Below are 114,012 nucleotides of genomic sequence, written 5' to 3'. Positions count from 1 at the left end.
CTCTCCTGCCGACCCTCTTTCCCGCGGGTTTGTTGCTGCCTTGCTGACGCTCAGTTTTCGGTTGCCAATTGGGTATCAGCTGGTGTTTACCGTTGCCGATCAGGTCGGCCCGTCCCATCTGTTTCAGGGCCTCTCGCAGCACTGGCCAGTTGGCCGAGTCATGGTAGCGCAGAAATGCCTTGTGCAGGCGGCGTTGTTTTAGGCCGCGTGCTACGGTGACGCTTTCACCATCACGCTGGATCCGCTTCAGCGGGTTGCGGCCGGTATGGTACATCGCCGAGGCGATCGCCAGCGGGGTTGGCAGGAACGCCTGTACCTGGTCGAGACGGAAGCCGTTGGCCTTTAGCCAGAGGGCCAGATTGAGCATGTCCTGGTCTGAGCTGCCGGGGTGGGCGGCGATGAAGTAGGGGATTAGGTACTGCTCCTTGCCGGCCTCCATAGAGTATTTTTCGAACAGCTTTTTGAAACGTTGGTAGCTGCCGATCCCCGGTTTCATCATCTTGCTCAGAGGGGCCGCTTCGGTGTGCTCAGGCGCGATCTTCAGGTAGCCGCCAACATGGTGGGTGACCAACTCCTTTATATATTCAGGGTCGCGCACCGCCAGATCGTAGCGCAGGCCCGAGGCGATGAAGATGCGTTTGATTCCGGGTAGCTTGCGGGCTCGGCGATAAAGTCGGATCAGCGGGCGATGGTTTGTCTCCATGTTGGGGCAGATGTCGGGATAGACGCAGGAGAGGCGGCGGCAGGCGGCCTCGACCTTTTTGTCCTTGCACAGCAGCCGGTACATGTTGGCGGTGGGGCCGCCCAGATCGGAGATGTTGCCAGTAAAACCGGGCACCTGGTCGCGGATCGTCTCCACCTCGCGGATGATCGAATCCTCCGATCGGCTCTGGATGATGCGCCCCTCGTGTTCGGTGATCGAGCAGAAGGTGCAGCCGCCGAAACAGCCGCGCATGATGTTGATCGAGAAGCGGATCATCTCCCAGGCCGGGTTTTTAGCATCGCCATAGGCTGGGTGGGGTTTGCGCGTATAGGGTAGCTCGTAGATGTGGTCGAGCTCCTTTGTGGTGAGCGGAATTGGCGGCGGGTTGAGCCAGACATCGCGCTTGCCGTGGCGCTGCACCAGGGCGCGGGCGTTGCCTGGGTTGGTCTCCAGGTGGAAGACTCGGGATGCGTGGGCGTAGAGCAGCTCGTCCGACTCCACCTGATCATAAGAGGGGAGGCGGATTACAGTGTGGCTGCGCTCCAGTTTGCGGGGGCGGGTGTGCAGCGTGACGCGCTGCGTTGTGTCGCAGGCCGGCTCTGCCTGATAGGGACTGGAGTGCCTGATCGATGCGCCGGGTTGGTCAATCTGGGTTGAGTCGACCTCGCTCCAGCCCTCCGGCAGCTGCTGGCGCATCAGGCCAGTGCCGCGCACGTCGGTGATCTCTGAGATCTTCTCCCCCGCCGCCAGTCGGTGGGCCACCTCCACCAGCGCCCGCTCGGCGTTGCCGTAGATCAGCAGGTCGGCCTTCGAATCAGGCAGGATCGAGCGACGCACCTTTTCCGACCAGTAGTCGTAGTGGGCGATGCGACGCAGGCTTGCCTCGATGCCACCGATGATGATCGGTACTCCCTTGCAGGCTTCGCGGGCCCGCTGAGCGTAGACGATCACCGAGCGGTCGGGGCGCTTGCCGCCCTCGCCGTTGGGAGTATAGGCATCGTCGCTACGGATGCGCCGCTCGGCGGTGTAGCGGTTGACCATCGAGTCCATGTTGCCGGCGGTGATGCCGAAGAAGAGGTTGGGGCGGCCGAGGCGCAGGAAGTCGCCGCTCGAGTGCCAGTCGGACTGGGCGATGATGCCGACACGAAAGCCCTGGGCCTCCAGCAGCCGTCCTATCAGCGCCATGCCGAAGCTCGGGTGGTCCACATAAGCGTCGCCGGTGACGATAATGATGTCGCAGCTGTCCCAGCCCAAGTTGTCCATCTCTGCCCGCGACATCGGCAGGACCGGCGCGCTGCCGAAGCGTTTGGCCCAGTAGGGGCGATAGTCGAAGATGTTTTTGGCTGGTTGCATGGATCAGGATCTTTTCGAGCGGCCCGTCTGGGGGCCATATCTTGCTTTTAATGCGATTATTGATAGGCGCCCAACCCGGCGGATCCATTTCGGGAACAAAATTCTGTGGCCGGGTTCGGCCGTTTGGGAGCTATAGCTATTGCATCTTTTCCGCTAAACCAGTAGGTTGCTAGCGGGAGTCGGCCGGACAGTCGCTGCCTCGGCAACGAGGTGGAGGAAAGTCCGGGCTCCACAGGGCAGGGTGCCAGGTAACGCCTGGGGGACGCAAGTCTACGGAAAGTGCCGCAGAAAAGATACCGCCTAAGCGCCTTTGGCGCCGGTAAGGGTGAAATGGTGCGGTAAGAGCGCACCGCGCTGACGGTAACGCCAGTGGCAGGGTAAACCCCACCCGGAGCAAGACCAAATAGGGGAGCATTGGTGTGGCCCGCATCGCTCCCGGGTAGGTTGCTTGAGGTGCACGGTGACGTGCATCCCAGATGAATGGCTGTCCTCGACAGAACCCGGCTTACAGGCCGGCTCCCCCTTTTTTAGCCTCTCGACGAATTTCCTCCCGCAAGCGCAACGCTGTTCTCATGTTTCACATTAGGTTTTTGCGTTACCTCTTTGTGTTTAAAGAGGTTTATCTTCTGTGTGAGCAACCTTAACTCCCGCGTGTAACTATTTGATCAAACAGGGGTTTTACAATCACTCTCCTTGACAAGGTGGAGATGCGGCACCTAAGATTGGAAAAAAGTGGAATAATGTGGGTAAGAGGGGAGTTTGTTTCCAAGCGGGGGGGTGAGCGGTGTTTCGTGGGGTTTCTGCCCTAAATCTGGACGCCAAAGGCCGTATGGCGATACCGACTCGGTATCGTGAGCGGCTGGTGGAATCCTGCGCCTCCCAATTGGTAATCACCGTAGATAAAGACCGCTGCCTGCTGATCTACCCCGAGCCGGTTTGGGAGGAGATCGAGCAGAAGTTGAAGGCCTTGCCCTCATTCAATAGGGCGGCACGCAATTTACAGCGGCTCTATATCGGCCACGCCCACGATCTGGAAATGGATGCTCAAGGACGAATTCTGCTGCCGACGGAGCTGCGTAAGTTCGCCAATCTGCAGAAACGGGTCGCCCTGGTGGGACAGGGCGACCGTTTTGAGTTGTGGGATGAAGAGACCTGGAATCGCAATCGGGATGAGTGGTTGGAAGAGGTTGACCTGAACGATCTTGACCTGCCAGAGGAACTTGAGTCGCTCTCGATCTGACGATGACAGAGATAACAACACATAGGCCGGTACTGCTGGAGGAGGCAGTAACAGCCTTAAATATTACAGCCGAAGGGATCTATATCGACGGCACCTTCGGTAGGGGCGGACACAGCCGGCGCATACTCAAGGCATTGGGTGAGCGGGGACGATTGATCGGCATCGACAAAGATCCACAGGCGATCGTCCATGGCAGAGAACAACTGGGGGGGGATGCACGGTTCACTATCGTGCAGCAGAGCTTTGCGATGATTGCGCAAGTGGCACAGCATGCAGGTGTGGCGGGCCGGGTTGATGGGGTCCTGCTGGATTTGGGTGTCTCTTCTCCTCAGTTGGATCAGGCTGAGCGGGGGTTTAGCTTTCTGCAGGATGGCCCATTGGATATGCGCATGGATCCCAATTCGGGGATGAGTGCTGCCCAATGGCTGGCGGTTGCGACAGACAAAGAGATCGCTGATGTGCTCAAGCGTTATGGCGATGAACGCCATGCACGCCGCATCGCGCGTGCCATCGTGGCGGCACGACAAGTCGAACCGATTCTGACCACCGGACGGCTGGCGGAGATCGTCAGCGCTGCCAACCCTGCCTGGGAAAAGGGCAAACACCCTGCGACACGCAGTTTTCAGGCGATTCGCATCTTCATTAATCGAGAACTGGATGACCTGCAGCAGTTTCTCGGTCAGGTACTGGAGGTGCTGCGCCCCGGCGGGCGGCTGGCGGTGATCAGCTTCCACTCGCTGGAGGACCGGATCGTCAAACGTTTCATGCGCGACCAGGCGAAGGGAGATCGCTTCCCCGCCGGTGTCCCGGTCACCCAGGCGCAGCTGCAACCGCGTTTGAAACTGCTGGGCAAGGCGATACGGCCGGGTGCAGACGAGACCGAGTCGAACCCGCGGGCGCGCAGTGCCGTTTTGCGCGTTGCCGAGAGGCTTGCCTGATGTCGGCGCGGAGCTGGTTACTCGCCCTTCTGATGGTTGCAGTGGTGCTGTCGGGGATCGGTGTGGTCTACGCAAAATACCTCAGCAGAAAGCAGTTTGTGCGTCTGCAGGAGTTACTGACAGAGCGGGAGAAGATCGGTATCGAATGGGGGCGTCTGCAGCTTGAGGAGAGCACACTCGCCACCCACTCGCGAGTGGAGCGGGTAGCGCGGGGCAGCCTCGGCATGCACCTGCCCCGGTTCGATGAAGTGGTGGTGATAAGGCGCTGAGATGGCGGCAAGCAAGAAAAAACGACAGCAGAGCGATACTGCGCGGGAACCCGGCTACCGGGGCCGGCGCTGGCTTGTGCTCGGCATTTTGCTGCTCGCCTATGGCCTGCTGGTGTGGGGGGCGATCGACCGCCAGGTGCTGCAGACCACGTTCCTGCAGGAGCAGGGTGAGCGCCGTTACCTGCGGGTGATGAAAGTGAGCGCCAGTCGCGGCATGATTACCGATCGCAACGGCGAGCCGCTGGCGATCAGCACCCCGGTCAAGACTGTTATCGCCAACCCACGCAAAATTAATGTGGATGGGAAGACGATCGGCGCGCTGGCCGCCACCCTTGATTTGGATGCCGACTGGCTGCGCCGGCAGCTTTCGCGCGACAAGGGGTTCGTCTTTCTCAAGCGGCGTATCGACCCGGACACTGCCGCGGAGGTGGAAGCACTCAATATCAAAGAGATCAGTCTGGTCTCCGAGTATCGCCGTTTCTACCCCAGTGGCGAGGTGATGGCCCATGTGCTCGGCTTCACCGGGATGGACGACCAGGGACAGGAAGGCATGGAGCTGGCCTACGACGAGTGGCTGAAGGGTGCGCCCGGCGCCAAGCGGGTGATCAAAGATGGCCATGGTCGGGTGGTGGAGAATGTGGAGAATATCCGCAGTCCAAAACCGGGCAACGAACTGGTCCTGAGCATTGACCGGCGGCTGCAGTTTCTCGCCTATCGCGAGCTGAAGGCGGCAGTCACTAAACACAAGGCGAAGTCGGGTTCGGCTGTGATTCTCGATGTGCGCAGTGGCGAGGTGCTGGCGATGGTCAACCGTCCCTCCTATAACCCGAATGCACGGCGCGACAGCCACCACTCCAGTTTCCGCAACCGCGTGGTGACCGATGTCTTCGAACCGGGCTCGACGCTCAAGCCGTTCACTGTTGCCGCCGCCCTGGAACAGGGCCGTTTCACCGCTGACACACCGATTGACGTCAATCCAGGACAGCTGCGGGTGGGGCGCCATTGGGTGCGCGATCATCGCAACTATGGCCGTATCGATGTTAAGACGGTGCTGCAGAAGTCGAGCAATGTGGGGATTAGCAAGATCGCTTTGGCGCTCAAGCCGGAGACCCTCTGGAACTTCTACACCCGACTCGGTTTCGGCAGCAGCAGCGAGAGTCTTTTTCCCGGCGAGTCGAGTGGCAGCCTGCCCCACTTTTCTGACTGGAGCGCGTTTGAACAGGCCACCCTCTCCTTCGGCTATGGGCTGGCACTGACCCCCCTGCAACTGGCCCGCGCCTATGCGGTGATCGCCAACGACGGGGTGCAGCTGCCGGTCTCGATGTTGAAGCTGGAGCAGCCGTCGAAAGGGAAACGGGTGATGCGCCGCCGCAATGCCCGTGCCCTGGTGAAGATGCTGGAGGCGGTGGTCGCCGAGGGTGGTACCGCACCGCAGGCGGCGGTGCCTGGCTACCGGGTGGCGGGCAAGACCGGTACCGCTAAAAAGTCGGTCAAGGGAGGGTATGCGGATGATCGCTACCTCGCCCTGTTTGTCGGCATGGCGCCGGCGACCGATCCACGGTTGGTGATGGCGGTGCTGATCAATGAACCCCGAGGTAAAGAGTTCTATGGTGGCAAGGTTGCAGCTCCGGTCTTCTCCCGAGTGATGAGTGGCGCGCTGCGGATTCTCAATATCCCCCCCGACAACCTGGCGTTGCCGTCGGGGTCGCGACTGGTACAGATGGAAGCGGGGCGATGAAGAGTCTGATGAACAGGTCTCAGACCGTGTCGCTGCAGGATCTGCTGGCGGGCTTGGCAGAGATCGATGCCGCCCAGGACCGCCCCATCTCCTGCCTTGCCATCGACAGCCGCAACCTCTGTCCCGGCGGGCTGTTTCTCGCCTGTCAGGGGGGCGACCGGCACGGTCTCGATTTCACCGAACAGGCGCTGGCGCAGGGGGCAGTGGCGATCGCCTGGGAGCCAAATGGCTCTGAAGTCAATCGACAGGCGGAGCGGTTGGCGACGCAACTCCCGATTCCATTGATTCGAGTGGAGGGGCTGACACGTCTAGCGAGCCTGATTGCTGCGCGCTTCTTCGCCTATCCTAGCCGCTCGATGACGGTGATCGGTGTTACCGGAACCAACGGCAAGACCAGCGTCAGCCATCTACTGGCCCAGGCCCTCGATAGCGAGGCGCGTTGCGGCGTGGTTGGTACCCTCGGCGCAGGTTTCCCAGAGGCCCTGGAGGCCACCGGCTACACCACCCCGGATGCGGTCAGCGTGCAGGGGTTGCTGGCGGAGCTGAAAGCAAAGGGCGCGCGCAGCGTGGCGATGGAGATCTCCTCTCATGCGCTGCATCAGTCGCGGGTCGAGGCGGTGCACTTCGATATCGCCGTGTTCACCAACCTCAGCCGCGACCACTTTGACTATCATGGCAGCCTTGGCAACTATGCCGCGGCCAAGCGGCGTCTGTTTCAGATGCCCGACCTGCGCTGTGCGGTGCTCAACATGGATCAGCCGTTTGGCCTGGAATTGCTCGGCAGTCTGGCCGGCGATGTGGATGCGGTGGGCTACTCCGCCGATCTTGAGAGTGCCTTCCCAGAGCGTCTGAGTGACTGGATACGGGCCGAACGCATTCTGCCCACCGCGCGGGGCATGGAGATCCAGCTGGAGAGCAGCTGGGGATCAGGTCTGTTGCAGACTGAACTGATGGGCAGCTTCAATGCCGACAACCTGCTGGCAGCGCTGGCGGTGCTGCTCTACAAAGGGTGGGGCTGGTCCGAAGCGATCGCTGCACTCGCCTCGATCAAAACCATTGCCGGTCGACTGGAGCGCTTCGAAGGCGAGGCCGGGCCGATGGTGATCGTCGACTACGCCCACACTCCGGATGCCCTGCAAAAGGCGCTCGAGGTGTTGCGTGGCCACTGCCAGGGTTCGCTCTCGGTGGTGTTCGGCTGCGGCGGCGACCGCGACCGTGGCAAGCGGCCGCAGATGGGAGCGGTCGCTGAGCGCCTCGCCGACCGGGTGATCCTCACCGATGACAACCCGCGTAGTGAGGCCAGTGAGGCGATCATCCAGCAGATCCTGAGCGGCATGCAGCAACCCGACGTGGTGCAAGTTGAGACAGACCGGGCCCAAGCGATCCGTCTGGCCGTGGAGTCTGCCGGCGCCGATGATCTGGTGCTGATCGCAGGTAAGGGCCACGAGCGCTGGCAGGAGATCGGTGATCGACGCATCCCCTTCGATGACCGGGAGCAGGTGCGGCGGCTGCTTGGTATCGCTGCGGAGGGGCAGCAGTGAATCAGTTCAGCCTCTATCAGGCGGCGGAGCAGATCGACGGTATGCTGTTCGGCATGGAGCGCAGCTTTGGTGCGGTCAGCACCGATACCCGCACGCTGCAGCCCGGTGATCTCTACGTGGCCTTAAAGGGCCCCAACTTCGATGGCCACGAGTTTCTCTATGAGGCCGAACTGCGCGGTGCGGTGGCGGCGCTGGTCAGTGAACGCACGACCGCGCACCTACCGCTGATCCTGGTCGATGACACCCGGCTCGCGCTGGGGCGGCTGGCGGCGGCCTGGCGTCAGGCCTTCCCGGTGCCGCTGGTGGCGGTGACCGGTTCCAACGGCAAGACCACGGTCAAGGAGATGCTTGCCGCGATCCTCAGCCAGCGCGGTAAGGTGCTGGCGACCCAGGGCAATCTGAACAACGATATCGGCATGCCGCTGACCCTGCTGCGTCAACAGGATGAGTCCTATGCGGTGATCGAGATGGGGGCCAATCACCCAGGCGAGATCGTCGCCCTGAGCGGAATCGCGCGCCCCGACGTGGCGCTGATCACCAACGCTGGGGCCGCCCATCTGGAGGGTTTCGGCACGCTCGACGGGGTCGCCAAGGCGAAGGGGGAGATCATCCAGGGTCTGACCGATGACGGCACGCTGGTGCTGAATCGTGATGATGCCTACTTTCCCTTCTGGCAGAAACAGGCCGAGGGTCGGCGTCTGCTGACCTTCGGCACCCATCCCGAGGCGCAGCTGCGACTGGATGCGGAGGCCGCCGAGACCCGCTGGGAGGCGGACGGCTTTATCGTGCATGCGCCGCTCTTCTATCAGGACACAGAGCTGCAGTTAAAGCTGGCCCTCGGTGGACGACACAACCTGATCAACGCCGCTGCTGCCGCTGCCGCCGCGATTGCCCTAGGGGCCTCTGAAAAGGATGTGGTGGCAGGTCTGGCCGGCATGCGGCCGGTGAAAGGTCGCCTGCAGACTCGCATGGCGGCGGGCGTACGGCTCATCGACGACAGCTACAACGCCAATCCCGATTCGGTAAGCGTCGCCATCGAGCTGTTGGCGCAGGCGCCGGGGCAGCGTTGGCTGGTGCTGGGTGATTTGGCCGAACTGGGCCTGGGCGCAGTGCGTCTGCATCGGCAGATTGGTGAACAGGCGCAGCGTGCCGGCATTGATGTGCTGTGGAGTGTGGGAGAGCTAAGCCGCGAGGCGTCGGTGGCGTTTGCCGGGGCCGGGCGTCATTTTGAAGATAGGGAGGCACTGGCGGAGGCGCTGCGGGAGGGCGCAGCTAGTGGTGACACGATACTTATAAAGGGCTCACGATCTGCCGGGATGGAGCAGGTCGTAGATGCCTTGGCCGGCCAGGGGGGAGACTGACCATGCTGCTTTATCTGACAGACTGGCTCGCGCAGTACCATAGCGCGTTCAATGTCTTTCAATACTTGACCATGCGCACCATCCTTGGCGTGCTGACCGCACTGCTGATCTCGCTGCTGGTGGGGCCGGTTATGATTCGCCGGCTGAGCCACCATCAGATCGGCCAGACGGTGCGCGATGACGGCCCGGAGAGCCACTTCTCCAAGGCCGGTACACCGACCATGGGCGGTGCGCTGATTCTGGTGGCGATTACCATCGCCACCCTGTTGTGGGCCGACCTGGGCAACCGTTATGTCTGGATCGTGCTGATCGTCACCCTGTTGTTCGGCATCATCGGTCTGGTCGACGACTACAAAAAGCTGGTGAAGCGTGACCCACGCGGCTTGATCGCCCGTTGGAAATATTTCTGGCAGACCTTGGTCGGGCTGGCGGTGGCCGTGACCTTTTATGTGACCGCGAATGCGCCGGAAGCGACTGAGCTGCTGGTCCCCTACACCAAGAACCTGGCTATCGACCTGGGGCCCTGGTTCATCCTCTTTGCCTATCTGGTGATCGTCGGTTCCTCCAATGCGGTCAACCTCACCGATGGTCTGGATGGACTGGCGATCCTGCCCACTGTGATGGTGGGCGGCGCGCTGGGCATCTTCGCCTATCTCACCGGGCATGTGGATTTTGCTGGCTATCTGAAGATTCCCTACCTGCCTGGAGTGGGCGAGCTGGTGGTGTTCTGTGCTGCGTTGGTGGGGGCCGGGCTGGGCTTCCTCTGGTTTAACGCCTATCCGGCCCAGGTCTTCATGGGAGATGTGGGTGCGCTGGCCCTCGGCGCTGCGCTGGGTGCGGTAGCGGTGGCGGTGCGCCAGGAGATGGTGCTGTTCATCATGGGCGGGGTGTTCGTGATGGAGACAGTCTCGGTGGTGCTACAGGTCAGCTCCTTCAAGCTGACCGGGCGACGTATCTTCCGCATGGCGCCGCTGCACCACCACTTTGAGTTGAAGGGGTGGCCTGAACCACGGGTCATCGTACGCTTCTGGATCATCACCGTGGTTCTGGTGTTGATCGGACTGGCGAGTTTGAAGATCCGCTGATGCCAAACGTGATGCAACAAACCGCCAGAACGCTGGTCGTGGGGCTGGGCAAAACCGGCCTCTCCTGCGCTCGCTACCTCACTGCCCAAGGGGTCGCGGTGGCGGTGACCGACAGTCGTCAGCAGCCGCCGGGGCTGCAGGCGCTGCGCGAGGAGATGCCCGATCTGGCGCTGTTTCTCGGCGGCTTCCAGCCGGAGGTGTTCGCGGCGGCCGAACGGCTGGTGATCAGCCCCGGGCTGTCGCTACAGACCCCGGTGATCGGCGCCGCCATCGAGCGTGGCGTCCCGGTGGTGGGGGACATCGAGCTGTTTGCGCAGGCGGCTAACGCGCCGATCATCGCGATCACCGGCTCCAACGGTAAGAGCACCGTCACCACCCTGCTGGGTGAGATGGCGAAGGTGGCTGGGCTCAACGTGGCGGTGGGCGGCAATCTGGGCGAACCGGCCCTTGATCTGCTGGATGAGGATGTGCAGCTCTATGTAGTCGAGCTCTCCAGTTTTCAGCTGGAGACCACCCAGAGCCTGCGGGCGAAGGTGGCAGTGGTGCTGAATATCGCTGCCGATCACATGGATCGCTACGTCAGTCTGGATGACTACATCGCAGCCAAGGCGGTGGTTTACCGCAATGCCGAGCAACGGGTGGTCAACCGGGACGATCCCCGTGTGGTGGCGATGGTGGCCGATCTCGATAACACGCTCGGCTTTACCCTTGGTGAACCAGAAGGCGGGGATTTTGGCGTCAGGCGCGTGGCAGGGAAGCGCTGGCTTTGTCGTGCTAACGAGTTGCTGATGCCGGCTGCGGATCTGCGCATTCCTGGTGAGCACAACCTGGCTAACGGATTGGCAGCTTTGGCCTTGGGCAGCGCTGCCGGGTTGGCGATGGCGCCGATGCTGGAGGCACTGCGCAGTTTCTGCGGCTTGCCGCACCGCACCGAGTTTATCGCCGAAAAGCGTGGGCTGCGTTGGTATAACGACTCCAAGGGGACCAATGTCGGTGCCACCGCTGCGGCGCTGGAGGGGTTGCACCCGGAGCATGGCGAGAGCCGCACCGTGCTGATTGCCGGTGGTGACTGCAAAGGGGCCGATTTCAGCGAGCTGGCGCCGGTGGTAGCGCGCACTGCACGGGCGGTGATCCTGATCGGTCGGGATGCGCTGCTGATCGAAGAGGTGCTGAGCGGCTGCGCCCAGCTGGTACATGTAAAATCGATGAAGAACGCGGTCGAGGTGGCGGCTCAGCATGGGTTGCCAGGGGATCGCGTGTTGCTCTCCCCCGCCTGCGCTAGTTTCGATATGTTCGCCAGTTTTGAGGATCGGGGTGAGCAGTTTGCTCGGGCGGTGGAGGCGCTGGACGAATGAATACAGCAGTACGCCCGCAAGCGATAACCGGCAAAGGTGGTTCGCTGCCAGCCCTGCCGCAGCTCGACTACTGGCTGCTGGGCGCCGCTTTGGTGCTACTCTGTTTTGGCATGGTGATGGTCGCCTCTGCCTCGATGTGGGTGGGTGAGCGCATCGGCGGCACGCCTTTTTTCTATGTCATTCGTCACGCCATCGCCATCGGTCTGGGCGTTAGTGCAGCGCTGCTATTGTCGCAAGTTTCGATCCGGCAGTGGCAGCAGGCGGGTCCGCTGCTGGTGTTCTTGGGTATGGGGTTGCTGTTGATTCTGCTGATGCCCGGCGTCGGCAAGACGGTCAATGGTGCGACCCGCTGGATTCAGCTGGGGCCATTCAACCTGCAGAGCTCGGAGTTCATGAAGCTCTTCATGGTGATCTACATCGCCGGTTATCTGGTGCGTCGTAGTGAGGAGGTCAGCAACTCTTTCTGGGGCTTTGTTAAGCCGATGCTGGTGCTGGCTCCGACTGGGGTGCTGATCCTGCTACAGCCCGATTTCGGCACCACGGTGGTGCTGTTTGCGACGGTGCTCGGCATGCTGCTGCTTGGCGGTGTGAAGCTCTGGCAGTTCTCGATCTTGCTTGGCATGGCGGTCTCCGCCGCTAGCGCGCTGGCTTACTTCTCCACCTATCGTTGGGCGCGCATTACTTCCTTCGTCAACCCCTGGGATGATCCCTTCAAGAGTGACTTCCAGCTCTCCCAGGCGCTGATCGCCTTCGGTCGCGGTGAGATCAGCGGTGTCGGTCTGGGCAACGGCATACAGAAGCAGTTTTATCTGCCGGAGGCCCACACCGATTTCCTGATGGCGGTGGTTGGTGAGGAGTTCGGCCTGATTGGTACCTTGGTGGTGATCGCGCTGTTCTTCTTCATCAGCTGGCGGGCGTTTGGCCTCGGTTGGCGAGCTGAGCGTCTGGGGCAGCGTTTTTCTGCCTATCTGGCCTACGGGTTCGGCATCTGGATCGGCATCCAGGCGTTCATCAACATCGGTGTGAATGTGGGAGTGCTGCCGACCAAGGGGCTGACGCTACCGTTCATGAGCTACGGCAGTAACAGCATTGTTGTTGTCTGTATTGTGATGGCTTTGCTACTGCGGGTCGACCACGAGGTGCGTCAGGCGTCCCGGGAGACACAGAGGAGGGCCGCCAAGTGGAGTCGCGCGTGATGGTGATGGCTGGCGGTACTGGCGGGCATGTATTTCCGGCACTGGCGGTGGCGCAGTGGCTGCAACAGCAGGGCTGCGGAGTGTTCTGGTTGGGCACCCCCGGTGGTATGGAGTCACGTCTGATCCCGCACTACGGCATTGAGATTGAGCAGGTCGAGATCAAAGGTGTGCGTGGTACAGGGTTGAAACGTCGTCTGGCCGCCCCTTTCGTGCTGCTGCGCGCGCTCTGGCAAGTGTCAGTGATCCTGCGGCGCAAGCGGCCCGCTCTGGTGCTTGGTATGGGCGGTTTTGTCTCCGGTCCTGGCGGCCTGGTGGCCTGGTTGATGCGCATCCCGTTGGTGATCCAGGAGCAGAATGCGGTGCCGGGGCTGACCAACCGGCTGTTGGCGCCGCTGGCTCGGCGGGTCTTCGAAGCCTTTCCCGGCAGCTTTGATGCGGCTCGTAGGGCCCTCAATTCGGGTAATCCGGTGCGCGCTGAGATCACTGCGTTGGCGGCGCCGGCTGAGCGGTTTGCGGCGCGCAGCGGACCGCTGCGACTGTTGGTGCTGGGCGGCTCCCTGGGGGCTCAGGCATTAAATGAGACCGTGCCGAAGGCACTGGCGCTGCTTGAGCCGGCGCAGCGGCCGCAGGTGCGCCACCAGGCGGGTGAGCGGAATTTCGTGGTGGCGCAGCAGGCCTATCGGGACTTCGGCATTAGCGCCGAGGTGAAACCTTTTGAAGAGGATATGGCGGCGGCCTACGGCTGGGCTGATCTGGTGATCTGCCGGGCTGGCGCGCTGACCATCTCGGAGCTGGCGGCAGCCGGCCTGGGGGCGATCTTGGTGCCCTATCCCCATGCGGTGGATGACCACCAGACCCGCAACGCTGCCTTCCTGGTGAATGCCGGGGCGGCGCAATTGCTGCCGCAGAGCGAGCTGGATGCGGCGGATCTGGCAGATCGATTGAGTCGCCTGAGCGCTGATCGTGGCGAACTGATGAAGATGGCCGGGGCTGCACGTGCCTTGGCACAACCTGACGCAGCAGAGCGGGTTGGTCGCGCCTGTCTGGAGGTAATGAACCATGAATGAAGCGGTAAGACGTCGCCACGCCCCGGACAGCATGGGCCGCATGCGACGCATCCACTTTGTCGGTATCGGCGGCGCCGGCATGAGCGGCATCGCCGAGCTGATGCTCAATCTTGGCTATGAGGTCTCTGGTTCGGATCAGCGTGAAAGCGCGGTGACCCAGCGCCTGAGTGATCTCGGCGCCGAGGTATTTCTCAGCCATCAGGCGGGCAACGTGATCGGCTCGGATGCGGTGGTGATCTCCAGCGCCGTCAAAGAGGATAATCCCGAGGTGGTGGCGGCTCGAGAGGTACGCATTCCGGTGGTGCCGCGGGCGGAGATGCTCGCCGAGATCATGCGCTTCCTCTACAGCATTGCGGTGGCCGGCACCCACGGCAAGACCACTACCACTAGCCTGATCGCCAGCGTGTTGGCCGAGGGTGGGCTCGACCCGACCTTCGTCATCGGTGGCCGGCTCAACAGCGCTGGCGCCAACGCCAGGCTCGGGGAGGGAGACTATCTGGTGGCCGAGGCGGATGAAAGCGATGCCTCGTTTCTCTATCTGCAGCCGATGCTGTCGGTGGTGACCAATATCGACGCCGATCATATGACCACTTACGGCGGTGATTTCGAGCGGCTGCGCGCCGCCTTTCTGGAGTTTCTGCATCATCTACCTTTCTACGGCCTGGCGGTGCTCTGCATCGATGACCCCGAGGTGCGGCGGCTGTTGCCGAAGGTGACCCGGCGGATTCGCAGCTACGGCTTCTCTGAGGATGCCGACGTGCGCGCGGTGGATGTTGAACAACAGGGCTTGACCACCCGCTTCAGGCTCGAATGCGAAGGTTGGGAGCGCGGCCAGCAGGTCAGCCTCAACATGCCGGGCCGGCACAATGTGCTGAATGCGCTGGCGGCGGTGGCAGTGGCCTTGGAACTAGGGGTGGAGCCAGCCGCCATCCAACGGGCGCTACAGAGTTTTCAGGGCATCGGGCGACGGTTTCAGACCAAGGGCGAATGCCGCTGTGGGGCTGGTCAGGTGCTGCTGGTGGATGATTACGGGCACCATCCGCGGGAGATCGCCGCAACCCTGCAGGCGGTGCACGAGGGTTGGCCTGGCCGGCGCATCGTGCTGACGTTTCAGCCGCACCGTTTCAGCCGCACCCAAGAGCAGTTCGATGACTTTGTACACGTGCTCTCGCAAGCGGATGTGCTGTTGCTGACCGAAGTCTATGCAGCTGGTGAGGCGCCTATCCAGGGGGCTGACGGGCGCGCCCTGAGTCGTGCGGTGCGAGCCCGAGGGCAGGTCGATCCGGTGTTCGTTGAGCCGCTGGATGAACTGCCGGAGATCATCGCTGGCATTCTGCGTGACGGTGACATCGTGCTGACCCTGGGGGCGGGCAGCATCGGTACGATTGCCGCCCGCCTGCCAGAGATCCTCTGTGAGGGAGGTGAATCATGAGTGTGAGTTTTGATATGCGACGGTTGCATCATGGATGTGGTGAATCCTTGCTGCCTCATGCTGGCGGTCGTGGGTTTGTGCCTTTTCAGACAGCTCAGGCTGGCGTCAAACAGATTCAGGCGGGTAGCCGGCGAGCCGACAAGCAGGCCAGCTTGGCTCAGCAGCAGGCTGCGTTGGTGAGTGGGAGGGACTCGCGTTGATGGCGGCGGTGCAACCGCAGGGGCTGCGCGGCGAGATGCGTTACGACGAGCCCATGGCACGCCATACCACCTGGCGGGTGGGTGGCCCGGCGCGGCGTTTCTATCGCCCCGCCGACCGCGAGGATCTGCTCCTGTTTCTGCAGGGTTTGCCAGAAGATGAAACGCTCTTCTGGCTCGGCCTGGGCAGCAACCTGCTGGTACGCGATGGCGGCTTCGACGGTACCGTGATCGCCACCCAGGGACGGCTCGATCGAATTGAGTGGCGCGGCGAACGCCAGCTCTATCTCGAGGCTGGAGTCACCTGTGCCAGGGTGGCAAGAATGGCCGCTCGGGCGGGGCTCTGCGGCGTGGAGTTTCTGGCAGGTATCCCCGGTACCTTGGGCGGCGCCCTGGCGATGAACGCCGGCGCGTTTGGCGGTGAGATCTGGCCACGGGTGATCGGTGTCGAGATGGTTGATCGGCACGGCCGGCTGTGGCGGCGCTCGCCGGATGAGTTTGAGATCGGCTATCGCTCGGTCAAGGGGCGGGCGGAGGAGTGGTTTCTCGCCGCAGAGCTGCAACTGCTGCAGGGTGATGCGGACAGTACCCAGGCGAAGATCCGTTCTTTGTTGGAGCGCCGCGGCGCGACTCAGCCGACCCGCATGCCGAGTTGTGGTTCGGTGTTTCGCAATCCGCCGGGAGATCACGCGGCGCGCCTGATCGAGGCTGCGGGCCTCAAGGGGCTGCAGATCGGTGGCGCCCAGGTTTCGGAGAAACACTCCAACTTCATCGTTAACACGGGTGAGGCGACTGCAGCTGATATCGAGGCGCTGATCGAGCGGGTTCAGCAGCAGGTGGAGGCGCGCAGCGGAGTGCGTTTGGTCACTGAGGTGCACCGCATTGGAGAGCCGCTATGAGCCATTTCCAGCCAGCAGAATTCGGTAAGGTGGCGGTGCTGATGGGCGGGTGCTCTGCGGAGCGGGAGGTCTCACTGCGCAGCGGTGACGCGGTTTTTCAGGCGTTATTGCGTCAAGCTATTGACGCCCATGCGGTGGATTCCGCCGAAAATCTGTTGGAGCAGTTGAGCGAAGGCGGCTTTGATCGCGCCTTCATCGTGCTGCACGGCCGTGGCGGTGAAGATGGCACGGTGCAAGGGGCGCTTGAATCGATCGGCCTGCCCTATACCGGCAGTGGTGTGCTGGGCTCGGCCCTGGGGATGGACAAGTACCGCACCAAGGCACTCTGGAGTGGTTTGGGCTTGCCAACCCCGGAGTCGCGCCTGATCGAGCGGGAGTCTGATCTGGAGGCCTCGGCCGCACTGGGTTTTCCGCTGATGATCAAGCCTGCCCGGGAGGGTTCAAGCATTGGTATGGCGCGGGTCGGTAGCCGGGATGAGCTGGAGCAGGCCTGGCAGATGGCGGCTGAGTACGACCCGATGGTATTGGCGGAGCGCTGGATCAGCGGCCAGGAGTACACCGCCAGCCTGCTCAGAGGCAAATCGCTGCCACTGATCCGTCTCGAGACACCTCGTACATTTTATGACTACGAGGCTAAATACAGCGCCGATTCGACCCGTTACCACTGCCCCTGCGGCCTGCCTGCGGCAGAGGAGCAACGTCTGCAGCAGCTGGCTGCGAAGGCCTTCGATGCGGTGGGCGCCAGCGGCTGGGGGCGAGTTGATCTGATGCTGGATGAAGCGGGCGAGCCTTGGCTGATCGAGGTTAACACGGTGCCGGGCATGACCGATCACAGTCTGGTGCCGATGGCGGCCAAAGCGGCCGGGATAGGATTCGATGAGCTGGTGATGCAGATTTTGCGAACCAGTCTGGAGCTTGCAGAGGGATGAAGCGCAGACTTAAAAAACGGTCGGCGCCTGGACGATTCGCCATGGTGGTCGATTTTTTGCACCGTTGGGGGGTGATGCTGAGTGTCGTCGCCCTAAGCCTGGCTGCAGTGCTCTGGGGCTACCAGTGGCTGCAGCAGCCGGGGGTGATGCCGCTGCGCTCCGTGGGGATTGATGGTGAGGTTAGGTATCTGGATCGTGGGTTGCTGGAAAAGACCGTGCACGAGTCGATCCGGGGCGGCTTTTTCAGCGTCGATCTGCAGGCCGTGCGCAGTGCGGTTGAGGGACTGCCTTGGGTCGATCGGGTGAGTGTGAAGCGGCTCTGGCCCGACCGGATTGAGGTGTCAGTGGTGGAACATGAGCCTCTGGCCAGATGGGGTAAAGACGCCCTGGTGAACCAACGTGGTGAGATCTTTCGCCCGCGCAGCCTGCCGAAGATTCCCGGGCTGGTTAGTTGGGAGGGGCCGGATGCGAATGTGGCCTTGATTCACCGGAATTATCGCCGGATTCGGGCGCTGCTGGAGACGGTAGAGATGAAGCTGAAGCGCATCGTTGCTGATCAGCGTAACGCCTGGACCCTCTATACCGATGAAGGGCTGGCGCTGGTGCTTGGACGTGGAGATGCTGCGCAGCAATTGGCGCGTTTTGTGCCTCTCTATCCGGAATTGCGCGCCAGCCGGAAACAGAAGCTGCTACGGATCGATCTCCGATACACCAATGGATTCAGTGTGACCTGGGAGACTCAAATGGATCGCTCGGAAAGCGCGAACTATCCACAGATGTTGTTTCGCCCAAACCGGGGAGTGGATGTCTGAATGACAAAGAAGATTGAAAAGAACCTGATCATCGGACTCGATATTGGCACCTCCAAGGTGATGGCGGTTGTCGGCGATCTCAGGCCTGATGGCGAGATCGAGATCATTGGTATCGGCTCGCACCCCTCGCGGGGGTTGAAGAAGGGTGTGGTGGTCAATATCGAGTCGACGGTGCAGTCGATCCAGCGTGCCATGGAAGAGGCGGAGTTGATGGCCGGCTGCGAGATTCACTCGGTCTACGCCGGGGTGGCGGGCAGCCACATTCGTAGTCTCAACTCCTACGGCATCGTCGCAATCCGTGACAAAGAGGTGACGCAGAGTGATGTGGAGCGGGTGGTCGATGCGGCCCGCGCGGTGGCGATCCCCGCTGATCAGCGCATCCTGCACATCCTGCCGCAGGAGTTCATCATCGATGAGCAGGAGGGGATTCGTGATCCGATTGGCATGTCTGGGGTGCGCCTGGAAGCGCGCGTGCACATGGTTACCGGCGCGGTGAGCGCGGCGCAGAACATCATCAAGTGTGTGCGACGCTGCGGTCTGGAGGTGGATGACCTGATCCTGGAGCAGCTCGCCTCCAGCTATGCGGTGTTGAGTGAGGATGAGAAGGAACTCGGCGTCTGCCTGGTCGATATTGGCGGCGGCACGACCGATATTGCGGTCTTTACCGGTGGTTCGATTCGCCACACTGCGGTGATCCCGATTGCTGGTGATCAGGTTACCAACGACATTGCGGTGGCACTGCGTACCCCGACTCAGCATGCTGAAGATATCAAGATCAAATATGCCTGCGCGCTGACCCAGCTCGCGACTAGCGACGAGACTATAGAGGTACCGTCGATCGGTGACAGGCCGCCGCGCAGGCTGTCGCGGCAGACCCTGGCCGAGGTGGTGGAGCCGCGGTACGAGGAGTTGATGATGCTGGTCCAGGCAGAGCTGCGGCGCAGTGGCTATGAAGATGTCATCGCCGGCGGCGTGGTGATGACCGGAGGCAGTGCAAAGATGGAGGGGGCGATCGAGCTGGCGGAGGAGGTCTTCCATATGCCCGTTCGGCTCGGAGTCCCGCAGACAGTGTCGGGGTTGGCAGATGTGGTACGTAATCCGATCTATTCGACCGGTGTGGGGTTGTTGCAGTTTGGTCGGCACAATCAGTATGGCGGCACATCGGAACCGATGGGCACAGGTGGCTTACGGGGGGCCTGGCAGAGCATGAAAAATTGGTTTCAAGACAATTTCTGAATGAGAGATTAAGGGCGCGGCTGAGGTAGGAACCTAGGAGGTAGGCAATGTTTGAGCTCTTGGATACACATAGTACAAACGCGGTAATCAAGGTTATCGGCGTGGGTGGCGGCGGCGGCAACGCGGTCAATCATATGGTGAGTGGTGAGATCGAGGGCGTGGATTTCATCTGCGCCAATACCGATGCGCAGGCGCTGCGCAGCAGCGAGGTGCGTACGCTGCTGCAGCTCGGTTCAGATATCACCAAAGGACTGGGTGCAGGAGCGAATCCCGAGATTGGCCGGCAGGCGGCACAGGATGATCGGGACCGTATCGTTGAGGTACTGGAGGGGGCCGATATGATCTTCATCACCGCTGGGATGGGCGGTGGTACTGGTACCGGGGCGGCGCCGGTGGTGGCGGAGATCGCCAAGGAGATGGGGGTGCTGACGGTGGCGGTGGTCACCAAGCCCTTCGCTTTTGAGGGCGGTCGTCGCATGAAGGTGGCTGAGGCGGGAATTGAGGAGTTGGCCAAGTGCGTCGACTCGTTGATCACCATCCCCAACGAAAAGCTGCTAGCGGTGCTCGGCAAGGACATGAGTCTGCTGAATGCCTTCAAGGCAGCCAACGATGTGTTGCTGAATGCGGTGCAGGGTATTGCCGAGCTGATCACCCGTCCCGGCCTGATCAACGTCGACTTCGCCGACGTTAAGACAGTGATGTCGGAGATGGGATCGGCGATGATGGGCTCGGGTGAGGCGACCGGTGAAAACCGCGCCCGTGAGGCGGCTGAGCGTGCTATTCGCAGCCCGCTGCTGGAGGATATCAACCTCTCGGGAGCGAAGGGCATTCTGGTCAATATCACCGCCGGTCTAAATCTTGCCATCGGTGAGTTCGATGAGGTGGGCAGTACCGTGCGTGAGTTTGCGGATGATGATGCAACGGTTGTGGTCGGTACCGTGATTGACCCGGAGATGCAGGATGAAATGCGGGTGACTGTGGTGGCGACTGGCCTGGGTGAGATCGCACAGATCGCAGAGCTTCCCAGTAAACGCCAGGAGCCGAAGGCAGCGCCGCCGGTGACCCTGGTTGATGCGGATGTGGGGCTCGGTGATCACGAGAGAGACTATGCCGCCTTGGATAAGCCGGCGATCGTGCGCCATAAAACACAGGCGAAAGGGGGAGTGGAGCCTGCTACCCCTCCGGACGATTTCTCCTACCTTGATGTGCCGGCCTTTCTGCGCAAACAGGCGGACTGAGATCTGCCGGGCCTGATCGGTAGCGGAGGTGGTTATGGAGGCAAAGGGGCTGTCTAGTGCGCAATTGGCTGCAGGCAGCTGTTTTTCGATAGAATTGGAGGAAGGCTTTGTCGGCAAAGGGTTTTGTCGGTTTTTTTTACATGTGCTAGTATTGCCGCCTTCATACACAGGGGCCCCGCTTTAAATTGGGGGGACGGATAGGAAATGATTCGGCAACGTACGCTCAAAAACGTCATCCGCGCTACAGGTGTTGGCCTGCATACCGGTAACAAGATCTATCTGACCTTGCGGCCGGCGGCCCCTAATACGGGTATAGTGTTTCGTCGGGTTGACCTCGATCCGGCGGTGGAGATTCGCGCCTGCCCGGAGAATGTTGGCGATACCCGCCTCTCCACCACACTGGTGCAGAATGATGTGCGAATCTCGACCGTGGAACATCTGCTTTCAGCCTTTGCCGGTCTTGGTATTGACAATGCCTATGTGGATGTCAGCGCTCCTGAGGTCCCGATTATGGACGGCAGTGCAGGCCCTTTTGTGTTCCTGCTGCAGTCAGCTGGTGTGGAAGACCAGAACGCGGCTAAGCGGTTTATCCGGATCAAGCGCAGGGTGGTGGTGGAAGAGGGCGATAAACGCGCCAGCTTCGAGCCGTTCGATGGTTTCAAGGTCAGCTTCGCCATTGACTTTGATCATCCGGCATTCCATGAACGTACTCAGTATGCCAGCCTCGATTTCTCTTCGACCTCGTTCGTAAAAGAGGTCAGCAGGGCCCGTACTTTTGGCTTCCTTCGCGACATTGAGATGTTGCGCCAGCGAGAATTGGCTCTCGGCGGCAGCATGGATAACGCGATTGTGGTCGATGATTATCGGGTGCTCAACGAGGATGGATTGCGCTACGAGGATGAGTTTGTCAAACACAAGATTCTCGATGCGATCGGCGATCTCTATCTCCTTGGTCACAGTCTGATTGGCGCCTTCAACGGCTATAAGTCGGGGCATGCGCTCAACAATGAGCTGCTGCGTACGCTGCTGAAACGGCGTGATGCCTGGGAAGAAGTGACCTTCAAAGCGACCGACAATGCGCCGATCTCCTACATGAAACCGGTTCCTGTTTCCTGACGGTGCGATCTGGCCGCCGTCAGGCTAGTCTGCGTGGCTGCTGAGGCGCAGTAGCGCCTGCTTCAGCTTCTCATCGCTGGTGTGCTCCGCGGTATCGCGAAGTAACTCCGCACTCATGTGTGAAAGCCTGGCTCGGCGAGGTGGGTGCTGTGCCACAGCGTCCGGACTCTGAGTGCTGACCACCTTCACGATGATGCGCCCGAACGCGACTCCATCGTTGCGGAGTCTGCGTAGAAGTGCGTCAGTGAGAAACCGTAGACGGCTGCTCCAGACCGGAGAGTCTGTCAGGAGGGTCAGAGTGCCTTTCCCGGGGATGGCGCCGAGGCAGTGCTGATCGAGGGGCGGTGGCAGATAGCTGGATACACGTCGGAGCAGCGACTTCTGGATTTCGAGCTGCTTTGACAGGGTTGCAAAAGCGCTGCGTGTTCCGATAATTTCTTCTACTACTCTGATCTTGCGTTGCATGCCAAGATCATAGGAGAATTAATCCATCAAAACCACCATATAACTTCAGGATAACTTAGGTGGTAAAATTCTCAATCTGCGGGTCAGCTGGACGCTACATGGGTTGAATTGCATCTAAGCGGGATAGATCGAGCTATGAAGATTGTCTTTGTAAGGGGACTGGGGGCGCCTCTGGGGCGCAAATTCCGACTGTTCAGTTTTGTCGTGGGGCTTGGAACGCTGATCGTTTTTGGTGGGGCGATGCTCTCCGTCGGCTATCAGCTGGGCCTGGCTGACGCGGAGTTTCCCGAGCATCAGTTGGTGCGTTCCCTCAAAGCGACCTTTGATGCCGAACGGCGCATGCTTCAGGATGCCCGCGCCAAAACCGGTGAGCAGGTGGATGCTCTGGCGTTGCGGGTGGGGCGTCTGCAGGCGCAGCTGTTGCGGCTGGATGCATTGGGGCAGCGGCTGGTCGAGGTCGGCAAGCTTGACCGCGGTGAGTTTGATTTTACCGCCAAACCGGCGATGGGCGGCCCCCAGGGCGGTGAAAATGAGACTGCCCAGCAGGCAATCCCCGGGCTGTTGCAGGAGCTGGCACAGCTCGAATCAAAGATCGAAAGTCGTCAGCAGCAGTTGGTGCTGCTCGAGGACCTGATCCTGAACTCGAATCTTGAGCAGGCGCTGCATCCGACCGGACGTCCGATCAGCAAGGGCTGGATCTCCTCCTACTATGGGATGCGCAACGACCCCTTTACCGGCAAGCGGGCCATGCACAAGGGAATGGATTTCGCCGGCAAAAAGGGTTCAAATGTGATTGCGGTCGCTGCTGGCGTAGTGACCAAAGCAGAACAACATCATGGCTATGGCTTGTTGGTTGAGATCAACCACGGCAAAGGTTATGTCACTCGCTATGGCCACAATGAGGAGATCCTGGTGGCCGTGGGTGACCGTGTGAAGCAGGGCCAAGCCATCGGCAAGATGGGATCCAGTGGCCGCTCGACCGGACCACATGTTCACTTTGAGGTTTTGCGCCATGGCAAGGTGGTGGATCCAACCCGCTATATTCGTAAGAAGCGGGAGCAGGACAAGGCCTGATCCGCGTCTAGGATATAACACTCTTATTGCTCTTCCCGCATGCCTCCGCCTTCAGCAAACCCTGCTGTTAGGGTATGATCGTCTGATTTCGTTTTTCTAACGGGTCCCTTAACAGATGGTCAGTAAAATCTTCAAGAAGATCTTCGGCAGTCGCAACGATCGCCTGATTAAACGCATGTCCAAATCGGTCGCTCAGATCAGTGCAAAAGAGCCGGAGTTCGAGGTTCTCTCCGACGATCAGCTGAGGGGTAAGACGGCCGAGTTCCGCCAGCGTTTGGAGGCGGGTGAGAGCCTTGACGCGCTGCTGCTAGAGACCTTTGCCGCAGTGCGTGAGGGCGGGCGCCGCGCGATGCAGATGCGCCACTTCGACGTGCAGATGATCGGCGGCATGGTGTTGCACCAGGGCAAGATCGCCGAGATGCGCACCGGCGAGGGCAAGACCCTGGTGGCGACCCTAGCGGTCTATCTCAACGCGCTGCCTGGCAAGGGTGTGCACGTGGTCACCGTGAACGACTACCTGGCGCGCCGCGATGCCAGTTGGATGGGCAAGCTCTACCACTTCATGGGGCTGAGCGTCGGCGTCATTAACTCCTCTGGCGGGATGGGACCCGACAGTGCCTCCTTCCTGTTCGATCCCGATTATGACGGCTCAGCTGGCGGCTATCTGCATCTGCGCCCGGTGACGCGTCGCGAGGCCTACGCCGCTGACGTCACCTACGGCACCAACAATGAATATGGCTTCGACTATCTGCGCGATAATATGGCCTTCTCTGCCGATCAGCGGGTGCAGCGCAAGCCCTACTTTGCGATTGTCGACGAGGTCGACTCGATTCTGATCGACGAGGCGCGTACCCCGCTGATCATTTCTGGTCCTACCGACGATACCTCGGAACTCTACAAGTCGATCAATGAGATCATCCCTCGCTTGGTCCGGCAGGAGCCGATTACCGACGAGGAGGGCCAGCCCGACTTCGGTCCCGGCGACTACTCGGTAGATGAGAAGGCGCGCCAGACCTTCCTCAGCGAGGAGGGCCATCAGCATGTTGAGGAGATGCTGACTGAGGCCGGCCTGCTGGAGGAGGGGGCGAGCCTTTACGACTCCAACAACATCATCCTGATGCACCATGTGATGGCGGCGCTGCGGGCGCATGTGCTGTTCCAGCGCAACGTTGAATACATTGTCAAGAATGGCCAGGTGGTGATCGTCGATGAGTTCACCGGTCGCACCATGGAGGGCAGGCGCTGGTCCGACGGCCTGCACCAGGCGGTAGAGGCAAAGGAAGGTGTGGAGATCCAGAACGAAAACCAGACCCTCGCCTCGATCACCTTCCAGAACTATTTCCGCCTCTACGAGAAGCTCGCAGGCATGACCGGCACCGCCGACACTGAGGCCTTCGAGTTTCAGCAGATCTATGGCCTGGAAGTGGTGGTGATCCCCACCAACGAGCCGATGGCTCGCAACGACATGGGGGATCTGGTCTATCTCACCCAGGAGGAGAAGTATCAGGCAATCTTGGAAGACGTGCAGGATTGTGTTCAACGCGGTCAGCCGGTGCTGGTCGGTACCGCCTCCATTGAAACCTCGGAGCTGGTCTCCGCGCTGCTGAACGAGGCGGGGGTGGAGCATAAGGTGCTCAATGCCAAACACCATGAGCAGGAGGCGGCTATCGTCGCCCAAGCGGGGCGTCCCGGTGCAGTTACCATCGCTACCAATATGGCTGGTCGCGGTACTGACATTGTGCTCGGCGGCAACCTGGAGGTGGAACTGACTGAACTGGGGAATCCGGCGAACCCCGCGGAAGTGGAGAAATATACCGAGGCCTGGCGACAGCGCCACCAGCAGGTGCTGGAGGCTGGCGGCCTGCATGTGGTCGGTACTGAGCGTCACGAGTCGCGGCGCATCGACAACCAGCTGCGTGGCCGTTCAGGTCGCCAGGGTGATGCCGGCTCGAGCCGTTTCTACCTCTCCCTGGACGACAGCCTGATGCGCATCTTCGCCTCCGACAAGGTCGGCAGCATGATGAAGAAATTGGGCATGGAGAAGGGCGAGGCGATCGAACACCCCTGGGTCTCCAAGGCGATCGAAAACGCTCAGCGTAAGGTGGAAGGGCGCAATTTCGACATCCGCAAACAGCTGCTCGAGTATGACGATGTGGCCAACGACCAGCGCAAGGTGGTCTACAAGTGGCGCGCCGAACTGATGGAGACTGACGACGTCTCGGATAACATCAATGCCCTGCGTGCCAGCGTGGTTGACGATATCTTCCACGCTTATGTGCCTCCCGAGAGCATTGAGGAGCAGTGGGATGTGCCGGGTCTGAGCGAGGCGTTGGCGGAAGAGTTTGGCGGCGAATGGCCGATCCAAGCCTGGCTCGATGAGGATCATGACCTGCATGAGGAGACCTTGCACCAGCGCATCCTCGAGACCCTTGAACAGGCCTACCAGGAGAAAGAGCAACTGGTGGGTGAGGCCAACATGCGTAACTTCGAAAAGGGCATCATGCTGCAGACCCTCGACTCTTTTTGGAAAGAGCACTTGGCGTCGATGGACTACCTGCGCCAAGGCATCCATCTGCGCGGCTATGCGCAGAAAAATCCCAAGCAAGAGTACAAGCGTGAGGCATTCGAGATGTTCTCCCGCATGCTGGATGAGATCAATCGCGAGGTGATCGGCATCCTGTCGAAGATGCAGGTGCAGATGCCGGAAGAGATGATGCTGCAGGAGCAGCAGACTGACGAGTTTGAATTCAAGCACGAAGAGTTTCATGGGCTCCCCGACGAAGCGGAGGCGGCCCCCGCCAAAGATTCGGAGGCGGCGGCCGAAGAGCACCAGCCGTTCGTGCGTGAAGGCCGCAAGGTGGGGCGCAACGAACCCTGTCCCTGTGGTTCGGGTAAAAAATACAAGCACTGTCACGGTCAGATCAGTTGAACGGCCAGGCGGCTTTTCCAGTACCCGGCGTGCGTCTCGGTGTCGCCGCCGCCGGCATTAAATATGCGGAGCGGGATGACCTGCTGCTGATCGAACTGGCAGAAGGCGGCAGCTGTGCCGGGGTCTTCACCCGCAACGCCTTCTGCGCCGCCCCGGTGCAGCTAGCCAAACGCCATCTGCAGGCGGGCGCACCGCGCTATCTGCTGGTCAACTCCGGGAACGCTAATGCCGGGACCGGTGTGCAAGGCATGACCGATGCCCTGCGTAGCTGTGCGCTGGTGGCGCAGGCGACCGGCTGTGAGGCGAGCCAGACGCTGCCGTTCTCCACTGGCGTGATCGGTGAAAACCTGCCGATGGCCTGTTTCGAAGCAGCGATCCCCAAGGCCCTGGCCGATCTGGATGAGAATGGTTGGCAGCGGGCCTCGCGGGCGATCATGACCACCGACACCCGTCCCAAGCTGATCAGTCGTCAGTTCCAGCTCGACGGTGAGACCATCACTGTCACCGGCATCGCCAAGGGGGCCGGTATGATCCGCCCTGATATGGCCACCATGCTCGCCTATCTGGCGACCGATCTGGCGGTGCAGCCGGCTCTGCTGCAGCAGTGCCTCGAGCCGGCCGTGCACCCCTCCTTCAACAGCATCAGTGTAGATGGCGACACCTCCACCAACGATGCCTGCATGCTGCTGGCCAGTGGCGTCTCGCCTCACGCAGGGGTAACCGATGCCGACTCCCCAGCGTTCAACAGTCTGTGCGAGGTAGTGAGCGAGGTCTGCATGGAACTTGCCAGGGAGCTGGTGCGGGACGCCGAGGGCGCCACCAAGCTGGTCGAGATCCTAGTCAGCGACGCGGCAGACGAGGCGGAGGCACGGCAGGTCGCCTACACTATCGCCCACTCGCCGTTGGTGAAGACCGCGCTGTTCGCCAGTGACCCCAACTGGGGGCGCATTCTGGCTGCGGTGGGCCGTGCCGGTCTGCAGGATCTGGATATCGAACGGATCGAGATCTGGCTTGATGACGTCTGCATCGTCCGTGATGGCGAGCGTGCCAGCGACTACACGGAAGAGGCGGGACAACGAGTCATGGACCAGCAGGAGATCACCATCGCGGTGCGCCTGGGCCGAGGCGCGGTGGAGAGCCGCGTACTCACCTGCGACCTCTCCTACGACTATGTCAAAATCAACGCCGAATACCGTACCTGACGGGATTATGAATTGTGAGTGTTGAATTCATAATTCAAAATTAAGCATGCAAAATTGACCTTAATCCACGTTGCCGCAGCCGCGATTATCGATAGTGATGGCCGCGTCCTGATCAGCAAACGCCACGAGCATCTGCATCAGGGCGGTCTGTGGGAGTTCCCCGGCGGCAAGCTGGAACCCGGCGAGTCGGTGGAGGCGGCCCTGCGGCGCGAGCTGTATGAGGAGCTGGGCATCCGGATCAGCCGCTTCGAACCGCTGATCCGCGTTACTCACAACTATGCAGAGTGCTCAGTGCTGCTCGATGTCTATCGGGTCTTCAGCTATCAAGGGGAGCCGCGGGGCATGGAGGGGCAGCCTCTCAACTGGGTGCTGCCCGAGGCGATGGAGCCGGCGCTATTTCCCGCCGCCGACCGCCCCATCATCAGCGCACTGCAGCTCCCCTCGCGTTATCTGATTACCGGCGAGAATCCCGCTAACCCGGAGGCGTTTTGTGCGCGTCTTGAGAGTGCTCTGAAACGAGGTTGTCGCCTGCTCCAACTGCGCGCCCATGGCTTGTCGGATGTGGCATACCGGAGCCTTCTCGGGGAGGCGTTGGCGCTATCCCAGGCACATGGTGCGCGGCTGCTGATCAACCGGCCGCAGCGCAGCCTCGATTGGTTCGGCGTTGCCGATGGTGTCCACCTGAACCGTCATCAGCTGTTTGAATTGACAGCGCGGCCGCAAGCGGCTGGACTGCTGGGCGCCTCCTGTCACGATCTGCAGGAGCTGAAGCAGGCTGAGCGACTGGGCCTCGACTATGCGCTGCTCTCGCCGGTGCTGCCCACTGCCACTCATCCCGAGGCGAGGCCGCTCGGCTGGGCGCAGTTCCGGACCCTGCTGGAGCAGGTGAATATCCCGGTCTACGCCCTTGGTGGCATGGGGATGGAACAGCTCTCCACTGCCCGTGAGCATGGCGCTCAGGGCATCGCCGCCATCCGCGGTCTGTGGTGAGATCGCCCCTCCGGATGGAGGGGCGGTCGGTTCAGAACACCAGGTTCAGCATCACCAGCGAGACTACCAGAAACAGCACCGTCATGATGCCGCCGGCCTTCATGAAATCGGGCACCCGGTAGCCACCCGGACCCATAATCAAGGCGTTGACCTGATGGGTCGGGATGAGGAAGGAGTTTGAGGTAGCGATCGCCACGGTCAAGGCAAATACCGCGGGGTTGGCACCGGCGCCGATAGCGATGTTGACCGCCAGTGGCACCAGCAGCACGGTGGCGCCGACGTTGGACATCACCAGGGTAAAGAAGGTGGCGAGCACCGCGATCGCGGCCTGGATCACCCAGGTCGGCATATCGCCCAGTACTGCCAGGGTCTGGTCTGCGATCCAGGCGGCAGTGCCGCTGCTTTCCACCGCCATCCCCAGCGGGATCAGCGAGGTGAGCAGGAATACGGTCTTCCAGCTCACCGCCTCATAGGCCTCGTCGATACTCAACACCTGGGTCAGGATCATCCCCACAGCGCCGGTCAGCAGCGCCACCGAGAGGCGCAGATCGGTGAACAGCACCATCGCCAGGGTGATGAAGAAGAAGGTCAGGGCAAACGGTACCTTGTGCGGGCGCAGCTCCTCGTGGGGGTATTCGGTGGTTACTACCACAAAGTTGCGATCCTGCTCCAGATGAGCAAGATCGGCCCAGGCGGTATGCACCACCAGGGTGTCGCCAGGACGGAATGGGGTCTGGCGTACGCCGCCGGTGCGACAGGAGATGATCTCCTCACCGCGGTGGATCGCCAGCAGGCTGAGGCCGAATGTCTTGCGCATCCAGACATCGCGGGCGGTCTTGCCGACCAGGTTGGAGCTGGGCGGGATGACCACCTCGGCGATACCCGCTTTGGCGGCGGCGAGGGAGTCGGCGAAGGTCTCCAGGTCGTTGCGCCGATTGATACCGCTCTCCTCGGAAAAGACTATGAAGTATTCTTCCGCGCCAAGCAGGCCGAGTACAGTGCCCGCCTCGATACCGAGACCGCGATCGACGCCGTCAGCGCCAAGACGCAGGCCGTCGCCTTTCTCTACAGCGATGATGCGCACCTTCCAGCGCTGCTCCAACTCGTCGACACTGACCCCCACCAGTGGACTTTCTGCCGGCACTACCATCTCATACACCTCGGTGGCCTGCAGGCCGTAGGTCTCGCTGAAGTAACTGGCAGCGTCGTGGCCCTCAGTGTGTTCGGCTTTGTTGGCTGGCAGCACAAACTTACCCGCCAGGATGAAGTAAACGATACCGGTGATGACCAGGGCGAGGCCGATCGGAGTGACGGCAAACAGTGGGAAGGTCTCCATCTGCTGGCTAGCCTGCAGCGGTTGGTTGGAGGTATGGATCAGGTCGTTGAGCAGGATCAGCGGGCTGGAGCCGACCATGGTGATGGTGCCGCCGAGGGTCGCGCAGAAGCCCATTGGCATTAGCAGGCGTGACAGGGGCAGGCCGGTGCGGGCGGAGATGCGGCTCACCACCGGCAGAAACAGAGCGGCGGCGCCGACGTTCTGCATGAACGAGGAGATGAAGCCGACGGTGCTGGAGAGCAGCGGAATGATGCGTCCTTCGGTTGAGCCGCCGATACGCAGGATAAAGGCGGCGACCTGGCTCATGATGCCAGTCTTGTCGAGGCCGGCGCCGATGATCATCACCGCGATGATCGAGATTACCGTGTTGGAAGAGAAGCCGTTGAACAGATCGGTGGTCGGCACTAGCCCCTGCTGCAGTCCCATCAGCGGCGCTAACAGGCTGGTCAATCCCAGCAGCACCATCACGGTTATTGCCGCTACGTCGACCCCCACCACCTCGAAGGCAAACAGGTAGATAGTCAACAGCAGGATCGCGCTGACCCATGCGATCTCGATGGTGGGTACCAGATTGGCTAGCAACAGACCAACGACCAAAAAGACCACGGCGGCGATCAGATTCTTTTTTAAGGCTGGGGCAAGTGGCATGGGTGGGCAATCCTCTGGCTGTGGTTGAGCGGCGCACCCAAAAAAACCGCAGAATATTAACACATTCTAAACTAGCCGCACTTGCCGAGCGTGCTCAGCCCGAGGGATGTGGGGCGGAGTTACCAGTCGAGGCGGTTGTCCAGACGTAGCATCACTGTCCAGATCGCGGGCATGCCACCGGCGATCATCTCTTCCAGCGGGGTGATGTTACCGCAGCGCTGTTGCGGGGTGGTGACCCAGAGGTTGGCTGAGAGTGCGCTGTGTGGAAACAGGCTGGAGAGCGCCTGATCGATCTGGATCAGCAACAGCAGGCGCTGTTGAATCTCCGCCTCCTGTGGCAGCGGGTTGCCAAGTCGGTAGCGGTTGAGCTGGCGTCGCTGCAGCTTCTCACCGAGGCCAAGCAGAGGTCCCATCAGCGCTTCTGGAATCTGCCAACGTTTGAGGATGCGGAAGATAACGCGGGTCAGTTCGACCCGCTCATCGAGGCTCAGTTCAGGCTGCACCAGCAGTTGCAGATCAGTCGTGGAAGGCGTATTCAGCGATCAGTGCGCGCACCCGCTCGATAGATTCCCCCGGCGGCTCCTCAAAGTAGAAGCCGGTGTCGTAGAAGGAGCGGTTGACGTCATTGTGGCTCCAGCGAGTTACGGCCTTGAAATGGATGCTCTTGAGTTGGCCGCTGCCACTCCTGTCGGGCAGGCGGATCTCGAGATCGAAGCTGCGGCCGTCGGGGATCGAATGCTCGCCCACCAGCATCATCCCTTCAGTGGTGATATCAACCACATGGCCCAGCAGAGCGTTGCTGTCACTGTCCCAGACCCGCAGATAGTAGATCAGATGACGGCGTTTGATAGCGCGTCTGTCATCTGCCGCTGCGTTGTCTTGTGGGCTGTGTTCGAAAGGTTTTTTTACATACATCGCTGAGACTCCAAGTGGGGCCTGGCGGTCCGGAATCTAGCGGATCGGAGGCGAGGCTCGGTTCAGTGTCGATTGCACCAGAATGATAGTGATTGTTGCAGAATTCGCAATCGACAGCTGCCCGAAGCGAAATTCTGTCTCTTTTCTTCCTATTGCGGCCGCTTCCAGATGCTGACATCAAGGCTGTGTTAGTCAATTACGAATGCAATTGAATTCAGGCCAATTTTAACCGCAAGGAACACAAAGGGTGCGAAGAAAAGAGATTAAGAAATCCACATTAGAAACAATCTGTTATCACCTTCGTGCCCTTTGTGCTCTTGGCGATAATACAATGAGTTATTGGGATAGATGAAGTGGTCCTGATGTAGACTTCAGGGAGTCCGGACAGTCAGGCCAATATATGCTAGTTTTCGTTGGGCCTCGACGACCAGCTGCAAAACAACAGGGATCTTGAGTCGATGTCGCCAGCCGTATTTGCCAAAGAGTTATTCAAGCACTCGGAGTATCAATCCGCCTGGGTGCGCCTGATTATCTGGATATTCAGCGCCGGCTATATCGGACTTGGTGCTACCACCGGTTATTATGAGGTGGATCTGCTGCAGTATGGGGTGCTGTTCGGCAGTTTTCTGTTTGTCTTTTTGCTGCTGCTGGTCAGTGTCTACTACCATCCGGTGTCGCATCGTCGCCGTTACCTGGCCCTGCTGACCGACATCAGCGCGGCCAGTCTAGCGATCTTTCTCACCCAAGAGGCGATCAGCCCCTTCTATCTGCTCTATATCTGGATCTTTGTCTCCTACGGTACTCGCTACGGCAAAGCGCTGCTGAAGGCCGCCTCGTTGCTCAGCACTCTGGCCTATGTGGTGGTGCTGATTGCATTGGGCGAGTGGCGACAGTACACCTTTGAGGCCTTCTTCTTTCTGCTGCTGTTGGTGCTGCTGCCGCTCTACCAGTATTCGCTGCTGCGCAAGCTGCATCAGGCGCGACAAGAGGCGGAACAGGCTAACCGGGCGCGGGGCAATTTCCTGGCTGCCATGACCCACGAACTGCGTACACCACTGATCGGTGTGATTGGTATGGCGCGGCTGATGGAGTCGACTCCGCTGAACAGTGAGCAGAAGGAGTATCTGCATTCGATTAATGCCTCGGCGCAGCTGCTGCGGGCGTTGATTGGCGATATCCTCGATTTTTCCAAGATCGACGCCAACAAGCTGGAGCTGGAGGCGGCGCCCATCGATCTACGCGAGTTGGTGGGAGACGTGCTCTCAACCATTTCGGTGGTGGCCCAGGAGAAACAGATCGAGCTGGTCTGCGAGGTCGATCCAGCGATTCCACGGGAGCTGCAGGGGGATGGGCTGCGACTGTCACAGATCCTCTTCAATCTGCTCGGCAACGCGATCAAATTTACTGATCGCGGTGAGGTGATCTTGCGGCTGCGACGCAGGCTGGGGGATGAACGGGTGGCGCAGCCTCATATACTGATTGAGGTGCAGGACAGCGGTATCGGCATGGATCAGCAGCAGCTGCAGCAGGTATTCGGGATGTTCTGGCAGGCTGACCCCTCCAGTAGCCGCCGGTTTGGTGGCACCGGTCTTGGAACCACCATCGTCAGGGATCTGAGTCGTCTGATGGGGGGGCATATCGATGTCAGCAGTGAGCCGGGCCAAGGCAGCTGCTTCTCCGTCAGGTTGCCGCTGCTGCCTCCGCAGAGCGGCCGCATGGGGGTGGCATCACCGCTGCTGGCAGGGCGCAAGCTGCTGCTGATTGAGGCCAACCAGCCGCGCGGCAGGCCCACCTGGCAGCGGTACAGGAGCTGGGGATGCGGGGGCGGGGGGTGGCAAGCGTGGCTGAGATCAGCGAGCTTGCAGAGCAGGATTGGGACCTGATCCTGTTGGCGGATTCGCTGGAAGGCATCGACCTGCCGGGCAGCATCGAAGCGATCGACCGACTCTGCGGTGATAGTGTGCCGATCGTCCACGTCGGCTATCGTGGACGCCTGCTCGAGTTGCCGCCGCGCATCTCACAGAGCATGCTCAAGCCGTTTCTCTCCGGCCAGTTAGCCAAAGTGGCGCTTGAGTTGTTGCGGGGCAATGCCGATCGTCAGCAGCAGGCAGCGGCACTGCCGTTCGCTGGAGCGAGGGCGGCTGAGAGTGGCATCCGGATCCTGCTGGCGGAGGACAATGCCATCGCTGCCAAGGTGCTCTTTACCCTGTTGCAGCAAAAAGGACACAGGGTCTGTATCGCTCGGGACGGCCAGGAGGCGCTTGAGCTGTTGCAGGCTGAGCAGTTTCATCTGGCGTTTGTCGATCTGCGCATGCCGCGCATGGACGGTTTTGAATTGACGCGTCGTTATCGGCAGCTGGAGCCAGAGACCGAGCATCTGCCGATTCTGGCGCTGACCGCCAATGCTCCGGAAGATGTGCTGCAGCAATGCAGCAATGCAGCGAGGTGGGCATGGATGATTTTCTCAACAAACCGGTGGAGCCGGAGCTGCTGGATAGGGTGATCGCCAGCTATGTGGAAGTGCCCGGTTATGTTTGACTAAGGAGCCTCTGATTACGTCTGGATGAAGTGGATTGTGATTCAGAATATTCAGATTCAAGGCGCAAATCGCCCGTAAAGCTACCGCTCCCTGCTCACGCTCCTCCCCTACATCTCTGTCGGGGATAACTGGCTCTTGCGAACGACTGCATGGATGCAGGAGGTAGGGCAACGCATGGAGCCGTTGCCGAGATTTGCCACGCAGAAGCTGGATATTCTGGGCACAAGATACGAGTTCATGACTTGATCAGAGGCTCCCTAATGAATGACTTTGTCGAAAAGGCCAGAGCCTATGCCACTCAGGCCCATGCGCGCATCGATCAACGCCGCAAATATTCCAACCAGCCCTACGATGAGCACCTGAAACGGGTTGCTGAATTGGTGGAAGAGGTCAGCGATGATCCGCAGATGATCGCGGCCGCCTGGTTGCACGATACGGTGGAGGATACACCCGCCACGCATCGCGATATCGAACGTGAGTTTGGTGCCGGGGTGGCGCAACTGGTGGATGAGCTGACCGATGTGAGCCGCCCCGGTGACGGCAACCGGGCGTTGCGCAAGGCTCTAGATCGGGAGCATATCGCGCGTGCCTCGGCGTCGGCGAAGACAGTCAAGCTGGCCGACCTGATCGACAACTGCCGCGATATCTGTCGGCATGACCCGCGTTTTGCACGGGTCTATCTGGCTGAGATGGAGGCGCTGCTGCGAGTTCTGCAGGAGGGTAATGAGACCCTGTTGAAACGCGCCCACAAGGCATGGAACCGTTGCCGGGAACAGCTTGGCGCCGAGAAGGAGGAGTCTCGCCATGAGTCTGAGATGTTTGCGCGTCATACTCAGAATGCTAGTTTTGACCAGTGGCGGGCGCTTCGCCTCTTCACCGAGTCTTTCAGCGCCAGTGACATTGCCGAGCCGCTCGGTTCTTTCGACAGCGATACCTCGGCGATCAAGGCCCACGAGATCATGCTTTCGAAGGGATGGTCGGTCGCTGGCCTGCGCGAAGATGGGGTGGTAGAGGGGTATATCCTGCGGGATGACCTGCAGCGTGGTTACTGCGGTGACTACCGCCGCAGTTTTTCGCGGGGACAGCTGATGCGGGGTGATGCGCCACTCTCGGACGTGATCTATGTGCTGACCCGCCACGCCTCCTGTTTCGTAAATATCATCGGCGGTACCTCGGGCATCATCATCCGTGAGCATATCCAGAAACCGATCGTGCGCATGTGGCTGTTCGGCATGATCACTATCATTGAGATCAACCTGGTGAAGCGCATCGAGGAGAGCTACCCGGATGAGTCGTGGCAGTCACAGCTCAATGATGGCCGTCTCGACAAGGCCAGACAGATGCAGCAGGAGCGGCAGCGGCGCGGCCAGATCTCTCGTCTGATCGACTGCCTGCAGTTCTCGGACAAGGCACAGATCCTGATCAAGGATGAGGTGCAGCTGGCCTGGATGGGCTTCGATTCGAGGCGGGTGGCAAAAAAGGCCCTCAGAGATCTGGAGTCGTTGCGCAACAATCTGGCCCACTCCCAGGATATCGTCTCCCACGACTGGCCACAGATCGCCCGCATGACCCAGCGCATCGAGTTTCTGATGGGATTCGGGGAGGAGTGAGCTCCTTCCCGGGATTGTGTTAGAAAGCGCAGCCGGCAGCGTTCCTGTGCTGATTTGTCATCTCAATACCAGATCGAGAGGTAGAGCCGCAGCACATTGGCGGAGAAGTCGTAGAGCGGCTCTTCGCCCACCGGCCCCGGTTGGCTGAGGTCACGGAAGTCTTGATAGTCGAAGAAGAGGAAATTGTAGGAGAGGTTGAGAGTGGCGCTGTCGACCAGCTTCCAGTCGTCGCGAAGCAGTTTGTAACTCACTCCCAGTCCCACCGAGTGGCTGCTGAAGCTGCTCAGCTCCTTGTCCCGTGCCATGTAGTTCTGCGCTTGGGCGAGCGGAAATAGGTCGCTGTAGAAATCCGCCGCGCTCTGAGTGTAGTAGCGATAGCTGAGGTCGAAGGTCCAACGGTCCTGGATTGGCTGGGTATAGCCCAGCTCGGCGTTGTGGGCGTTGATGCCCCAGGTGTCGGTAAAGAAGCGGTACTCCCCGGAGAGTGCCGCCCGGTAGGACAGATGGTAGCGCAGTCGTGCTGCCAGTGCGTTGCTGGTGCGGGTGTTGGGATAGATCTCGGGCTCGTAGCTGTAGCCCTGCGGGTTGGCCGGGTCGAGGTAGCGTACCGAACGGTAGGGGTTGTTGAGATAGCCCTGGTCGGCGATGGTCTCCCAGGTGAGGGCGAACAGGGTGTTGGCCGAGACCACCTGACTCAGCCCCAGGGTGAAGCTGTTGCGGGTGATGTCCTCGCTGAAGCCGGGGTCGCCGTTGCGCCGTACCTGGTCGTTGCCGCGGCTGTAACCGAGGGTGACGTTGGTGAGATCGCCGAACATCTCCTGACTGATGCTGAAGTGGAAGGTGTCGGCGCTGTAGTCGCTCTCCTCGCTGTTGGTATAGCCGAGGTTCATCAGCGAGTTGCCGTGCAGATAGTCGATCGATGCGCTGGTCTCGGTGCGCTCCTCGCTGTAGGGGCTGGCGCTGGTCACCACATCGATGGAGGCGCTGGAGATGGCGTCCACATAGTAGTTGGCGGAGACGGAAACGCTCTCGCCAAATTGCTTGCGCGCCAGGATCGATGGCCCGCTGACCGTCACTCCGCCACCGTCGTAGCGGTGGTACATAGCATCCGCTCGCTCCTCCGGCAGCTGTGCCGCCAGCAGCGGCAGGCTCATCGTCAGGGTGGCGCCAAACAGAATTCGCTCAATTACAGCCACAACCACCTCCCTGGCCGCCCTCGGCCCCGCGTGCCGCCTCGCGCGCCTGATAGACATGCTGCATATAATTGTCGGCCACCGGGTTGCGGCTGAACTGCATAATCGGGTCGGCCAGCCTGGCCCGTTCGTAGGGTTTGACCCAGGGTTCCACCGTGCAGCCAGCCAGCAGCGCTAGTGCCAGGGTCGACAGAATCATCGTTCGCATCGCCTACTCCCCCACCAGCAGCCGGATCTGCTCCTGATAGGCCTCTTCGTAACCGGGCTGATAGCCTTGGTGAATGAAGCGCTGATTGCCGTCCCGATCGATTAGCAGGGTGGTGGGCATCGCCGCCACCCCATAGTTTTTGCTGACCTGGTTGTCACTGTCGAACAGGATCGGAAAGCTCACTCCCAGCTCCTTCGCCAGCTTGCGTGCCTTGGCGCTCTCCTGTTCGACATTGACCCCGAGCAGGGTGAAGCCGAGGGGCCGGTAGCGCTGATAGAGCGCCTCCAGCAGTGGCATCTCCTGCCGGCAAGGGTCGCACCAGCTGGCCCAGAAGTTGATCATCACCACCTCGCCGCGCAGCTCGCTGAGGCGCAGGTTCTCGCCGCTGAGGCTCTTCAGGGTGAAGTCGGGGGCCGGTTGAGTCGCCCGCACCGGGCTGATAAACAGCAGCAGGGCCAGCAGTATCAGCTGATGGGAGATTCTGTTGGGTTGTTTCATGGTGATAACTCTCTAAAAGAAGATGCTCAGCCCGCCGCTCATTTCGATGTTGTGGGTGGTCTTCTCCTCCCCCAACAGATCGCTGCTGAACAGCTGGTCACGCAGGTCAAGATGCAGTGCGAAGCTGTCGCTGAGCAGCAGCCGGTAGCCGAGGCCGAGGTTGATGCTGAAGTGGTCGTCGCCGGCGAAGGTGCTGCTGCCGGCCCCGCCGATCAGATAGAGCTGGCTGTTGAAGGCCCGGTCACGACCGATGAAGACCTCCCCAGGCAGCAGGTTGTAGCCCACTGAGAGGTTGTAGTAGGTGAAGTTGCGCTCGCTGTCGGTGAGCAGTTGGGCGCCGCCGCTGAGCAGTTCATAGCTGGTTTTGCTAGCCCGTGAGCTGGTGAGGCCTGCCTCGAGGAAGAAGTCCTCAGTGAGGTGGTAGTTGAGGCGTACTCCATAGACTGGGTTGGTGCCGAAGTCCTCGATGCTGAGGGCGCCGGCGAACAGGCCGATCTCGAAGTCCTCGGTGTCGATGGCCGGCTCGACGATTTCGCGGCGCGGCAGATCGGGCTCGATTATCGGCTCCGCGCCCAGCAGGCTCACAGGTTGCCAGCAGAGCAGCCCGGCGATCAGAAGAAGAAAGCGATGCCTAATTTCCATTCCGAGTACTCCTCGTTGTCGTCACGGCTGGTGAATATCAGCCGGTGTTTGTATTCGCCGCGCAGCATGAAGCGGCGTCCTAGATAGAGCTTCGCGCCCAGACCGACGTTGGCGGTCTGATCGGTGCGATCCTCGCTCTGCACCAAGGTGCTGCGTGGGCGGGTGTGGATCAGGCCGGTGCCGATGGTGAAGAAAGGCGAGACTGGCCACTCCGGGAAGGGTTGGGCAAGCAGGTTGATGTCCGCCATCAGCTGACTGGAGAAGTTGCCGAGGGCGTGGGAGAGCGATAGTTCTGCCGACAGGTTCGGTGAGAAGGCGAAGCCGCCATAGCCGCTGAGCAGTGCCGCACCCTCTAGATAACCACCGAGCAGTCCAGCCTCCCAGCGGCGCTGACGGAAGTCAGCTAGACGCGGTGTATCCAGGTGCAGTGGCTCACCCAGGCTGTCCAGGTTGCCACTGAGCTGCTGCAGATGGACCCAGCCCTCCACTCCTTTGTGGGTGCGCAGCTTGAACCAATCGGTGCGGCGCATCAGGATCTCCACCCGTTCGCCCCGCGCCACAGCATGGAAAGCGGGGAAGGCGCGCCCCGGGCCGCTCTGCAGTTCGATAAACGGCGCACTGATCTCTACTTGGCGATACTGTTCCTCGGACGCTGTTGGCAGGCTGAGCAGCCACAGCAGTAGCCAGAGTAGTGAGCGATTGCAGCGGGGAGAGGGCATCGACTCACTCATCGCGCGGGATGTCGAACGGGTTGTTCCAGTACTGGGCGCCGATGTCGAGCCACTCCGACAGCAGTCGTAGCTCGGCCGGGCTCAGATAATCGGCGTGGGAGCCGCTGGCGGCGAACCTGTCGAAAAAATAGCTGCCCAGGGCGGAGCCGGCGCGCATCGAAGGGCCGGGGGCGGCTACCGGCACCAGTAGCGGGATCGGCTGACCCGCCTCGTCGAGGATCGGGTTGCCCTCACCATCGGTCTCGAACAGAGGGTTGCCGAGCTCGTCGGTGGCCGCTAGCTGCTGGTCCTGCAGCAGCCCGTCGCGGATCTCCTGGGCATTGTCGGGGAACAGCAGCTCCCGGTAGGCCTTGAAGTGATCCGGCTCGGCATCCGAGGGGCCGTCGCTCAGGTCAAGCTGGGCGGCGGGCAGTTGCAGTGCACTGTTGTCGTCGGTGGTGGCGTGGCAGCGGCTGCAGGTCTGGTCTTCGATGAGCTGTCCCTGAGCGTCGAGCCGCTGGCGGGGCAGGCTCCAGAGCGGATGGATATGCGTCTCATAGTGGATCACGCTGCGGCAGAGGCGAGACCAGCGCTGCTGGCAGGCCTCGCTGGCCGGGGCCGGGCTGGTTAGATCAGTGTAGCGGTAGCTGAAGGACGGCGCTTTTGGCTGCACTGCGGGGTCGGCCCAGTGGTCCTCGAACTGCAGATCGACGCTGGGGGTGATGGCGGCGCAGTCGCTCTGGCAGCTGATCCGGCCCCGTGCCTGGGCCATGGTCTCGCCCTGATTGGCCCAGATCGCCGGGTCGCTGTTGGGGAACGGCAGGCCATCGCCTAGTGCGCCGGAGTTGAGCGCTGCTGGCAGGGCATCCTGGCGAGCATGGGGCACAGGGCTGGCCGGATCGTGACAGCCGTGGCACTCCAGGCTCTCGCCGGGGCGCAGCTGCGGCCAGTGGTCGTGGCGTGGGCCGACACGCCGCCCTGCCCGGTCAAGCAGGCTGAAGCTGAAGGGGGTGTCAGCAGGTACCCGGATACTCACCGAGCCGTCGGGTTCGATGGGGGCGTAGCCGAGGATCTCACGCATCCCCAGCCCGCGGTTGCGGCCGAAGGCGCTGTTGGGGATCACCAGCAGATTGCGCTCGGGTAGGGCCACCGGCTTGTAGAGGCGCAGGAAGCGCAGTGGGCGCTGGTCCGGTCTGGTCTGGGTCGGATCGGCCAGGGTTGTGAGGTCGGGTTCGGCACTGTCCTGGCCGTCCAGATCGTAGACGCTGCGGATCTGCAACAGGCCGACCCCGGCATCGACCATCTCGCCGTCCAGCCCGACCCCGGCAGCTTTGTCGAAGATGACCGTCGGCGGGGTGCGCACCTGTAGCGCCACCACCTCTTCATAGATCACCCCCTCCTGTGGGGTGAGTAGTGGTTGTTGAGTTGCCTCGGCCGGGTCGTAGACGTAGAGGCCGTAGAGCGGAGGGGCCTCCTCTGCCTGAGGATCGGCCAGATTCTCCTCTGTGCAGGGCAGGGTGTGCTCGCCGATGCGTAGTCGGCATTGGTTCCAGCTCAACAACAGCCGCTCGGTGCCGTCCCAGAGCGGGAAGGCGTCGCGGTAGCGTCCGCCTGGCGAGGGGGCGTTGTCGGTGCGTACTAGGTTGATGGTAGCAGGCGGCTGGGCAGTGCCCGGCGCGGCCTTGCCGCCTATAAGGGGGCGGTCGTGCTCGACGAAGTTGTCGATGTCGATGCGCACCAGGTCGCCGCCGCCATTCAGTCCATTGAACGGCTTCAGCAGTGTCAGCAGACCACCGTCAGGCAGCTCGCGGGGGCGCAGGAACTGCACCGCTGCGCCGTTCGTGCCGGTGGCGTGGCTGTTGGCGCCGTAGAGCAGCTGCAGCTCAGTGCCGTCCGGGTTCATCTGATAGAGACTGATCGCATCGCCGCTGCTGCGCTGCCAGCGGCTGAACACGACTCGGCCGTCGCTCAGTACCGTGGGGTCGAGATCGTGACTCTGGTTGAAGGAGATCTGCTGGATGTTGCTGCCGTCGGCGTTCATCAGATGCAGCACGAAGATGGGCTCCTGGCGTGCCTCGTTGAGTGCCGGGTATTGCGGCTTGCCCTCGTCAAGTAGCAGCGCCTTGGCGCTCTTCTGGCGGCTGGAACTAAACAGGATCCGCCCGTCCGGCAGGTAGTGGGGGCGATGTCGTGACCCGCTTCGGCCAGGGTGTCGGAGGGGATGATGCGCCGCAGGCTGTGGTCGGCGCGACTGTACTCCCAGATGTTCCAGCTTGGCTGGTCGGCCTCCTCCGCGCCTTCGATCTGTGGCAGGCGCAAAGAGAACAGCAGCCGTTCGCCATCGTAGGAGGGCTGCAGATCGCGCACGTCGCCCAGCCCGCCAGTGATGTTGTGGGTGAGGTTGATCTTCGCTGCGCTGGGTGAGGCGCGCTCGCGCAGATAGAGATCGGCGCCAGCGCTGAAGGTGATGAGTCGGCGCACATCCTCCTGCTCGATAGCCTCGGCAGGTCGTTTGATATAGGCGAGCGGGTAATCGATCACCACCGGATCGGGAGCCTGGCCCTCCCCGCCACAGCCGGCGAGTAGCATCAGTGCCAGCAGGCCGGCAAGGCTGCGATTCAGGCAGGCGAAATAATACATCCGCTGTTGGTCCCCGTCTTTATGTAATGAATAGGTTGAAAATTGAACTGCTTGCCTGCAGGCCGGCTAATTCCTAATGGTGTTCAGGGTTGGAGCTGAACTGCTTGGGATTTATTTCTCAATTTAATGGCCGGAAACGCAGATTAATTAATCTGTAAAAAGCTGAGCTAATTATGAATGGGGGGCGTGGAAAAAACTGCAAACATAATCACAGCGGCCAGGGTGGAAGTTAAATGCTCGTCACAGAAGCATCCTCTGCTTGCACGCATGATTTATATCAAGCCGTATTTAGGGCTGGCTTGAGTAAAACGTCAGCATTATAAATGGCGGCTTGCTGACTAAATAAAAGATAAAATAATGTCAGCATGGACAATATCTTAAGTGAACATTCTTGCTGGATTCAGAGTGTGATGAAGCTATCTGTTAATTGGGTGGTCTGTAGCAGAATGCAGGTTTTTTTGTTAATTGCATTGCACTCGGGTGATGAGGCGTTCTTTAATTGCCTGTGACTTGGTTGGTAATTATTAATGCGCGTTCATGTCGGTTCAAAAAGGGAGACTTCGTGCCGGTTTTTTAATTATTGATGTCGTTCAGTCTGGCATTTTTTGTGTCGGCAGGGAGCCAAAATAAACGACGACAATTGCGCGATAAATAGAGATGAACAGAATTTTGGATTTGATAGGCGGTTGGCGACCAGCCATCGCTGATCTGTTGCTGGCGTGCCGCCGCAGGCATCGGTGCTGGCGCAGATGGAGACGCAGATCAGCGCCAATAACGATCCGCTGGCAGCCGCCTATCTGGCGATGGAGCATTCGGCCTTCTACGATGTGCCCCTGAAGAACTTCGCTGCCCCCTGGACCAACGAAGAGCAGAGCCTGTTCGTGCCGCTCAACGATTATAGCGTCACGGTGATCGGCATGGTGCGGGACGAGGTGCCGTTCAATCAGCTGCTCTCGGCTGATCTGCTCTATCAGGGCGACCCGGCACTGGGCCTGCCGCCCTACTCACCCGCCAACAATGATCACTACGAGGCCCTGGAGGTGAGCGGCGTGCCGCTCAAGGATGCGCTGGTCGCCGCCCGCCAGTCGGATCTCAACGGTTTGCCCGCTACCGCCACCGCTGGTGTCATCACCAGTCGGCAGGCGGCCCGGGCGTTTTTTATCGCTGGCACCAACCGGGCGATGTTCCGCTTTACTCTGCTCAACCATCTCTGTCTCGATCTGGAGCAGATCAAGGACACCAACCGCGCCGCGGACCGTGTCCGCCAGGATATCCCCCGCAGCCCTGGCGGTGACAGCCGCCTGTTCCTCAACAACTGTGTCGGCTGCCACGCCGGTATGGACCCGCTGGTGCAGGCCTACGCCTACTACGACTACGACGAGGTCGCCGGGCGGCTGCTCTACACCCCCGGCCAGGTGCGTCCCAAATACCTGATCAACGCCGACAACTTCAAACCGGGCTATGTGACCCCGGACGACCAATGGGACAATTACTGGCGCGCCGGCCCCAACGCCTTGCTCGACTGGGACTCGGCCCTGCCGGGTCGCGGTAACGGCGCCAAATCCCTCGGTGTGGAGCTGGCCAACAGTCAGGCCTTCGCCAGTTGCCAGACGAAGAAGGTCTTCAAGGCGGTCTGCCTGCGCGAGCCGGTGGACAGTGCCGACCACGCCCAGATAGCTGCTATGAGCGACTCCTTCCGGGCCAATAACTACAGTCTAAAACGGCTCTTCGCCGAGTCGGCGGTCTACTGCCGAGGGGAGTGATGCGATCAGCCAATCTAATTAGAGGGGCCAGTCGTGGCTCGCTCATTCTCAGCCTACTCGCTGGCCTGCTGCTGGGTGGTTGCATGGAGGGGGGCAGCACTACCGCCAATCCGCAGACCCAGGCTCCGTCGCAGGGCGGCTACAGTGGCCCGGCAGCGCGCACCGACGATGCTCAGGCGTTTCGCCTCCACCTCTGGGAACCGCTGCGTGCCACCAACCGCTGTGGCGCCTGCCATAGCGTCGGCGGGCAGTCGCCCCAGTTCGTGCGGGATGACGATGTCAATCTCGCCTACAGCGCGGCCAATCCGCTGGTCGATCTCAGCGCCACCGTCGACTCGCGCCTGGTTAGCAAAATCGGTGCTGGCCACAATTGCTGGCTCGACTGCGATGCCGCCTGTGCCGCGGTGATCACCGCCTATCTCGACGCCTGGGCCGACAGCACCGGCATCGGTGATGGGCGCCAGATCGAACTCAAGGCGCCGCCGCTCAAGACGGTAGGTGATTCGCGTATCCTGCCAGACGACCCAACGTTGTTCGGCGCCACCCTCTATCCGCTGCTTACTAGCCATTGCGCCGAGTGCCACTGGGAGGATGCCGCGACTGCCCAGGCACCGTTCTTTGCCGGCCCCGATCTGGCCGCCGCCTACGCCGCGGTCGCCGCCAAGGTCGATCTTGACCTGCCGCAGCAGTCGCGCCTGGTGGTGCGGCTGCGTGATGAGTTCCACAACTGCTGGAGCGGCGACTGCCAGAGCGACGCAGCTGAACTGCGCTCGCAGATCGAGGCGATCGCCGCCCAAGTGGTACCGACCCCGGTCGATCCGGCGCTGGTGCTGAGCAAGGCGCTGCAGCTGGGCGATGGTGTGATCGCCAGCGGTGGCAGCCGTTATGAGTCAAACCAGATCGCCCTCTACGAATTCAAGATCGGTGAGGGGACGACAGTCTACGACACCAGCGGTGTCGAACCGGCGCTCAACCTCACTCTCAGCGGCGATGTCAGCTGGGTCAGCGGCTGGGGGCTGAACTTCGCCGGCGGCAAGGTGCAGGGCCCTACCAGCGCCAGCCGCAAGCTGATCGAATTGATCCAGGCCACCGGCGAGTACTCCATTGAGGCCTGGGTGGTGCCGGCCAATGTTACCCAGGAGGGGCTGGCGCGCATCGTCAGCTACTCCGGCGGCGTCGACACGCGCAACTTCACCCTAGGCCAGACCCGTTACAACTACGACTTCCTGCAGCGCACCGAGCAGACCGGGGCGGACGGCGAACCGGGCCTCTCCACCGCTGATGCGGATGAGCGGCTGCAGGCTGCCGAGCAGCATATCGTAGTCAGCTGTGACCCGCTCAATGGCCGGCGTATCTACGTCAACGGCCAGTTCACCGGGGATATTGATCCGCTGCCCGGCGGTAGCCTGATCGACTGGGATGACAGCTTTGCCCTGGTGCTCGGCAACGAGGTCTCCGGCGATCGCCCCTGGCTCGGCAAGCTGAGGCTGCTGGCGATCCACAATCGCGCACTCACCCCGGAACAGATCGCCCGCAACCAGGCCGCCGGGGTCGGCGAGAAGTTCTTCCTGTTGTTCAGCGTCAGCGAGCTGGTTGGTCTGGCGCAGAGCTACATCCTGTTCGAGGTAAGCCAGTTCGACAGCTACAGCTATCTGTTCAACCAGCCGCGCTTCATCAGCCTGGATGCGACGGTGCAGCCGAGCAACACCCCTCTGGCCGGCATGCGTATCGGCATCAACGGCCACGAAGCGGTGGTGGGGCAGGTCTACAGCAATCTTGACCTGCGCCTCGGTGGGTTCGCCTACTCGCCTGAACAGGGGCAGCTGCTATCGCCGCTGGGCACCATCATCGCCAGTGAGCGGGGTGTGGCGGGGGATGAATTCTTCCTCAGCTTCGAGCGCCTCGGCAGTCACAGCCATGTGTTTACCGAGCCGATGCCGCTGGCTCCGCCACCGCCCGCCGATGGTGAGCCGCAGCCGGTGATCGGCCTGCGCACCTTCGATGAAATCAACGCCAGCATGGCGGAGCTGACCGGCGTCAGCCCGAGTCAGTCGGAGGTGCGTGCCACCTTCGACAGCGTCAAGCAGCAGTTGCCGGCGGTGGAGAAGATCGGCGGTTTCCTCTCCGCCCATCAGGTGGCGGTGTCGCAGCTGGCGATCGAATATTGCAACGCACTGGTGGAGGACCAAGCCCTGCGCAGCAGCTACTTCCCCGGTTTCCCCTTCGACAGCGAGCCCCGGAGCGCCTTTGCCGGTGGCCGGGCGTTGATGCTTGATCCGCTACTGAGCCGGATGCTCGGTGGAGATCTGGCCGATCAGCCCGCCGAAGCGGAGGCCCGTGCCGAGCTGAATCAGCTCACCGATCGGTTGACTGCCTGCGGTGCCAGCTGTGAGGCGGGGCGCACCGCCACGGTGGTCAAGGCCAACTGCGCGGCACTGCTCGGCAGTGCGGTGATGCTGCTGCAATAACCCGGACACAATGATGAAACGACGACTCAGGAACCTCTCCCCGGATGCGCCGCTGCTCTACCCGGACCACCCTCGCCCGATCAGCCGGCGTGACTTCATTCGCCAGGGGCTGGCTGCCGGGCTGGGGGCGGTGACCGCGCCGGGCCTGTTTGGCCTGTTTGCCAATCCGCGCCAGGCCAGTGCCGTCCTCTCCAGCGATCTGCAGGCGCTCAAGCAATCCTGTGGCATTGCGGTGCAGGGGGCCGGCAAGATCCCCTTCATCTGTTTCGACCTGGCTGGCGGCGCGAATATCGCCGGTTCCAATGTGCTGGTGGGCCGCCAGGGTGGTCAGCGCGACTTTCTCACCACCGCCGGCTACAGTCGCCTCGGCCTGCCCGGTGACATGATCCCGCCGCTGAGCAATCCCGATACTGGCTTCAGTGACTTCATCAACAGTGACCTGGGGCTCGCCTTCCACAGTGACAGCGCCTTTCTGCGCGGCATCCTGGAGCGGGTTTCGCCCGGTACCGCCGCCAGTATCAACGGCGCAGTGATCCCGGCGCTCAACCCCTCCATCGACCCGGATATCGTCGGGCCGATCTTCAGCCAGGCCGAATATGACGACGAGGCTGAGTTTCGCAAGACCGCCGCGGTGATGAAGCTGGTGCTCAATGGCTATGCCGGGGCTGGCACCATCACCATGGGCGGCTTTGACTACCACACCGGCAACCGGGCGGTGGGCGAGATCCGCGACCTGCGCGCCGGGCGCTGCATGGGGGCCTGCCTAGAGTATGCCGCGCGGCTCGGTGTACCGCTGATGCTCTACTGTTTCAGCGACGGCTCGGTGGCCAGCAACGGCAGTCTCGACAACTCGGCAGAGGGGCGTGGCAAGGGCGTCTGGACTGGCGACAACTCCTCCACCGCCGCCTCCTTTTTTCTCGTCTACAACCCGGCAGGGCGTCCGGCACTGCTCGGCGCCAGCCCGGAACAGCAGGCGCAGCATCAGCAGATTGGCTTCTTCCGCGGTGATGGCTCGGTGGAAACCGCCTCCGCCCCGGCGGCCAACAACGTCAACCTGCTGGTAGAGACGGTGGTGCTCAACTACATGGCGCTGCACGGTGAGCAGGGCCGCTTCGGCGGACTGTTCCCCGGTCACGGCCTGGGCAATGCGGCACTGCTCGACCGGCTCACCGCCTTTCAACCCATCGTCAGCGGGACCCTCTGATATGCCGATGCTCTACCGACTGCTGTTGGCGGTGATGCCGCTAATTTTGTTCCTTGCCATTTCGAGTCAATCTCAGGCCGCAGAGCCGGCTGATCTGCAGAGGGAGGTGCGGGCGCTGAAGAAGGCGGTGCTAGCGCTCAATCGGGATCTCTTCCTGCTGGAAGAGGAGCTGCTGTTCCCCGGCCACACTCAGGTCTCGGTGTTCCTCTCCCTCGATCTCGGCGATTACTTCAGTCTCGACTCGGTGCAGCTGAAGATCGACGACAAGGAGCTGGCCAACCACCTCTACACCAAGCGGGAGCTGGCGGCGCTGCGCCGCGGTGGGGTGCAGCGGCTGTTCCTCGGCAACCTGAAGAGTGGTGAGCATGAACTGGTCGCCTTCTTCACCGGTGTTGGCCCCTCCGGCCGCGACTATCGCCGCGCCACCAGCCTCAAGTTCAGCAAGGGGATCAGTCCCAAGCTGCTGGAGCTGCGCATCGTCGATCTGGAAGCAAAACAGCAGCCGGAGTTCAGCGTGCGGGAGTGGGAGTGAGTCGGCCAGCTTTCATCGCGCGACTGGGCTGCGCTCTGTTGATGGTAGCGCTGGGAGGCGTCGTACTGGCTGAGTCGGCACCACCCAGCGCCGGGGTGCGCGACCTGCATTATGGCGAGGCGCTGTTTCAGCTCTTCCAACAGCGCAACTTCACTGCCATCACCCATCTGCAGATGGCCCAGGCGCAGGGGCTGATGCAGGCTCAGGGTGATGAGCCGGCGCTGATCCTGGGTGGGCTCTATCTCGCCTATGGTCTGTACGATGAGGCGGAGCCGCTGTTTGAACGCCTGTTGGCGCGGGCGGCGAAACCGGTGGTGCGTGACCGGGCCTGGCTGCAGCTGGCGCGGCTGCACCAGCAGCAGGGGCGCACAGAGCGGGCAGCTACCGCCTTCGAACAGATTGGCGAGGCCCTGCCCGAGCCGCTGCAGCACCAGCGGCGCGAACTGGCCGGCCTGATTGCGCTGGCGCAGGGTGAACCTGGCTTGGCGGCAGCGCAGCTGCAGAGCACAGCTGAGGATGACGATTGGCAGGGTTTTCACCTCTTCAACCGGGCGCTGGCAGAGTTTGGTCAGGGGCGGCAGCAGGCGGGCCGAGCACTGCTCCAACAACTGAGCCAGCTCGATGCCGACGACGAAGAGCACCGTGCCCTGCGCGACCGCGCCAACCTGCTGCTCGGTCTGCTGTTGCTCGAGGCGGGGGAGAACGCCGCCGCCCAAGCGCCGTTGCAGCGGGTGCGATTGCAGGGTATCCACTCCAACCGGGCGCTGTTGGCGCTGGGCTGGGCCGCCTTCCGCCAGCAGCAGTTTGAACAGGCGCTGAGTCCCTGGCAGGCGCTGGCAGCACGCGCTCCGGCGGACCCGGCGGTGCAGCAGGCGCTGCTGCTGATCCCCCTGGCGTTGCAGCAGTTGCAAGCGGAGAGTGAGGCGTTGAAGCGCTACCGTCAGGCGCTCGACAGCTATAAACAGGAGTTGGCTGTGCTGGATCAGGCGCTGCAGGCGGTGGCCGGCGGAGCACTGCTGCCAGCGCTATCGGCTATCGACGAGACCAGTTCTGTCGGCGATCTGCCGCCGGCGGCTGACCCGGTGCTGCAGCGCCGTCTGTTCGATCTGCTGGCACAGCACCGTTTCCGCCAAGCCTATCAGGACTATCTCGATCTGGGCTTTCTGCATACCAATCTCAGCCATTGGTCCGCCACCATCGAGAGCTACGATCAGATGCTGGCAGCGCGCCAAAGCGCCTACACTCGACAGCTGCCGAGGGCCGAAGCGGCGCTCTCCGATCAGTCTCTGCAGAGTCTGCAGCAGCGCCACGATGAGTTGCTTGAAAAGGAACATAAACTGGCCGGCGGCAGTCAGCCGATGCGGCTGGCAGATGCAAAAGAGCAGGCGCAGCTGGTGCGCATCGAGTCGATCGAACGACGCCTGGATGCGCTGGGCGATGTGGCTGGGCTCGAGGAGAAACGGCAGCGCCTGCGGCTGATGAAGGGGTTGCTGCGCTGGCAAGTGGAGAGTGATTTTAAACCCCGCCTCTGGCAATTCAGCAAAGACCTTCGCTCAGTCAACACGGAGCTGGAGCAGAGCGAACGTCAGCGCCAGCGTCTGCAGCAGGCGGTGCAACAGGCGCCGGGCCGCTTCAAAGGTTTTGCCACGCGGATCGACGCGCTGAAGGCGCGCATTGCCGAGCTGCAGCCTGCGCTGAATCAGACCCTGCAGGCCCAGGCCGGTGAACTGAAGCGCCTCGCCAGCGAGTCGCTGCAGCAGCGTAAGGTGGGTCTCGACGGTTTGCGTGCCCGCGCCCGCTTTGCCCTCGCCCAGTTGCAGGATCGGGCTGCCAGCCGTGCTGGAGCGACGCCATGAGGGCAGTGGCGCTGATCCTGCTTCCTCTCCTGTTGCAGGGGTGTGTCTCCTGGCTGCAGCGTGAGCCGGGGCCGCCGACCCTGGCTAGCCTGCAGGCCCGCCCGCGAACAGTGCAGGCGGAGCCGGTGGTGGCGCCACCCCCCGGGCAGGTGATGGCAGGCTATCAGGTGCTGCTGCAGCAGCCGGCGCCGCCCGAGCTGACTTGGGAGGCGACCCGGCGACTGGCAGATCTGCAGCTGGAACAGGGTGAGGAGCGCCTCGGCGATGCGTCTGCTGGGAATGCGTCAGCGCAGGATTTCGCCAGTGCCATCGCGCTCTATCGTAGGCTGTTGGAGCGGGATGGGGCCTTTGCCGGACGTGATCGGCTGCTCTACCAGCTGGCCCGGGCGGAGGCGCTGGCTGGTCGTCCGGCGCGCTCGCAGCAGGCCCTCGATCAGCTGGTGCGGGAGCATCCCAACTCCCCCTATCTGCAGGAGGCGCAGTTCCGCCGTGGTGAGTGGCTGTTCGCGCAGGCCGACTATGCCGGAGCCGAGCATGCTTATGCCGCTGCGGTGGCGGCTGGCGAGGCCTCGCCCTTCCATCAGCGTTCGCTGTTCAAACTTGGCTGGGCGCTGTTCAAACAGCAGCATTTCGAAGCGGCGCTGGATGCCTTCACCCGATTGCTTGATCGGCGGGCCGATGCCCTGGAACGGTTCGACAGTGATGCGCTGGCGCGCGGCGAGCGGGAGCTGCTGCAGGATACCCTGCGGGTGGTGAGCCTTAGCTTCATCCAGTTGGGCGGTGCTGCCGGCATTGATCACTACTTCCGGCAAAACGGAGGCAGGGGCTGGCTGCACCGGGTCTATCGCAGCCTGGGTGATCTCTATCTGAAGCAGCAGCGCATCCTCGATGCGGCTGGCGCCTATCTCGCCTTTGTGCGGCAGCACCCGAGTCATCCGCAGGCACCGGGTCTGCAGCTGCTGGCGATCGATAACTTCACCAAACATGGTTTTCCCAGTCAGGCGCTGGCGGCGAAACAGGAGCTGGCGGAGCGTTACCGGCTCAACGGCCCCGCCTGGCGGGAGCTGGATCCGTCGAGCCGGGCCGAGCTTACCCCCCATCTGCGTCGTCATCTGCGTGATCTGGCCGCCCATTACCACGCGTTGGTGCAGCAGAAGGGGAGGGTTTCGAAGGCGCAACGGGATGCATGGTTCGAGCTGGCAGTGGCCTGGTATCGTCACTACCTGGCGCGTTTCCCCGGTGAGGCGGAGAGTGGTGCGGTGAACTTTCTGCTGGCGGAACTGCTGTTCGAGCGGGGTGCGTTCAACTAGGCGGTGATGGCGTATCAGCGCAGCGCCTATGACTATCCGTCCCATAAGGACGCCGCCGAGGCGGGCTATGCAGCGTTACTGGCCTTTGAAAAGCAGACGCCGCGCCTGCCCGAGGCGCAACGCCCAGAGTGGCAGCGTCAGGCGGCTGAGAGTGGGCTGCGCTTTGCTGACTGGTTTGGCGATGATCCGCGGGCCGCGAAAGTGCTGAGCCGCAGTGCCCAGCAGCTGTTTGAGCTGGGCGATTACGCCCGGGCCCGTACGCTGGCGCGGCGCAGTCTGAAGTCGGGCTCCAGCCTGGAGCGGAAGGCGCAGCGGGTGAGCTGGATGGTAGCGGCCCATGCCGCCTTCGAACTGGCCGACTACGCCGAGGCTGAGGCGGGCTACAGCCAGCTGTTACAATTGCCGGGATCAGCAAAAAACAGCCAGGGTATGATCCGCGAAAAGCTTGCCGCCGCCATCTACCAGCAGGGCCGCGCTCAGCGGGAGAAGGGCGCAGCGGCGGCCGCGGCCCGGCACTTTCTGCGCGTCGGCCAGGTGGTGCCCGGGGCGACGATTCGTGCCACCGCCGAATACGATGCCGCCGCCAGTCTGATCGCGACAAGCCGTTGGGCCGAGGCGGCCGAGGTGTTGGAGGCGTTTCGTCGTCGCTATCCCAAACATGAGTCGATTGCTGATGTGCAGCGCAAACTGGCGCTGGTTTATCTGCAGGATAAGCAGCCGCTGCAGGCTGCCGCTGCCTTTGAGCGGGTCGCCGCCACTCCCCAGGCGATCGATGTGCAACTCCAGGCTACCTGGCAGGCAGCGGAGCTCTACCAGCAGGCCGGCAGCGGAAAGCAGGCGGTGGCTGCCTTCAAGCGCTATGTGAAGCGTTTCCCTGAGCCACAGGAACCGGCGATGGAGGCGCGCCAGCGGCTGGTCGAGCTCTACCAGCAGCAGGATCAGTCTGCCAAACGCGACTACTGGCTGCGTCAGCTTGTTGCGACGCAGCGCAAGGCCGGCCAGGTCAGTAGTGAGCGCAGCCGTTATCTCGCTGCCCATGCGGCGTTGCGGCTGGCCGAGCCGGAGTTCTCTGCGTTTGAGCGGATCCCGCTGAAGCGCCCGTTGGCGCGCCATCCAAGCCTTTGAATTGGCAGCTGGTTTTGCCCAGGCCGGGGTGACCACCCAGGCGACCTTCCGCCTCGCCGAGATCTACCGGCTGTTTGGCGAGTCGCTGCTGCATTCTGAACGTCCGGCCGGACTCTCGGCGGCGGAGCTGGAGCAGTATGAGTTGTTGCTGGAGGAGCAGGCCTTCCCCTTCGAGGAACGGGCGATCGAGGCCCACCAGGTAAATGCCAGGCGGGCCGCCCAGGGGAGCTATGACGCGTGGGTCAGGCAGAGTTTCGAGCGCTTGGCGGCGCTGAGTCCGGCGCGTTATGCCAAGCAGGAGCAGGGGGAGCGGGTGTTCGATGCGTTGCGTTAGACCGATCTCTCTTCTACTACTGCTCCTGCTGCTGGTGGGCTGTGCCGGTATCACACCGCGTTTGGATGCACCGCTGCAGGTCGTTACGGAACAGAAGCCGGCATCGCCTGCGAGACTGCCCGAGCCGGCCCAGGCTCAATTGCGGCAGGTGCTCAGCGCGATGCAGACAGGTGATGAGGCGCAGGCCATGCCGCTGCTGCAGGGCTTGGTGGAGGCGTATCCCGGTCTGCTCTCGCCCTGGCTCAATCTGGGTATCCTGCGACTCAGGACGGGGCAGCTGGAGAGCGCCGATGCGGCACTGCAGCAGGCGCTGCGGCTTGATCCGGAGAACCCGGTGGCACAGCATCAACGGGCTATCGTGTTGCGTCACCAAGGGCGCTTTAAGGAGGCGCTGGCACTCTATCAGGCGCTGCTCGCAGCGCATCCTGATCACGCCCTGGGGCACCGCAACCTGGGCATCCTCTACGACCTCTATCTGAATCAGCCGCAGCAGGCGCTGGCGCACTACCGGCGTTATGCAGCGTTCTCTGTCGATGGGCAGGCGGAGAGCAGAGTGTGGATCGCCGAGCTGCAGCGGCGCATCGCGGCGGAGGGCCGATAAGCATGAACAGAACCTCTTTTCATTGGCTGCTGTTGGCGCTGCTGATGCAGACGCCGGCCCAGGCGGAGCAGCGGCTGGAGCTGCAGGGCACCTCGATCATCGGCAGTCGCGAGTCGCCCCAGGTGCTTTATCTGGTGCCCTGGCAGAAGCCGGGGCCGGGACAGCCGCTGGGGATGCCGTCGTTGCAGTCGGCCAGTGATCTGCTGGCGCCGATCGAGCGGGCGCAATTTCGCCGCCGGCTCGACTATTTCAACGCGGCCGCTGAGCGGCCCTAATCGACACTATCTGACCCAACTGAGGGAGAGCACCATGGACAATCTTCACACAATCATCCGTTTTTTCCAGGAGGGGGGCTGTTTATGTACCCGATCCTGCTAATCTTCGCCGCCGGGCTGGCGATCGCCATCGAGCGTTATCTCTATCTGGTCAACGCCCGGCTGCGCAACAACCGCTTCTGGACCCGGATGTTGCCACAGCTGAATCAGGGCGATTTCAAACAGGCGCTGGAGTCGGCTGCGGATTCCAGCACCGCCTTGGGGCGCATCATGGTCTACGGTCTGGACCGGGTGCGCAGCGCGCGCCGCCGCAGCGATCTGGAGATGGCGATGGAGGAGGGCCTGATGGAGGAGATACCACGCTTCGAAAAGCGCACTCACTATCTCAGTGCCCTGGCCAATATCGCCACCCTGCTGGGGCTGCTGGGCACCATCATCGGCCTGATCAATGCCTTTACTGCGGTCTCGGCAGCCGACCCGGCGGAGAAGGCCGATCTGCTCTCCGCCAGTATCTCGGTGGCAATGAATACCACCGCGTTTGGCCTGATGGCGGCGATCCCGCTGCTGCTGGTCTACACCCTGCTGCAGAGCCGCACCACGCAGATCGTCGACAGCCTGGAGATGGCCTCGGTGAAGTTCCTTAATATCGTCACCGAGCGGGCTGGGAGTGCGCGATGAGACGCCGCTCGCGACGGCTCCACGAAGAGGCGGAGCTGAACATCACCGCGTTCATGAATCTGATGGTGATCCTGGTGCCGTTTCTGTTGATCACTGCCTCCTTTTCGCGGATGGCTGTGCTCGATCTCTATCTGCCGCCGGCCGCGGCGGGTGGTGAGGCGGCCAAGGGCGAGCTGCAGCGGCTGTCGCAGTTGCTGCAGGCGCTCAAGGCGCGTTATCCCGACAAGCGCACAGCCTATCTGCTGGCGGAGCCGCAGGTCGCCTACGATACCCTGGTGCAGGTGATGGATCGGGTGCGGGTCGCCGAGCTAGTGCAGGCCGGTTCGCTGGTGCAGGCGGAGCTGTTCCCCGATATATCCCTGGGGGATGCGCCGCCGCTGCCCGAACCGGCCGGGCAGGGGGAGAGATCATGAAGCTGTCACGCCGGGCCAAACGCATGCAGCGCCACCATCGGCGTAACCGTGGCCGTGGTGCCATCAACCTGGTGTCGCTGATGGATATCTTCACCATCCTGGTGTTTTTCCTGCTGGTCAACTCCTCCGAGGTGCAGATTCTGCCCAATGCCAAGGCGCTGCAGCTGCCGGAGTCGAGTGCTGAGCAACGTGCCGAGGAGTCGTTGGTGGTGATGCTGAATCGCCAGGAGATCCTGCTGCAGGGGCACCCTGTGGCGCAGCTTGCTGAGTTGATGGAGGACGATTCGGAGCTGATCGCGCCGCTGGCGCAGGCGCTGGCAGCGCGGGCGGCTGAGCGGCAGACAGCAACAACAGCGGAGGGTGCGGCAAGCGGTGATATCACTATCATGGCCGACAAGCAGACCCCTTATCGGCTGCTGAAGCGGGTGATGTTGACCTGCGCCGAGAGCCGCTTCGGCAACATCTCGCTGGCGGTGCTGCGTCGCCCCGAGGCGGGTGAGTCGGAGGTGGCGCTATGAGTGTGATGGTGCATCGTTTGGAACTGCCCTGGAACACCCTGCACTGGGAGGACAGACAGTTTCGCTGGTTGCAGTTGGGCCTGTTGAGTGCGGCGCTGCTGCTGGGGTGGGTGGTCTCGGTGGTGGAGCTGTCACAGCCTGAACGGATCAAACGGGTTCAGCCGCCGCGACTGGCGAAATTGACCCTGGAGCGGCGGCCGGTCGAACTGGTGAAGCATAAACCACCGGAGATTGAGATCCCAGAGGCCAAACCCAAGCCGGTGGTGAAACCTAAGCCAAGGTCCAAACCGAAACCTAAACGGGTGGCAAAAAAGCGGCCGAAGGCGCCACCGGCCAGGGTGGCGAAACGGCGGGTGCAGAGCGATCCGGCCGCCGCGCGGCGCAAGGCGCAGCAGTCGGGCCTGCTCGCCTTCGCCGATGAGCTGGCGGATCTGCGTAGCGCGCCGGCGGTGAGTAGCACCACAGCGACTCGCAGTCTCTCCAAGGCGGGCAATCAGGCGAAAAAGGTGGCGCGTTCTCTGGTGACCGCGGACGCCGCTAGGGGCAGTGCCGGCATCGACACCAGTCGCTTGAGCCGCGATACCGGTGGCCAGGGTTTGAGTGGCCGCAAAACGACCCAGCTGCGTTCGGCAGTGCAGGGCAATGGTGGCGGTGGCAGTCGCGCCAGTCGGCCGATCAGTAACAGCCTTGAGGGCCAGCGCAGCAGCGAAGAGGTGCAGCTGGTATTTGATCGCAATAAGGGGGCGGTCTATGCCATCTACAATCGAGCCTTGCGCAAAGATCCAACCCTGCGCGGCAAGCTGCTGTTGGAGATCACCATCGCCCCCTCGGGCAGGGTGACCGACTGCCGGCTGCTCTCATCGGAGCTGAATAATCCGAGCCTGGAGCGCAAGCTGCTGGCACGGATTCGCATGTTCGACTTCGGCGTGAAGGATGTGGCGACCACGGTGGTCTTCTATCCGATCGACTTTCTCCCCTCATGACGAGGGCTGTCGTCTGGCTGCTTCTGCTGTCGCTGTTCAGCCTTGGTGCACAGGCGCAGTGGCTGCAACGCAGCGCCGATATCATGGGGACCCGGGTCGTGATCCAGCTCTGGAGCGAGTCGGTGGGGGCGGGCGAGGTGGCGATCGAGGCGGTGTTGGAGGAGCTGCGTCGGATCGATCGGGCGATGAGTCCGTTTTGTCCCGACAGTGAGCTGTCACGGGTCAACCGGCAGGCGGCCCAGGGCGCGGTGGTTATCAGCGATGAGCTGTATGGGGTGCTGGCGCGGGCGCAGCAGATCTCGGAGCTAAGTGACGGGGCCTTCGATATCACCTTCGCCAGTGTGGGGCATAGATACGATTATCGACGCGGCATCAGGCCCAGCGAGCAGCAACTCGAACAGCTGCTGCCGATGATCGACTATCGATATCTGGTGCTGACTCCAGATCCTCCCCGCCTGGCATTTGCTCGACCGGGGGTGCGCATTGACCTGGGCGGTATCGCCAAGGGCTATGCGGTAGACCGGGGCATCGCCATCCTGCAGCAGCACGGCATCGAACATGCGCTGCTCAGCGCTGGCGGTGACAGCCGTTTTCTCGGCGACCGACGTGGCCGCCCTTGGCGGGTGGGGGTACGTGACCCCGATGATAAGGCGGGTATCAGGGCGCTGCTGCCGTTGAGCAATACGGCACTCTCCACCTCCGGTAATTATGAGCGCTTCTTCATCCAGGATGGGGAGCGCTATCACCATATTCTCAACCCGCGCTCGGGCCGATCGGTCAAGGGGTTGCGCAGCGTTTCGGTGCTGGGAGCGGAGGCGATCACCACCGATGCGCTCTCCACCGCGCTGTTTGTGCTGGGGCGGCAGGCCGCTATGGCGCTGGTGGAGCGGCTGCCAGGCATCGAGGCAGTGCTCGTCGATACAGAGGGTCGTCTGCACTTTTCGTCGGGGCTGGGCCAGGCTGGCCAGTCTGCAGCGGTGGCTCTCGATTAGATCGCTTTCGGCTCAGGCGTTCGCCGGAACAGTCCCTCCTGCTCTATTTCCTAGTATTTTACATGGTATTGTGGATAATCTCCCACCCGGATATCGCTATGCTAGTGGCACTGGTCCAGTGGGCGGGTCTGTGAGTATAGGCAAGGTTTTGGAGGGGCTGATGAGCTTCGGTTGGCGGGAAGATATTCAGTGCGTGTTCGAGCGCGATCCGGCGGCGCGCACCACCTTTGAGATACTCACCACCTATCCGGGGGTGCATGCGGTGATGTTTCACCGCCTCTCCCATTGGCTCTGGAATGCGGGCCTGAAGTGGCTGGCGCGGGTCAACGCCAACATCGCCCGCTGGCTAACCGGTATCGAGATCCATCCGGGTGCGGTGATCGGCCGGCGCTTTTTTATCGACCACGGCATGGGGGTGGTGATCGGTGAGACCGCGATCATCGGTGATGATTGCACCCTCTATCACGGTGTCACATTGGGCGGTACCAGCTGGGAGAAGGGCAAACGCCACCCGACCCTGGCTAACAATGTGGTGGTGGGTGCGGGCGCCAAGGTGCTTGGGCCGATCCTGATCGGCCAGGGCGCGCGTATCGGTTCCAATGCGGTGGTGGTGAAAGATGTGCCGCCCGGCGCTACCGCGGTGGGTGTGCCGGGGCGGTTGATCACGCCGAAGAAAGCGGCCGATGGTCATCGCGAGGCGATTGCCAAGAAGATTGGTTTCGATGCCTATGGCGCAACCAAGGATGCCCCCGATCCGGTCGCCCATGCGATCAACTGCATGCTCGATCACATGCACGTGATGGACAGTAAGATGCAGTCGATGTGCGAGGCGCTGAAGAAGATGGGCCTGTCTGAGGAGGATGGTGTGATGCCGCCGCTGGACTCCTGCGAGATCGTCTCCACTGCGGAAGAATTGCTGAAGCTGGATGAGGCGAGTGGCGAGACCCCGGCGAAGAATAAAACCGCAGAATGACAGGGGCGCAAAATACTTGACTAAAATACTTGGGAATGTATATTAGCGACCAAACATATTGTTTGGAGCGAAGCGCGTGAAGCTTACCACAAAAGGTCGTTATGCCGTAACGGCAATGCTCGACCTGGCACTCCACTACGGTCGGGGGCCGATCACCCTAGCGGATATTGCCCAGCGACAGGGGATATCGCTCTCCTACCTGGAGCAACTCTTCTCTCGTCTGCGCAAAAAGGAGCTGGTGACGAGTGTGCGGGGGCCAGGTGGCGGCTATAGCCTGGGGCGCGAGGCGGCTGAGATCTTCATCGGCGAGGTGATTACCGCGGTCGATGAAAGCATGGACACCACTCGTTGCCACGGCGCCCACAACTGTCAGAATAATGATCGCTGCTTGACCCACGACCTGTGGGCCGACCTGAGCGAGCAGATCTACCACTACCTCAACCGCATCAGCCTGCAGGACCTGATGGACCGCAAGGCGGTGAAAGAGGTGTCAGAACGGCAGGAGCAGGAAGAAGAGGGGCCATCGATTGCTATCAGCTCCCTCACAGAAGCCAGCAATCCAGCGAGTGCCTGAGCACCCGCCCTTTATCCCTTTCCCTATTTCGGAGTCGATTGAGAAATGAAGTTACCGATCTATATGGACTATTCAGCTACCACCCCGGTCGACCCCCGGGTTGCTGAGCTGATGTGTAGTTTCCTGACTCCTGATGGTGATTTTGGCAACCCGGCGTCACGCTCCCACTCCTTTGGCTGGACTGCGGACGAAGCCGTGAGCCGGGCGCGCAAACAGGTGGCGGAACTGGTCAATGCCGATCCGAAAGAGATCGTCTGGACCTCCGGCGCTACCGAGTCCGATAATCTGGCGATCAAGGGTGTGGCCCACTTCTATCAGAAGAAGGGCAAGCACATCATCACCTGCAAGACCGAACACAAGGCGGTACTCGACACCTGCCGTCAGCTAGAGCGCGAGGGCTTCGAGATCACCTATATGGATCCCGAGCCGAACGGCCTGATCGATCTGGGCAAGCTCGAGGCGGCGTTGCGCGACGACACCATCCTGGTCTCGATCATGCACGTCAATAACGAGATCGGCGTGATCCAGGATATCGAGGCGATCGGTGAACTGACCCGACCCCGCAAGATCCTGCTCCATGTCGATGCTGCCCAGAGCGCCGGCAAGGTGCCGATCGACCTGCAGAAGATGAAGGTCGACCTGATGTCCTTCTCCGCGCACAAGATCTACGGACCCAAGGGTATAGGCGCGCTCTACGTGCGTCGCAAGCCGCGGGTGCGGCTGGAGGCGCAGATGCACGGCGGTGGCCACGAGCGCGGTATGCGCTCCGGTACCCTGGCAACCCACCAGATCGCTGGTATGGGCGAGGCGTTCCGTATCGCTGGCGAGGAGATGGTGGCCGAGAATGAGCGTATCCAGGCCCTGCGCCAACGCCTGTGGGACGGTATCAAGGATATGGATGAGGTCTACCTGAATGGCGATCTGGAGCAGCGCGTCGCTGGCAATCTGAATGTCAGTTTCGCCTTCGTCGAGGGTGAATCGTTGATCATGGCACTGAAGGATCTGGCTGTCTCCTCCGGTTCCGCCTGCACCTCGGCCAGCCTGGAGCCGAGCTACGTACTGCGCGCGCTAGGGCGTGAGGATGAGCTGGCGCACAGCTCGATCCGGTTTACATTCGGTCGCTTCTCCACGCTGGAAGAGGTGGACTACGCGGTGGAGAAGATTCGCAGCCAGGTGAGCCGCCTGCGTGAACTCTCCCCCCTGTGGGAGATGTTCAAAGATGGTATCGATCTGAAATCGATCCAATGGGCGGCACACTGATTTTTCGATAGAGGTTAAGGTTATGGCATACAGTGATAAGGTACTCGACCACTACGAGAATCCGCGCAATGTGGGTGCTTTCGACAACGAAGAGAAGAGCGTCGGCACCGGCATGGTGGGTGCGCCGGCCTGTGGTGATGTGATGCGTCTGCAGATAAAGGTCAACGACGCTGGGGTGATCGAGGATGCCCGCTTCAAGACCTACGGCTGCGGTTCCGCCATCGCCTCTAGCAGCCTGCTCACCGAGTGGGTAAAGGGCAAGACCCTGGATGAGGCGCAGCAGATCAAAAACTCCGAGATCGCCGAAGAGCTGGCGCTGCCGCCGGTCAAGGTGCACTGCTCGGTCCTGGCTGAAGATGCGATCAAGGCTGCGATCAAAGATTATACCGACAAGAATGCGGGTTAAGGTCCCTGTGATCGATAACCCTGCGGAGTAGCAAGATGGCAATCACTATCACAGAAGCCGCTGCCAAGCGGGTCGAGGCATTCCTCAGCAACCGTGGCAAAGGCATTGGCATCCGTCTGTCAGTGCGCACCTCCGGCTGTTCCGGTATGGCTTACGAGATGGAATTTGTTGATGAACTCAACGACGATGATGTGGTGTTCGAGGACGCAGGCGTCAAGGTGGTGATCGACCCGAAGAGTCTGGTTTATCTGGACGGCACCGAGGTCGACTTCGCCAAAGAGGGCCTTAACGAGGGCTTCAAATTCAACAACCCCAACGCCAAAGGTGAGTGCGGCTGCGGCGAAAGCTTCACCGTTTGAGGTCACTCCAGTTGGAACAGGAGCCTAAGAGTCCGGCTGCCTAGGGCAGCCGGCTTTTTTCGATATGCTGGATCTTTCGAAAAACTATTTTGAACTGTTCGGGCTGCCGGTGGGCTTCATCGTTGATGTTGATTCGCTGGCGGAACGCTATCGCGACCTGCAAAGGGTGATGCATCCGGACCGCTTTGCCAACGCAACTGATCAGGAACGGCGGCTCTCGGTGCAGGGCGCGGCACTCATCAACGAGGCCTTCCAGACCATCAAAGATCCGATTGCCCGTGGTGCCTATCTACTCTCGATGCATGGCATCGAGATGGATATGGAGAAAGAGACCACCATGGACGCGGCCTTTCTGATGGAACAGATGGAGCTGCGTGAAGAACTGGAGCAGGCACGCAGCCAAGCAGATCCTTACGACGCGGTGTTCGATCTGCGCGGGCGCATCAACAAAAAGATCAATACCCTGGTCGGGCAGATGGCGGTGCAGTTCGAGAGCGCCACCCCTGAACAGCTGGAAGCGAGTCGGGAGATCCTGCGCAAGATGCGGTTTTTGCAGCGCTTGCGGGCCGAGGTCGAGGCCGCGGAAGCTGAGATCGAAGACGCACTCTGAACATCATTGGACTGAAACTGAATCATGGCACTATTGCAGATCGCCGAACCGGGCCAGGCCCAGGCACCCCATCAGCACCGGCTGGCCGCCGGTATCGACCTGGGCACCACTAACTCGCTGGTCGCCAGCGTGCGCAGCGGCAGGGCAGAGACCCTGGCCGATTCCGAGGGGCGCCACCTGCTGCCTTCCGTGGTGCGCTACAGCGATGAGGGGATCAGCGTCGGCCATGCAGCGAAGGCGCAGGCGGCGCAGGATCCATTCAACACCATCGCTTCGGCAAAGCGTCTGATCGGCCGTGGCGTGGAGGAGATCAAGACCCTCGGCAGCCAGCTTCCCTACCAATTTGTTGGCACTGAGACGGCGGTGCCGCGGATCCGCACGGTGGCTGGTGATGTATCGCCGGTTGAGGTTTCCGCCGAGGTGCTTAAAGTGCTGGCGCAGCGCGCCGAGTCAACCCTCGGCGGTGATCTTACCGGGGTGGTGATTACCGTCCCCGCCTACTTCGACGAAGCGCAGCGTCAAGCCACCAAAGATGCCGCCAGACTGGCCGGTCTGAATGTCTTCCGGCTGCTCAACGAACCCACCGCCGCGGCCGTTGCCTACGGACTCGACAAGGGGGCCGAAGGGTTGCACGCGATCTACGACTTGGGTGGTGGCACCTTCGACATCTCCATTCTGCGGCTGCACAAGGGGGTCTTCGAGGTGCTGGCCACCGGTGGTGATTCGGCCCTTGGCGGTGACGACTTCGACCGTGTAGTGGCGGAGTGGATGATGCAGCAGGCGGGCATTCAGGACAGCGCGGACCACCGCCAGATACGTCGTCTGATGCGCGACGCCTGTGCCGCCAAAGAGGCCCTGAGCGAAGCGGATGCGACTGAGATCGAGCTTGAACTGGCGGATGGTACACATTGGCAGGGCCGGCTTGAGCGCGAACAGTTCAACGCGCTGGTCGAACCGCTGATCAAAAAGACCCTGATGGCCTGTCGCCGGGCGCTGCGCGATGCGGGCGTCGAACCGGAGCAGGTCAAAGAGGTGGTGATGGTGGGCGGTTCTACTCGGGTACCGCGGGTGCGCGAGCGGGTTGGCGAACTGTTTGGTGGTGAGCCGCTGGTCGATATCGACCCGGATCGAGTGGTGGCGGTGGGGGCGGCGATCCAGGCCGACATCCTGGCCGGCAACAAGCCCGATGACGAGATGCTGCTGCTCGACGTGATCCCGCTCTCGCTCGGCATCGAGACTATGGGTGGGCTGGTGGAGAAGCTGATCAACCGCAACACCACCATCCCGGTGGCCCGCGCCCAGGAGTTCACCACCTTCAAGGATGGCCAGACGGCGATGGCGATCCACGTACTGCAGGGTGAGCGGGAGCTGGTCAGCGATTGCCGCTCCTTGGCGCGATTCGAGCTACGCGGTATCCCACCGATGGTGGCTGGCGCGGCGCGCATCCGCGTCACCTTCTCGGTGGATGCGGATGGCCTGCTCAGCGTGATGGCGGTGGAGCAGAGCAGCGGGGTGCAGGCACAGATCGAGGTCAAACCCTCCTACGGGCTGACCGATAACGAGATCGAAAGCATGCTGCGCGCCTCTATCGACCATGCCGATGATGACAAACAGGCGCGTGCTCTGCGTGAGCAGCAGGTGGAAGCGGATCGGGTGATTGAGGCGCTGGAAGCAGCGCTAGCCGCAGATGGCGAGCGGTTGCTCGATAGTGACGAGCGCGCCACCATCGATGCCGCCCTGCAGCAGCTGCGTGACCTCTCCCGCGCCGATAGCCTGGCCGAGATTAAGCAGGCGATCTCTGCGCTGGAGAGGGCCTGTGGCTTCTACGTCGAGCGGCGCATGAATCAGAGTATCCAGCAGGCGATGGCTGGCCACAGTGTTAATGAATTTGAGTGAGTTTCAGCAGGAGAAGCCGTAATGACCCAGTTGATCTTCCTGCCCCACGAAGAGATCTGCCCCGAGGGCGCCGTGATCGAGGCGGAGCCGGGCACCACCATCTGCGATGCAGCCTTGGCCGGCGGCATCGAGATCGAACACGCCTGCGAGAAGTCTTGTGCCTGCACCACCTGCCACGTCATCGTGCGTGAGGGTTTCGACTCCCTGGAGGAGTCGAGCGAGGAGGAGGATGATCTGCTCGACAAGGCCTGGGGGCTGGAGCCGGAGTCGCGCCTCAGCTGTCAGGCGCAGGTGGGGGAGGAAGATCTGGTGATCGAGATCCCCAAATACACCATCAACATGGTCTCAGAGAGCCACTGAGCGAGGAGCATGTCATGGGACTGAAGTGGATCGATATCCAGGATATCGCCATCGAGCTGGACGAGGCCTACCCTGAGGTGGACCCGACACAGGTCAACTTTGTCGACCTGCGCAACTGGGTGATGGCGCTCGATGACTTCGACGATGACCCGGAGCACTCCGGCGAAAGGATCCTCGAGGCGATCCAGGCGGCCTGGATCGAAGAGCGGGAGTAACCCTCCCCCTGGCGACAGGGTTCCGCCGTTCTCTATCTCTCCACACTGTGCACCTCTTTGTTTCCATTAAAGTGGTCGGCCTGACCTTGTAGTAAACTGCCAGTAACGATGGTTCCTCTGCCGCAGACCTTTTCCGCTGCGGCGTGAATGAGGGGTGTGATGGTCGCTGAGCCGAATATCGCTACAGGTCTCTCGCATGGTGACCCGGTGGCGCCAGTGATCTTTGGCGTCACCCTGATCCTGATCGCGGCACTGATCGGACGCTACACGGCACGCCAGTTGAAGCAGCCCTCGGTGCTGGGTGAGCTGGTGATGGGGGTGGTGCTGGGCAATCTGCTGCACTTCGCCGGCTTCGAGCTGATGAGCGTGTTGCGCGAAGGGGTTGGCTGCACCGAGTTGTCGGGTCTGGTGATGTCGGGGTTGTCGCTGGAGCAGGCGGTGCAGCAGCTGGTCGGGCCTGAGTATGCCGCTGGCTTCCTGCAGGTGGTGAGCGGCCCGCATGGGCGCGAGTATCTGTCGGTGGCCCAGGCGGTGGATGTCTTCTCCCGCTACGGCGTGATCTTTCTGTTGTTCCATGTCGGTCTGGATACCTGCGTGGCGCAGCTGCAGCGGGTCGGTGGGGACTCTCTGCGGGTGGCGCTGATTGGCGTACTGGCTCCCTTTGCGCTCGGCTTTCTAGTCACCTGGTGGCTGACGCCGGATGCCCCCCACACTCAGCATATGTTTCTCGGCGCGACGCTGGGTGCCACCAGCATCGGTATCACTGCCCGGGTATTGCAGGATCTCGGCCAGAGTCGCTCCGGGGTGGCCCAGGTGGTTGTCGGTGCGGCGGTGATGGACGACGTGCTCGGTCTGGTGATGCTGGCGATCGTCTCCGGCATCGTGGTCACCGGCAGTGTCGAGTTGGATGAGGTCCTGCGTATCATCCTGTTGGCGAGCCTGTTTATCGCCAGTGTGCTGCTGCTCGGGCCGCATATTATCCGCACCCTGATCCGCCTGCTGCGGCACATGGAAGTGGTGGAGGCGAAGCTCTTCATCCCGTTTGTGTTTGTCATGACGCTCGCCTGGCTGGCCAATCTGGTGGGTCTGGCGACCATCGTTGGTGCATTCGCCGCTGGCCTGTTGATGCTCGACAGTCACTTCCAGGCCTGGGGCGACTACCGTAAGCACAAATACTCGATCAAGGAGCTGTTCGCGCCGTTGGAGGCGATTCTGGTGCCGATCTTCTTTGTCCTGATGGGCATACAGGTGAAGCTGGAGAGCTTTCTCGATCCGCAGGTGCTGCTGCTCTCGGCAGGACTGACCCTGGTGGCGGTGCTCGGCAAACTGGTGGCAGGTCTGGGTGTGATGGGGGCTGATCGCAGGCGTTTGGCGGTGGGCATTGGCATGATGCCACGGGGTGAGGTGGGGCTGGTGTTTGCCTCCATCGGCATCAGTCTGAATGTGATCGACAAGGCGATGTTTTCGGCGGTCTTGATGATGGTGATGGTGATGGTGACGACCCTGGCCACCCCGCCGCTGTTGAAGTGGGCGCTGGGAGACTCTACAGAAGGCAAGGGCCCGGATCGCTCGGTCGGCAAGCAGTGCCAGTAGGGCTTGCGGATTGTCATTGTCGATGATGCGCGCACCTGTTCTGATCTTCTGATCAAAATCTTTGGTCTGCCGTCATGTGTATCACCCCGCTAACATCCTTCAACCAGCAAGCGCATCGGGATCCGACCTGGTGGGATCGGGTCTGCTGGTCTCCCTTGTCGCTGCTGAGTCTGGAGGGGGTGCTGGGGTTTTCTCTTGCGGTTTGGGCCGGGCTGAGCCTGGAGCTGGCGCCGCAGGCCTTCAACCTGCTCTATGGGGTGTTGCCCTTTTTTCTGTTTGGCCTTTTGCTGCAGCATTATCCACGCTGGCTGAGAAGTCGGGCGGTGGCACAGCTGCGCTTCTCCGTGATCGGCCTGCTGCTGCTGACGGCACAGCTGTTCTGGTTACTCAACGCCTGGGAACTGGTCGGGCTGCTGCCCTATCTGATCACCCTGTCAGCCGCCTGGTATCTGCTGCTGGATGGTCTGCGACAGCTCTATCGCCTGGCGCCGGGCAACGGCTATCGGCACGAGCGCTGGATCAATCACGCCCTGGGGCTCGGCGCTCTGCTGTTTCTGCTTGGGGGTGTGGGTGGCTTGAGCGGTGAGTTGGCAGTGCTTCGGCTGTCGATTCTGCTCGGTCTGGGACTGTTTCTGCTGCCGACCCTGCTTCTGCTCTGGCTGCGCTTGCGGCTGAGTTGATTCCCCTGCGTATTCCCTAATTCTGGGGCATTCCGTATTATCTCCGGCTGTTTCGGGCCCTTTGGCCCTTTATGACTGGAAGAAAAGCTGCCCAGATGAGCGATACCATCGATCAGAGCCTGGAAGGGGTGGAGCGCCTGCCGCTCAGCCGTTTCACTGAGAAGGCCTATCTCGACTACTCCATGTACGTCATCCTCGACCGTGCCCTGCCGCACATCGGCGACGGTCTCAAGCCGGTGCAGCGACGCATCGTCTACGCCATGTCGGAGCTGGGACTGAGCGCGGCGGCCAAGTTCAAGAAGTCGGCGCGCACCGTGGGTGATGTGCTCGGCAAGTTCCATCCCCACGGTGACTCTGCCTGCTACGAGGCGATGGTGCTGATGGCGCAGCCCTTCTCCTACCGCTATCCGCTGGTGGATGGGCAGGGCAACTGGGGCTCGCCGGACGATCCAAAATCCTTCGCCGCGATGCGTTACACTGAGTCGCGCCTCACTCCCTATTCACAGGTGCTGCTCTCTGAGCTGGGCCAGGGCACGGTGGAGTGGCAGCCGAACTTCGACGGCACTCTGCAGGAGCCGTCGCTGCTGCCGGCACGCCTGCCCAATGTGTTGCTCAACGGTTCCACCGGTATCGCGGTGGGCATGGCTACCGACATCCCGCCGCACAATCTACGCGAGGTGGCCGCCGCCTGCGTGCATCTGCTGGAGTCGCCCAAGGCGAGCCTCGATGATCTGCTCGACCACATCAAAGGGCCGGACTACCCCACCGAGGCGGAGATCATCACCCCGCCGGCGGAGATCCGCAAGATCTATGTCAGCGGCAAGGGCTCGATCCGCATGCGCGCCCGCTATGAGCGCGAACAGGGCGAGATCATCGTCACTACGCTGCCGCACCAGGTCTCCGGGGCGCGGGTGCTGGAGCAGATCGCGGCGCAGATGCAGGCGAAGAAACTGCCGATGGTGGAGGATCTGCGTGATGAGTCGGATCATGAGAGCCCGACTCGGCTGGTGATCGTGCCGCGCTCCAATCGGATCGATGTAGAACGGCTGATGTCGCATCTGTTCGCCAGTACCGACCTGGAGCGCAGCTACCGCGTCAATATCAACCTGATCGGCACCAATGGTCGCCCTGAGGTGAAGGATTTGCTGAGCCTGCTGCGGGAGTGGCTGGCGTTTCGCACCGCGACGGTGACCAGGCGGCTGCAATATCGGCTTGATCAGGTGCTGGATCGGCTGCATCTCCTCGAAGGTCTGATGATCGCCTACCTCAATATCGACGAGGTGATCGCCATCATTCGCAATGAGGATGACCCTAAGGCGGAGCTGATGCGCCGCTTTGCTCTCTCCGAGCGGCAGGCCGAGGCGATCCTCAACCTGCGGCTGCGCCATCTGGCGAAGTTGGAGGAGTTCAAAATCCGTGGCGAGCAGGATGAGCTGGAGCAGGAGCGCGACTGGCTGCAGAAGACCCTCGGCTCCAAGCAACGTCTGCGCACCCTGATCCGTAAGGAGATCGAGGCCGATGCGGAACGGTTTGGTGACGAACGCCGCTCTCCTATCGTCGAGCGCGCGGCGGCGGAGGCACTCTCCGAGACCGATCTGAGCCCCAGCGAGCCGATTACGGTGGTACTCTCGGAGAAGGGTTGGGTGCGCGCCGCCAAGGGGCATGAGATCGATCCCGCCGGGCTCAGCTACAAGGCGGGTGATCACTATCTCGCTGCGGCGCAGCTGCGCAGCAACCAGGCGGCGGTGTTTCTCGACTCCAGCGGGCGCAGTTACGCGCTGCCGGCACATACCCTGCCGTCGGCGCGCAGTCAGGGTGAGCCGCTGACCGGTCGCCTTGCGCCGCCGGTGGGGACCAGCTTCTGTGCGGTGCTCGGCGGTGATGCCAAACAGTGGTATCTGCTCGCCTCGGATGCGGGCTACGGCTTCCGTGTACAGCTCGAGGCGATGCAATCGAAGAACAAGGCAGGCAAGGTGCTGTTGACTCTGCCGAAGGGGGCGAAGGTGCTGCCGCCGCTACCGGTGCATGATCCGGATGGTGAGCGGGTGGTGGCGATCACCAATGAGGGTCGTATGCTGGTCTTCCCGCTGGTGGAGTTGCCCGAGCTGAATCGCGGTAAGGGCAACAAGATTATCAGTATCCCGCCGAAGCGAGTGGCGTCGCGCGAGGAGTTTGTAATTGCCCTGGCGGTGGTGCCGGCAGGGGGCGCGCTTACTGCTTATGCGGGCAAGCGCCATATCACCCTGAAGCCATCCGATCTTGATAGCTATCAGGGTGAGCGGGGACGTCGTGGCAACAAATTGCCGCGTGGTTTCCAGAGGGTCGACCGGATCGAGCCCAGCTGACGATCCTGGTGTGACTTCCGGCGTGGAAGCGCTGTCAATATGTGGATATAATGCGCGATTCTACGCCGGAAGTGCGAATATGCGAAAGTGGCGGAATTGGTAGACGCGCTGGATTTAGGTTCCAGTGGGGCAACCCGTGGGAGTTCGAGTCTCCCCTTTCGCACCAAATTTATCATAATCCCGGTTACGGGGTTCGATCTGAATTCAACTTAGAGACTTTAAAATTGTGAGGTGGCCTGCGCTGCCAGGAGACGAGATTGATGCAAGTATCGCTGGAATCTGGGGAAGGTCTGGAGCGGATCCTCTCTGTGGAGTTGCCTGCTGAGCGGGTCGAGGAAGAGGTAAGCAGACGCCTGGAAGAGATCGGTCGCACTGCCCGCATGGATGGTTTTCGTCCTGGCAAGGTGCCGATGCGGATGCTGCGCCGTCAGTATGGTTCTCAGGTGCTGCAGGAGGTCTACGGCTCGCTGGTGGAGTCGAGTTATCAGGATGCGCTGCAGCAGCAGAACCTCAACCCTGTTGGTCCGCCGAAGATTGAGCCCAAACAGAGCGATGATGAGAGTGTCTTCGCCTATACCGCGACACTGGAGGTGATGCCGGAGATCGAGCTGGCAAAGATCGAGGGCAAGGTTACCCGCCCGGTGGCCCAGGTGGTCGACCAGGACGTAGAGGATATGATCGAGAAGCTGCGTGGGCAGCGCATCAGCTGGAATCCGGTGGAGCGCGCCGCGGCAGAGCAGGATCAGGTCAAAATCAACTTTAAGGGCATCATGGATGGTGAGGCCTTCGATGGTGGCAGCGCCAATGATGTGCCGCTGGTGCTGGGTTCCAACAGCATGATCGACGGTTTTGAATCCGGCTTGATCGGCGCCCTGGCCGGTGAGAGCCGCACCCTGGAACTCAAATTCCCTGAAGACTACCGGGTGGAAAAGCTGGCGGGTAAGCCTGTAACCTTTGAGGTGGACGTGATCGAAGTGGCTGAGGCGATACTGCCTGAGCTCGATGATGCGTTCGCCAAAGAGTTCGGTTCCGACGAGGGTGTGGAGAAGCTGAAGAGCGATATCCGCGAGAATATGGAGAACGAGCTGAAGCAGCGAATCAAGGCGCGTCTCAAAGAGCAGGCGATGGACCTGCTGATCGAATGCAATGAGCTGCACGTGCCGACGGCGCTGGTGGACGAGGAGATCGACGCGCTGCGTAATCAGACTCGCAGTCGCCTGCCTGCCGGTTCCTCCTCCATGGAGCTGCCACGCGACATGTTTGAGTCTCAGGCCAAGCGCCGGGTCGGGCTAGGACTGCTGATCGCGGAAGTGATCAAGAAGAACTCGATTAAACTGGATGACGAGCGGGTTCGTCAGACCATCGAGGAGTTCGCCGCCAGCTATGAGCAGCCTGAGGAAGTGATCAAGCACTACTACGCGAATCAGGAGCAGCTTGCCGCAGTACAGAATGTGGTGCTGGAAGATCAGGTGGTCGACTGGGTCATGGAGCAGGCTGATGTTGTCGATGAGCCGACAAATTTTGCGGAGCTGACCGCGGAAAGCTGATCCGCCGAGCTGGCAACAGGCCAGGTTTTGGGGCGGGAGGATTGTGCTGAAGCCTGGTCTTTGGGATGGCACCACCATCCCCTGCAGAGCATAGGGTAATGGGCCTGTCGGCCCTAAGGATTTCGAAGAGATGACCGATATACAAAACATGGGTGGAGTGGATACACAGAATCTGGGTTTGGTGCCGATCGTCATTGAACAGACGGCGCGAGGCGAGCGATCCTTCGATATCTATTCGCGCTTGCTGAAGGAGAGGGTGATCTTCCTGGTGGGTCCGGTGGAAGATAACATGGCCAACCTGGTGGTGGCGCAGCTGCTGTTTCTTGAATCCGAGAATCCGGACAAGGATGTTCACCTCTATATCAATTCACCGGGCGGCTCGGTTACAGCAGGCATGTCAATCTACGACACCATGCAGTTTATCCGCCCGGACGTCAGTACTATGTGCATCGGCCAGGCTGCCAGTATGGGTGCGTTGCTGTTGACGGGTGGGGCGCCTGGCAAGCGTTATTGCCTGCCCAACTCACGCATGATGATCCATCAGCCGTTGGGTGGTGTTCAGGGGCAGGCGTCGGACATCGAGATCCACGCAAAAGAGATTCTGTTGCTGCGCGAGAGACTTAACGAGATCTTGGCTCACCATACCGGGCAGTCGCTGAAGCAGATTGCAGCGGATACGGAACGTGATAATTTTTTGGGTGGTGAAGATGCTGTTGCCTACGGCCTGATCGATCAGGTGTTGGCGCAGCGCAGCCTGGCAGCGGGCGAATAGAGGGTGTGGCTTCCTCAGTTACTCCGAATTTGTCTGGATGAGTCAGTTTGTGGCGTGCTACCTTGCCATCAGGTTTGGGTTCGATATGATTAGGCATGCTCGGGAGAACGGGATGCGGACCAGTAAACTCTCGCAGGAGATTGTATAGATGAGCGGCGACAAGAACGGTAAGAACGACGACGGTAAACTGCTTTACTGTTCATTTTGCGGCAAAAGCCAGCATGAAGTGCGGAAGCTGATCGCTGGTCCATCAGTTTTCATCTGCGACGAGTGTGTCGAACTTTGCAACGACATCATTCGTGAAGAGATGCATGAGTCTGGCGAGAAATCCTCAGATAGCCTGCCCCGTCCTCACGAGATCAATAAAACCCTTGATCAATACGTCATCGGCCAGCAGCGCGCAAAAAAGGTGCTCTCGGTGGCGGTCTACAATCATTACAAGCGTCTGGAGAGCCTCGGCAAAGAGAGCGATATCGAACTTGCCAAATCGAATATCCTGCTGATCGGCCCCACCGGATCAGGCAAAACTCTGCTGGCGGAGACGCTGGCGCGCCTCCTCGATGTACCCTTCACCATCGCGGACGCGACCACCCTGACAGAAGCAGGCTATGTGGGCGAGGATGTTGAGAATATCATCCAGAAGCTGTTGCAGAAGTGCGATTATGATGTAGAGAAGGCGCAGACCGGCATTGTCTACATTGATGAGATCGATAAGATCTCCCGCAAGTCTGACAATCCTTCCATCACCCGGGACGTCTCCGGCGAGGGTGTGCAGCAGGCGCTGCTGAAGCTGATCGAGGGTACAGTCGCCTCGGTGCCGCCCCAGGGCGGGCGCAAGCATCCGCAGCAGGAGTTCCTGCAGGTTGACACTTCCAATATCCTGTTCATCGTCGGCGGTGCCTTTTCGGGCTTAGAGAAGGTGATCAAAGATCGTTCGGAGAAGGGAGGTATTGGGTTCTCCGCTGAGGTCCACAGCAAGGACGAAGCGCGTTCGGTGGGCGAGATCATCGTTGATGTGGAGCCGGAAGATTTGATTAAATATGGGCTGATTCCTGAGTTTGTCGGTCGTCTGCCGGTGGTCGCGACCCTCCAGGAACTGGATGAGGATTCGCTGGTAAAGATCCTCACCGAGCCAAAGAATGCGCTTACCAAACAGTATGGGCGGCTGTTCGAAATGGAAGGGTGCGAACTTGAGATCCGCGCGGACGCTCTGCGCGCCATCGCAGGCAAGGCGATGGAGCGCAAGACGGGTGCGCGCGGCCTGCGCACCATCCTGGAACAGGTGCTGCTCGACACCATGTATGACCTGCCCTCTATGGATAATGTCTCCAAGGTGGTGCTGGATGAATCGGTCATCGCTGGGGAGACGGAGCCGCTGATGATCTACGGCGGAGGGGAACAGCAGCAGATTGCCGCTTCTGACTGATCTTAAAAGTTCTCCGGTGGGTGATTTGAGCTCGCCGGAGGGTTTTTATGCTTGAATTTTCCCCGGACACCCCAATTCTATTCGTACGTTGTATGGCAAACGCTGGCAGTAGCTTGCCGTTGCTGGTCTGCCGTTGATCTATCCATCACAGACGCCATGGCCCCATCACAGTGGTGGCTGGGTGGAATCCGTCTGTCTATTGGGGGCATGCCTTAATGGCCCAAGAAGAGAAGAGTTCTGGAATGACTGAACACTCAATGAATATCGTTCCTGTGTTGCCGCTGCGGGATGTGGTGGTCTACCCACACATGGTGATCCCCCTTTTTGTCGGACGAGATAAATCGATCCGCGCGCTTGATGCCGCCATGCAGAGCAACAAGCAGATCCTGCTGGCAGCGCAGAAGAGCGCTGATGTGGATGATCCCGAAGTAGGGGATATGTATGGCATTGGAACACTCGCAAATATCCTGCAACTGCTGAAATTGCCGGATGGCACGGTAAAGGTGCTGGTGGAGGGGGGTGAACGCACCAGGGTCGTTGAGTTTGTCTCAACTGACGACTATTTTACCGCGCAGATTGAGAGCCTCGGTGATGAGCTTTCGCTGGAAGAGCGGGAGATAGAGGTGCTGATGCGTTCTGCCACCTCCCTATTTGATCAGTATGTGAAGCTCAACAAAAAGGTACCGCCCGAGGTGCTGACCTCGCTCTCAAGCATTGATGAGCCGAGCCGCCTTGCCGATACCATTGCCGCCCACATGTCGCTCAAGTTGGAAGAGAAGCAGCATGTGCTTGAGATGCCCGATGTGCGTGAGCGCCTTGAGCATCTGATGGGTTTGATGGAGGGCGAAAACGACATCTTGCAGATGGAAAAGCGTATCCGAGGCCGGGTCAAGCGGCAGATGGAGAAGAACCAGCGCGAGTACTATCTGAACGAGCAGATGAAGGCGATCCAGAAGGAACTGGGGGATCTGGATGAGGCGCCCAACGAGGTCGAGGAACTCAGCAAGAAGATCGATGAGGTTGGAATGACCAAGGAGGCCAGGGAGAAGGCCCAGGCGGAGCTGAACAAGCTCAAGCTGATGTCACCGATGTCGGCTGAGGCCACCGTGGTGCGCAACTACATCGACACCTTGGTTGGGCTGCCCTGGAAAAAACGTTCTAAGATCCGTAACGACATTGGACGCGCAGAAAGCGTGTTGGAAGAGGATCACTACGGACTGGATAAGGTCAAAGAGCGCATCCTTGAATATCTGGCGGTGCAGCAGCGGGTGCGTAAGTTGAAGGGCCCGATCCTCTGTCTGGTTGGGCCGCCGGGTGTCGGCAAGACCTCACTCGGGCAGTCCATCGCCCGCGCCACCAACCGCAAGTTCACCCGTATGGCTTTGGGTGGGGTGCGTGATGAGGCGGAGATCCGAGGTCACCGACGCACCTATATCGGCGCGCTTCCCGGCAAGATCATCAACAATCTCAGCAAGGTGGGGACGCGCAATCCGTTGTTTTTGCTCGATGAGATCGACAAGATGGCGATGGATTTTCGCGGCGATCCCGCCTCCGCGTTGCTGGAGGTGCTCGATCCAGAGCAGAATCATACTTTCAACGATCACTACCTCGAGGTCGATTTCGATCTCTCCGAAGTGATGTTTGTGGCCACCGCCAATACTCTGAATATCCCACCGGCGTTGCTGGATCGCATGGAGGTGATCCGTCTCTCCGGCTACACTGAAGACGAGAAAGTCAACATCGCGGAGCGCTATCTGGTGCCGAAGCAGATGGAGAACAACGGACTCAAGCCGGATGAGATGGTATTTCGTGAGGCGGCGGTTCGCGATATCGTGCGCTATTACACCCGCGAGGCGGGGGTACGTAACCTGGAGCGCGAGGTCGCCAAGGTCTGTCGCAAGGTGGTCAAGGAGATCCTGCTAAAGAAGCCTGCAAGTAAGATCACAGTCACCCCCAAGCGGTTGGAGTCCTACTTGAGCGTGAAGCGTTTTCGCTACGGACGAGCAGATGATCACGACGAGGTCGGACAGGTGATCGGTCTGGCCTGGACAGAGGTGGGTGGCGAACTGCTGCGCATCGAGGCGGCGCTGATGCCGGGCAAGGGGCGGCTGAGCCATACTGGCCAGCTCGGTGAGGTAATGCAGGAGTCTATCCAGGCAGCGATGACGGTGGTGCGCAGCCGGGCGAAATCCCTGGGTCTGGAGAGCAGCTTCTACCAGAAATATGATATCCACATCCATGTGCCGGAAGGCGCTACGCCGAAGGATGGTCCGAGTGCCGGCATCAGCATGTGCACCTCACTGGTCTCAGCGCTGACTGGTATCCCGGTACGGGCAGATGTTGCGATGACTGGTGAGATCACCTTGCGGGGCGAGGTGCTGCCGATCGGTGGACTCAAAGAGAAGCTGCTTGCCGCGCATCGTGGTGGTATCGTAACGGTGGTGATCCCGGAAGAGAATGAACGGGATCTGGTGGAGATACCGAAGAATATCAAACAGAATCTCGTGATCAAGCCGGTAAGGTGGATCGATGAGGTGCTGGAGATTGCGCTTGTGGAGATGCCCAGCCGGTTGAATGGCGAGGCGGAAAGCGTAAAGAAATCTACCGAGAGTGAAGAGCCGTTGGGGCAAAAAACCTCTGATGTGACGACCCATTAAGTGTTGTTTGAAGTGCCGGAGGGCGCTCGGTTTAGAGGAATCCGTTGCTTGACACGATTTCCGGCAGTGGGTATAAATTCCCGGCGATTCGCGGCCCAACAAATGGGGCGTCACACAGATAATTTGGATCCGGTAAATAATTAAGCCGGAAGCCAGTATGGGGGAAAGCGATTAATGAACAAGACCGAACTGATTGAGTCAATAGCGGACGCGGCGGATATATCCAAAGCTGCGGCCGGGCGTGCACTGGAGGGTATGGTGGAAGCCATCACTGAGACACTGAAGAGCGGAGATCAGGTCTCGCTGGTTGGCTTTGGGACCTTTTCGGTCAAGGAGCGTGCGGCACGTCAGGGACGCAACCCTCAGACCGGCGAAACCATCCAGATTGCCGCCTCCAAGACCCCTTCATTTAAGGCTGGCAAAGCCCTTAAGGATGCCGTAAACTAGCGCGCCTCTTGGGGTGCTTAGCTCAGCTGGGAGAGCATCGCCCTTACAAGGCGAGGGTCGCAGGTTCGATCCCTGCAGCACCCACCAAATTCGGAGCGGTAGTTCAGTTGGTTAGAATACCGGCCTGTCACGCCGGGGGTCGCGGGTTCGAGTCCCGTCCGCTCCGCCAACATCGTGAAACGGGGTATCGTCTTGATACCCCGTTTTTGTATCCAACATTCGGACCAGATCTGATTCATTATGTTGCAAGCAATCAGGGATAAAGCGCAAGGCTGGATCGCCTGGGCGATCGTCATTCTCATCAGTATTCCTTTTGCGCTTTGGGGCATCCAGGAGTACCTCGGTGCAGGCGCTGAGCCTGTGGTTGCTAGTGTGAATGATGAAGAGATCACTGAGCGTGATCTCGACCAACGCTTCAACACCTTCAGGCAGCAGCTGCGCGAGCGCCTCGGCGCCGCCTACAAGCCGGAGATGTTTGATAACACACGGATGCGTGCCGAAGTCCTGCAGGAGATGATCCGGGGCAGTTTGCTGCGTCAGGTCTCCCACGACATGGGGCTGCGAGTCGGCGACCAGCTGATTAGATCGGCTATCCTCGGTATCGAAGCGTTCCAGGTCGACGGGCACTTTGACAAGGCGCTCTATGAGCGTGGGGTTCGCCTGCAAGGTACTAGTGAGGCGGGCTTTGAACAGCGCGTGCGCCAGGCCCTGCTCTCTGAGCAACTCTCCCAGGCGGTGCAGAATAGCGTGTTTGCTACCCAACGCGAGATCGAAGAGCTGATACGTCTGCGCAACCAGACCCGCGATGCTGCCTACTTCACGCTGCCGGTCGCTGATTTCCTCTCAGATGAAGAGATCCCTGCCGACTCGGTGGAGAGCTACTATCAATCCCACCAGAACGAGTTTCTCGCACCTGAGCAGGTCAAGATCGAATACTTGCTGCTGAGCGCTGAGGCGATAGCGCCGACCCTGGACGTGCAGGAAGAGGCGTTGCGCGGCTACTACGAAGCCCATCTCGAGAGCTACGGCCGACCCGAACAGCGTCGTGCCAGCCATATCCTGGTTCAGGTGGCGCAGGATGCAGATGAGGCGACCGTGGCTGCGGCAAAAGAGAAGATTGCGAGCCTGCGCCAGCGGGTTGAAGCTGGTGAGGCATTTGCCGATCTGGCCAAGAGCGAATCGCAAGATCCGGGCTCGGCGGCTGCCGGCGGTGATCTCGGTTTCTTCGGCAAGGGCATCATGGATCCCGCTTTCGAGTCGGCCACTTTCGCGCTCAAGGAGGGCGAGCTGAGCGAGGCGGTGCGCAGCAGCTTCGGTTTTCACCTGATCAGACTGTCTGAGATCAAGTCGGGTGATGTGAAGAGCTTTGAAGAGGCACGCCAGGAGGTGGAGTCGGCCTACCGCAAGGCAGAGGCGGAGCGACTCTATTTCGAGTATGCGGAGCGTCTGGCCGATCTGAGTTATGAAGATCCATCCAGCCTGGAACCGGCCGCCAGCACGCTCGAACTGAAGATCGAGCAGAGTGACTGGCTCACTCGCGATGGCGGTGCGGGTGTGCTGAGTTCGCCCAAGGTGATGGCTGCTGCCTTCTCAGAAGATGTGCTGGTGGAGCACAACAACAGTGAGGTTATAGAGCTCGATCAGACTCGTTCGTTGGTGTTACGCGTGGTCGATCATCAGGAGGCCAGTCTCAAGGCGATGGATGAGGTCAAGGCGGAGATCATTGAAACGATTCGCCAACAGCAGGCGGCAGAGAAGGCAAAGGCTGAGGCCGAGAAGCGTCTCGCCCAACTGCAGGCGGGCGAATCGATAGAGGCAGTTGCTGGGGACTACTCCACCAAGCAGCTGAGTGGGGTCAAGCGCAGCGAACGTGGTGTTCCCTACAGCTTGCTGAGTGATATTTTCAGTGCCCCGCGTCCCAAGGATGGCAAGCCAACATTAGGTATCACCAGGCTCGGCAAGGGCGACTATGCGGTCTATGCACTTAGTGCGGTGAGTGACGGCAACGTCAAAGTTGCCGACGAGGCGGCGAAACAGCGCGAGATCGACAACCTGAAACGGCTGCAGGGGCGCAGTGACTTCAATCATCTGCTGCATGATCTGAAGGGGCGGGCGAAGATCGCGATCACGCTCCAGACGGAGGCGACGCAGTAGGCCTACGATTAGGGTCTCAGACGAGATCCTGAGGAAAAGCCGCACGACCTTATCCGGGTCCGTGCGGCTTTTTTTATAGAAGGATCAGGCGCTGCCGAGGATGTGGTAGCCGGAGTCGACATAGAGCACTTCGCCGGTGATGCCGGAGGCGAGATCGGAACAGAGGAAGGCGGAGGCGTTACCCACTTCCTGGGTGGTGACATTACGCCGCAGTGGCACCTTCTTCTCCGCTGCGTCGAGCATGCTCTTAAAGTCCTTGATGCCGGAGGCGGCGAGGGTGCGGATCGGCCCGGCTGAGACCGCATTGACGCGGATCCCCTCCGGACCCAGCGAGTCGGCCATGTAGCGCACGACGGCCTCCAGGCTCGCCTTGGCCACGCCCATCACATTGTAGTTGGGTACGGTGCGCACTGCCCCGAGGTAGCTCATGGTGATCAGCGCTGCGTTGCGCCCCTGCATCATGGCGCGGCCCGCCTTGGCCAGGGCGGCGAAGGAGTAGGCGCTGATGTCGTGGGAGAGGGCGAAGCCTTCGCGGGTCAGATTGTCGAGGATGCCGCCCTCCAGATGGTCGCGGGGGGCGAAGGCGGCGGAGTGGACGATGCCGTCGAGGCCATCCCACCGCTTACTCAGTTCATCGAAGACCGCCGTGATCTGCTCGTCGCTGGTCAGGTCCAGCGGCAGCACGATATCGGAGCCGAACTCAGTGGCCGCCTTCTCAACCCGCTTCTTCAGCTTGTCGGTCTGATAGGTGAAGGCGAGCTGCGCACCCTCGCGGTGCATCGCCTCAGCCACACCCCAGGCAATGGAGCGGTTGCTGGCAACGCCGACGATCAGAAAACGTTTGTCTTGTAAAAATCCCATGGAACGATTCCTTGGTGGTGTCATCAAAAAGAAACGCGGATAATGCGGGCTACCGCGTGGGCCTGTGCCGCATCCCGGATCTCACGGATCGGCGACGCAATGGCTCAGGCGAAATAATAACGGCGTAAGTTACCGGAAACTCAGCAGATAAAAAAGAGCAGGCACCCGGAGAGATGCAGAGATCGGCTTGGCAATGGCAATGGGGATGGATCGGGATAGCGCTGAGCCTGTTGTTGTCACTGTCCGGTTGTGGTGAGAACCCTTGGAATAGTCCCTACCGAAGCGGTGATGCGGCCGCTCCGGTCCTCTACAGCTCCTTCTCCGAACGTCCCAAGCACCTCGACCCGGCACGCTCCTACAGCTCCAACGAGTATGCCTTTATCGCGCAGATCTACGAGCCACCGCTGCAGTACCACTTTCTCAAACGGCCGTACCAACTGATCGCGCTGACCGCGGACGGCATGCCTCAGGTGAGCTATTTTGATGCGGCTGGCCGGGAGCTGTCGCCTGATACCCCGGCGGAGCAAGTCGCCTTCAGCCTTTATACAGTAAGGATTCAGCCCGGCATCCGCTACCAGCCCCACCCCCTGTTCGCCACGGATGAGTCAGGCGCCTATCGCTACCATCAGCTGAGCGAGGCGCAGCTAGAGCAGATCCATACCCTCGACGATTTCGCCGAGAGCGGCAGCCGCGAGCTGACCGCCGCCGACTACATCTACCAGATCAAACGCCTCGCCTTTTCGCGCTTCCACTCGCCGATCGCCGGCAACATGGGGGAGTACATTGTCGGTTTCAACGCGCTGACAAAACGGCTGCGCGAGGAGGAGCACCGTCTGAAGCAAGAGACCGGCCAGGACCGTCCCTATCTCGATTTGCGCGAGTTTGAGATGGCAGGGCTGAAACAGCTCGATCGCTACACTTACACCATTCGCATCAAGGGTAAGTACCCGCAGCTGCTCTACTGGATGGCGATGCCCTTTTTCGCCCCGATGCCCTGGGAGGCGGATCGCTTCTACGCCCAGCCGGGGTTGTGGCAGCGCAACATCAAACTCGACTGGTATCCGGTGGGAACAGGTCCCTTCATGCTGGCAGAGAACAACCCCAACCTGCGTATGGTGCTGGCGCGCAACCCCAACTTCCACGGTGAACGCTATCCGAATGAGGGCGAGCCGGAGGACCGTGCCGCTGGGCTGCTGGATGACGCAGGCCGGTCTCTGCCGCTGGTGGAGCGTGCGGTCTACAGCCTAGAGAAGGAGACCATCCCCTACTGGAACAAATTTCTGCAGGGTTACTACGATACCTCCGGCATCTCCTCCGACAGCTTCGATCAGGCGGTGCAGTTCAGTGACCAGGGCGATGTGGGGCTTACTGACGCGATGCGCGAGAAGGGCATCCAGTTGACCACCGCGGTGCAGAGTTCCACCTACTATTTCGGCTTCAATATGCGTGATTCGGTGGTGGGTGGCGACTCCGAGCGGGCACGGCTTCTGCGCCGTGCCATCGCCATCGCTGCCGACTACGAGGAGTTCATCTCGATCTTTGCCAACGGTCGTGGGGTGCCCGCCCAGGGGCCGATTCCCCAAGGAATCTATGGTCACCGACCGGGTGTGGCGGGGCATAACCCCTATGTCTATGAAGTGCGCGATGGCAAGATCAGGCGTCGTCCCATCGAGCAGGCGAAGGCGCTGATGGCGCAGGCGGGCTACCCGGGCGGACGTGACCCGCAGACCGGTAAGCCCTTGGTGCTCAACTATGATGTGGTGGCCACTGGCCCCGATGACAAGGCGCGGATGAACTGGTGGCGCAAGCAGTTTGCCAAGCTCGGCATCCAGCTAGTGGTGCGCAGCAGCGACTACAACCGATTTCAGGAGAAGATGCGCAAGGGCACAGCACAGATGTTCAGCTGGGGCTGGAACGCCGACTATCCTGACCCGGAGAACTTCCTGTTTCTGCTCTACGGTCCCAACGCCAAGGTGAAGGGGGAGGGCGAGAACGCCGCCAACTACGAGAATCCCGAATTTGACCGCTTGTTCAATCAGATGAAGAACATGGACAATGGCCCCGAGCGGCTCGCCATCATCGATCTGATGGTGGAACTGCTGCGCCGCGAGGGTCCCTGGCTCTGGGGGTATCATCCCAAGGCGTTCTCCCTGCATCACGCCTGGTATCACAATGTGAAGCCCAACCTGATGGCCAACAACACGCTCAAGTACAAGCGCCTCGAACCGGCGCGACGGGTCGAAAGCCAGCGCGCCTGGAACCCGCCTGTGCTCTGGCCGGTGATCACTGGATTGCTGATCCTACTGATCTCGCTGGTGCCGGCGGTGGTGCTGTTCCGCCAGCGTGAGCGGAGTGCCGCCCGATGATTGCCTACATCATCCGCCGCATGCTTTATGCGATCCCGATCCTGATTGGCGTCAACGTCATCACCTTCGCGCTGTTCTTTGTAGTCAACTCACCGGACGACATGGCGCGCATGAACCTGGGCACGAAGCGGGTCACCCCACAGGCGATCGAACACTGGAAGGCGGAGCGGGGCTATGACAAGCCGCTGCTGATCAATAGCCAGGCCGGTGGTATCGAAGTCGTTACTGACACGATCTTTTTCCAGAAGTCGTTGAAGCTGTTCCAGTTTGAATTCGGCGCCTCCGACTCAGGCCGTGACATCGGCTACGACATCTCCCAGCGGATGTGGCCGAGCCTAGCCATCGCTCTGCCGGTGCTACTGGTGGGGCTGGCGCTCAACATCACCTTCGCGCTGCTTATTGCCTTTTTTCGCGCCACCTATATCGATCTTTGGGGGGTGGTGATCTGCGTCGTGATGATGTCGATTTCGTCGCTCTTCTACATCATCGGTGGCCAGTATCTGGTGGGTAAGCTGCTACATCTGGTGCCGATCTCCGGCTACGATCCCGGTATGGGGGGGCTGAAGTTTCTGATCCTGCCGGTCATCATTGGCGTGATCGGCGGCATCGGTGCTGGCACCCGCTGGTATCGCACCCTGTTCCTCGAGGAGATCAACCGCGACTATGTGCGCAGCGCCCGCGCCAAGGGGTTGAGTGAGCAGTGGGTGCTGTTCGGCCACGTCTTTCACAACGCCCTGATACCGATCCTCACCGGCGTGGTGGTGGTGCTGCCACTGCTGTTCATGGGCAGCCTGATCACCGAGTCCTTCTTCGGCATCCCCGGGCTCGGCAGCTACACTATCGACGCTATCAGCCGTCAGGACTTCGCTATTGTGCGCGCCATGGTGTTCCTTGGCTCGGTGCTCTACATCATCGGCCTGATCCTCACCGATATCTCCTACACTCTCGTCGATCCGCGGGTGAGGTTGCAGTGATGGATTTGCATAACCTGTTTGATCCTTCCGCTGGAGTCGCGCTGCATGCCTGAGCTGGTGATCCTCTGGACCGATGCGCTGATCTTTCTGCTGCTGGTGCTGGCAGTGGGGTTTGGCCTGCTCGCCAGTCGTCGCGAACACCTGCGCGCGCCATGGCGGCAGGTGGCGCGCAGCCGTATCGGCATGGGGGCGCTGGTGGTGCTGAGCTTCTATGTGTTGATCGGCCTGCTCGATTCGATCCACTATCTCCCGGCGGACAACGGTGAGCCAGGTGCCGGCTCGGCTGAGGTGTTGAGCGTTTTTGACTGGATGGTGACGCCGATCCGTACCCGTCAGGAGAAGAGCTACTCGGCCCCTCTGGCGACCCATCTCTACGCCAAGGAGAGCATTGAACTGGCGGATGGCCGCACCAGCCGGGCCTATCCCCGGCTCAAGTATGGCGGCGCCCACCTGCAGAATCCGACTGCTGACTGGGCCACTGATTTGCTGGCCCATATCGTGCGGGGGGTGCTGATCGGGCTGCTCAGCTGGGCGCTGATCGCCTCGCTGCTAGTCTGGCAGTTGGCGCGTCGCCAGGCTGTTGGCTTCCGAGCGATGCTCTTGCAGATCTTGGCATTTGATACCCAGGTCCCCTGGCGTACCCTGTTGATCACCCTTGGCGTGGTGTTGCTGCTTGGTTTTGTCGCCTTCACCTTGGGCAGTAGCTACCATCTGCTCGGCACCGACAAGGTGGGTGAGGATGTCTTCTACCAGGCGCTGAAGAGTATCCGCACCGGGCTGCTGATCGGCACTCTCACCACCCTGGTGATGCTGCCAGCGGCGATCCTGCTCGGCATCATGGCGGGCTACTTCCGTGGCTGGGTCGACGACCTGATCCAATATAGCTACACCACCCTGAACTCGATCCCCGGTGTGCTGCTGATCGCCGCGGCGATCCTGATGATGCAGATCTACATCAGCAACCACGAGGCCGACTTTGCCAGCCTCACCGAGCGCGCCGACCTGCGCTTGTTGTTTCTCTGCATCATCCTCGGCGTCACCAGCTGGACCGGACTCTGCCGGCTGCTGCGCGGCGAGACCTTCAAGCTGCGCGAATTGGAGTATGTGCAGGCGGCGCAGGCGTTTGGCGTTGGCCATTTCACCATCATCGGCCGCCACATCCTGCCGAATGTGCTGCATATCGTGCTGATCACGTTGGTGCTCGACTTCAGCGGGTTGGTGCTGGCGGAGGCGGTGCTCTCCTACATCAACATCGGTGTCGATCCGACCATGAACAGCTGGGGCAACATGATCAACTCGGCGCGCCTGGAGATGGCCCGCGAACCGATTGTCTGGTGGTCGCTGGTGGCGGCGCTGTTTTTTATGTTCACCCTGGTGCTGGCCGCCAACCTCTTCTCTGACGTGGTACGGGACGCCTTCGACCCGCGCCTGCGCAACAGCCGATAGATGGGAGCCTCGATGCGCGATCCTCTGCTGCAGATCAATGGCCTGAAGACCGAACTGGGGGATGAATCCAACCCGGTGCGGGTGGTGGACGGCATGGATCTGCAGATCCGCCGCGGCGAGACCCTGGCGCTGCTGGGTGAGTCGGGCTGCGGTAAGTCGATGACTGCCCTCTCCATGATGCGGCTGCTGCCCCATGGTGGGCGTATCGCCACCGGGAGCATCCACCTCGACGGCGACGATCTGCTGGCCCTCTCGGAGCGGGAGATGCGTAGCGTGCGCGGCGGTAAGATGGGAATGATCTTCCAGGAGCCGATGACCTCGCTCAACCCGGTGATGCGGGTGGGAGAGCAGATCGCTGAAGCGGTGCGGCTGCATGACGAACTGAAGGGCCGGGCGGCGGTGCAGCAGCGGGTGGTGGAGCTGCTCGATGCGGTGGGTATTCCCGATCCTGAACGGCGCACCCGAGAGTATCCGCACCAGCTCTCCGGCGGTATGAAGCAGCGGGTGATGATCGCCATGGCCCTGGCCGGGCGGCCGGAGCTGCTGATTGCCGATGAGCCGACCACCGCGCTGGATGTGACCATCCAGGCCCAAGTGTTGCGCCTGCTGAAGCAGCTGCAGCGGGAGACGGGCATGGCGATCCTGCTGATCACCCACGATCTGGGGGTGGTGGCGGAGTCAGCGGACCGGCTGGCGGTGATGTATGCTGGGCAGATCGTCGAAACTGCCGATGTGGCGGACTTTTTCGCTGCGCCGAAACACCCTTACAGTCGCAAGCTGTTCCAATCCCTACCCGACAGCCACAAGCGCGATGAACAGCTTGCGGTGATAGAGGGCAGTGTGCCGCCTCTGGACAGCCGCTTCGAAGGTTGCCGCTTTGCCGAGCGCTGTGAGCTGGCGGTGGCGCGCTGCCATAAGGAGATTCCCGCCTGGAACCCGACCGCCCCGCAGCAAGGGGTACGCTGCCTGCTCTATGCCGACAAGCCGATTCAGCCCGGCGTCAGGGAGACGAAGGTCCAAGCAGTGCGCCACGATGTCGACCACGGGGAGACGCAGCTGCTGCAGGTGGAAGGCTTGAAGGTCTACTTCCCGATTCATAAAGGGGTGTTCCGCCGGGTGGTGGGGCATGTGCGGGCGGTGGATGGGGTCAGCCTGGCGATTCCCAAGGGCCGAACCCTGGCCTTGGTGGGGGAGTCGGGCTGCGGCAAGACCACCGTCGGCAAAGGTATACTGCAGCTGATCCGGCCCACCGCAGGCAGCGTTCGCTTCGGCGTTGATGAGCTGACCGAGATGCGTGGTGAGGCGCTACGCAGGCGCCGAGGCGATATGCAGATCATCTTCCAGGATCCGATGTCGTCGATGAACCCGCGTATGTTGGTGGGGGATATCGTCGCTGAGGGGATGCTGGCACAGGGGATGGGGGATCGGACCGGCCGCCAGCGGCGGGTGGTGGAACTACTGGAGCAGGTGGGGTTGCCTGCCGACGCGGCCAGCCGCTATCCGCATGAGTTTTCCGGTGGCCAGCGCCAGCGCATCTGCGTCGCTCGGGCCCTAGCGGTGGAGCCGCAGCTGATCGTCTGCGACGAGCCCACCAGCGCTCTGGATGTCTCAGTGCAGGCGCAGATCCTTAATCTGCTGAAGTCGCTGCAGCGGCAGCTGGGGCTCTCCTATTTCTTTATCACCCACAATATCTCGGTGGTGGCCTATCTGGCCGATGAGGTGGCGGTGATGTATCTGGGGCGGATCGTCGAGCAGGGGCGGGTCGATGAGGTGCTGGAGGCTCCGGCCCACCCCTATACCCAGGCGCTGCTGTCGGCGGTGCCGGTACCCGATCCGCAGCGGCAGCGTTCGGTGATCCGCCTCGAAGGGGATATGCCGTCACCCTCAGACCCGCCAGCGGGTTGCCACTTCCATCCCCGCTGCCCGGAGGCGATGGCGCACTGCCGGGCGGCCTATCCCGATTCGGTGAGCCTGAGTGGATCCCATCGGGCCAGCTGTCATCTGCTTGCGACAGACGCTGCCAGCCATTCTTGAGGTTGTCGAACTGCCGATCTTATCTGATTAGCTTTCCTGTTCCCGGCGCAGGTGGTCGAAGGCGTGAAACTGCCAGGGGCGCTGCGCCAGGACTAGACCGATGTTGATGCGCTGCTCCGGTGGTAGGCTCAGGTCGGCCTTTAGCAGCTCGGCGAACTCCTGTTCAAGCAGGCGCATCTTCTTGATCAGCAGCGCCGCGGAGCCAGCGGAGAGCTCGCCAGAGAGGAATTGGCGGTGGCTGTGCTGGCCGCTGAAGCTGGCGTCGAAGAACTCGGCTTTCACCCGCTCCTCGTAGAAGCGCACGATCGGGCCGTTGGGGATCCACTGGAAGTCAGGGGCCACCAGCAGGCGGATGCGGTTGCCCGGCTGCAGCTCGATCAGCCGCAGCCGGTCGAGCTGGGCCAGCAGCTGGATGCAGTCGTGCTCCGGGATCGCATAGTCGTGCAGGATCTGTGGCAGACTCCAGTGGTTGCGGATTAGTGCGATCAGCAGCAGCAGCCGGATGTCGCCGATCAACTCCTCCTCCTGCTCCCAACTCAACTGGCTGGTGGAGTGTTGGGCCCGCTCCATCAATCGCATCAGGTCGAGCAGCTGCATCTCCATCAGTGCGCAGATTGCTTCGATCCGTTCAAGGGTGAAGCGGCCGCTGGAGAACATCCGTTTGACGCTGGCCTCGCTGATGTGGATCTGACTGGCGACCTGGGCGTAGGTGAGACCCTGTTGTTTTAGTGCCTGTTTGAGTGTGCTGATGAGGAGCTTCTGTTGCGACATGAAAAAGTATAAAAATATGATACGAAAGTTGGCGTATTTGTAGACGATCTTTGTAAAGGTTTCAATCTGTTTCCTGCTGGGCAATCCTGAGGCTGCAACGAGTCAACCATCAGGAGAACAGAGATGAAACCAATCCTTGCATCAACCTTTGTCGCCCTCACGCTTATTTTTTCCACCCAGCAGAGCGCTGCCGAGGGCAGTATGAGCCACTCAGCCGCTGCTGTGCACCATTCGGCCGAAGGACTGGGGTATGCCAGCATTGCTGGTGCGCAGGTTGTCTCCGGGGTGGTGGCGGTGCCACTGATGGGCAGTGCTCAGCTCGGTCAGGCCAGCGGTGCGCTGGGGGATGTGCTGTGGGCGACGGCCAATGACAGGGCGCAGCCGTTGCCGGTCACCGACAAGGTAATCAGCGCCGGGCCTGCGCCGGATCAGGCATTACAGTCGCAACAGGGAGGTGAGTGAGATGCGTACACTTCGAGTATTTCTGATGCTGCTTCTGCTCAGCGTTAGTGGATTGAGCATCGCCGGCAGTGGTAGTGGTGCGGAGGGTGCTGAACTGCGTTTCGATCCCGTGCAGACCGCAAGGCTGGCGAAACAGGTGGAGTACCTGGCCGCAGAACGGGGGGCGCGGGTGATCATCCTCGGCCGGGTGGGGCGGCCTGCTGATCAGTTGCCGGAAGGGGTGGAGTTCACCCATGTGGCTTTTGCGGTCTACTCGCAGATCACCACCGATGAGGGTGTCCAGCTGCCAGGTTATGTGGTGTATAACCTCTACCAGCGCGCCGATCAACCGGATGTGAGTGATCTGGTGCGGGACTATCCGGCCGACTTTTTTGTCGCGGTTGAGCAACTCAAGGCGGGTATTATCATCCCCACTCCTGAGATGCAGCGCCGCCTGCTGCAGGTGATCGCCTCGGAGAGCTATAGCAAGCTGCACAATCCTGCCTATTCGGTGAGTGCGAATCCCTACAATTCCCAGTTTCAGAGCTGTACAGAACACACTTTGGATGTGCTCAATGCGGCGCTCTACCAGACCGATGATGTGGCGCAGATCAAGGCCAACAACCGCGCCTACTTCAAGGCACAGCGGCTTTCGGTAGCACCACTGAAGCTCATGCTGGGTGCGTTGCTGATGCCAGATCTGTCGCTGCAGGACCATCAGGGGCCGCTGCAGACCGCTACCTTCAGCACTATTGCCGCCTATATGGAGAAGTATGGATTGGCCGATGAGGTAATCCGACTTGGCATGTAGTGATCCTGCAGGCCCTTGCGGAAGCAAACATGGGTGATCGTCAGGCAAAAAAAAGCGGGGCTCCGATTTTTCCGGAGCCCCGCTATTTGGGTTTATCAGTTACCCGATTCGAAGGCGCCGACGTCAGGGGCGCTGCCGTTGTACTTCAGGCTCACGCCCTGGCCACTATTCCAGCTGAGTGAGCGGTCGAGAGTCAGGGTGTTGGTGTTGTAATCGATGCTGACAACTCTGGCAGCCTGACTGTCACCATCCAGCATGATCTCATCCCCCTGCTCGCCGGGGATGTCGAAGCCATCATAGAAGAAGCTGGCATCCTCGACCGGCAATTCGGTGCCGCTGCCGGCGCTCAGGGTCTGGGTCAGGAAGGTACCGGCGTCGATTAGCGGGCTGTCGTTCTGCAGACGGAAATCGCGGCCGCTTTCGTCAATAAAGCGGGCGTCTGTGACCACCGAGCCGTTGCGGAAGTTGCTGTCCCCGCTGTTCCACTCTGCGATGGTGCGCTGCGAGGTGGAGGTACGATTACCGTTGCCCTTGACCGCCAGGAATTCCTGGTCACCACTGGCGTTGACGAAGATATTGGTGTCGAACTCATAACCGTCGCTACGATCGATGTAGGCCTGTACCGGCTTGCCCTTCAGGGTATTGTTCCACCAGTCCCAACGGCTGTCGTTGTTGACAAAGCTGCTGCCGCCGAGCAGGTTGTTTTTGAAGATGTTATCGAAGAACTTGTCACCGCCTGGCTGCAACCAGGTGCCGGCGAACTCGGAGGAGTGCATTACGTTGTTGTAGACCCGGTTGCCCCAGTTGTTTTTCGCTTCGACGCCATAGATCGCCATGCGTAGGCCGGGGCCAGTGGTGTCGTGGAAACGGTTGAGGCGGATGATGCCCTGCTGACCGGCATACTGGATGCCGGAGAAGGGTGACTTGTTGCCGGAGTTGGCAGTGTAGTCGAACTCATTGCCCTCGATCAGATTGCGGCGGGTCGAGTCATACTTATAGGTCTTGACCTGACCATCGCAATCGTAGACCTCACCGTCCTTCTGCTGATCGTTATAGAAGTAGTTGTTGCGCAGCACGTTGTAGTTACCGCAGCGGATATCCCACAGTGCATGGTGGGCGTTGCGAATGGAGTTGCCCGCCACCAGATTGCGTTCCGAATCAACCAACGAGAGTGCATCGTCCGCGTTGTCCTCTAGGGTGTTGTTGAGGAAACGGTTGTGGCTGGCGTGGAAGAAGAAGATACCGGCCTTGGAGCCTGCGGTGTCGTAGGCCTGGCTGAAGCTGTTGTCGCGCACGATGTTGTTATGCGCCTCCAGAAAGTAAAGCCAGCGTCCCACCTTTTCGACGGTGAAGCCCTGGATTACCACATACTCCCGGTTGGTCAGGTCGATGGCGGGCTTGAGAGTGGCGCCGGTGATGGTGACTGTCTCCGACTCATAGTTGCGGAAGGTGACATAGTTGCCGGCCGCGCCATCGTTGCGCACCTTCAGCTGCTCCTTGAAGCGGCCTTCGCGGACATAGACGGTGTCGCCTGCCTGAGCGACGGCTGTGGCGCCACTGAAGGAGTCGAAGGCGGTGTCGCTGCCACCGCCGCAGCTGCGGTCGGTGATGGAGTAGTCGGTGCAGCTGGAGCCGCTGATCTGGTTGTCCACATAGTAGTTGTTCCCTGAGCCACCAGCGCCGATCGCCTCAGATACGTTGATCGAGAAGGCGGGCAGGGAGACGCTGGACTGGCCATCTGTGACCTGGATGGTGATCCCGGAGTAGCTGCCCATATCGCCGCTCTGCGGGGTACCGCTGAGGGTGCCGGTATTGGTGTCGAACTGTGCCCAGGAGGGCAGGCTGCTGATGCTAAAGTCGAGATCATCGCCATCTGGGTCTGCAGCGCTGGGAGTAAAGCTGTAACCACTGCCAGCTTCGACTGAACGGGTGGGGTTGCCGCTGATGGAAGGGGCAGCACTGCTGGCTCCAACCTCGATGGAGAAGGCGGCGAGTGAGCTGCTGGCCTGACCGTCAGTCACTATCAGAGTGATGTTTTGGTAGACGCCAGCGTCACCCGTGCCGGGGGTGCCAGAGAGTTGCCTGGTCTGGTCGTTGAAGCTGGCCCAGGAGGGCAGGTTGGTGATGCTGAAGCTGAGTGCATCGCCATCCGGATCGCTGGCGCTGGGGGTAAAACTGTAGTTGCTGTTTTCTGCCACGCTGGAGCTCGGGCTGCCGGAGATCGATGGCGCGCTGTTGCTGTTGCCACCAGAGGATGAGCCGTCGGTTACCTCGATGTTGAATACGATGTCGGCATTTGCATGGCCGTCGAAGACGCCGATGCGCACGTTCTGGTAGAGGCCCAGATCATTGGAGCTGGGGGTGCCGGTTATGGTGCCGTTTTCGGGGGCAAAGACAGCCCAGGATGGCAGGTTGGTGACATTGAAACTGAGTTGATCACCATCCGCATCGCTGGCGGTAGGGGTGAAGTTGAAAGTGGAATTCACCGCTACGCTGCTGACCGGTGTGCCGGAGATCAGCGGTGCCCGGTTGGGCCCGGCGCCCTGATTACCTGCCTGGATGATGCCGTCAAGCCGTACCTCCTGTAGATAGCGAGTGGAACCCACGAGTGAGGAGAAATCGTTGCTGACCGTATCGGGCAGAACCTGCTCTACTGCTGTTGGGGTGACATTACCGGAGAGCCGGTCGAGTGCATCGGCGAGGGCGGTCAGATTAGCGCTGTCGTCTACTTGGCGGGCGGCTGCCACCGAACGGCGTGCCTGCTCGATCATGCGGCGGTTGATGCGTACATCCCCGGTCCGCAGGGTAACGGCGGGGGCGGTGGTCTGGATGGCACCGTCGAGAGCCGTGCTGGCGTCGACGTTATTGACCTTCAGACGGTTGTGCATCGCTTCGTAGAGCACCTCGCTGGAGATTACGTGTAGCAGGGCGGCATAGCGCTGGCTGGCAGCATCGTCACCTTCACCGTCGAGGCTGTCATCCACCAGATCGTCGGCGAGAGCATCCATCACTTCATCTACGGTTACATTGCTGCTCAGCGCGTTGTCGCGTACCCGTCGTAAAGCCTCCGCCAGGGTCTCACTTGATTTGATCATCATCGGCAGATTGTTGTTGGTCAGTGAGGCGGTGATCGGGTCCGCCATCAGAGCGGGATCGAAACCAAAGTTAAGCAGTTCGATGACGGTGTCCCTGGCATTACTGACATTGCTGCTGGTGAGGCCGCCCTTGGCACGGGCCAGCTTGACGATCATGCTCGAATGGGGGTTGAGGTTAGCGTTCGACTGGGAGGCGTTGACGACCGTCGATTTCAGCTGGAAGTCCGGTGCCATGCCAGTCACCAGGTCGATGCCGCCTTCCGCTTCGATGGTGAGAGGGAAGGCGTTGGTGGGCACGCTGACATCAAACGAGTAACGTGCCATGCCATCTGAAGTGGTGGTGGCGAGGATGTTGTTGGAGGCGTCCCGCAGACGTACGGTTGCGTTAATAATGGGGCCGTCGCCCACGCTGCCACCGATGTTCAGTTGGGTGGTCTGCTCGCTGCCGCCACCGCTGTCGCCGATTGCCGGGGCAGTGCTGCTGTCACTACCGCCGCAGCCAGCCAGCAGAAGTGCGCTCAGCAGGGTGGGGATAAAAATTCGATTGATGCTAGGTGCGTACATGGTGGCACTCCGGTATGCGACTCAGTTGGTGCAAAGGTACGGAATCGGTGTAAAGAATTCCGACATCTGTGTCACATAGCACGGCTGAAAATTATGGATCTGAAGGTTGCCGGTGTGAATCGTGGGCTGCTTCTCATTAAGAGTGCGGTTTTTTTCACACCAATTGGGAAATGAAATCTTGTTGACAAATGGTGAGGATTGGTAGGCAAAAGTGGTGATGTGAGCTGGCTCTTATCTGAAGTATCACTTTTGGCATCGATTGAGATTGGCCACTCCAGGAGTGCTGCTGGTTCAGAATTCGATACTCTGCTTCGCCTTGGTACCGGCGTGGGGCCGAGTCAGGTCGGGAAGTGTTTCGCGGGGCTGCGTCGGAGGTGATGAGATTATTCTGGTCGCTCCAGAGGCGGTGTCTCTTTGATGTAGAGATCCTGTTTGCTGTAGGGGATCTCGATCCCCTCCCGGTTGAAGCCATTGTAGATGGCGGTCAGCAGACGGTCGATGGCCTGGCCGCGCAGCCCCGGCTCATCGACCCAACAGAGCAGTTCGAAGTCGAGGCTGGAGCCGCCCAGGGCGCGAAATCGCACCCGGGGTGCAGGGTCTGAGCAGATCAGTGAATCCTGTTCGGCGATGCTGGTGAGCAGCTGGCGCACCTGCTCCACATCAGATCCATAGGCGGCTCCTACTGGCACCCGGATGCGATATTTCGGGTGAGGGCCGCCGCTTTCATTGATCACCTTAGCGTTGCCCATTATCGAGTTAGGGATGGTCAACTCCACATCATCGCGAGTCAGCATGCGGGTGCTGCGGATGCCAATATGGGTCACCGCGCCCCGTTCGCCGCTGTCGAGCACGATATAGTCACCGATCTTATAAGGGCTGTCGGCGAGGATCAGCACCCCAGAGAAGAGGTTGGCCAAGGTGTCTTTGGCGGCGAAACCGACTGCGATGCCGACGATACCGGCAGAGGCGAGCCAGGCGCTCATATCGATGCCCCAGGAGATGAAGACAAGGTAGAGCGCGATCGCAATGATCAGCAGTACCACCAGATTTTCGAACAGCGGCAGGGTCTGTGCTTGGATGTAGTTGAAGCGATGCAGATCGGCGGCAAGTGTCTGCAGGCCCTCTCGGGAGAGGCTGATGGCGAAGCGCATCCAGACGAAGATGCCGATAGTTTGCAGCAGTGCGATAGTCAGGTGTTGGGTTGGTTCGCTGAGCGGCAGAAGATGTACCGCGATGGAGAAACCGGTCATCAGGATGGTGTAGAAGAGCGGTGTCTTGAGAGCGTCGACCAGAGCGTCGTCGAACTGGGCGCGGGTCAGTCCGGCGAGGCGCTTGAGGATACCCAGAAGGGTCCAACTGATGCCCTTCGCCAGCAGCAGAGTGACGATAACAACCAGCAAGGACTGCAGATAGGGTTGATCGGGAAACTGGGCCAGCAGTGGCAGGACTTTGGCTTCAATCGACTCCATTGCGATCCTCTGCACTGTCAATAGGGATTGCAGAGGATTCTACCCCCTTGCGGGGGTTGTGAGGCATGGAAAATCTAAAGTGGACTCAGCTTAGCAATTGAACAGGCGCTCGATAGCGTCCAGCCCATCCTGCACGATCTCATCCAGCTCCTGGGGATCATCATCGTGCTCGTATGCGAGCATTGAGTAGGCGGCGAGGGATTTTAGGCCCAGCGCGATCTTGCTGACATCTGCGAGATTGAGGTCCGTGTTGGCCCTCAGGCTGCATTCTTCGCTCATGATACTGCCTCCGCGAATAATGGTAGGAGGCGTTATTGTTACTGGGTCAGCCGCCAGGCTGTCAAAGTGAGAGTTGCCTTGGATTGATCCTGGTCAACAATTGCTGCTGTTTTGTGATCCCGGTTCGCTCCAGCGCTACAGAGTTTGTGCTGTCACATCCACATAGAGACGGATCTTCTGTCCCGGCTGTAGATATTTTTCCGGTAGCTTATTCCACTTCCTGAGATCAGCCACGCTGACCCGAAAACGCTTTGCAATACGTGCCAGCGAGTCGCCGCGCCGGACCTTGTAGGCGATCTTGCTGCGCGTTCCGCTGGGTTGAGTGGTGGGCAGGGATACGTGGGTAGAGGTGGCCTTGTTCACCCAGAACACCAGTTTCTGACCGGGTCGGATCGGGTCGCCGGGCGCCATGCCATTCCACTTTGCCAGCTTGCGATAGCTGATCCCATGACGCTTGGCGATCTCCCAGAAACTGTCGCCTTTTTGTACGATGTAGATCTGCTTGTTGCCCTTGCGGGACTTGCTCAGCAGCTTACTTTTGCGCTGTTTGCTGCTCAAGGCGTAGTGGTTGAGGCGCTTGGTGGAGATTGGGATCAACAGGTGTTTGCCGGCGCGAATCCGGTTGCCTTTCAGATTGTTGACCTGTTGCAGCAGCTTGGTGGTGGTGCCGTGTTTGCGGGCGATCACGCTGAGGCTGTCGCCGCTGCGGATCTTGTAGCGTTTCCAGCGCAGCCGCTTCTCTGCAGGCAGTGTCGCCAGTTCGGTGAGAAAGCCCTCTACCTTGTCGAGAGGTAGATTGAGCTGGTGCGGGCCGGCCGGGTCCGTGGCCCAGCGGTTGAAACCGGGGTTGAGCAGGTAGAGTTGTTCGATATCGATATCGGCCATCTCTGCGGCCAGTGCCAGATCGAGCTGGGATTGGATGTCGATGGTCGTGAAATGGGGTTGGTCTGGGAGTGGTTTCAGGCTGATGCCGTGTTGCTCAGGATTGGCAAAGATGGCGCTGATCGCAAGTAGACGTGGTACATAGGCGCTGGTCTCCTTCGGCAGTTTGAGTGACCAGAAGTCGGTGGGCTTGCCCTTTTTCTGATTGCGGCGGATCGCCTTGCGCACATTGCCGGCGCCGCAGTTATAGGCGGCCAGCGCCAGTTCCCAGTCGCCGTCGAATTGTTGGTTGAGCGCCTGCAGATAGTCGAGCGCCGAGTGGGTGGCGGCAACAATGTCGCGGCGACCGTCATACCACCAGTTCTGCTTCAATCCGTAGAGGCGCCCGGTGGAGGGGATGAATTGCCAGAGGCCGGCAGCACGCCCGGGGGAGTAGGCGAAGGGCTGGAAGGCGCTCTCCACTGCGGGTAGCAGGGCGAGTTCGGCTGGCATCTGGCGCTTGTCGATCTCCTCCAGAATAAAGTGGAGGTAGGGAGCGGCGCGCTCCTGCAGTCTGCCAAGGTATTCTGGGTGGCTGGTGTACCAGTCGATCTCCCGTTGTACCCGGGCATCTGCTGGGATCGGCAGTGAGAGGCCGAGTTGCAGACGCCGCCAGAGATCCTGCGGCGCTGGAGCTTCGGGTTCCCTGAAGGTGATCTGGTCAGAGAGTTCAGGAGGCTCGGTCAGGATCGGCTCAGGAGTGGACGTCTCGGAGATTTGCGGCTCTGCCTCAGCGGGAGGGGTGGCAGGAGTGGCTGAAATAAGCTGCTGGCTGGCCTGGGTGGCGGCTTCTGTGACTGCCTGGCTATTATCTGCGTCTGCCGTGGCCTGCGGCAACAGGCTCATTGCCTGGCTGGAGGAGATGGCTGCGCTTGCCAGGAGGAGAGTAAGCGCGCGAACCGCGGTGATCTGCTGCATGGCAAGCCTCTGTCCTGTTTGGATGTGCCGATCGTCGAGGCTGGCAAATATAGGCAAATTGGCGATTAATTTCCATTTTCATCTGCGCATCGTCCAGAATATGGGAATTATTATCACTGTAGATTAGGGGCAAACTGAGGAGCCTCTGGATGAATTTGGGCCGCAAGACTGCCGGCCTGATTCATTAGAAGCTCCCTGAGGTAAAGCATGCAGAGAGAGCTCCAAGCCTGGTTCGCGAGGATGCCAGGACAGGTGCTGGCAGAGCAGGAGCAGGCGTTGATCGAGGAGTGGGGAAGCAGCCTGTTTGGTTACCATGTGGTGCAGATAGGTGCCCCCGCCGCGACGATGGACCTGCTGGCCACGTCACCCGCCCGGCATCGCATTCTGCTCAGCAAGGAGGACGGCGCAGGCGGCGCAAGCCCGGCTCTGATCGGCGACTGCACACGCCTGCCGTTTGCCACCGACAGCGTGGACGGTGTGGTGTTGCCCCATACCCTCGATTACTCGACTGATCCGCACCAGGCATTGCGGGAGGTGGAACGTATCCTGATACCAGAGGGGAGGGTGCTGATCACTGGCTTCAATCCGTGGAGTCTGTGGGGGATGTGGCAGCTGTTTCGGCTGCGTCGCAGGCAGCCACCCTGGTGTGGTCATTTCTTCGGTGCGGGACGTATTCAGGACTGGCTTTCGCTGCTCGGCTTCGGCCTTGAGCGGATCGACTGGCTGATGTACCGTCCGCCCCTTGCCAGTCGGCAGCTGATGGAGCAGTTGGCCTTCCTGGAGAAGAGCGGCGCGCGTTTCTGGCCGATGCTAGGCGGTGTCTATCTGATTCAGGCGGTTAAGCGCACCTCGACCCTGACGCCTCTGCGACCGCGCTGGCGCATGGGCAAACAGGTGTTGCCGGCAAATGCAGTTGAACCCACCACAAGAAATTTACATGAATGATTTGATTGAGATCTTTACTGACGGTGCCTGCAAGGGCAATCCGGGGCCCGGCGGCTGGGGCGCGTTGTTGCGCTTCGGCTCACATGAAAAGCGCCTCTGCGGCGGAGAGCCGGAGACCACCAACAACCGCATGGAGCTGATGGCGGTGATCCAGGCCCTGCGCGCCCTGAAGCGTGCCAGCCGGGCGCGTGTCACCACCGATTCGCAGTATGTGAAGAACGGCATCACCCAGTGGATCCACAACTGGAAGCGCAATGGCTGGAAAACGGCGGCAAGAAAACCGGTCAAGAACGCCGACCTGTGGCGCGAGCTGGATCAGGAGGTGGCGCAGCATCAGGTTGAGTGGGCCTGGATAAAAGGGCACAGCGGTCATCCTGAAAATGAGCTGGCGGATCAGCTGGCCAATCAGGGCATAGAGGGGTTGCGGTCACGATGAGACAGATCGTCCTGGATACAGAAACCACCGGTCTGGAGCCGCAGCAGGGCCACAGGATCATCGAAATCGGCTGTGTCGAGATGATCGATCGCCGTCTCAGCGGCAACAACTTCCATCAGTATCTGCAGCCCGATCGGGAGATCGATGCTGGTGCCATTGAGGTGCATGGCATCACCAATGAGTTTCTTGCCGACAAACCACGCTTTGCCGATCTGGCCGCAGATTTTCTCGACTATATTCGTGGTGCCGAGCTGATCATCCACAATGCGCCCTTCGATGTGGGGTTTCTGAACCACGAGTTACAGCTGATGGGGGCGGATTCGCCGCCGATCGGGGAGCTGTGCGCGGTAATCGATACCCTGGTGATGGCGAAGAAGATGCACCCGGGGCAGCGCAACAGCCTGGATGCACTCTGTAAACGCTACGATGTCGACAACACGCAGCGGGAACTCCACGGCGCGCTGCTCGATGCGGAGATCCTCGCCGATGTCTATCTGGCGATGACCGGTGGACAGGCTACTCTCTCCCTTGAGATGGCCCGTGCTGAAGGGGAATCAACGGGTGATGTGGATGGGGGGATCCGGCGACTGTCAGCAGGTCGGCCAGCCCTCAAGGTGGTCAAGGCAAGCGCCGTCGAGCTAGAGCTGCACGAGGCTCGTCTCGAGGCTATGGGGGAGGGGTGTATCTGGAGAAAAGAACTGCCTGCTGAGTGATCTGGCAGGAGCCCTTAAGCCCTTGATTGATTCGATGTGCGAACGCTATCGATTCCGTGAATGATATCGTTGAGTCGGGGCAGGTCGAGTAACTGTACATGTTTTCGCTCGACCTTGAGCAAGCCCTCCTCCTGAAAGCGGGTGAAGAGCCGGCTGACTGTCTCCACCGCCAGTCCTAGATAGTTGCCGATCTCGTGGCGGGACATGCTGAGGAAGAAATCGGTAGCGGAAAAGCCACGCTTTTTGAAGCGCTCGGAAAAGCTCAGAAGGAAGGTGGCAAGGCGCTCTTCGGCACTCTTTTTGCCAAGCAGGGTGAGCATCTCTGTTTCCTGGCCGATCTCCCGGCTCAACAGACAATACATCTGGTGTTGCAGGCTGGGCATGGCGCTGCTCAGCTCTTCGAGACTATCGAATGGGATCTCACAGACAGCAGTGGTCTCAAGGGCTCTAGCAGAGCAGCTGTGACGCTCGTTCTGGATCGCATCGAGTCCGATTAATTCGCCGGGAAGATGGAAGCCAAGCACCTGCTCGCTGCCATCTTCGCTTGGGGAGTAAGTCTTGACAGATCCGCTGGTGATGACTCGCAGACTGTGGAAATCATCGCCTTCGCGGAATAGGTGGTCGCCACGGTGGAAGGGACGACCGCGTTTAACGATGCTGTCGAGCCTCTCTACATCATCCGGCTCCAACGCAACCGGCAGGCAGAGGGTTGCAAGACTGCAGTTTTTGCAGGCGACTTTGAGGTTCTCGAAAGAGACGACTTTCCGATTGGGCAAGCTACAACTCCGATGCCGGCATGAGATTTCAGCTCTCAATGGTGGATAGGGCTATTCTCCAAAGGTTATTGAGTTGGATCAAGCAATTTACGTATCGGATATTGAGTGAAGGAATGATTTTTGCCAACAAATAACGCGGCTGTTCCCATGAAACCCGTCATTGGCCGCCGGATGGGGTGAGCTGAAGGCAATAAAAAAGGCCGAACCCGAAGCGGGCCGGCCCTTTTTACTATGCAACCGATCCTTTACTTGGATTCGGCCTGCGGAGCGGCGGGAGGCGGAGCCGGGTAGCCGTAAGGCGCGCCATAGGGAGCGCCATAGCCGTAAGGTGCGCCGTAGCCGTAAGGTGCGCCGTAGCCGTAGGGGCCGCCATAGTAATCGCGGTAGCTATTGTAGCCGCGACCATAGCTGTTGCCACGGTTGCCGCCCCAGGGGCCGCCGCCCCACCAGGCAGAAGCAGCAGAAGCAGCAGAAGATGCAACGATCAGTGCGGCTGCACCCACGACTTTTGAAAACTTCATCATATTTCCTTCCTCAACGTTCAGTGGATAGTTTGCCCGACTACAATGCCCCGTTGGGTGTTTGGAAATGACCCGCGAAGATCCTTCCGTACCGCTTGTTATCTATTGCCCGCCGCCTGCGCGCCAGGTTGGCATTTATAGTTAAGCTGCGAAAATCGCCACCTGATTATAGTTGGGAGTAGGGGATATTCAACACCCGAGTGCAAGATAAACCCACCACGATGTTCAGCACTCTTGGGGGTATGCCATCCATGATGTGAATTGAGGGAAGCGGCTCGATCTGTTAATGTTTGCGCCCGTCCAGTTTTCTCCCTTTCCCAACACCCGAATGGCATGAGCAGATTCATTTTTATTACGGGCGGAGTCGTCTCCTCCCTTGGCAAAGGTATTGCTGCTGCCTCACTGGCAGCGCTGTTGGAAGCGCGTGGCCTCAAGGTCACCCTGATCAAGCTTGATCCCTACATCAATGTCGATCCGGGTACCATGAGTCCGTTTCAGCATGGCGAGGTGTTCGTCACCGAAGATGGTGCTGAGACAGATCTCGATCTGGGTCACTATGAGCGCTTCGTGCGCACCACCATGGGGAAGAACAACAATTTCACCACCGGCCAGATCTACGAAAGCGTGATCCGCAAGGAGCGTCGCGGCGACTACCTGGGTGGTACGGTACAGGTGATTCCCCACATCACCAACGAGATCAAGGAGAGTGTGTTGCTCGGTGCGGGTGATGCCGACGTCTGCCTGGTGGAGATCGGCGGCACTGTGGGTGACATCGAGTCGCTGCCGTTTCTCGAGGCGATCCGCCAGATGGGGGTGGAGCTTGGCCATCAGCACGCCCTTTTCATGCATCTGACTCTGGTGCCCTACATCAAGGTGTCGGGCGAGATCAAGACCAAGCCGACCCAGCACTCAGTAAAAGAGCTGCGCTCCATCGGCATCCAGCCCGACATCCTGGTCTGCCGCTCGGAAAAGCCGCTGCCCGAGGGCGAACGCAAGAAGATCGCCTTGTTCACCAATGTGGCGGAAGAGGCGGTTTTCTCCGCGGTGGATGCCGACTCGATCTACCGCATCCCGTTGATGCTGCATGCGCAGAACCTCGACGAGGTGGCGGTCAAGCTGCTGGGGCTGGATCTGCCTGCCGCCGACCTTAGCGAGTGGCAGGGCTACATAGACGGCTACGATGCCCTGCATGACGAGGTCCACGTGGCGATGGTGGGCAAATATGTGCACCTCACCGAAGCCTATAAGTCGCTCTCCGAGGCGCTCACTCACGCTGGCGTACATACCGGCAGCAAGGTGAAGATCCACTATATCGACTCCGAAAAGCTGGAGCAGGATGTGGGCGATCAACTGCGGGGGATGGATGCGATTCTGGTCCCCGGCGGCTTTGGCGAGCGTGGTGTGGAGGGTAAGATCGCTGCCGTCCGCTTCGCCCGCGAACAAGGCATCCCCTACCTGGGTATCTGTCTTGGCATGCAGGTGGCGGTGATCGAGTACGCGCGCAACGTGGCCGGTCTGACAGACGCGCACAGCACCGAATTCAATCCCGATTCCCCGAATCCGGTGATCGCCCTGATCACCGAGTGGCTGAATGCCGACGGTAAGCGCGAGCAACGGGATGAGAACTCCGACTTGGGCGGTACCATGCGTCTGGGTGGCCAGGAGTGCCGTCTGGAGCCCGACAGCAAGGTACGTGAACTCTATGGCGAGGAGGTGATCGTCGAGCGCCACCGTCATCGCTACGAATTCAACAACAGCTATCTCGACCGCATCGTCACCGCCGGTATGAAGATTGCTGGTCGCTCCATCGACGGCCGTCTGATGGAGATCGTCGAGATCCCCGACCACCCCTGGTTTATCGCCTGTCAGTTCCACCCGGAGTTCACCTCCCGGCCGCGCTATGGGCATCCACTCTTCTCCGGCTTCATCGAGGCGGCGCGCAAACACCGGGATGCGACAGCATGAACCTGTGTGGCTTTCCCGTCGGTCTCGATCAGCCGCTGTTTCTGATCGCTGGTCCCTGCGTCATCGAGAGTGAACAGCTGGCGCTGGATACCGCCGGCCAGCTGCAGGAGATCACCACAGCGCTGGGCATCCCCTTCATCTACAAGTCATCGTTCGACAAGGCGAATCGCTCCTCTGCCGGCAGCTACCGCGGCCCCGGTATGGAGCAGGGGCTGAAGATCCTGGAGCAGGTCAAGTCGAGCCTGGGGCTGCCGCTGCTGACCGATGTGCACGAGGATACCCCGCTGGATGAGGTCGCCGCGGTGGTCGATGTGCTGCAGACCCCGGCATTCCTCTGCCGTCAGACCAATTTTATTCAGGCGGTGGCTCGCCAGGGGCGGCCGGTAAATATCAAGAAGGGGCAGTTTCTCGCCCCCTGGGATATGAAAAACGTGGTCGACAAGGCGCGCGCAGTGGGCAACGAGCAGATTATGGTCTGCGAGCGCGGCGTTTCCTTCGGCTACAATAACCTGGTCTCCGACATGCGCGCCTTGGCGGTGATGCGTGAGACCGGCTGCCCGGTGGTGTTCGATGCCACCCATTCGGTGCAGCTGCCGGGGGGGCAGGGCAGCAGTTCGGGCGGCCAGCGCGAGCATGTGCCGGTACTAGCGCGGGCAGCGGTGGCGGCGGGGGTGTCCGGTCTCTTCATGGAGACCCATCCCGATCCGGAGCAGGCGCTCAGTGATGGCCCCAACTCCTGGCCGCTGGACAAGCTACAGAGGCTGCTCGAAACGCTGCTGGAGATCGACCGGACGGTGAAGCGGCATGGCTTTGCCGAGCTGGCGTTGCAGTGACGGCCGGGCGGAAAGCTGACGCCTTGCTGCCTAACCTCCAAAAACCAAAAGTTTTCTGATTCGATAGACGGAGACAAAATGTCCGAGATTGTTGATATTCGCGGTCGGGAGATCCTCGACTCACGCGGCAACCCCACCATCGAGGCCGATGTGATCACCGCCGACGGCGCCATTGGCCGCGCCATGGTTCCCTCCGGGGCCTCCACCGGCTCCCGCGAGGCGCTGGAGATGCGCGACGGTGACAACAGCCGTTACCTCGGTAAAGGTGTGTTGAATGCGGTCGGCAACGTCAACGGCCCGCTGCGCGACGCCCTGATCGGTCAGGAGGTCACCGATCAGACCGCGCTGGATAACACTATGCTGGCGTTGGATGGCACCGATAACAAGTCCAAACTGGGCGCCAACGCGCTGCTTGGCGTCTCCATGGCGGCGGCCCACGCCGCAGCCCAGGAGCGCGCCCTGCCGCTCTACCGCTCGCTCTCCGCCGGTCCCTACCGGATGCCGGTGCCGATGATGAACATCATCAACGGCGGGGCGCATGCCGACAACAGCGTCGACCTGCAGGAGTTCATGATCCTGCCGGTAGGTGCCGGCTCGATCCGCGAGGCGGTGCGCTACGGCGCCGAGGTATTCCACGCGCTGAAATCGGTCCTGAAGGGCAAGGGGATGAACACCTCGGTGGGCGACGAGGGCGGCTTCGCCCCCGACCTGAGTTCCAACCAGGAGGCGATCGACGTCATCCTCGAGGCGATCGACAAGGCCGGTTTCAAGGCTGGCAGCGACATCTACCTGGGCCTCGACGTGGCCAGCTCCGAGTTCTATCGGGATGGCAAGTATGTGTTGGCCTCTGAGAACAAGGCCTACACAGCGGCAGAGTTCACCGAACTGCTGGCCAGCTGGGTCGATCAGTACCCGATCATCTCCATCGAGGATGGTATGGACGAGAGCGACTGGGCAGGCTGGAAAATCCACACCGAGAAGCTGGGCAAACGGGTGCAGCTGGTGGGCGACGACCTGTTCGTCACCAACACCAAGATCCTGCAGCGCGGTATCGACGAGGGGATTGCCAACTCGATCCTGATCAAGGTCAACCAGATCGGCACACTCACCGAGACCCTGGCCGCCATCGACATGGCCAAGGCAGCCGGTTACAGCGCGGTGATCTCGCATCGCTCCGGTGAGACCGAGGACACCACCATCGCTGATCTGGTGGTGGCCACCGCCACCGGTCAGATCAAAACTGGCTCGCTGTCGCGCTCTGACCGGGTCGCCAAGTACAACCAGCTGATGCGTATCGAGGATCAGCTAGGCGACGAGGCGGTCTACGCCGGTAGAGACGCCTTCCCCATCCAGTTCTGAGCCTGCCTGCCCCCCCCCCGGATATCCGGGGGGTGATTTGCTGCTTCCCCTGCACGCCCGGTGCGATTAAAGTCTCCCCGATGTCAGTTCGCTTTGCGGCTGATTTGAGTTCCAAACCCATCAACTGATCATTAGCTCAGACCATGCGTATCCTGATCGCGGTGTTGGCGATTCTATTCCTGTTTCTCCAGTTTCGCCTTTGGGTGGGGGAGGGCAGCCTGGCGGAGGTGAACAATCTCAAGCAGGAGATTGCCCGTCAGGAGCAGGCGCTAGCCGGGCTGCGTGAGCGCAACCGCCGACTGCAGGCAGAGGTGGATGACCTGCGCAGCGGCAAGGCGGCGATCGAGGAGCGTGCCCGCAGCGAACTGGGCATGATCAAGTCAGGCGAGATCTTTTACCAAGTGATTCAGAGCGACGAGGGGGTTGTAAGTGAGTGAGCGATGCTGGGTGGTGGTGCCCGCCGCCGGTGTCGGACGGCGCATGGCGAGTGCGGTGCCGAAGCAGTATCTGCCACTCAACGGCCGGCCGGTGATCGAGCATACTCTGAACGTTTTTCTTGAGCATCCGCGAATCGATGGGGTCTGCGTGGCATTGTCTGAAGATGACGGTTGGTGGGAGACGATCGGTTGTCGTAACCACCCCCGGCTGTTGCGCGCCCCCGGCGGTGCGGAGCGCTGTCACTCGGTGCTGCATGGGCTGGAGCGACTGGCGTCGCAGGCGGAGGATCGGGACTGGGTGCTGGTGCATGATGCGGCGCGTCCCTGCCTTCGCCGTGAGGATCTCGATCTGTTGCTGGATGAGTTGCAGGACGATTCGGTGGGTGGACTGCTCGGGGTGCCGGTGCACGATACAGTGAAGCGCGTTGTCGCCGGCAATCAGGTGGAGGCAACAGTACCGCGCGAGGGGCTCTGGCGCGCCTACACACCCCAGATGTTTCGTTTTACTCTGCTGAAAAAGGCGCTCTCTGACGCCTTGATAGAAGGGGCGCTGGTGACCGATGATGCCAGCGCGATGGAGTTGGCGGGGTTTCGGCCGCGGATGGTGGAGGGCCATGCCGACAACATCAAGATTACCCGACCGGAGGATCTGCCGCTGGCGGCCTTCTATCTGCGTATTATCTCAGGTGTTGGAGAGTAGCTGGCGCAGATCGCGGATCTCGGCCTTGGCGTGTTGCAAGATCGCTAGCGAATGGCGCGGGGTCAGCCGTCCCAGGGCGAGCTTGTGGTATGCCGGCAGCAGATCGAGGCGTGGTAGCTGGTCCATGCGCGGGCTGCCCACATAGCTGTGCAGGCGGGCGATCAGCAGCAGGTCGGTGTAGTCCGGCTTCTCCTGAGGGTCGCGCATCCAGTCGTCGGCGTGTAGTGCGGCCTGCACAAAATCATTTTCGAAGCCCCACTTGCGCAGCACCATCGCACCTATCTCGTGTCGCAGGTTGTTGATCGTCTGATCCAGCAGCTGTGGATTGTCGGTCAGTTCTGGGTAGCCGCGGGAGGCGTTGATGATCGGCAGGGTGCCGATGTTGTGTACCAGCCCTATCAGCAGTGCTCGGTCGGGGCTCATGCCTGGCGTGATGCGGCCTAGTTCGTGGCACACCGGGGCGACATAACAGCTGTGCTGCCAGGTCGAGCGCAGCTTGTTATTGAGGGCTTTGAAGCTGCTGTGGAACAGGGTGTGCAGGGCGAAGCTGATGACTAGATTGTGGGTCACGTTGTGGCCCAGGCGGGTAATCGCGTCGGGCAGGCTGTTGATCTTTGAGCGACCGCGGTAGGCGGCGCTGTTGACGACGCTGATCAGGCGCGCGGCGATGGTGGGATCGGCCTGGATCACCCGGGCGATGTCGTTGCTGTCGGTGTCGGCGTTATTGACCACCTTGGCGATGCGGGTGGCGATGGAGGGCATCGAGGGCAGTTGCAGCTTGCCTGACTTGGTCGCCTCGAAGAGCTCCCAGTAGAGCTTCGCCTCTGGTCCGCCCGACTCCTTCAACTCGATCCGGCCAGGCTGCATCTCGCTGCTGTCATCCGGCAGTTTGCTGATGCTGAGCACGATGTCGCGCTCCAGCTTGAGGATGGTGATTGCCCCGCGCGCGGTGATGTCGTATTGGTGGGGGATCCTGACCGAGAGCGGATAGGCGCAGCGCTCTGAGTTTGCGGTGTAGATGGCGCGCTTGCCGTCTTGCTGGACAAACTCGACCTCACCCTGCATCAGGAAGGTGATCTCGCTACTCTGACTGCCCGCTTTGATCACGCTGTCGCCATCCACCAGGTGCTCGACAATCGCTTCGCTGGCGATGTGAGGCGCCACTCTGTCTGGCAGCTTCCACAGCGGGTTGAATTCTTTTAAATCTAAAGGCCGGGCGACAGAGAGTGATCTAGCCATGTTGTTGATCATTGCAGGGATTGAGCAGGGGTGTTCGGTTGGGCTGCGGCGGTTGGCTCGTTACAATGCCGCCTCTCAGCATCGTTAGCGTCTGGGACGGTTGACTCTTTAAATTCAATATCGGGGGCGAGGCATGCGCATTGGGCAAGGCTATGATGCACACCGTTTTGCGGCGGGGCGACGTTTGGTGCTGGGTGGGGTGGAGATCCCGCATGAGCTGGGCATGCAGGCCCATTCTGATGGAGATGTGCTGATCCACGCGCTCTGTGATGCGCTGCTTGGTGCTGCTGCGCAGGGGGATATCGGCAAGCTGTTTCCCGATAATTCGGCGGAGTTTGCCGGTATCGACAGCCGCATCTTGCTGCGACAGGTGGTGGAACGGCTGCATCTGGCCGGTTTTCAGATTGCCAATGTGGATTCGACCCTGGTCGCCCAGCAGCCCAGGCTGGCCCCCTATATCGATCAGATGCGGGCGCATCTCGCCAACGACCTGAAGATTGATGTCAACCAGATCAGCGTCAAGGCGACCACCACAGAGAGGATGGGTTTCACCGGCCGCGGGGAGGGGATCGCCGCCTATGCGGTCGCTCTGCTGCAAGAGTGAACGGTTTGATCCCTCCTTTCTGCCAGCTGCTGCAGGAGATGCCCTGTGCCAATGGTAGATCCCTCGGCACCGGACTGATCCGCAGTTCGGCGGATGATTTCCAGGTGGATGAGCAGCTCGGCTTCGCACCCGATGGGGAGGGCGAGCATGTGCTGCTGCGGATCCGCAAACGGGATACCAACACCATCTGGCTGGCAAAGCAGATCGCCCGTCTGGCAGGGGTGCCGCCGCGGGATGTGAGTTACGCCGGACTGAAGGATCGCCATGCGGTGACCACCCAGTGGTTCTCGGTACGGCTTGCTGGCAAGCCGGAGCCTGACTGGTCGCAGCTCAACTCCGATCTGCTGGAGCTGCTCGAACAGGGGCGGCACCGCCGCAAGTTGCGGCGGGGGGCGCTGCAGGGCAATCGGTTTTGTCTGACGGTTCGGCAGCTGCAGGCAGATCGGGGGAGCTTGGAGGCGCGATTGCAACGGTTGCGATACCAGGGTGCGCCCAACTTTTTTGGCGAACAGCGCTTCGGTCATGGCTATGGCAATCTGGCCCAGGCAGATGCAATGTTTGCCGGCAGTGCCGGGCGGCTCGATCGCAAGCTACGGGGTTTGTTGATCTCTGCTGCCCGTTCGCAGCTGTTTAATGCGGTGTTAGCGAAGCGCATTGCTCGGGGTGATTGGCAGCGCCCGCTGCCGGGGGAGCGTCTAGTGCTGGATGGTTGTCACTCCAGCTTTCTGGTGGATGAGCTGGATCAGGCGCTGCTGTCGCGCTGTGAGGCGCTGGATGTGCACCCCTCCGGGCCGCTGTGGGGTCGGGGCGAGAGCCTGGTGGAGGCTGAGGCACGCGAGCTGGAGTCGGCAGTGCTGGCGCCATTTGAATCCTGGCGCACTGGTCTGGAGTTTGTCGGGCTGGAGCAGGAGCGCCGCGCTCTGCGCATGCGTCTGGATGACCTGCAGTGGGAATTCCCGCAGCCTGATCAGTTGGTACTCAGTTTCGGTCTCGAGGCGGGTAGCTATGCCACCATGGTGTTGCGGGAGCTGCTGGAGGTGACGGCTCCCGCGCCGCAGTAGCAGTCAACGCTGCTACTGCCCCCGTTTTGGGGTGCGTAGCAGCACATAGGCGGCGCCGGTGCCGCCGTCGCGGCGGGTGGCGGAGGTGAAGGCGAGTACATCGTCGCGTTGCCGCAGCCAGATGTTGAGCTTCTGTTTGAGCACCGGTTGGCGATCTGCCGAGCCATACCCCTTGCCGTGGATGATGCGGGCGCAGCGCACCCGGCGTCGATGGCACTCCTGCAGAAACAGGCCGAGGGTTTCGCGGGCGTAGCTGACATTCATGCCGTGCAGATCAAGCTCCAGGCCGACCTCGAAGCGTCCGCGGCGCAGCTCGCTGATCACCCGTTTCTGTACCCCTGGGCGGGAGAATGACAGCTCGTCGGTGGCCTCGATCTCCTGATCGAAATAGAGGTCTCTGTCGCCGAAGCCGTCGTCCGGCTCGCTCAGGTTGAGCGGACGGGGTGGTCGGCGCTTGCGGTAGGGTGCGGCTCGCTCTTGGGGCAGGGGGGCCACGTCGTCCATGGCCTCCTGGAAGGCCGTCCGGTCTGCTTCATCGATCTTGTTTTTCATCGGTTCAGAACAAAAATCTGGATGGCCTGTCGGGCCCTGGGTGGTCTCAAGCCCTTCGACCGGCGTTGGCAAAAAGGGTTCGTCGACGGGCTATGATCCTGTCACTCTGCAGGTGATGTTACCATGCCTCTTTTCCAGTATATTTGGCCCCCATCATGAAAATTCTGCTGAGCAACGACGACGGCTTTCAGGCCCCCGGGCTGGCGGCGCTGGCCGAAAGCCTCTCCCCGCTGGGGGAGATCGTTGTGGTGGCGCCGGAACGCAATCGCAGCGGCGCCAGCAATTCGCTGACCCTGGAGCTGCCGTTGCGCGCCCATACGCATGACAATGGCTTTGTCAGCGTCGATGGCACCCCCACCGATTGTGTGCATCTGGCGATCACCGGGCTGCTCGAGGAGGAGCCGGATATGGTGGTCTCCGGGATCAATGCCGGTGCTAATATGGGGGATGATGTGCTCTATTCAGGCACGGTGGCGGCGGCCACGGAGGGGCGTTTTCTTGGCCTGCCGGCGATTGCGGTTTCGATGAATTCTCACAATCCGGATCACTATGCGACTGGCGCGCGGGTGGCGCGGGAACTGGTCGAGCGTCTGTTGCAGAGGCCGCTTCCTTCTGAGGTGATTCTCAACGTCAATGTACCCGATCTGCCGTTTGAACAGCTGAAAGGCATGCAGGCGACCCGCCTGGGACATCGCCACAAGGCGGAGCCGGTGGTTCGGGCGGAGGATCCACGGGGCAAGACAATCTATTGGGTGGGGCCGGCGGGGGCCGAACAGGATGCCGGGCCGGGTACCGATTTTTATGCAGTTCGCGAGGGGTATGTCTCGGTGACGCCGTTGCAGGTCGATCTGACCCGGCATAGCGCGCTGGATAGCGTCGGGGCCTGGCTAGCATGAGCCTGTTGCGCCCGGAACACCAGGGAATCGGTATGACCTCTCAGCGCACCCGCGAGCGGCTGGTGCAGCGTCTGCGCAACAGTGGTATCCATAATCTGGCGGTGCTGGAGGTGATGCGCACCACACCGCGCCACATCTTTGTCGATGAGGCACTGGCGAGCCGGGCCTATGAGGATACCGCACTGCCGATCGGCCATGGTCAGACCATCTCGCAGCCCTATACGGTAGCGCGTATGACCGAGGCGCTGCTGGAGGCGGGGCCACTCGGGAATGTGCTGGAGATCGGTACCGGTTCAGGTTTTCAGTGCGCGGTTTTGGCGCAACTGGTGGGGCGGGTCTACAGTGTCGAACGCATTGGCGCCCTGCTCGAACGGGCGCGGCAGCGACTGCAGGAGCTTGGTCTGCGCAATGTGCGTCTGAAACACAGTGATGGTGGCATCGGACTGCCAGAGTATGCGCCGTTTGATGCGATCCTGGTGACGGCGGCTCCTGAGGGAGTGCCACAGCGTTTATTGCAGCAACTCAATATTGGAGGGCGTCTGGTGTTGCCGGCGGATACCGGTAATGGGCAGGTGCTAATGCGAATCCTGCGCACCCCTGATGGGTTTGAGCAGGAGCGATTGGAAGCGGCCAATTTTGTGCCATTAAAAGGAGGGTTGCTTTGATGCGCCTGTTTTCTGCGCTCTATAGTCGTGCCATGCAATGGTCGCGTCATCCCCATGCGCCACGGTATTTGGCCGGATTGAGCTTTGCCGAGTCATCATTTTTTCCTATTCCTCCGGATGTGATGCTGGCTCCGATGAGTCTGGCGCAGCCAAGCCGGGCCTGGTATCTAGCCGCTCTGACCACGGCTGCTTCGGTATTGGGTGGTCTATTGGGCTACTTTATCGGTGTGTTTGCGTTTGAGCTGATCGAACCCTGGTTGCATGAGCTGGGCTATTGGGAGAAGTATCTCCATACCAAGATCTGGTTCGATGAGTGGGGCTTCTGGGCGATCTTTCTAGCTGGTTTTTCGCCGATTCCCTACAAGGTATTCACTATCACGGCAGGGGTGATCGCAATGGCGCTGTTCCCTTTTCTGCTAGCTTCGCTGGTGGGGCGGGGCGCGCGTTTTTTCCTGGTTGCGGGGCTGATGGCCTGGGGAGGCGAGCGTATGGAGGCGGCACTGCACAGGTATGTGGATCGGCTAGGCTGGGTGCTGATCGTGCTGTTTGCGGTGATCTTCCTTATTATGTAACTGCCTTTTTATAGTGGATCGCAGTGTCTGGCGTCGGGCTGGTATGGCTGGCGTGAATAAGACGGGTGTGGATCAGTTGTTCTTGCTTCCGTGCCATTCAGGGTCATACGGGGATAAAGGAGATTGCTTTTCAACAGATCAACAGTAGCAATAAGCATGTTGCGCCAATTGTTTGTGATAGGGATGGTCCTTGTGGCTGGCGCTCTCTCGGGTTGCGTAACCTCCGGGGTGGGCGCGCCTGTTTCCAATCGTGAATTCCAATCCTTTCCTGAACAGAAGAAGACCCAGTCGCCTCCTCAGCAGAAGAAGGCCCGGTTCTATCGAGTCAGGCGGGGGGATACACTTTATTCTATCGCTTGGCGTAACGATCTGGAGTATCGTGAACTGGCACGATGGAACGGGGTTCAACCCCCTGAATATCCGATCTTTCCTGGGCAGTTGTTGCGGTTGGCTTCGCCGCAGAAGCGGTCGGTGGTGGAAAAGAAGATCCCTCCACCTGTTGCTGCAGCGCCCACCAGACCGCCACAGGTCCAGGTTAAACCTGCGCGTAGGCCAGAAAGCCCGGCGATGCCACCAGTCCAGGTCAGGTCAACCTCCAAAACCGGAAATAGTAGAACAAATCTCAAGATAAGTTGGCGCTGGCCGACACAGGGCAAGGTGGTTCAGACTTTCCAGCCCCGGGATAGCAACCGCAAGGGGATAAAGATCAGGGGGAAACTGGGTCAACCGGTCGCTGCGGCTGCATCTGGAAAGGTTGTTTACAGTGGTAGTGGGCTGGTGGGGTACGGCAATCTGATTATCGTTAAACACAATAAAAATTATCTCAGTGCCTATGGCTACAACCGAAAACTGCTAGTTCGGGAGGGTGATCAGGTTGAGGCTGGGGAACGGATCGCTGAACTAGGGGTTCCAAATCGAGGGGCAGAGCCGGTGCTGTACTTCGAGATAAGAAAAAAGGGTAAGCCGGTCAACCCGTTATCGATTCTCAGCAGAAGATGAGATAGAGCTAGGAGCCTCTGAATGAATTTGGACGAGCGGAATTGTGAGGTCAAATTTTCCGATGCAAGGCGGGAATCGCAGGTAATAATCGGTCTGTTGCCTAGATTTCCAATGCAGCAGCGGGAAATTTGGACCGCAAGGCTGTCGTTCATAATTCGTTCGGAGGCTCCCCAAAGATGAGGAGTGGTGATGAGTGAGGAGCGAGAGGAGATGGAGAACAGCTCGAGCGACGCGATCAATAAGGCGGTGCCGAAAGAGGTTGTCAATATGACTGTCAAGCCGGTTTCTGAGTCGACGCAGGGGGAGAAAAAAAGACCCAAGAAAGCGTCTAAGGCAGTACCGATTCGTGAACCGTCAGATGTGCAGATGGATGCGACGCGTCTCTATCTGAATGAAATCGGTGGTTCTAAACTCCTGACCGCGGAAGAGGAGGTCTATTACGCCCGTTTGGCGCAGAAGGGCGAACACCCAGCGCGTCAGCGCATGATCGAGAGTAATCTGCGTCTGGTGGTAAAGATCGCACGGCGTTATATGAATCGGGGGTTGGCGCTGCTGGATCTGATCGAAGAGGGTAATCTCGGCTTGATCCGTGCAGTGGAGAAGTTTGATCCTGAGCGGGGATTTCGTTTTTCGACCTATGCCACTTGGTGGATCCGGCAGACCATTGAGCGGGCTATCATGAATCAGACCCGTACCATCCGTCTGCCGATCCATGTGGTCAAAGAGATCAATGTCTATCTACGTGCGGCGCGTCAGTTAGCCCAGAGTCTTGATCATGAGCCAACTTCGGAAGAGATTGCTGACCTGCTGGACAAACCCATTTCTGAAGTGAAACGAATGCTCGGCCTAAACGAGCGGGTCACCTCAGTCGATACACCGTTTGGTAAGGATGCTGACAAGCCGCTGCTCGACACTATCCCTGATGAGCGGGTCCAGGATCCGACCGTGAATATCCAGAATGATGGACTCAATACCAATCTCGACACCTGGCTGTTAAAACTCAATGACAAACAGCGTGAGGTGGTGGAGCGTCGTTTTGGGCTGCATGGTTACGAGAATTCGACTCTCGAGCAGGTGGCCAATGAATTGGGGGTAACCCGTGAACGGGTGCGCCAGATTCAGATGGATGCACTGCGCCGTCTCAGGGATATCCTTGAACGTGATGGTTTCTCTGTCGAAACCATATTTAAATAGGCTCTGACTATCTGCAGCCTGCCCGAATCAGAGGGCAGGCTCTGAAACCCTCCTTTTCTTCTCCTCAATCCCCCGCCCTGCCTGTGCCGGAAATCATGGCTTTGTCATAGCTGACGCTGACGGGGTGGTGGTCGATGGCAGTATGGAGAGCGTGGTGTGAAAAAAACGGGTTACACGATTGAACAAAACGTTCAATTTAGTTTATTAATATTCTCTTGATCTATCTCAATTAATTCGATTCTGCCGCTATAAAAATCGTTTCTATTCAATGAGTTGATGGCTTTATTAGGGGTGTGTCATATGCCGCATGTGCCTTGACTTTTGTGGTGATAGAGAGTGATATATGCCCGGTCTGTGTCAATACTACCGGTGTTGGTGTGGATATGGGGTTTCCCAAAAACTATAACCTTTTGTTTTTGTTCAACAACTCGTAGAGAGGGGGGTTCATGGACGCCGTAGCAGAGCAGAAGTACAACTTTGATGTTGTACGCTGGTTCGCCGTCATGGCAGCGGTCTACCTCGTGGTAGGTGCGTCAGCCGGTGTGTATATAGCATCCGAACTGGCATGGCCGGTACTTAACTTCGATATTCCATACATCACTTTCGGACGTCTGCGTCCGCTTCACACTAATGCAGTTATCTTCGCCTTTGGCGGATGTGTGTTGATGGCAAGCGCTTTCTACAGCGTCCAGCGTACCTGCGGTACGCGTCTGTGGAGCGACAAGATGGCGTGGTTCACCTTCTGGGGTTGGAACCTGATCATTGTCGCTGCGGTTATCACTCTGCCGCTGGGTATCAATCAGTCCAAAGAGTACGCAGAGCTGGAGTGGCCGATCGATATCGCTATCGCGGTCGTGTGGCTCTCCTACCTCTTCAACTTCATCATGACTATTGCCAACCGGAAGAGTTCACACATCTATGTGTCTAACTGGTTCTTCCTTGGCATGATGGTGATGATCACCTACCTGCATGTGGTCAACAGCCTGGCCGTCCCTGTCGACATGTTCAAGTCGTACTCCCTGTTCGCCGGAGTGCAGGATGCCATGATCCAGTGGTGGTGGGGTCACAACGCAGTGGGCTTCTACCTGACCGCAGGCTTCCTCGGCATCATGTACTACTTCGTGCCCAAGCAAGCGGGTCGTCCTGTCTACTCTTACCGTCTGTCAGTTATCCACTTCTGGGCGCTGATGTTCGGTTATGTATGGCTGGGTGCGCACCATCTGCAGTACACCGCTCTGCCTGACTGGACCGGTTCTCTGGGTGCGGCAGTGTCTATCGGCATGATCATCCCCTCTTGGGGTGGCGCGGTGAACGGCATGATGACGCTCTCCGGTGCATGGGACAAGCTGCGTACTGACTATGTCTTGCGCTTTCTGATTATGTCCCTGGCCTTCTACGCCATGTCAACCTTCGAAGGTCCGGTCATGTCGATTAAGACCGTCAACGCGCTCTCCCACTACACTGACTGGACCGTTGGCCATGTACACTCCGGTGCGCTGGGTTGGGTTGCTATGGTTGGTATTGGTGCGATCTATCACATGATGACCCGTACCTTTCATACCGAGATGTGGTCTGAGAAGCTGATCAACGCTCACTTCTGGACCGCTACCATCGGTACCGTGGTCTACGTCGTTGCCATGTGGGTATCCGGCATCATGCAAGGCCTGATGTGGCGCGCCTATGATGACTACGGCACTCTGGCCTACACCTTTGCTGAGTCTGTTGAAGCCATGCACCCTTACTACGCGATGCGCGCAGTTGGCGGCATGATCTTCTTGCTGGGCGCGGTGCTCATGCTCGTCAATATATTGATGACCGTTAGCAAGGCTTCCCGCGAAGGGAGCATCCAGGCCGCGCGTACCGCCGCTGTTTAATTAAGGAGAGATACGTAAAATGGCAAACAACAATGAAGCTGTTGGCATGCAGGAGAAGATGGAGAAAAACATCTGGGGTCTCCTGATCATGCTGGCTATTGCGCTCTCTGTGGGCGGTATTGTGGAGATCGTTCCGCTCTTCACTATGAGTAGCACCTTTGAGCATAACAAATTCCCGGAGATCGTCTGGCAGCGTCAGGCAGGGCAGACCCTGGCTGACCACAAGGCTGGTGACGGCATTCGTCCCTATACTGCGCTGGAACTGGCAGGTCGGGACATCTACCAAAGGGAAGGGTGTTATCTCTGCCACTCACAGATGATCCGTCCGTTCCGTGACGAGAAGGAACGCTATGGACACTACTCACTGGCCTCGGAGTCGATGTACGACCATCCGATGCAGTGGGGTTCCAAGCGTACCGGTCCCGACTTTGCTCGCCTCGGCGGCAAATACTCCGACGATTGGCATCGTAAGCACTTGCGGGCGCCTCGCTCCGTCGTGCCCGAATCTGTCATGCCCAACTACCCGTGGTTTAAAAACAATTCGGTGGAAGGTGTGGATATGGCTGCCCGCTTCAAGGTCATGAAGCTGATGGGTGTTCCTTACACGGATGAGGACATCGCCAGCGCCAATGCCGAACTGGCAGGCAAGACCGAGGAAGATGCGGTGGTCGCCTACCTGCAGGTACTGGGTACTATGGCCAAGCTGGACGACAGCAAGGTATATCGTGAGTAGTCTCGCGGAATACTTCCATACCGATTGGGAGGCGATGACCACCAACGACTGGGTGGGCCTGGTCATGACCGTGGTCGTCTTCCTCCTGATGGTTGGTCTGTATTTCTACGCACTACGTCCGAAAAATCGGGAGAAGCTGGAGTCCCGGCGTTTTATCCCGATGGAAGAAGATAAAATCGATAGCGGAGAAAAAAATGGCGGATAACAATCCATTTCCGGGTGAAAACAACACCGGGCACATATGGGACGACAATCTGCGGGAGCTTAGCAATCCGCCCCCGCGTTGGTGGATGATCGCCTTCTGGGCCTCGATCATCTGGTTCTTTGGTTATGGTGTGCTCTACCCCATGTACCCGATCGGTAACGAGTCGACCAAGGGTGTAATGGGTTGGACCCAGATCGGCGAGTACAACGAAGGCGTTGATGAGGTGGAAGCCGTTCGCGCCGAATTCGAAAGCCAACTCAAGGGTATGAGCGCCAAGGATGTTCTGGCCGATCCCGGGCTGAGCGAATACACCGTGGCCGCGGCCAAGGTGCTATTTGGTGACAACTGCGCGGCCTGCCACGGTGGCGGCGGTCAGGGTGGTCCCAACTTCCCTGTGTTGGCCGATGATGACTGGCTCTACGGTGGTGCCATCGAGACCATCGAACAGACCATCAGCATGGGACGCAAGGGCATCATGACTGCTCATGGCAAGATCATCTCTGATGATGAGTTAGGCAAGCTGGTAACGGCGATTGAGTCTGGCAATCCTGCTGGTGAGCCCCTGTTCACGCAGAAGGGCTGCATCGCCTGTCACGGCATGGACGGTAAGGGCATGCAGGTTCTTGGTTCCGCCAACCTGACCGACGGTATCTACCGCTTCACCCCGGAAGAGGGACAGAGCCGGAGTGAGAGTATCGCCTATACCATCAAACATGGTGTAAACGATGCGACTGACCCCGCGTCACGCGTGGTTGAGATGCCGTCTTTTGGGGATCGTCTCTCCAAAGACGACATCAAGAAGCTAGCTGTCTACGTTTACAAGTTTGGTGGCGGCCAATAACGGCTTTGTCTAAGTGGGCCACATGGGAGGTATGCCTTCCATGTGGCCAAGAATCGAGGGATATGCTATGAATGCCGATGCTGTTTTTTGGGGATCCATCATTTCCGTGGTGATCTGTGTGGTGATCATTATCTTTCTGGGCTTCAAGGTTTCAGCCTTGATCAAGGGCGATGCTGAAAAGCACAAATGATTCCATGATGTACCCATAAAAAAGGGGGGGGTTACCCCAGAGCCATTCGGTTAATCTGTTGACGGGTTCTCTATTCATTCTATAATCTCCCCGTATTGGAGGTGATTCCGATGCGGGGAAGA

General features: G+C 60.4%; 106 protein-coding genes, 3 tRNA genes and 1 other RNA gene (1 of these 110 only partly in view). 88 read left to right on the top strand and 22 right to left on the bottom strand.

The window, feature by feature from the left end; genetic code table 11:
- Positions 1–2,056, bottom strand: partial view of a YgiQ family radical SAM protein gene (locus Ga0074115_RS05850; protein ID WP_057955009.1) — the 5' portion only. The gene continues 71 nt to the left of window position 1, outside the view; only the first 2,056 of its 2,127 coding nucleotides appear in the window; its start codon is at positions 2,054–2,056; its stop codon lies off the left edge, out of view.
- Positions 2,057–2,231: 175 nt separating this feature from the next.
- Here Ga0074115_RS05850 and rnpB point away from each other — a divergent pair.
- The 19 genes from rnpB to lpxC all read left to right on the top strand — a co-directional run bounded on the left by rnpB (position 2,232) and on the right by lpxC (position 21,705).
- Positions 2,232–2,580: RNase P RNA component class A (gene rnpB / locus Ga0074115_RS05845), an RNA gene on the top strand.
- Between the two features lie 260 nt (positions 2,581–2,840).
- Entirely contained in the window at positions 2,841–3,296 is a 456-nt protein-coding gene (gene mraZ / locus Ga0074115_RS05840; RefSeq protein WP_060528315.1) for a division/cell wall cluster transcriptional repressor MraZ, read from the top strand.
- 2 nt (positions 3,297–3,298) lie between these two features.
- The gene (rsmH, locus tag Ga0074115_RS05835; protein ID WP_057955008.1) at positions 3,299–4,234 is read left to right on the top strand and encodes a 16S rRNA (cytosine(1402)-N(4))-methyltransferase RsmH; all 936 of its coding nucleotides are present in this window, start codon (positions 3,299–3,301) and stop codon (positions 4,232–4,234) included.
- Complete coding sequence (ftsL, locus tag Ga0074115_RS05830; RefSeq protein ID WP_005960920.1) at positions 4,234–4,503, top strand: cell division protein FtsL; 270 nt, start codon at positions 4,234–4,236, stop codon at positions 4,501–4,503. Before rsmH ends, ftsL begins: the two co-directional genes overlap by 1 nt.
- Position 4,504: 1 nt before the next feature.
- Positions 4,505–6,241 carry a peptidoglycan D,D-transpeptidase FtsI family protein gene (locus Ga0074115_RS05825; RefSeq protein ID WP_057955007.1) on the top strand — a complete coding sequence of 579 codons (1,737 nt, stop codon included), beginning with the start codon at positions 4,505–4,507 and terminating at the stop codon, positions 6,239–6,241.
- An 8-nt stretch (positions 6,242–6,249) separates the two neighbouring features.
- Entirely contained in the window at positions 6,250–7,782 is a 1,533-nt protein-coding gene (locus Ga0074115_RS05820; RefSeq protein WP_232432926.1) for a UDP-N-acetylmuramoyl-L-alanyl-D-glutamate--2,6-diaminopimelate ligase, read from the top strand.
- A complete protein-coding gene (locus tag Ga0074115_RS05815; protein WP_057955006.1) occupies positions 7,779–9,143 on the top strand; it encodes a UDP-N-acetylmuramoyl-tripeptide--D-alanyl-D-alanine ligase in 1,365 nt (454 codons plus the stop codon). The genes Ga0074115_RS05820 and Ga0074115_RS05815 overlap by 4 nt, the downstream gene beginning before the upstream one ends.
- A gap of 2 nt (positions 9,144–9,145) precedes the next feature.
- Positions 9,146–10,228 carry a phospho-N-acetylmuramoyl-pentapeptide-transferase gene (gene mraY, locus Ga0074115_RS05810; RefSeq protein ID WP_005960915.1) on the top strand — a complete coding sequence of 361 codons (1,083 nt, stop codon included), beginning with the start codon at positions 9,146–9,148 and terminating at the stop codon, positions 10,226–10,228.
- Entirely contained in the window at positions 10,228–11,583 is a 1,356-nt protein-coding gene (gene murD, locus Ga0074115_RS05805) for a UDP-N-acetylmuramoyl-L-alanine--D-glutamate ligase (RefSeq protein ID WP_057955005.1), read from the top strand. The genes mraY and murD overlap by 1 nt, the downstream gene beginning before the upstream one ends.
- A complete protein-coding gene (ftsW, locus tag Ga0074115_RS05800; RefSeq protein WP_057955004.1) occupies positions 11,580–12,779 on the top strand; it encodes a putative lipid II flippase FtsW in 1,200 nt (399 codons plus the stop codon). Before murD ends, ftsW begins: the two co-directional genes overlap by 4 nt.
- Complete coding sequence (gene murG / locus Ga0074115_RS05795; protein ID WP_198295045.1) at positions 12,764–13,846, top strand: undecaprenyldiphospho-muramoylpentapeptide beta-N-acetylglucosaminyltransferase; 1,083 nt, start codon at positions 12,764–12,766, stop codon at positions 13,844–13,846. Before ftsW ends, murG begins: the two co-directional genes overlap by 16 nt.
- Positions 13,839–15,278 (top strand): UDP-N-acetylmuramate--L-alanine ligase, encoded by a 1,440-nt coding sequence (murC, locus tag Ga0074115_RS05790; protein WP_060528313.1) that lies wholly within the window; start codon positions 13,839–13,841, stop codon positions 15,276–15,278. The genes murG and murC overlap by 8 nt, the downstream gene beginning before the upstream one ends.
- Complete coding sequence (locus tag Ga0074115_RS16200) at positions 15,275–15,478, top strand: hypothetical protein (protein ID WP_157292675.1); 204 nt, start codon at positions 15,275–15,277, stop codon at positions 15,476–15,478. Before murC ends, Ga0074115_RS16200 begins: the two co-directional genes overlap by 4 nt.
- Entirely contained in the window at positions 15,478–16,374 is an 897-nt protein-coding gene (gene murB / locus Ga0074115_RS05785; protein ID WP_057955003.1) for a UDP-N-acetylmuramate dehydrogenase, read from the top strand. Before Ga0074115_RS16200 ends, murB begins: the two co-directional genes overlap by 1 nt.
- Entirely contained in the window at positions 16,371–17,303 is a 933-nt protein-coding gene (locus tag Ga0074115_RS05780) for a D-alanine--D-alanine ligase (protein ID WP_057955002.1), read from the top strand. Before murB ends, Ga0074115_RS05780 begins: the two co-directional genes overlap by 4 nt.
- A complete protein-coding gene (locus Ga0074115_RS05775) occupies positions 17,300–18,115 on the top strand; it encodes a cell division protein FtsQ/DivIB (protein WP_057955001.1) in 816 nt (271 codons plus the stop codon). Before Ga0074115_RS05780 ends, Ga0074115_RS05775 begins: the two co-directional genes overlap by 4 nt.
- Entirely contained in the window at positions 18,116–19,351 is a 1,236-nt protein-coding gene (ftsA, locus tag Ga0074115_RS05770) for a cell division protein FtsA (RefSeq protein ID WP_005960907.1), read from the top strand.
- 47 nt (positions 19,352–19,398) lie between these two features.
- A complete protein-coding gene (gene ftsZ / locus Ga0074115_RS05765) occupies positions 19,399–20,589 on the top strand; it encodes a cell division protein FtsZ (RefSeq protein WP_060528312.1) in 1,191 nt (396 codons plus the stop codon).
- A 204-nt stretch (positions 20,590–20,793) separates the two neighbouring features.
- Entirely contained in the window at positions 20,794–21,705 is a 912-nt protein-coding gene (gene lpxC / locus Ga0074115_RS05760) for a UDP-3-O-acyl-N-acetylglucosamine deacetylase (RefSeq protein WP_060528311.1), read from the top strand.
- 24 nt (positions 21,706–21,729) lie between these two features.
- On the opposite strand, the gene Ga0074115_RS05755 is transcribed toward lpxC, so the two are convergent.
- Positions 21,730–22,170, bottom strand: coding sequence for a DciA family protein (locus Ga0074115_RS05755; protein ID WP_057954998.1), 441 nt, complete (start codon positions 22,168–22,170; stop codon positions 21,730–21,732).
- Positions 22,171–22,305: 135 nt separating this feature from the next.
- Between Ga0074115_RS05755 and Ga0074115_RS05750 the strand changes: the two genes are divergently transcribed.
- The 4 genes from Ga0074115_RS05750 (at position 22,306) to Ga0074115_RS05735 (ending at position 28,365) form a co-directional block, all read left to right on the top strand.
- The gene (locus Ga0074115_RS05750) at positions 22,306–23,244 is read left to right on the top strand and encodes a M23 family metallopeptidase (RefSeq protein WP_232432925.1); all 939 of its coding nucleotides are present in this window, start codon (positions 22,306–22,308) and stop codon (positions 23,242–23,244) included.
- A 115-nt stretch (positions 23,245–23,359) separates the two neighbouring features.
- Positions 23,360–26,173, top strand: a complete 2,814-nt coding sequence (secA, locus tag Ga0074115_RS05745) for a preprotein translocase subunit SecA (protein WP_057954996.1) — start codon at positions 23,360–23,362, stop codon at positions 26,171–26,173.
- Positions 26,170–27,375 carry a bifunctional glutamate N-acetyltransferase/amino-acid acetyltransferase ArgJ gene (gene argJ / locus Ga0074115_RS05740; protein ID WP_057954995.1) on the top strand — a complete coding sequence of 402 codons (1,206 nt, stop codon included), beginning with the start codon at positions 26,170–26,172 and terminating at the stop codon, positions 27,373–27,375. Before secA ends, argJ begins: the two co-directional genes overlap by 4 nt.
- 54 nt (positions 27,376–27,429) lie before the next feature.
- Entirely contained in the window at positions 27,430–28,365 is a 936-nt protein-coding gene (locus Ga0074115_RS05735; RefSeq protein WP_057954994.1) for a Nudix family hydrolase, read from the top strand.
- A 31-nt stretch (positions 28,366–28,396) separates the two neighbouring features.
- Here Ga0074115_RS05735 and Ga0074115_RS05730 read toward each other — a convergent pair whose 3' ends face one another.
- The 3 genes from Ga0074115_RS05730 to Ga0074115_RS05720 all read right to left on the bottom strand — a co-directional run bounded on the left by Ga0074115_RS05730 (position 28,397) and on the right by Ga0074115_RS05720 (position 31,264).
- Positions 28,397–30,349 carry an SLC13 family permease gene (locus tag Ga0074115_RS05730; protein ID WP_057954993.1) on the bottom strand — a complete coding sequence of 651 codons (1,953 nt, stop codon included), beginning with the start codon at positions 30,347–30,349 and terminating at the stop codon, positions 28,397–28,399.
- A 119-nt stretch (positions 30,350–30,468) separates the two neighbouring features.
- Complete coding sequence (locus Ga0074115_RS05725; RefSeq protein ID WP_057954992.1) at positions 30,469–30,852, bottom strand: hypothetical protein; 384 nt, start codon at positions 30,850–30,852, stop codon at positions 30,469–30,471.
- A 13-nt stretch (positions 30,853–30,865) separates the two neighbouring features.
- The gene (locus Ga0074115_RS05720) at positions 30,866–31,264 is read right to left on the bottom strand and encodes a PilZ domain-containing protein (protein WP_057954991.1); all 399 of its coding nucleotides are present in this window, start codon (positions 31,262–31,264) and stop codon (positions 30,866–30,868) included.
- 458 nt (positions 31,265–31,722) lie between these two features.
- Here Ga0074115_RS05720 and Ga0074115_RS05715 point away from each other — a divergent pair, with 458 nt between their 5' ends.
- The 3 genes from Ga0074115_RS05715 (at position 31,723) to Ga0074115_RS05705 (ending at position 35,413) form a co-directional block, all read left to right on the top strand.
- Positions 31,723–33,147: an ATP-binding protein gene (locus Ga0074115_RS05715; RefSeq protein ID WP_157292673.1), complete on the top strand. Its 1,425-nt coding sequence runs from the start codon at positions 31,723–31,725 to the stop codon at positions 33,145–33,147.
- A complete protein-coding gene (locus tag Ga0074115_RS05710; protein ID WP_060528310.1) occupies positions 33,105–33,767 on the top strand; it encodes a response regulator in 663 nt (220 codons plus the stop codon). Before Ga0074115_RS05715 ends, Ga0074115_RS05710 begins: the two co-directional genes overlap by 43 nt.
- A 296-nt stretch (positions 33,768–34,063) precedes the next feature.
- On the top strand, positions 34,064–35,413 hold the full coding sequence (locus tag Ga0074115_RS05705) for an HD domain-containing protein (protein ID WP_057954988.1): 1,350 nt from the start codon (positions 34,064–34,066) through the stop codon (positions 35,411–35,413).
- A gap of 62 nt (positions 35,414–35,475) precedes the next feature.
- Here the strand turns inward: Ga0074115_RS05705 and Ga0074115_RS05700 are convergent, their stop codons facing one another.
- From Ga0074115_RS05700 to Ga0074115_RS05670, 7 genes are read right to left on the bottom strand one after another with little or no spacing between them, the layout of a single operon-like run.
- Positions 35,476–36,609, bottom strand: coding sequence for a DUF3570 domain-containing protein (locus tag Ga0074115_RS05700; protein WP_057954987.1), 1,134 nt, complete (start codon positions 36,607–36,609; stop codon positions 35,476–35,478).
- A complete protein-coding gene (locus Ga0074115_RS05695) occupies positions 36,596–36,814 on the bottom strand; it encodes a DUF4266 domain-containing protein (RefSeq protein WP_057954986.1) in 219 nt (72 codons plus the stop codon). The genes Ga0074115_RS05700 and Ga0074115_RS05695 overlap by 14 nt, the downstream gene beginning before the upstream one ends.
- Positions 36,815–36,817: 3 nt before the next feature.
- Complete coding sequence (locus Ga0074115_RS05690) at positions 36,818–37,312, bottom strand: TlpA disulfide reductase family protein (RefSeq protein WP_060528309.1); 495 nt, start codon at positions 37,310–37,312, stop codon at positions 36,818–36,820.
- Between the two features lie 12 nt (positions 37,313–37,324).
- Positions 37,325–37,954 (bottom strand): outer membrane beta-barrel domain-containing protein, encoded by a 630-nt coding sequence (locus tag Ga0074115_RS05685; RefSeq protein WP_060528308.1) that lies wholly within the window; start codon positions 37,952–37,954, stop codon positions 37,325–37,327.
- Complete coding sequence (locus tag Ga0074115_RS05680; protein WP_232432924.1) at positions 37,924–38,673, bottom strand: SH3 domain-containing protein; 750 nt, start codon at positions 38,671–38,673, stop codon at positions 37,924–37,926. Before Ga0074115_RS05680 ends, Ga0074115_RS05685 begins: the two co-directional genes overlap by 31 nt.
- A 4-nt stretch (positions 38,674–38,677) precedes the next feature.
- Positions 38,678–40,717, bottom strand: a complete 2,040-nt coding sequence (locus Ga0074115_RS05675) for an HzsA-related protein (RefSeq protein ID WP_060528306.1) — start codon at positions 40,715–40,717, stop codon at positions 38,678–38,680.
- Positions 40,705–41,304 (bottom strand): hypothetical protein, encoded by a 600-nt coding sequence (locus tag Ga0074115_RS05670; RefSeq protein ID WP_057954981.1) that lies wholly within the window; start codon positions 41,302–41,304, stop codon positions 40,705–40,707. Before Ga0074115_RS05670 ends, Ga0074115_RS05675 begins: the two co-directional genes overlap by 13 nt.
- Positions 41,305–42,023: 719 nt before the next feature.
- On the opposite strand from Ga0074115_RS05670, the gene Ga0074115_RS05665 reads away from it, so the two are divergent.
- The 36 genes from Ga0074115_RS05665 to Ga0074115_RS05500 all read left to right on the top strand — a co-directional run bounded on the left by Ga0074115_RS05665 (position 42,024) and on the right by Ga0074115_RS05500 (position 76,630).
- A complete protein-coding gene (locus Ga0074115_RS05665) occupies positions 42,024–43,067 on the top strand; it encodes a hypothetical protein (protein WP_057954980.1) in 1,044 nt (347 codons plus the stop codon).
- A complete protein-coding gene (locus tag Ga0074115_RS05660) occupies positions 43,067–45,535 on the top strand; it encodes a LamG domain-containing protein (RefSeq protein ID WP_060528304.1) in 2,469 nt (822 codons plus the stop codon). The genes Ga0074115_RS05665 and Ga0074115_RS05660 overlap by 1 nt, the downstream gene beginning before the upstream one ends.
- 10 nt (positions 45,536–45,545) lie before the next feature.
- Positions 45,546–46,739 carry a hypothetical protein gene (locus Ga0074115_RS05655; RefSeq protein ID WP_057954979.1) on the top strand — a complete coding sequence of 398 codons (1,194 nt, stop codon included), beginning with the start codon at positions 45,546–45,548 and terminating at the stop codon, positions 46,737–46,739.
- Between the two features lies 1 nt (position 46,740).
- Positions 46,741–47,271 carry a hypothetical protein gene (locus Ga0074115_RS05650; protein WP_057954978.1) on the top strand — a complete coding sequence of 177 codons (531 nt, stop codon included), beginning with the start codon at positions 46,741–46,743 and terminating at the stop codon, positions 47,269–47,271.
- On the top strand, positions 47,268–49,127 hold the full coding sequence (locus tag Ga0074115_RS05645; protein ID WP_060528303.1) for a tetratricopeptide repeat protein: 1,860 nt from the start codon (positions 47,268–47,270) through the stop codon (positions 49,125–49,127). Before Ga0074115_RS05650 ends, Ga0074115_RS05645 begins: the two co-directional genes overlap by 4 nt.
- Entirely contained in the window at positions 49,124–50,437 is a 1,314-nt protein-coding gene (locus Ga0074115_RS16630; protein WP_232432923.1) for a tetratricopeptide repeat protein, read from the top strand. Before Ga0074115_RS05645 ends, Ga0074115_RS16630 begins: the two co-directional genes overlap by 4 nt.
- Before the next feature lie 6 nt (positions 50,438–50,443).
- Positions 50,444–51,562, top strand: a complete 1,119-nt coding sequence (locus tag Ga0074115_RS16625; protein WP_232432922.1) for a tetratricopeptide repeat protein — start codon at positions 50,444–50,446, stop codon at positions 51,560–51,562.
- A gap of 1 nt (position 51,563) precedes the next feature.
- Positions 51,564–51,896 (top strand): hypothetical protein, encoded by a 333-nt coding sequence (locus tag Ga0074115_RS16620; RefSeq protein ID WP_057954976.1) that lies wholly within the window; start codon positions 51,564–51,566, stop codon positions 51,894–51,896.
- On the top strand, positions 51,883–52,497 hold the full coding sequence (locus Ga0074115_RS05635; RefSeq protein WP_232432921.1) for a tetratricopeptide repeat protein: 615 nt from the start codon (positions 51,883–51,885) through the stop codon (positions 52,495–52,497). The genes Ga0074115_RS16620 and Ga0074115_RS05635 overlap by 14 nt, the downstream gene beginning before the upstream one ends.
- A 2-nt stretch (positions 52,498–52,499) precedes the next feature.
- The gene (locus Ga0074115_RS05630; protein WP_057954974.1) at positions 52,500–52,772 is read left to right on the top strand and encodes a hypothetical protein; all 273 of its coding nucleotides are present in this window, start codon (positions 52,500–52,502) and stop codon (positions 52,770–52,772) included.
- Between the two features lie 84 nt (positions 52,773–52,856).
- Entirely contained in the window at positions 52,857–53,450 is a 594-nt protein-coding gene (locus tag Ga0074115_RS05625) for a MotA/TolQ/ExbB proton channel family protein (RefSeq protein ID WP_057954973.1), read from the top strand.
- A complete protein-coding gene (locus Ga0074115_RS05620) occupies positions 53,447–53,863 on the top strand; it encodes an ExbD/TolR family protein (RefSeq protein ID WP_057954972.1) in 417 nt (138 codons plus the stop codon). Before Ga0074115_RS05625 ends, Ga0074115_RS05620 begins: the two co-directional genes overlap by 4 nt.
- The gene (locus tag Ga0074115_RS05615; protein WP_057954971.1) at positions 53,860–54,381 is read left to right on the top strand and encodes an ExbD/TolR family protein; all 522 of its coding nucleotides are present in this window, start codon (positions 53,860–53,862) and stop codon (positions 54,379–54,381) included. Before Ga0074115_RS05620 ends, Ga0074115_RS05615 begins: the two co-directional genes overlap by 4 nt.
- The gene (locus Ga0074115_RS05610) at positions 54,378–55,364 is read left to right on the top strand and encodes an AgmX/PglI C-terminal domain-containing protein (RefSeq protein ID WP_057954970.1); all 987 of its coding nucleotides are present in this window, start codon (positions 54,378–54,380) and stop codon (positions 55,362–55,364) included. The genes Ga0074115_RS05615 and Ga0074115_RS05610 overlap by 4 nt, the downstream gene beginning before the upstream one ends.
- Positions 55,361–56,356, top strand: coding sequence for an FAD:protein FMN transferase (locus Ga0074115_RS05605; RefSeq protein WP_057954969.1), 996 nt, complete (start codon positions 55,361–55,363; stop codon positions 56,354–56,356). Before Ga0074115_RS05610 ends, Ga0074115_RS05605 begins: the two co-directional genes overlap by 4 nt.
- A 160-nt stretch (positions 56,357–56,516) precedes the next feature.
- Entirely contained in the window at positions 56,517–57,329 is an 813-nt protein-coding gene (gene cysE, locus Ga0074115_RS05600; protein ID WP_057954968.1) for a serine O-acetyltransferase, read from the top strand.
- 76 nt (positions 57,330–57,405) lie between these two features.
- The gene (gene iscR / locus Ga0074115_RS05595; RefSeq protein WP_006475192.1) at positions 57,406–57,903 is read left to right on the top strand and encodes a Fe-S cluster assembly transcriptional regulator IscR; all 498 of its coding nucleotides are present in this window, start codon (positions 57,406–57,408) and stop codon (positions 57,901–57,903) included.
- Positions 57,904–57,948: 45 nt separating this feature from the next.
- Complete coding sequence (locus Ga0074115_RS05590) at positions 57,949–59,163, top strand: IscS subfamily cysteine desulfurase (protein WP_057954967.1); 1,215 nt, start codon at positions 57,949–57,951, stop codon at positions 59,161–59,163.
- Positions 59,164–59,185: 22 nt separating this feature from the next.
- Positions 59,186–59,569, top strand: a complete 384-nt coding sequence (iscU, locus tag Ga0074115_RS05585; RefSeq protein WP_005962988.1) for a Fe-S cluster assembly scaffold IscU — start codon at positions 59,186–59,188, stop codon at positions 59,567–59,569.
- Positions 59,570–59,604: 35 nt separating this feature from the next.
- Positions 59,605–59,928: an iron-sulfur cluster assembly protein IscA gene (gene iscA / locus Ga0074115_RS05580; RefSeq protein WP_057954966.1), complete on the top strand. Its 324-nt coding sequence runs from the start codon at positions 59,605–59,607 to the stop codon at positions 59,926–59,928.
- A 64-nt stretch (positions 59,929–59,992) separates the two neighbouring features.
- Positions 59,993–60,538 (top strand): Fe-S protein assembly co-chaperone HscB, encoded by a 546-nt coding sequence (gene hscB, locus Ga0074115_RS05575; RefSeq protein ID WP_057954965.1) that lies wholly within the window; start codon positions 59,993–59,995, stop codon positions 60,536–60,538.
- Between the two features lie 24 nt (positions 60,539–60,562).
- A complete protein-coding gene (gene hscA, locus Ga0074115_RS05570; protein WP_057954964.1) occupies positions 60,563–62,434 on the top strand; it encodes a Fe-S protein assembly chaperone HscA in 1,872 nt (623 codons plus the stop codon).
- 21 nt (positions 62,435–62,455) lie between these two features.
- Positions 62,456–62,794 (top strand): ISC system 2Fe-2S type ferredoxin, encoded by a 339-nt coding sequence (gene fdx, locus Ga0074115_RS05565; protein ID WP_057954963.1) that lies wholly within the window; start codon positions 62,456–62,458, stop codon positions 62,792–62,794.
- A gap of 14 nt (positions 62,795–62,808) precedes the next feature.
- Positions 62,809–63,009 carry a Fe-S cluster assembly protein IscX gene (gene iscX, locus Ga0074115_RS05560; RefSeq protein ID WP_057954962.1) on the top strand — a complete coding sequence of 67 codons (201 nt, stop codon included), beginning with the start codon at positions 62,809–62,811 and terminating at the stop codon, positions 63,007–63,009.
- A 159-nt stretch (positions 63,010–63,168) separates the two neighbouring features.
- Entirely contained in the window at positions 63,169–64,602 is a 1,434-nt protein-coding gene (locus tag Ga0074115_RS05555) for a cation:proton antiporter (protein WP_232432920.1), read from the top strand.
- Between the two features lie 74 nt (positions 64,603–64,676).
- Complete coding sequence (locus Ga0074115_RS05550) at positions 64,677–65,282, top strand: molecular chaperone (protein ID WP_232432919.1); 606 nt, start codon at positions 64,677–64,679, stop codon at positions 65,280–65,282.
- A gap of 95 nt (positions 65,283–65,377) precedes the next feature.
- Positions 65,378–67,627, top strand: a complete 2,250-nt coding sequence (gene parC, locus Ga0074115_RS05545; protein WP_057954959.1) for a DNA topoisomerase IV subunit A — start codon at positions 65,378–65,380, stop codon at positions 67,625–67,627.
- An 81-nt stretch (positions 67,628–67,708) separates the two neighbouring features.
- Positions 67,709–67,793, top strand: a tRNA-Leu gene (locus Ga0074115_RS05540).
- A gap of 94 nt (positions 67,794–67,887) precedes the next feature.
- Positions 67,888–69,174: a trigger factor gene (gene tig / locus Ga0074115_RS05535; protein WP_057954958.1), complete on the top strand. Its 1,287-nt coding sequence runs from the start codon at positions 67,888–67,890 to the stop codon at positions 69,172–69,174.
- A gap of 130 nt (positions 69,175–69,304) precedes the next feature.
- The gene (gene clpP / locus Ga0074115_RS05530; protein WP_005963017.1) at positions 69,305–69,946 is read left to right on the top strand and encodes an ATP-dependent Clp endopeptidase proteolytic subunit ClpP; all 642 of its coding nucleotides are present in this window, start codon (positions 69,305–69,307) and stop codon (positions 69,944–69,946) included.
- A 148-nt stretch (positions 69,947–70,094) separates the two neighbouring features.
- A complete protein-coding gene (clpX, locus tag Ga0074115_RS05525) occupies positions 70,095–71,372 on the top strand; it encodes an ATP-dependent Clp protease ATP-binding subunit ClpX (RefSeq protein WP_005963020.1) in 1,278 nt (425 codons plus the stop codon).
- 215 nt (positions 71,373–71,587) lie between these two features.
- Positions 71,588–74,029: an endopeptidase La gene (gene lon / locus Ga0074115_RS05520; protein WP_057954957.1), complete on the top strand. Its 2,442-nt coding sequence runs from the start codon at positions 71,588–71,590 to the stop codon at positions 74,027–74,029.
- 174 nt (positions 74,030–74,203) lie between these two features.
- Positions 74,204–74,476, top strand: coding sequence for an HU family DNA-binding protein (locus Ga0074115_RS05515; RefSeq protein WP_057954956.1), 273 nt, complete (start codon positions 74,204–74,206; stop codon positions 74,474–74,476).
- Between the two features lie 11 nt (positions 74,477–74,487).
- Positions 74,488–74,563: transfer RNA gene (locus Ga0074115_RS05510), tRNA-Val, on the top strand.
- Positions 74,564–74,568: 5 nt separating this feature from the next.
- Positions 74,569–74,645 (top strand) — tRNA-Asp (locus Ga0074115_RS05505).
- Positions 74,646–74,716: 71 nt separating this feature from the next.
- Positions 74,717–76,630, top strand: coding sequence for a SurA N-terminal domain-containing protein (locus Ga0074115_RS05500; RefSeq protein WP_057954955.1), 1,914 nt, complete (start codon positions 74,717–74,719; stop codon positions 76,628–76,630).
- 84 nt (positions 76,631–76,714) lie between these two features.
- Here Ga0074115_RS05500 and Ga0074115_RS05495 read toward each other — a convergent pair whose 3' ends face one another.
- The gene (locus Ga0074115_RS05495; RefSeq protein WP_057954954.1) at positions 76,715–77,491 is read right to left on the bottom strand and encodes an enoyl-ACP reductase FabI; all 777 of its coding nucleotides are present in this window, start codon (positions 77,489–77,491) and stop codon (positions 76,715–76,717) included.
- 173 nt (positions 77,492–77,664) lie between these two features.
- Here Ga0074115_RS05495 and Ga0074115_RS05490 point away from each other — a divergent pair, with 173 nt between their 5' ends.
- The 4 genes from Ga0074115_RS05490 to Ga0074115_RS05475 are packed head-to-tail and all read left to right on the top strand — an operon-like array spanning position 77,665 to position 84,311.
- Complete coding sequence (locus Ga0074115_RS05490; protein ID WP_057954953.1) at positions 77,665–79,857, top strand: ABC transporter substrate-binding protein; 2,193 nt, start codon at positions 77,665–77,667, stop codon at positions 79,855–79,857.
- Positions 79,854–80,831, top strand: a complete 978-nt coding sequence (locus Ga0074115_RS05485) for an ABC transporter permease (RefSeq protein ID WP_057954952.1) — start codon at positions 79,854–79,856, stop codon at positions 80,829–80,831. Before Ga0074115_RS05490 ends, Ga0074115_RS05485 begins: the two co-directional genes overlap by 4 nt.
- A gap of 45 nt (positions 80,832–80,876) precedes the next feature.
- Positions 80,877–82,277 (top strand): ABC transporter permease, encoded by a 1,401-nt coding sequence (locus tag Ga0074115_RS05480; RefSeq protein WP_198295044.1) that lies wholly within the window; start codon positions 80,877–80,879, stop codon positions 82,275–82,277.
- A 12-nt stretch (positions 82,278–82,289) separates the two neighbouring features.
- Complete coding sequence (locus Ga0074115_RS05475; protein WP_057955016.1) at positions 82,290–84,311, top strand: ABC transporter ATP-binding protein; 2,022 nt, start codon at positions 82,290–82,292, stop codon at positions 84,309–84,311.
- Between the two features lie 27 nt (positions 84,312–84,338).
- On the opposite strand, the gene Ga0074115_RS05470 is transcribed toward Ga0074115_RS05475, so the two are convergent.
- Positions 84,339–85,082 carry a helix-turn-helix domain-containing protein gene (locus Ga0074115_RS05470; protein ID WP_232432917.1) on the bottom strand — a complete coding sequence of 248 codons (744 nt, stop codon included), beginning with the start codon at positions 85,080–85,082 and terminating at the stop codon, positions 84,339–84,341.
- 123 nt (positions 85,083–85,205) lie between these two features.
- Between Ga0074115_RS05470 and Ga0074115_RS05465 the strand changes: the two genes are divergently transcribed.
- Positions 85,206–85,544 (top strand): hypothetical protein, encoded by a 339-nt coding sequence (locus Ga0074115_RS05465; protein WP_057954950.1) that lies wholly within the window; start codon positions 85,206–85,208, stop codon positions 85,542–85,544.
- 1 nt (position 85,545) lies between these two features.
- A complete protein-coding gene (locus Ga0074115_RS05460; RefSeq protein ID WP_057954949.1) occupies positions 85,546–86,334 on the top strand; it encodes a DUF2145 domain-containing protein in 789 nt (262 codons plus the stop codon).
- Positions 86,335–86,429: 95 nt separating this feature from the next.
- Here the strand turns inward: Ga0074115_RS05460 and Ga0074115_RS05455 are convergent, their stop codons facing one another.
- The 4 genes from Ga0074115_RS05455 to Ga0074115_RS05440 form a co-directional block, all read right to left on the bottom strand.
- A complete protein-coding gene (locus Ga0074115_RS05455) occupies positions 86,430–89,993 on the bottom strand; it encodes a putative Ig domain-containing protein (protein WP_060528300.1) in 3,564 nt (1,187 codons plus the stop codon).
- Between the two features lie 383 nt (positions 89,994–90,376).
- Complete coding sequence (locus Ga0074115_RS05450) at positions 90,377–91,462, bottom strand: mechanosensitive ion channel family protein (RefSeq protein WP_060528299.1); 1,086 nt, start codon at positions 91,460–91,462, stop codon at positions 90,377–90,379.
- A 90-nt stretch (positions 91,463–91,552) separates the two neighbouring features.
- Complete coding sequence (locus tag Ga0074115_RS05445; RefSeq protein WP_005961780.1) at positions 91,553–91,741, bottom strand: hypothetical protein; 189 nt, start codon at positions 91,739–91,741, stop codon at positions 91,553–91,555.
- A gap of 135 nt (positions 91,742–91,876) precedes the next feature.
- Complete coding sequence (locus tag Ga0074115_RS05440) at positions 91,877–93,580, bottom strand: lytic transglycosylase (protein ID WP_232432916.1); 1,704 nt, start codon at positions 93,578–93,580, stop codon at positions 91,877–91,879.
- A 207-nt stretch (positions 93,581–93,787) separates the two neighbouring features.
- On the opposite strand from Ga0074115_RS05440, the gene Ga0074115_RS05435 reads away from it, so the two are divergent.
- The 3 genes from Ga0074115_RS05435 to dnaQ are packed head-to-tail and all read left to right on the top strand — an operon-like array spanning position 93,788 to position 95,674.
- A complete protein-coding gene (locus tag Ga0074115_RS05435) occupies positions 93,788–94,525 on the top strand; it encodes a class I SAM-dependent methyltransferase (RefSeq protein WP_057956693.1) in 738 nt (245 codons plus the stop codon).
- Positions 94,518–94,961, top strand: a complete 444-nt coding sequence (rnhA, locus tag Ga0074115_RS05430; RefSeq protein WP_057956692.1) for a ribonuclease HI — start codon at positions 94,518–94,520, stop codon at positions 94,959–94,961. The genes Ga0074115_RS05435 and rnhA overlap by 8 nt, the downstream gene beginning before the upstream one ends.
- Complete coding sequence (gene dnaQ / locus Ga0074115_RS05425) at positions 94,958–95,674, top strand: DNA polymerase III subunit epsilon (protein ID WP_057956691.1); 717 nt, start codon at positions 94,958–94,960, stop codon at positions 95,672–95,674. Before rnhA ends, dnaQ begins: the two co-directional genes overlap by 4 nt.
- A 14-nt stretch (positions 95,675–95,688) precedes the next feature.
- Here the strand turns inward: dnaQ and fnr are convergent, their stop codons facing one another.
- Positions 95,689–96,450 (bottom strand): fumarate/nitrate reduction transcriptional regulator Fnr, encoded by a 762-nt coding sequence (gene fnr, locus Ga0074115_RS05420; RefSeq protein WP_006475212.1) that lies wholly within the window; start codon positions 96,448–96,450, stop codon positions 95,689–95,691.
- A gap of 245 nt (positions 96,451–96,695) precedes the next feature.
- The gene (locus tag Ga0074115_RS05415) at positions 96,696–96,971 is read right to left on the bottom strand and encodes a sulfur globule family protein (protein WP_408642705.1); all 276 of its coding nucleotides are present in this window, start codon (positions 96,969–96,971) and stop codon (positions 96,696–96,698) included.
- 333 nt (positions 96,972–97,304) lie between these two features.
- Here Ga0074115_RS05415 and Ga0074115_RS05410 point away from each other — a divergent pair, with 333 nt between their 5' ends.
- From Ga0074115_RS05410 to ispD, 5 genes are all read left to right on the top strand, one after another.
- Positions 97,305–98,936 carry a CTP synthase gene (locus Ga0074115_RS05410; protein WP_006475214.1) on the top strand — a complete coding sequence of 544 codons (1,632 nt, stop codon included), beginning with the start codon at positions 97,305–97,307 and terminating at the stop codon, positions 98,934–98,936.
- On the top strand, positions 98,933–99,769 hold the full coding sequence (kdsA, locus tag Ga0074115_RS05405) for a 3-deoxy-8-phosphooctulonate synthase (RefSeq protein WP_005961762.1): 837 nt from the start codon (positions 98,933–98,935) through the stop codon (positions 99,767–99,769). The genes Ga0074115_RS05410 and kdsA overlap by 4 nt, the downstream gene beginning before the upstream one ends.
- Positions 99,770–99,847: 78 nt before the next feature.
- The gene (gene eno / locus Ga0074115_RS05400) at positions 99,848–101,128 is read left to right on the top strand and encodes a phosphopyruvate hydratase (protein ID WP_005961760.1); all 1,281 of its coding nucleotides are present in this window, start codon (positions 99,848–99,850) and stop codon (positions 101,126–101,128) included.
- A 143-nt stretch (positions 101,129–101,271) separates the two neighbouring features.
- Positions 101,272–101,565 carry a cell division protein FtsB gene (ftsB, locus tag Ga0074115_RS05395; protein ID WP_005961758.1) on the top strand — a complete coding sequence of 98 codons (294 nt, stop codon included), beginning with the start codon at positions 101,272–101,274 and terminating at the stop codon, positions 101,563–101,565.
- Positions 101,558–102,265 carry a 2-C-methyl-D-erythritol 4-phosphate cytidylyltransferase gene (gene ispD, locus Ga0074115_RS05390; protein WP_057956689.1) on the top strand — a complete coding sequence of 236 codons (708 nt, stop codon included), beginning with the start codon at positions 101,558–101,560 and terminating at the stop codon, positions 102,263–102,265. The genes ftsB and ispD overlap by 8 nt, the downstream gene beginning before the upstream one ends.
- Here the strand turns inward: ispD and Ga0074115_RS05385 are convergent.
- Positions 102,248–103,504: an HDOD domain-containing protein gene (locus Ga0074115_RS05385; RefSeq protein WP_232432915.1), complete on the bottom strand. Its 1,257-nt coding sequence runs from the start codon at positions 103,502–103,504 to the stop codon at positions 102,248–102,250. The two genes, ispD and Ga0074115_RS05385, sit on opposite strands and share 18 nt — an antisense overlap.
- A gap of 133 nt (positions 103,505–103,637) precedes the next feature.
- On the opposite strand from Ga0074115_RS05385, the gene ispF reads away from it, so the two are divergent.
- Together ispF and truD are read left to right on the top strand one after the other, a co-directional pair.
- Complete coding sequence (gene ispF / locus Ga0074115_RS05380; protein ID WP_040819767.1) at positions 103,638–104,108, top strand: 2-C-methyl-D-erythritol 2,4-cyclodiphosphate synthase; 471 nt, start codon at positions 103,638–103,640, stop codon at positions 104,106–104,108.
- Positions 104,105–105,169 carry a tRNA pseudouridine(13) synthase TruD gene (truD, locus tag Ga0074115_RS05375; RefSeq protein ID WP_082626874.1) on the top strand — a complete coding sequence of 355 codons (1,065 nt, stop codon included), beginning with the start codon at positions 104,105–104,107 and terminating at the stop codon, positions 105,167–105,169. Before ispF ends, truD begins: the two co-directional genes overlap by 4 nt.
- A 12-nt stretch (positions 105,170–105,181) precedes the next feature.
- On the opposite strand, the gene Ga0074115_RS05370 is transcribed toward truD, so the two are convergent.
- Positions 105,182–105,721 (bottom strand): Smr/MutS family protein, encoded by a 540-nt coding sequence (locus tag Ga0074115_RS05370; RefSeq protein ID WP_060528298.1) that lies wholly within the window; start codon positions 105,719–105,721, stop codon positions 105,182–105,184.
- A gap of 155 nt (positions 105,722–105,876) precedes the next feature.
- Between Ga0074115_RS05370 and surE the strand changes: the two genes are divergently transcribed.
- From surE to Ga0074115_RS16195, 10 genes are all read left to right on the top strand, one after another.
- Positions 105,877–106,617 (top strand): 5'/3'-nucleotidase SurE, encoded by a 741-nt coding sequence (surE, locus tag Ga0074115_RS05365; RefSeq protein WP_057956695.1) that lies wholly within the window; start codon positions 105,877–105,879, stop codon positions 106,615–106,617.
- The gene (locus Ga0074115_RS05360; RefSeq protein WP_005961746.1) at positions 106,614–107,282 is read left to right on the top strand and encodes a protein-L-isoaspartate(D-aspartate) O-methyltransferase; all 669 of its coding nucleotides are present in this window, start codon (positions 106,614–106,616) and stop codon (positions 107,280–107,282) included. Before surE ends, Ga0074115_RS05360 begins: the two co-directional genes overlap by 4 nt.
- Positions 107,282–107,854: a YqaA family protein gene (locus Ga0074115_RS05355; RefSeq protein ID WP_057956686.1), complete on the top strand. Its 573-nt coding sequence runs from the start codon at positions 107,282–107,284 to the stop codon at positions 107,852–107,854. Before Ga0074115_RS05360 ends, Ga0074115_RS05355 begins: the two co-directional genes overlap by 1 nt.
- A gap of 156 nt (positions 107,855–108,010) precedes the next feature.
- Positions 108,011–108,853 (top strand): peptidoglycan DD-metalloendopeptidase family protein, encoded by an 843-nt coding sequence (locus tag Ga0074115_RS05350; protein ID WP_057956685.1) that lies wholly within the window; start codon positions 108,011–108,013, stop codon positions 108,851–108,853.
- Between the two features lie 183 nt (positions 108,854–109,036).
- Positions 109,037–110,047 (top strand): RNA polymerase sigma factor RpoS, encoded by a 1,011-nt coding sequence (gene rpoS, locus Ga0074115_RS05345; protein ID WP_101841476.1) that lies wholly within the window; start codon positions 109,037–109,039, stop codon positions 110,045–110,047.
- A 446-nt stretch (positions 110,048–110,493) separates the two neighbouring features.
- Positions 110,494–111,921 carry a cytochrome-c oxidase, cbb3-type subunit I gene (gene ccoN / locus Ga0074115_RS05340; protein ID WP_005961740.1) on the top strand — a complete coding sequence of 476 codons (1,428 nt, stop codon included), beginning with the start codon at positions 110,494–110,496 and terminating at the stop codon, positions 111,919–111,921.
- Between the two features lie 19 nt (positions 111,922–111,940).
- Positions 111,941–112,654 (top strand): cytochrome-c oxidase, cbb3-type subunit II, encoded by a 714-nt coding sequence (gene ccoO / locus Ga0074115_RS05335; protein ID WP_057957280.1) that lies wholly within the window; start codon positions 111,941–111,943, stop codon positions 112,652–112,654.
- Complete coding sequence (locus tag Ga0074115_RS05330; protein WP_006475225.1) at positions 112,647–112,859, top strand: cbb3-type cytochrome c oxidase subunit 3; 213 nt, start codon at positions 112,647–112,649, stop codon at positions 112,857–112,859. Before ccoO ends, Ga0074115_RS05330 begins: the two co-directional genes overlap by 8 nt.
- Positions 112,849–113,700, top strand: a complete 852-nt coding sequence (ccoP, locus tag Ga0074115_RS05325; protein WP_057957279.1) for a cytochrome-c oxidase, cbb3-type subunit III — start codon at positions 112,849–112,851, stop codon at positions 113,698–113,700. The genes Ga0074115_RS05330 and ccoP overlap by 11 nt, the downstream gene beginning before the upstream one ends.
- Positions 113,701–113,740: 40 nt before the next feature.
- A complete protein-coding gene (locus Ga0074115_RS16195; protein WP_157292672.1) occupies positions 113,741–113,890 on the top strand; it encodes a hypothetical protein in 150 nt (49 codons plus the stop codon).
- Positions 113,891–114,012: the final 122 nt, after the last annotated feature.

The sequence above is a fragment of the endosymbiont of Ridgeia piscesae genome (assembly GCF_001443665.1).
Taxonomy (GTDB): domain Bacteria; phylum Pseudomonadota; class Gammaproteobacteria; order Chromatiales; family Chromatiaceae; genus Endoriftia; species Endoriftia persephonae.
Note: the sequence above shows the minus strand (reverse complement) of the source record. Positions and strands in the feature narration are given on the sequence as shown.

Bases quoted from the DNA above. Each gene is read 5' to 3' on its own strand.
- Ga0074115_RS05720 (WP_057954991.1), bottom strand. From the start codon at position 31,264: ATGTATGTAAAAAAACCTTTCGAACACAGCCCACAAGACAACGCAGCG.
- Ga0074115_RS05690 (WP_060528309.1), bottom strand. From the start codon at position 37,312: ATGAAACAACCCAACAGAATCTCCCATCAGCTGATACTGCTGGCCCTG.
- clpP (WP_005963017.1), top strand. From the start codon at position 69,305: ATGACCGATATACAAAACATGGGTGGAGTGGATACACAGAATCTGGGT.
- Ga0074115_RS05705 (WP_057954988.1), top strand. From the start codon at position 34,064: ATGAATGACTTTGTCGAAAAGGCCAGAGCCTATGCCACTCAGGCCCAT.
- Ga0074115_RS16630 (WP_232432923.1), top strand. From the start codon at position 49,124: ATGAGGGCAGTGGCGCTGATCCTGCTTCCTCTCCTGTTGCAGGGGTGT.
- Ga0074115_RS05495 (WP_057954954.1), bottom strand. From the start codon at position 77,491: ATGGGATTTTTACAAGACAAACGTTTTCTGATCGTCGGCGTTGCCAGC.
- ccoO (WP_057957280.1), top strand. From the start codon at position 111,941: ATGGCAAACAACAATGAAGCTGTTGGCATGCAGGAGAAGATGGAGAAA.
- Ga0074115_RS05685 (WP_060528308.1), bottom strand. From the start codon at position 37,954: ATGGAAATTAGGCATCGCTTTCTTCTTCTGATCGCCGGGCTGCTCTGC.
- Ga0074115_RS05485 (WP_057954952.1), top strand. From the start codon at position 79,854: ATGATTGCCTACATCATCCGCCGCATGCTTTATGCGATCCCGATCCTG.
- Ga0074115_RS05670 (WP_057954981.1), bottom strand. From the start codon at position 41,304: ATGTATTATTTCGCCTGCCTGAATCGCAGCCTTGCCGGCCTGCTGGCA.
- Ga0074115_RS05450 (WP_060528299.1), bottom strand. From the start codon at position 91,462: ATGGAGTCGATTGAAGCCAAAGTCCTGCCACTGCTGGCCCAGTTTCCC.
- eno (WP_005961760.1), top strand. From the start codon at position 99,848: ATGTCCGAGATTGTTGATATTCGCGGTCGGGAGATCCTCGACTCACGC.
- ftsW (WP_057955004.1), top strand. From the start codon at position 11,580: ATGAATACAGCAGTACGCCCGCAAGCGATAACCGGCAAAGGTGGTTCG.
- Ga0074115_RS05655 (WP_057954979.1), top strand. From the start codon at position 45,546: ATGATGAAACGACGACTCAGGAACCTCTCCCCGGATGCGCCGCTGCTC.
- Ga0074115_RS05550 (WP_232432919.1), top strand. From the start codon at position 64,677: ATGTGTATCACCCCGCTAACATCCTTCAACCAGCAAGCGCATCGGGAT.
- Ga0074115_RS05440 (WP_232432916.1), bottom strand. From the start codon at position 93,580: ATGCAGCAGATCACCGCGGTTCGCGCGCTTACTCTCCTCCTGGCAAGC.
- hscB (WP_057954965.1), top strand. From the start codon at position 59,993: ATGCTGGATCTTTCGAAAAACTATTTTGAACTGTTCGGGCTGCCGGTG.
- hscA (WP_057954964.1), top strand. From the start codon at position 60,563: ATGGCACTATTGCAGATCGCCGAACCGGGCCAGGCCCAGGCACCCCAT.
- clpX (WP_005963020.1), top strand. From the start codon at position 70,095: ATGAGCGGCGACAAGAACGGTAAGAACGACGACGGTAAACTGCTTTAC.
- secA (WP_057954996.1), top strand. From the start codon at position 23,360: ATGGTCAGTAAAATCTTCAAGAAGATCTTCGGCAGTCGCAACGATCGC.
- rnhA (WP_057956692.1), top strand. From the start codon at position 94,518: ATGAATGATTTGATTGAGATCTTTACTGACGGTGCCTGCAAGGGCAAT.
- Ga0074115_RS05465 (WP_057954950.1), top strand. From the start codon at position 85,206: ATGAAACCAATCCTTGCATCAACCTTTGTCGCCCTCACGCTTATTTTT.
- Ga0074115_RS16195 (WP_157292672.1), top strand. From the start codon at position 113,741: ATGTGGCCAAGAATCGAGGGATATGCTATGAATGCCGATGCTGTTTTT.
- lon (WP_057954957.1), top strand. From the start codon at position 71,588: ATGGCCCAAGAAGAGAAGAGTTCTGGAATGACTGAACACTCAATGAAT.
- Ga0074115_RS05730 (WP_057954993.1), bottom strand. From the start codon at position 30,349: ATGCCACTTGCCCCAGCCTTAAAAAAGAATCTGATCGCCGCCGTGGTC.
- Ga0074115_RS05350 (WP_057956685.1), top strand. From the start codon at position 108,011: ATGTTGCGCCAATTGTTTGTGATAGGGATGGTCCTTGTGGCTGGCGCT.
- murD (WP_057955005.1), top strand. From the start codon at position 10,228: ATGCCAAACGTGATGCAACAAACCGCCAGAACGCTGGTCGTGGGGCTG.
- Ga0074115_RS05355 (WP_057956686.1), top strand. From the start codon at position 107,282: ATGCGCCTGTTTTCTGCGCTCTATAGTCGTGCCATGCAATGGTCGCGT.
- dnaQ (WP_057956691.1), top strand. From the start codon at position 94,958: ATGAGACAGATCGTCCTGGATACAGAAACCACCGGTCTGGAGCCGCAG.
- Ga0074115_RS05360 (WP_005961746.1), top strand. From the start codon at position 106,614: ATGAGCCTGTTGCGCCCGGAACACCAGGGAATCGGTATGACCTCTCAG.
- Ga0074115_RS05490 (WP_057954953.1), top strand. From the start codon at position 77,665: ATGCAGAGATCGGCTTGGCAATGGCAATGGGGATGGATCGGGATAGCG.
- Ga0074115_RS05695 (WP_057954986.1), bottom strand. From the start codon at position 36,814: ATGCGAACGATGATTCTGTCGACCCTGGCACTAGCGCTGCTGGCTGGC.
- ccoP (WP_057957279.1), top strand. From the start codon at position 112,849: ATGGCGGATAACAATCCATTTCCGGGTGAAAACAACACCGGGCACATA.
- parC (WP_057954959.1), top strand. From the start codon at position 65,378: ATGAGCGATACCATCGATCAGAGCCTGGAAGGGGTGGAGCGCCTGCCG.
- Ga0074115_RS05620 (WP_057954972.1), top strand. From the start codon at position 53,447: ATGAGACGCCGCTCGCGACGGCTCCACGAAGAGGCGGAGCTGAACATC.
- iscX (WP_057954962.1), top strand. From the start codon at position 62,809: ATGGGACTGAAGTGGATCGATATCCAGGATATCGCCATCGAGCTGGAC.
- Ga0074115_RS05385 (WP_232432915.1), bottom strand. From the start codon at position 103,504: ATGGCTAGATCACTCTCTGTCGCCCGGCCTTTAGATTTAAAAGAATTC.
- cysE (WP_057954968.1), top strand. From the start codon at position 56,517: ATGAGCTTCGGTTGGCGGGAAGATATTCAGTGCGTGTTCGAGCGCGAT.
- Ga0074115_RS05480 (WP_198295044.1), top strand. From the start codon at position 80,877: ATGCCTGAGCTGGTGATCCTCTGGACCGATGCGCTGATCTTTCTGCTG.
- Ga0074115_RS05500 (WP_057954955.1), top strand. From the start codon at position 74,717: ATGTTGCAAGCAATCAGGGATAAAGCGCAAGGCTGGATCGCCTGGGCG.
- Ga0074115_RS05515 (WP_057954956.1), top strand. From the start codon at position 74,204: ATGAACAAGACCGAACTGATTGAGTCAATAGCGGACGCGGCGGATATA.
- kdsA (WP_005961762.1), top strand. From the start codon at position 98,933: ATGAACCTGTGTGGCTTTCCCGTCGGTCTCGATCAGCCGCTGTTTCTG.
- Ga0074115_RS05410 (WP_006475214.1), top strand. From the start codon at position 97,305: ATGAGCAGATTCATTTTTATTACGGGCGGAGTCGTCTCCTCCCTTGGC.
- Ga0074115_RS05755 (WP_057954998.1), bottom strand. From the start codon at position 22,170: ATGCAACGCAAGATCAGAGTAGTAGAAGAAATTATCGGAACACGCAGC.
- Ga0074115_RS05460 (WP_057954949.1), top strand. From the start codon at position 85,546: ATGCGTACACTTCGAGTATTTCTGATGCTGCTTCTGCTCAGCGTTAGT.
- ispF (WP_040819767.1), top strand. From the start codon at position 103,638: ATGCGCATTGGGCAAGGCTATGATGCACACCGTTTTGCGGCGGGGCGA.
- Ga0074115_RS05610 (WP_057954970.1), top strand. From the start codon at position 54,378: ATGAGTGTGATGGTGCATCGTTTGGAACTGCCCTGGAACACCCTGCAC.
- rsmH (WP_057955008.1), top strand. From the start codon at position 3,299: ATGACAGAGATAACAACACATAGGCCGGTACTGCTGGAGGAGGCAGTA.
- iscU (WP_005962988.1), top strand. From the start codon at position 59,186: ATGGCATACAGTGATAAGGTACTCGACCACTACGAGAATCCGCGCAAT.
- Ga0074115_RS05825 (WP_057955007.1), top strand. From the start codon at position 4,505: ATGGCGGCAAGCAAGAAAAAACGACAGCAGAGCGATACTGCGCGGGAA.
- Ga0074115_RS05750 (WP_232432925.1), top strand. From the start codon at position 22,306: ATGAAGATTGTCTTTGTAAGGGGACTGGGGGCGCCTCTGGGGCGCAAA.
- Ga0074115_RS16625 (WP_232432922.1), top strand. From the start codon at position 50,444: ATGGCGTATCAGCGCAGCGCCTATGACTATCCGTCCCATAAGGACGCC.
- fdx (WP_057954963.1), top strand. From the start codon at position 62,456: ATGACCCAGTTGATCTTCCTGCCCCACGAAGAGATCTGCCCCGAGGGC.
- iscA (WP_057954966.1), top strand. From the start codon at position 59,605: ATGGCAATCACTATCACAGAAGCCGCTGCCAAGCGGGTCGAGGCATTC.
- Ga0074115_RS05470 (WP_232432917.1), bottom strand. From the start codon at position 85,082: ATGTCGCAACAGAAGCTCCTCATCAGCACACTCAAACAGGCACTAAAA.
- Ga0074115_RS05635 (WP_232432921.1), top strand. From the start codon at position 51,883: ATGCGTTGCGTTAGACCGATCTCTCTTCTACTACTGCTCCTGCTGCTG.
- surE (WP_057956695.1), top strand. From the start codon at position 105,877: ATGAAAATTCTGCTGAGCAACGACGACGGCTTTCAGGCCCCCGGGCTG.
- Ga0074115_RS05590 (WP_057954967.1), top strand. From the start codon at position 57,949: ATGAAGTTACCGATCTATATGGACTATTCAGCTACCACCCCGGTCGAC.
- Ga0074115_RS05415 (WP_408642705.1), bottom strand. From the start codon at position 96,971: ATGAAGTTTTCAAAAGTCGTGGGTGCAGCCGCACTGATCGTTGCATCT.
- Ga0074115_RS05435 (WP_057956693.1), top strand. From the start codon at position 93,788: ATGCAGAGAGAGCTCCAAGCCTGGTTCGCGAGGATGCCAGGACAGGTG.
- Ga0074115_RS05775 (WP_057955001.1), top strand. From the start codon at position 17,300: ATGAAGCGCAGACTTAAAAAACGGTCGGCGCCTGGACGATTCGCCATG.
- Ga0074115_RS16200 (WP_157292675.1), top strand. From the start codon at position 15,275: ATGAGTGTGAGTTTTGATATGCGACGGTTGCATCATGGATGTGGTGAA.
- Ga0074115_RS05630 (WP_057954974.1), top strand. From the start codon at position 52,500: ATGAACAGAACCTCTTTTCATTGGCTGCTGTTGGCGCTGCTGATGCAG.
- Ga0074115_RS05370 (WP_060528298.1), bottom strand. From the start codon at position 105,721: ATGAAAAACAAGATCGATGAAGCAGACCGGACGGCCTTCCAGGAGGCC.
- Ga0074115_RS05445 (WP_005961780.1), bottom strand. From the start codon at position 91,741: ATGAGCGAAGAATGCAGCCTGAGGGCCAACACGGACCTCAATCTCGCA.
- Ga0074115_RS05650 (WP_057954978.1), top strand. From the start codon at position 46,741: ATGCCGATGCTCTACCGACTGCTGTTGGCGGTGATGCCGCTAATTTTG.
- lpxC (WP_060528311.1), top strand. From the start codon at position 20,794: ATGATTCGGCAACGTACGCTCAAAAACGTCATCCGCGCTACAGGTGTT.
- ccoN (WP_005961740.1), top strand. From the start codon at position 110,494: ATGGACGCCGTAGCAGAGCAGAAGTACAACTTTGATGTTGTACGCTGG.
- ftsA (WP_005960907.1), top strand. From the start codon at position 18,116: ATGACAAAGAAGATTGAAAAGAACCTGATCATCGGACTCGATATTGGC.
- ftsB (WP_005961758.1), top strand. From the start codon at position 101,272: ATGCGTATCCTGATCGCGGTGTTGGCGATTCTATTCCTGTTTCTCCAG.
- Ga0074115_RS05475 (WP_057955016.1), top strand. From the start codon at position 82,290: ATGCGCGATCCTCTGCTGCAGATCAATGGCCTGAAGACCGAACTGGGG.
- ftsZ (WP_060528312.1), top strand. From the start codon at position 19,399: ATGTTTGAGCTCTTGGATACACATAGTACAAACGCGGTAATCAAGGTT.
- Ga0074115_RS05780 (WP_057955002.1), top strand. From the start codon at position 16,371: ATGAGCCATTTCCAGCCAGCAGAATTCGGTAAGGTGGCGGTGCTGATG.
- Ga0074115_RS05615 (WP_057954971.1), top strand. From the start codon at position 53,860: ATGAAGCTGTCACGCCGGGCCAAACGCATGCAGCGCCACCATCGGCGT.
- Ga0074115_RS05820 (WP_232432926.1), top strand. From the start codon at position 6,250: ATGAACAGGTCTCAGACCGTGTCGCTGCAGGATCTGCTGGCGGGCTTG.
- Ga0074115_RS05555 (WP_232432920.1), top strand. From the start codon at position 63,169: ATGGTCGCTGAGCCGAATATCGCTACAGGTCTCTCGCATGGTGACCCG.
- Ga0074115_RS05605 (WP_057954969.1), top strand. From the start codon at position 55,361: ATGACGAGGGCTGTCGTCTGGCTGCTTCTGCTGTCGCTGTTCAGCCTT.
- Ga0074115_RS05715 (WP_157292673.1), top strand. From the start codon at position 31,723: ATGTCGCCAGCCGTATTTGCCAAAGAGTTATTCAAGCACTCGGAGTAT.
- Ga0074115_RS05455 (WP_060528300.1), bottom strand. From the start codon at position 89,993: ATGTACGCACCTAGCATCAATCGAATTTTTATCCCCACCCTGCTGAGC.
- murC (WP_060528313.1), top strand. From the start codon at position 13,839: ATGAATGAAGCGGTAAGACGTCGCCACGCCCCGGACAGCATGGGCCGC.
- Ga0074115_RS05660 (WP_060528304.1), top strand. From the start codon at position 43,067: ATGCGATCAGCCAATCTAATTAGAGGGGCCAGTCGTGGCTCGCTCATT.
- murB (WP_057955003.1), top strand. From the start codon at position 15,478: ATGGCGGCGGTGCAACCGCAGGGGCTGCGCGGCGAGATGCGTTACGAC.
- ftsL (WP_005960920.1), top strand. From the start codon at position 4,234: ATGTCGGCGCGGAGCTGGTTACTCGCCCTTCTGATGGTTGCAGTGGTG.
- mraY (WP_005960915.1), top strand. From the start codon at position 9,146: ATGCTGCTTTATCTGACAGACTGGCTCGCGCAGTACCATAGCGCGTTC.
- tig (WP_057954958.1), top strand. From the start codon at position 67,888: ATGCAAGTATCGCTGGAATCTGGGGAAGGTCTGGAGCGGATCCTCTCT.
- Ga0074115_RS05680 (WP_232432924.1), bottom strand. From the start codon at position 38,673: ATGCCCTCTCCCCGCTGCAATCGCTCACTACTCTGGCTACTGCTGTGG.
- Ga0074115_RS05625 (WP_057954973.1), top strand. From the start codon at position 52,857: ATGTACCCGATCCTGCTAATCTTCGCCGCCGGGCTGGCGATCGCCATC.